General features: G+C 56.9%; 134 protein-coding genes and 3 pseudogenes. 91 read left to right on the plus strand and 46 right to left on the minus strand.

Annotation, left to right across the window (positions count from 1 at the left end; genetic code table 11):
- Window positions 1–140: 140 nt before the first annotated feature.
- The gene (locus tag GOX45_RS17920; RefSeq protein ID WP_171210380.1) at window positions 141–608 is read left to right on the plus strand and encodes a lytic transglycosylase domain-containing protein; all 468 of its coding nucleotides are present in this window, start codon (window positions 141–143) and stop codon (window positions 606–608) included.
- A 177-nt stretch (window positions 609–785) separates the two neighbouring features.
- Window positions 786–1,526 (plus strand): alpha/beta hydrolase family protein, encoded by a 741-nt coding sequence (locus GOX45_RS17925; protein WP_256415721.1) that lies wholly within the window; start codon window positions 786–788, stop codon window positions 1,524–1,526.
- Between the two features lie 115 nt (window positions 1,527–1,641).
- Here GOX45_RS17925 and budA read toward each other — a convergent pair whose 3' ends face one another.
- Window positions 1,642–2,436 (minus strand): acetolactate decarboxylase, encoded by a 795-nt coding sequence (gene budA, locus GOX45_RS17930; protein ID WP_171102650.1) that lies wholly within the window; start codon window positions 2,434–2,436, stop codon window positions 1,642–1,644.
- Window positions 2,437–3,120: 684 nt separating this feature from the next.
- Window positions 3,121–3,867 (minus strand): sulfite exporter TauE/SafE family protein, encoded by a 747-nt coding sequence (locus tag GOX45_RS17935; protein ID WP_171102652.1) that lies wholly within the window; start codon window positions 3,865–3,867, stop codon window positions 3,121–3,123.
- Window positions 3,868–4,131: 264 nt separating this feature from the next.
- Between GOX45_RS17935 and GOX45_RS17940 the strand changes: the two genes are divergently transcribed.
- Complete coding sequence (locus GOX45_RS17940; protein ID WP_171102654.1) at window positions 4,132–4,974, plus strand: nitroreductase family protein; 843 nt, start codon at window positions 4,132–4,134, stop codon at window positions 4,972–4,974.
- 43 nt (window positions 4,975–5,017) lie between these two features.
- Window positions 5,018–5,461, plus strand: a complete 444-nt coding sequence (locus GOX45_RS17945; protein ID WP_171102657.1) for a hypothetical protein — start codon at window positions 5,018–5,020, stop codon at window positions 5,459–5,461.
- Between the two features lie 96 nt (window positions 5,462–5,557).
- Here GOX45_RS17945 and GOX45_RS17950 read toward each other — a convergent pair whose 3' ends face one another.
- Complete coding sequence (locus GOX45_RS17950; RefSeq protein ID WP_171102930.1) at window positions 5,558–6,439, minus strand: LysR family transcriptional regulator; 882 nt, start codon at window positions 6,437–6,439, stop codon at window positions 5,558–5,560.
- A gap of 242 nt (window positions 6,440–6,681) precedes the next feature.
- Between GOX45_RS17950 and GOX45_RS17955 the strand changes: the two genes are divergently transcribed.
- The 8 genes from GOX45_RS17955 to GOX45_RS17990 all read left to right on the plus strand — a co-directional run bounded on the left by GOX45_RS17955 (window position 6,682) and on the right by GOX45_RS17990 (window position 14,024).
- The gene (locus GOX45_RS17955) at window positions 6,682–8,136 is read left to right on the plus strand and encodes an NAD-dependent succinate-semialdehyde dehydrogenase (protein WP_254446071.1); all 1,455 of its coding nucleotides are present in this window, start codon (window positions 6,682–6,684) and stop codon (window positions 8,134–8,136) included.
- A 69-nt stretch (window positions 8,137–8,205) separates the two neighbouring features.
- Window positions 8,206–9,240: a zinc-binding dehydrogenase gene (locus GOX45_RS17960; protein WP_171102659.1), complete on the plus strand. Its 1,035-nt coding sequence runs from the start codon at window positions 8,206–8,208 to the stop codon at window positions 9,238–9,240.
- Window positions 9,237–9,950 (plus strand): succinate dehydrogenase/fumarate reductase iron-sulfur subunit, encoded by a 714-nt coding sequence (locus GOX45_RS17965; protein WP_171102661.1) that lies wholly within the window; start codon window positions 9,237–9,239, stop codon window positions 9,948–9,950. The genes GOX45_RS17960 and GOX45_RS17965 overlap by 4 nt, the downstream gene beginning before the upstream one ends.
- Window positions 9,950–10,297: a succinate dehydrogenase gene (locus GOX45_RS17970; protein ID WP_171102663.1), complete on the plus strand. Its 348-nt coding sequence runs from the start codon at window positions 9,950–9,952 to the stop codon at window positions 10,295–10,297. The genes GOX45_RS17965 and GOX45_RS17970 overlap by 1 nt, the downstream gene beginning before the upstream one ends.
- Window positions 10,294–10,647 (plus strand): succinate dehydrogenase, encoded by a 354-nt coding sequence (locus tag GOX45_RS17975; RefSeq protein ID WP_171102664.1) that lies wholly within the window; start codon window positions 10,294–10,296, stop codon window positions 10,645–10,647. The genes GOX45_RS17970 and GOX45_RS17975 overlap by 4 nt, the downstream gene beginning before the upstream one ends.
- A gap of 1 nt (window position 10,648) precedes the next feature.
- Window positions 10,649–12,406 (plus strand): L-aspartate oxidase, encoded by a 1,758-nt coding sequence (locus GOX45_RS17980; RefSeq protein WP_171102666.1) that lies wholly within the window; start codon window positions 10,649–10,651, stop codon window positions 12,404–12,406.
- Window positions 12,403–13,359, plus strand: a complete 957-nt coding sequence (locus GOX45_RS17985) for a fumarate hydratase (protein WP_171102668.1) — start codon at window positions 12,403–12,405, stop codon at window positions 13,357–13,359. The genes GOX45_RS17980 and GOX45_RS17985 overlap by 4 nt, the downstream gene beginning before the upstream one ends.
- Entirely contained in the window at window positions 13,356–14,024 is a 669-nt protein-coding gene (locus tag GOX45_RS17990) for a fumarate hydratase C-terminal domain-containing protein (protein WP_171102670.1), read from the plus strand. The genes GOX45_RS17985 and GOX45_RS17990 overlap by 4 nt, the downstream gene beginning before the upstream one ends.
- A gap of 388 nt (window positions 14,025–14,412) precedes the next feature.
- Here GOX45_RS17990 and GOX45_RS17995 read toward each other — a convergent pair whose 3' ends face one another.
- A complete protein-coding gene (locus tag GOX45_RS17995) occupies window positions 14,413–15,159 on the minus strand; it encodes a sulfite exporter TauE/SafE family protein (RefSeq protein ID WP_371808993.1) in 747 nt (248 codons plus the stop codon).
- A 1,249-nt stretch (window positions 15,160–16,408) separates the two neighbouring features.
- The gene (locus tag GOX45_RS18000; protein ID WP_171102671.1) at window positions 16,409–16,840 is read right to left on the minus strand and encodes an Arm DNA-binding domain-containing protein; all 432 of its coding nucleotides are present in this window, start codon (window positions 16,838–16,840) and stop codon (window positions 16,409–16,411) included.
- 441 nt (window positions 16,841–17,281) lie between these two features.
- Here GOX45_RS18000 and GOX45_RS18005 point away from each other — a divergent pair, with 441 nt between their 5' ends.
- From GOX45_RS18005 to GOX45_RS18030, 6 genes are all read left to right on the plus strand, one after another.
- Window positions 17,282–17,473, plus strand: coding sequence for a hypothetical protein (locus GOX45_RS18005; protein WP_171102673.1), 192 nt, complete (start codon window positions 17,282–17,284; stop codon window positions 17,471–17,473).
- A gap of 255 nt (window positions 17,474–17,728) precedes the next feature.
- Window positions 17,729–18,442 (plus strand): DUF6629 family protein, encoded by a 714-nt coding sequence (locus tag GOX45_RS18010; protein ID WP_171102675.1) that lies wholly within the window; start codon window positions 17,729–17,731, stop codon window positions 18,440–18,442.
- A gap of 131 nt (window positions 18,443–18,573) precedes the next feature.
- On the plus strand, window positions 18,574–18,915 hold the full coding sequence (locus GOX45_RS18015) for a copper resistance CopC family protein (protein ID WP_171102677.1): 342 nt from the start codon (window positions 18,574–18,576) through the stop codon (window positions 18,913–18,915).
- Complete coding sequence (locus GOX45_RS18020; protein ID WP_254446072.1) at window positions 18,912–19,784, plus strand: copper resistance D family protein; 873 nt, start codon at window positions 18,912–18,914, stop codon at window positions 19,782–19,784. Before GOX45_RS18015 ends, GOX45_RS18020 begins: the two co-directional genes overlap by 4 nt.
- Window positions 19,785–19,795: 11 nt before the next feature.
- A complete protein-coding gene (locus tag GOX45_RS18025) occupies window positions 19,796–20,230 on the plus strand; it encodes a cytochrome c (protein WP_171102679.1) in 435 nt (144 codons plus the stop codon).
- 537 nt (window positions 20,231–20,767) lie between these two features.
- Window positions 20,768–21,568 carry a GH25 family lysozyme gene (locus tag GOX45_RS18030; RefSeq protein WP_171102682.1) on the plus strand — a complete coding sequence of 267 codons (801 nt, stop codon included), beginning with the start codon at window positions 20,768–20,770 and terminating at the stop codon, window positions 21,566–21,568.
- Here GOX45_RS18030 and trmD read toward each other — a convergent pair.
- The 13 genes from trmD to GOX45_RS18095 form a co-directional block, all read right to left on the minus strand.
- A complete protein-coding gene (trmD, locus tag GOX45_RS18035; protein ID WP_171102684.1) occupies window positions 21,565–22,377 on the minus strand; it encodes a tRNA (guanosine(37)-N1)-methyltransferase TrmD in 813 nt (270 codons plus the stop codon). The two genes, GOX45_RS18030 and trmD, sit on opposite strands and share 4 nt — an antisense overlap.
- Window positions 22,374–23,186, minus strand: a complete 813-nt coding sequence (locus tag GOX45_RS18040) for a hypothetical protein (RefSeq protein ID WP_171102686.1) — start codon at window positions 23,184–23,186, stop codon at window positions 22,374–22,376. The genes trmD and GOX45_RS18040 overlap by 4 nt, the downstream gene beginning before the upstream one ends.
- A complete protein-coding gene (rimM, locus tag GOX45_RS18045; RefSeq protein WP_171102688.1) occupies window positions 23,186–23,689 on the minus strand; it encodes a ribosome maturation factor RimM in 504 nt (167 codons plus the stop codon). Before rimM ends, GOX45_RS18040 begins: the two co-directional genes overlap by 1 nt.
- Before the next feature lie 148 nt (window positions 23,690–23,837).
- Window positions 23,838–24,473, minus strand: a complete 636-nt coding sequence (gene bluB, locus GOX45_RS18050) for a 5,6-dimethylbenzimidazole synthase (protein WP_171102690.1) — start codon at window positions 24,471–24,473, stop codon at window positions 23,838–23,840.
- 12 nt (window positions 24,474–24,485) lie between these two features.
- Window positions 24,486–24,881, minus strand: a complete 396-nt coding sequence (rpsP, locus tag GOX45_RS18055) for a 30S ribosomal protein S16 (RefSeq protein WP_171102692.1) — start codon at window positions 24,879–24,881, stop codon at window positions 24,486–24,488.
- A gap of 41 nt (window positions 24,882–24,922) precedes the next feature.
- Window positions 24,923–25,219: a chorismate mutase gene (locus tag GOX45_RS18060; protein WP_171102694.1), complete on the minus strand. Its 297-nt coding sequence runs from the start codon at window positions 25,217–25,219 to the stop codon at window positions 24,923–24,925.
- Window positions 25,216–25,752, minus strand: a complete 537-nt coding sequence (locus GOX45_RS18065; protein WP_171102696.1) for a GNAT family N-acetyltransferase — start codon at window positions 25,750–25,752, stop codon at window positions 25,216–25,218. The genes GOX45_RS18060 and GOX45_RS18065 overlap by 4 nt, the downstream gene beginning before the upstream one ends.
- Window positions 25,749–26,339: a GNAT family N-acetyltransferase gene (locus tag GOX45_RS18070; protein ID WP_171102698.1), complete on the minus strand. Its 591-nt coding sequence runs from the start codon at window positions 26,337–26,339 to the stop codon at window positions 25,749–25,751. Before GOX45_RS18070 ends, GOX45_RS18065 begins: the two co-directional genes overlap by 4 nt.
- Window positions 26,336–26,872, minus strand: a complete 537-nt coding sequence (locus GOX45_RS18075; protein ID WP_171102700.1) for a GNAT family N-acetyltransferase — start codon at window positions 26,870–26,872, stop codon at window positions 26,336–26,338. Before GOX45_RS18075 ends, GOX45_RS18070 begins: the two co-directional genes overlap by 4 nt.
- A gap of 2 nt (window positions 26,873–26,874) precedes the next feature.
- Window positions 26,875–28,383 carry a signal recognition particle protein gene (ffh, locus tag GOX45_RS18080; RefSeq protein WP_171102702.1) on the minus strand — a complete coding sequence of 503 codons (1,509 nt, stop codon included), beginning with the start codon at window positions 28,381–28,383 and terminating at the stop codon, window positions 26,875–26,877.
- A 253-nt stretch (window positions 28,384–28,636) separates the two neighbouring features.
- A complete protein-coding gene (locus GOX45_RS18085) occupies window positions 28,637–29,155 on the minus strand; it encodes a hypothetical protein (RefSeq protein WP_171102704.1) in 519 nt (172 codons plus the stop codon).
- A 90-nt stretch (window positions 29,156–29,245) separates the two neighbouring features.
- Window positions 29,246–29,989, minus strand: coding sequence for an aspartate/glutamate racemase family protein (locus tag GOX45_RS18090; protein WP_171102706.1), 744 nt, complete (start codon window positions 29,987–29,989; stop codon window positions 29,246–29,248).
- A gap of 66 nt (window positions 29,990–30,055) precedes the next feature.
- On the minus strand, window positions 30,056–30,637 hold the full coding sequence (locus GOX45_RS18095; RefSeq protein WP_171102714.1) for an FMN-dependent NADH-azoreductase: 582 nt from the start codon (window positions 30,635–30,637) through the stop codon (window positions 30,056–30,058).
- 135 nt (window positions 30,638–30,772) lie between these two features.
- Between GOX45_RS18095 and GOX45_RS18100 the strand changes: the two genes are divergently transcribed.
- The 3 genes from GOX45_RS18100 to GOX45_RS18110 all read left to right on the plus strand — a co-directional run bounded on the left by GOX45_RS18100 (window position 30,773) and on the right by GOX45_RS18110 (window position 33,121).
- On the plus strand, window positions 30,773–31,651 hold the full coding sequence (locus GOX45_RS18100) for a LysR family transcriptional regulator (RefSeq protein ID WP_171102716.1): 879 nt from the start codon (window positions 30,773–30,775) through the stop codon (window positions 31,649–31,651).
- Window positions 31,648–32,562: a DMT family transporter gene (locus GOX45_RS18105; protein WP_171102718.1), complete on the plus strand. Its 915-nt coding sequence runs from the start codon at window positions 31,648–31,650 to the stop codon at window positions 32,560–32,562. The genes GOX45_RS18100 and GOX45_RS18105 overlap by 4 nt, the downstream gene beginning before the upstream one ends.
- Window positions 32,563–32,707: 145 nt before the next feature.
- Window positions 32,708–33,121 (plus strand): universal stress protein, encoded by a 414-nt coding sequence (locus GOX45_RS18110; RefSeq protein WP_171102719.1) that lies wholly within the window; start codon window positions 32,708–32,710, stop codon window positions 33,119–33,121.
- Between the two features lie 6 nt (window positions 33,122–33,127).
- Here GOX45_RS18110 and GOX45_RS18115 read toward each other — a convergent pair whose 3' ends face one another.
- Entirely contained in the window at window positions 33,128–33,460 is a 333-nt protein-coding gene (locus GOX45_RS18115) for a helix-turn-helix transcriptional regulator (protein WP_171102721.1), read from the minus strand.
- 232 nt (window positions 33,461–33,692) lie between these two features.
- On the opposite strand from GOX45_RS18115, the gene GOX45_RS18120 reads away from it, so the two are divergent.
- The 5 genes from GOX45_RS18120 to GOX45_RS18140 all read left to right on the plus strand — a co-directional run bounded on the left by GOX45_RS18120 (window position 33,693) and on the right by GOX45_RS18140 (window position 36,263).
- Window positions 33,693–34,025 (plus strand): AtpZ/AtpI family protein, encoded by a 333-nt coding sequence (locus GOX45_RS18120; protein WP_171102723.1) that lies wholly within the window; start codon window positions 33,693–33,695, stop codon window positions 34,023–34,025.
- 2 nt (window positions 34,026–34,027) lie between these two features.
- Window positions 34,028–34,786, plus strand: coding sequence for a F0F1 ATP synthase subunit A (locus GOX45_RS18125; protein WP_171102725.1), 759 nt, complete (start codon window positions 34,028–34,030; stop codon window positions 34,784–34,786).
- Window positions 34,787–34,834: 48 nt separating this feature from the next.
- Window positions 34,835–35,059: a F0F1 ATP synthase subunit C gene (locus GOX45_RS18130; RefSeq protein ID WP_005981269.1), complete on the plus strand. Its 225-nt coding sequence runs from the start codon at window positions 34,835–34,837 to the stop codon at window positions 35,057–35,059.
- Window positions 35,060–35,145: 86 nt separating this feature from the next.
- Window positions 35,146–35,697, plus strand: a complete 552-nt coding sequence (locus GOX45_RS18135) for a F0F1 ATP synthase subunit B' (protein WP_171102727.1) — start codon at window positions 35,146–35,148, stop codon at window positions 35,695–35,697.
- A gap of 5 nt (window positions 35,698–35,702) precedes the next feature.
- Window positions 35,703–36,263, plus strand: a complete 561-nt coding sequence (locus tag GOX45_RS18140; RefSeq protein WP_171102729.1) for a F0F1 ATP synthase subunit B — start codon at window positions 35,703–35,705, stop codon at window positions 36,261–36,263.
- Window positions 36,264–36,366: 103 nt separating this feature from the next.
- Here the strand turns inward: GOX45_RS18140 and GOX45_RS18145 are convergent, their stop codons facing one another.
- Window positions 36,367–37,137 (minus strand): FadR/GntR family transcriptional regulator, encoded by a 771-nt coding sequence (locus GOX45_RS18145; RefSeq protein WP_171102731.1) that lies wholly within the window; start codon window positions 37,135–37,137, stop codon window positions 36,367–36,369.
- A 155-nt stretch (window positions 37,138–37,292) separates the two neighbouring features.
- Here GOX45_RS18145 and GOX45_RS18150 point away from each other — a divergent pair, with 155 nt between their 5' ends.
- From GOX45_RS18150 to GOX45_RS18170, 5 genes are all read left to right on the plus strand, one after another.
- The gene (locus GOX45_RS18150; RefSeq protein ID WP_171102733.1) at window positions 37,293–38,486 is read left to right on the plus strand and encodes a PLP-dependent aminotransferase family protein; all 1,194 of its coding nucleotides are present in this window, start codon (window positions 37,293–37,295) and stop codon (window positions 38,484–38,486) included.
- Between the two features lie 44 nt (window positions 38,487–38,530).
- Window positions 38,531–38,926 (plus strand): hypothetical protein, encoded by a 396-nt coding sequence (locus GOX45_RS18155; RefSeq protein WP_171102735.1) that lies wholly within the window; start codon window positions 38,531–38,533, stop codon window positions 38,924–38,926.
- A 141-nt stretch (window positions 38,927–39,067) separates the two neighbouring features.
- Window positions 39,068–42,523, plus strand: a complete 3,456-nt coding sequence (locus tag GOX45_RS18160) for a chromosome segregation SMC family protein (RefSeq protein WP_171102737.1) — start codon at window positions 39,068–39,070, stop codon at window positions 42,521–42,523.
- Between the two features lie 54 nt (window positions 42,524–42,577).
- The gene (locus GOX45_RS18165; RefSeq protein WP_171102739.1) at window positions 42,578–42,928 is read left to right on the plus strand and encodes a hypothetical protein; all 351 of its coding nucleotides are present in this window, start codon (window positions 42,578–42,580) and stop codon (window positions 42,926–42,928) included.
- Window positions 42,929–43,115: 187 nt separating this feature from the next.
- Window positions 43,116–43,454: an acyl-CoA thioesterase gene (locus tag GOX45_RS18170; protein WP_171102937.1), complete on the plus strand. Its 339-nt coding sequence runs from the start codon at window positions 43,116–43,118 to the stop codon at window positions 43,452–43,454.
- A 12-nt stretch (window positions 43,455–43,466) separates the two neighbouring features.
- Here the strand turns inward: GOX45_RS18170 and GOX45_RS18175 are convergent, their stop codons facing one another.
- From GOX45_RS18175 to cobD, 3 genes are read right to left on the minus strand one after another with little or no spacing between them, the layout of a single operon-like run.
- Entirely contained in the window at window positions 43,467–44,630 is a 1,164-nt protein-coding gene (locus GOX45_RS18175; RefSeq protein ID WP_171102741.1) for a lytic murein transglycosylase, read from the minus strand.
- A 12-nt stretch (window positions 44,631–44,642) separates the two neighbouring features.
- On the minus strand, window positions 44,643–45,563 hold the full coding sequence (cbiB, locus tag GOX45_RS18180; protein WP_171102742.1) for an adenosylcobinamide-phosphate synthase CbiB: 921 nt from the start codon (window positions 45,561–45,563) through the stop codon (window positions 44,643–44,645).
- The gene (gene cobD, locus GOX45_RS18185; protein WP_171102745.1) at window positions 45,560–46,522 is read right to left on the minus strand and encodes a threonine-phosphate decarboxylase CobD; all 963 of its coding nucleotides are present in this window, start codon (window positions 46,520–46,522) and stop codon (window positions 45,560–45,562) included. Before cobD ends, cbiB begins: the two co-directional genes overlap by 4 nt.
- 183 nt (window positions 46,523–46,705) lie before the next feature.
- Here cobD and GOX45_RS18190 point away from each other — a divergent pair.
- Window positions 46,706–47,066, plus strand: a pseudogene (locus tag GOX45_RS18190) (response regulator transcription factor).
- Here GOX45_RS18190 and GOX45_RS18195 read toward each other — a convergent pair.
- Window positions 47,048–48,037: a glutathione S-transferase family protein gene (locus GOX45_RS18195; protein WP_171102747.1), complete on the minus strand. Its 990-nt coding sequence runs from the start codon at window positions 48,035–48,037 to the stop codon at window positions 47,048–47,050. The pseudogene GOX45_RS18190 and the gene GOX45_RS18195 sit on opposite strands and share 19 nt — an antisense overlap.
- A gap of 174 nt (window positions 48,038–48,211) precedes the next feature.
- Here GOX45_RS18195 and GOX45_RS18200 point away from each other — a divergent pair, with 174 nt between their 5' ends.
- Window positions 48,212–48,565 carry a hypothetical protein gene (locus GOX45_RS18200; protein ID WP_171102749.1) on the plus strand — a complete coding sequence of 118 codons (354 nt, stop codon included), beginning with the start codon at window positions 48,212–48,214 and terminating at the stop codon, window positions 48,563–48,565.
- Between the two features lie 347 nt (window positions 48,566–48,912).
- Here GOX45_RS18200 and GOX45_RS18205 read toward each other — a convergent pair whose 3' ends face one another.
- Window positions 48,913–50,085 (minus strand): MalY/PatB family protein, encoded by a 1,173-nt coding sequence (locus GOX45_RS18205; RefSeq protein WP_171102751.1) that lies wholly within the window; start codon window positions 50,083–50,085, stop codon window positions 48,913–48,915.
- Between the two features lie 94 nt (window positions 50,086–50,179).
- On the opposite strand from GOX45_RS18205, the gene def (GOX45_RS18210) reads away from it, so the two are divergent.
- The 5 genes from def (GOX45_RS18210) to GOX45_RS18230 are packed head-to-tail and all read left to right on the plus strand — an operon-like array spanning window position 50,180 to window position 52,587.
- Window positions 50,180–50,698, plus strand: coding sequence for a peptide deformylase (gene def / locus GOX45_RS18210; RefSeq protein WP_171102752.1), 519 nt, complete (start codon window positions 50,180–50,182; stop codon window positions 50,696–50,698).
- Window positions 50,695–51,189: a peptide deformylase gene (def, locus tag GOX45_RS18215; RefSeq protein WP_171102754.1), complete on the plus strand. Its 495-nt coding sequence runs from the start codon at window positions 50,695–50,697 to the stop codon at window positions 51,187–51,189. The genes def (GOX45_RS18210) and def (GOX45_RS18215) overlap by 4 nt, the downstream gene beginning before the upstream one ends.
- Before the next feature lie 2 nt (window positions 51,190–51,191).
- Window positions 51,192–52,106 carry a methionyl-tRNA formyltransferase gene (gene fmt, locus GOX45_RS18220; RefSeq protein WP_171102756.1) on the plus strand — a complete coding sequence of 305 codons (915 nt, stop codon included), beginning with the start codon at window positions 51,192–51,194 and terminating at the stop codon, window positions 52,104–52,106.
- Window positions 52,107–52,112: 6 nt separating this feature from the next.
- Window positions 52,113–52,349 carry a hypothetical protein gene (locus tag GOX45_RS18225; protein WP_170400813.1) on the plus strand — a complete coding sequence of 79 codons (237 nt, stop codon included), beginning with the start codon at window positions 52,113–52,115 and terminating at the stop codon, window positions 52,347–52,349.
- Window position 52,350: 1 nt separating this feature from the next.
- On the plus strand, window positions 52,351–52,587 hold the full coding sequence (locus tag GOX45_RS18230) for a GlsB/YeaQ/YmgE family stress response membrane protein (RefSeq protein ID WP_171102757.1): 237 nt from the start codon (window positions 52,351–52,353) through the stop codon (window positions 52,585–52,587).
- On the opposite strand, the gene GOX45_RS18235 is transcribed toward GOX45_RS18230, so the two are convergent.
- From GOX45_RS18235 to GOX45_RS18260, 6 genes are all read right to left on the minus strand, one after another.
- A complete protein-coding gene (locus GOX45_RS18235) occupies window positions 52,584–53,207 on the minus strand; it encodes a trimeric intracellular cation channel family protein (RefSeq protein WP_171102759.1) in 624 nt (207 codons plus the stop codon). The genes GOX45_RS18230 and GOX45_RS18235 overlap by 4 nt on opposite strands.
- Entirely contained in the window at window positions 53,204–53,671 is a 468-nt protein-coding gene (rnhA, locus tag GOX45_RS18240) for a ribonuclease HI (RefSeq protein WP_171102761.1), read from the minus strand. The genes GOX45_RS18235 and rnhA overlap by 4 nt, the downstream gene beginning before the upstream one ends.
- Window positions 53,664–54,257: a class I SAM-dependent methyltransferase gene (locus GOX45_RS18245; protein WP_171102763.1), complete on the minus strand. Its 594-nt coding sequence runs from the start codon at window positions 54,255–54,257 to the stop codon at window positions 53,664–53,666. Before GOX45_RS18245 ends, rnhA begins: the two co-directional genes overlap by 8 nt.
- The gene (locus tag GOX45_RS18250) at window positions 54,254–54,706 is read right to left on the minus strand and encodes a DUF3429 domain-containing protein (protein ID WP_171102765.1); all 453 of its coding nucleotides are present in this window, start codon (window positions 54,704–54,706) and stop codon (window positions 54,254–54,256) included. The genes GOX45_RS18245 and GOX45_RS18250 overlap by 4 nt, the downstream gene beginning before the upstream one ends.
- Window positions 54,703–55,653 carry a 4-hydroxy-3-methylbut-2-enyl diphosphate reductase gene (gene ispH / locus GOX45_RS18255; protein ID WP_171102767.1) on the minus strand — a complete coding sequence of 317 codons (951 nt, stop codon included), beginning with the start codon at window positions 55,651–55,653 and terminating at the stop codon, window positions 54,703–54,705. The genes GOX45_RS18250 and ispH overlap by 4 nt, the downstream gene beginning before the upstream one ends.
- 188 nt (window positions 55,654–55,841) lie before the next feature.
- Entirely contained in the window at window positions 55,842–56,417 is a 576-nt protein-coding gene (locus tag GOX45_RS18260) for an NYN domain-containing protein (protein ID WP_171102769.1), read from the minus strand.
- Between the two features lie 125 nt (window positions 56,418–56,542).
- On the opposite strand from GOX45_RS18260, the gene folK reads away from it, so the two are divergent.
- From folK to GOX45_RS18320, 12 genes are all read left to right on the plus strand, one after another.
- Window positions 56,543–57,124: a 2-amino-4-hydroxy-6-hydroxymethyldihydropteridine diphosphokinase gene (gene folK, locus GOX45_RS18265; protein WP_171102771.1), complete on the plus strand. Its 582-nt coding sequence runs from the start codon at window positions 56,543–56,545 to the stop codon at window positions 57,122–57,124.
- Between the two features lie 94 nt (window positions 57,125–57,218).
- Window positions 57,219–57,572, plus strand: a complete 354-nt coding sequence (gene rpoZ, locus GOX45_RS18270; protein WP_171102774.1) for a DNA-directed RNA polymerase subunit omega — start codon at window positions 57,219–57,221, stop codon at window positions 57,570–57,572.
- A gap of 25 nt (window positions 57,573–57,597) precedes the next feature.
- Window positions 57,598–59,730 carry a bifunctional (p)ppGpp synthetase/guanosine-3',5'-bis(diphosphate) 3'-pyrophosphohydrolase gene (locus GOX45_RS18275; RefSeq protein WP_171102776.1) on the plus strand — a complete coding sequence of 711 codons (2,133 nt, stop codon included), beginning with the start codon at window positions 57,598–57,600 and terminating at the stop codon, window positions 59,728–59,730.
- Between the two features lie 16 nt (window positions 59,731–59,746).
- On the plus strand, window positions 59,747–60,445 hold the full coding sequence (locus tag GOX45_RS18280; RefSeq protein WP_171102778.1) for a DUF2062 domain-containing protein: 699 nt from the start codon (window positions 59,747–59,749) through the stop codon (window positions 60,443–60,445).
- Window positions 60,438–61,184, plus strand: coding sequence for a pyridoxine 5'-phosphate synthase (locus tag GOX45_RS18285; RefSeq protein ID WP_171102779.1), 747 nt, complete (start codon window positions 60,438–60,440; stop codon window positions 61,182–61,184). Before GOX45_RS18280 ends, GOX45_RS18285 begins: the two co-directional genes overlap by 8 nt.
- Complete coding sequence (locus tag GOX45_RS18290) at window positions 61,181–61,801, plus strand: LysE family translocator (protein ID WP_171102782.1); 621 nt, start codon at window positions 61,181–61,183, stop codon at window positions 61,799–61,801. The genes GOX45_RS18285 and GOX45_RS18290 overlap by 4 nt, the downstream gene beginning before the upstream one ends.
- A 44-nt stretch (window positions 61,802–61,845) precedes the next feature.
- Window positions 61,846–62,823 (plus strand): NADPH:quinone reductase, encoded by a 978-nt coding sequence (locus GOX45_RS18295; protein WP_171102784.1) that lies wholly within the window; start codon window positions 61,846–61,848, stop codon window positions 62,821–62,823.
- A 1-nt stretch (window position 62,824) separates the two neighbouring features.
- Window positions 62,825–63,244, plus strand: a complete 420-nt coding sequence (gene acpS / locus GOX45_RS18300) for a holo-ACP synthase (protein WP_171102786.1) — start codon at window positions 62,825–62,827, stop codon at window positions 63,242–63,244.
- Between the two features lie 59 nt (window positions 63,245–63,303).
- Window positions 63,304–64,140 carry a signal peptidase I gene (gene lepB, locus GOX45_RS18305; protein WP_171102787.1) on the plus strand — a complete coding sequence of 279 codons (837 nt, stop codon included), beginning with the start codon at window positions 63,304–63,306 and terminating at the stop codon, window positions 64,138–64,140.
- Window positions 64,137–64,817: a ribonuclease III gene (rnc, locus tag GOX45_RS18310; protein WP_171102789.1), complete on the plus strand. Its 681-nt coding sequence runs from the start codon at window positions 64,137–64,139 to the stop codon at window positions 64,815–64,817. Before lepB ends, rnc begins: the two co-directional genes overlap by 4 nt.
- Window positions 64,818–65,001: 184 nt before the next feature.
- The gene (era, locus tag GOX45_RS18315; RefSeq protein WP_171102791.1) at window positions 65,002–65,910 is read left to right on the plus strand and encodes a GTPase Era; all 909 of its coding nucleotides are present in this window, start codon (window positions 65,002–65,004) and stop codon (window positions 65,908–65,910) included.
- Entirely contained in the window at window positions 65,907–66,236 is a 330-nt protein-coding gene (locus tag GOX45_RS18320; protein WP_171102793.1) for a DUF1491 family protein, read from the plus strand. The genes era and GOX45_RS18320 overlap by 4 nt, the downstream gene beginning before the upstream one ends.
- Before the next feature lie 32 nt (window positions 66,237–66,268).
- Here GOX45_RS18320 and GOX45_RS18325 read toward each other — a convergent pair whose 3' ends face one another.
- Entirely contained in the window at window positions 66,269–66,658 is a 390-nt protein-coding gene (locus tag GOX45_RS18325; RefSeq protein WP_171102794.1) for a VOC family protein, read from the minus strand.
- A 174-nt stretch (window positions 66,659–66,832) separates the two neighbouring features.
- Here GOX45_RS18325 and GOX45_RS18330 point away from each other — a divergent pair, with 174 nt between their 5' ends.
- Window positions 66,833–67,420 (plus strand): YrbL family protein, encoded by a 588-nt coding sequence (locus GOX45_RS18330; RefSeq protein WP_171102796.1) that lies wholly within the window; start codon window positions 66,833–66,835, stop codon window positions 67,418–67,420.
- A 47-nt stretch (window positions 67,421–67,467) separates the two neighbouring features.
- The gene (gene recO, locus GOX45_RS18335; RefSeq protein ID WP_171102798.1) at window positions 67,468–68,193 is read left to right on the plus strand and encodes a DNA repair protein RecO; all 726 of its coding nucleotides are present in this window, start codon (window positions 67,468–67,470) and stop codon (window positions 68,191–68,193) included.
- On the opposite strand, the gene GOX45_RS18340 is transcribed toward recO, so the two are convergent.
- The 3 genes from GOX45_RS18340 to GOX45_RS18350 form a co-directional block, all read right to left on the minus strand.
- Window positions 68,177–68,569 (minus strand): META domain-containing protein, encoded by a 393-nt coding sequence (locus GOX45_RS18340; RefSeq protein WP_171102800.1) that lies wholly within the window; start codon window positions 68,567–68,569, stop codon window positions 68,177–68,179. The genes recO and GOX45_RS18340 overlap by 17 nt on opposite strands.
- A 41-nt stretch (window positions 68,570–68,610) precedes the next feature.
- Window positions 68,611–69,165: a hypothetical protein gene (locus tag GOX45_RS18345; protein ID WP_171102802.1), complete on the minus strand. Its 555-nt coding sequence runs from the start codon at window positions 69,163–69,165 to the stop codon at window positions 68,611–68,613.
- 196 nt (window positions 69,166–69,361) lie between these two features.
- Window positions 69,362–71,053 (minus strand): acyl-CoA dehydrogenase family protein, encoded by a 1,692-nt coding sequence (locus tag GOX45_RS18350; RefSeq protein ID WP_171102804.1) that lies wholly within the window; start codon window positions 71,051–71,053, stop codon window positions 69,362–69,364.
- Window positions 71,054–71,196: 143 nt separating this feature from the next.
- Here GOX45_RS18350 and GOX45_RS18355 point away from each other — a divergent pair.
- Window positions 71,197–71,961, plus strand: a pseudogene (locus GOX45_RS18355) (sulfite exporter TauE/SafE family protein).
- On the opposite strand, the gene GOX45_RS18360 reads toward GOX45_RS18355, so the two are convergent.
- The 3 genes from GOX45_RS18360 to GOX45_RS18370 form a co-directional block, all read right to left on the minus strand.
- Window positions 71,958–72,500: a hypothetical protein gene (locus GOX45_RS18360; RefSeq protein ID WP_171102806.1), complete on the minus strand. Its 543-nt coding sequence runs from the start codon at window positions 72,498–72,500 to the stop codon at window positions 71,958–71,960. The pseudogene GOX45_RS18355 and the gene GOX45_RS18360 sit on opposite strands and share 4 nt — an antisense overlap.
- A gap of 28 nt (window positions 72,501–72,528) precedes the next feature.
- Entirely contained in the window at window positions 72,529–72,819 is a 291-nt protein-coding gene (locus GOX45_RS18365; RefSeq protein ID WP_171102808.1) for a hypothetical protein, read from the minus strand.
- 336 nt (window positions 72,820–73,155) lie between these two features.
- Window positions 73,156–74,754: a phosphoenolpyruvate carboxykinase gene (locus tag GOX45_RS18370; protein ID WP_171102810.1), complete on the minus strand. Its 1,599-nt coding sequence runs from the start codon at window positions 74,752–74,754 to the stop codon at window positions 73,156–73,158.
- A 345-nt stretch (window positions 74,755–75,099) separates the two neighbouring features.
- Here GOX45_RS18370 and GOX45_RS18375 point away from each other — a divergent pair, with 345 nt between their 5' ends.
- The 7 genes from GOX45_RS18375 to GOX45_RS18405 are packed head-to-tail and all read left to right on the plus strand — an operon-like array spanning window position 75,100 to window position 80,526.
- A complete protein-coding gene (locus tag GOX45_RS18375) occupies window positions 75,100–75,804 on the plus strand; it encodes a response regulator transcription factor (protein WP_171102812.1) in 705 nt (234 codons plus the stop codon).
- 33 nt (window positions 75,805–75,837) lie between these two features.
- Window positions 75,838–77,556, plus strand: coding sequence for a sensor histidine kinase (locus GOX45_RS18380; RefSeq protein ID WP_171102814.1), 1,719 nt, complete (start codon window positions 75,838–75,840; stop codon window positions 77,554–77,556).
- A gap of 3 nt (window positions 77,557–77,559) precedes the next feature.
- Complete coding sequence (locus GOX45_RS18385) at window positions 77,560–78,030, plus strand: HPr kinase/phosphorylase (protein ID WP_171102816.1); 471 nt, start codon at window positions 77,560–77,562, stop codon at window positions 78,028–78,030.
- Window positions 78,015–78,908 carry an RNase adapter RapZ gene (rapZ, locus tag GOX45_RS18390; protein ID WP_171102818.1) on the plus strand — a complete coding sequence of 298 codons (894 nt, stop codon included), beginning with the start codon at window positions 78,015–78,017 and terminating at the stop codon, window positions 78,906–78,908. The genes GOX45_RS18385 and rapZ overlap by 16 nt, the downstream gene beginning before the upstream one ends.
- Window positions 78,905–79,297, plus strand: a complete 393-nt coding sequence (locus tag GOX45_RS18395) for a PTS sugar transporter subunit IIA (protein ID WP_171102821.1) — start codon at window positions 78,905–78,907, stop codon at window positions 79,295–79,297. Before rapZ ends, GOX45_RS18395 begins: the two co-directional genes overlap by 4 nt.
- Before the next feature lie 15 nt (window positions 79,298–79,312).
- Window positions 79,313–79,582, plus strand: coding sequence for an HPr family phosphocarrier protein (locus tag GOX45_RS18400; RefSeq protein ID WP_171102823.1), 270 nt, complete (start codon window positions 79,313–79,315; stop codon window positions 79,580–79,582).
- Between the two features lie 44 nt (window positions 79,583–79,626).
- Window positions 79,627–80,526 carry a lysophospholipid acyltransferase family protein gene (locus GOX45_RS18405; RefSeq protein ID WP_171102825.1) on the plus strand — a complete coding sequence of 300 codons (900 nt, stop codon included), beginning with the start codon at window positions 79,627–79,629 and terminating at the stop codon, window positions 80,524–80,526.
- A gap of 45 nt (window positions 80,527–80,571) precedes the next feature.
- Here GOX45_RS18405 and GOX45_RS18410 read toward each other — a convergent pair whose 3' ends face one another.
- A complete protein-coding gene (locus tag GOX45_RS18410) occupies window positions 80,572–81,447 on the minus strand; it encodes a 3-hydroxybutyryl-CoA dehydrogenase (protein ID WP_171102827.1) in 876 nt (291 codons plus the stop codon).
- A 161-nt stretch (window positions 81,448–81,608) separates the two neighbouring features.
- On the opposite strand from GOX45_RS18410, the gene GOX45_RS18415 reads away from it, so the two are divergent.
- Complete coding sequence (locus GOX45_RS18415; RefSeq protein WP_254446073.1) at window positions 81,609–82,409, plus strand: DUF6473 family protein; 801 nt, start codon at window positions 81,609–81,611, stop codon at window positions 82,407–82,409.
- A 48-nt stretch (window positions 82,410–82,457) separates the two neighbouring features.
- Here the strand turns inward: GOX45_RS18415 and GOX45_RS18420 are convergent, their stop codons facing one another.
- The 7 genes from GOX45_RS18420 to GOX45_RS18450 all read right to left on the minus strand — a co-directional run bounded on the left by GOX45_RS18420 (window position 82,458) and on the right by GOX45_RS18450 (window position 87,458).
- Complete coding sequence (locus tag GOX45_RS18420) at window positions 82,458–83,387, minus strand: electron transfer flavoprotein subunit alpha/FixB family protein (RefSeq protein WP_171102829.1); 930 nt, start codon at window positions 83,385–83,387, stop codon at window positions 82,458–82,460.
- A complete protein-coding gene (locus tag GOX45_RS18425; protein WP_171102831.1) occupies window positions 83,387–84,145 on the minus strand; it encodes an electron transfer flavoprotein subunit beta/FixA family protein in 759 nt (252 codons plus the stop codon). The genes GOX45_RS18420 and GOX45_RS18425 overlap by 1 nt, the downstream gene beginning before the upstream one ends.
- 196 nt (window positions 84,146–84,341) lie before the next feature.
- Window positions 84,342–85,106, minus strand: a complete 765-nt coding sequence (locus GOX45_RS18430) for a hypothetical protein (RefSeq protein ID WP_171102833.1) — start codon at window positions 85,104–85,106, stop codon at window positions 84,342–84,344.
- Window positions 85,082–85,654: a cob(I)yrinic acid a,c-diamide adenosyltransferase gene (locus GOX45_RS18435; RefSeq protein ID WP_171102835.1), complete on the minus strand. Its 573-nt coding sequence runs from the start codon at window positions 85,652–85,654 to the stop codon at window positions 85,082–85,084. Before GOX45_RS18435 ends, GOX45_RS18430 begins: the two co-directional genes overlap by 25 nt.
- 3 nt (window positions 85,655–85,657) lie before the next feature.
- Window positions 85,658–85,858: a twin transmembrane helix small protein gene (locus GOX45_RS18440; RefSeq protein WP_171102837.1), complete on the minus strand. Its 201-nt coding sequence runs from the start codon at window positions 85,856–85,858 to the stop codon at window positions 85,658–85,660.
- A gap of 77 nt (window positions 85,859–85,935) precedes the next feature.
- A complete protein-coding gene (locus tag GOX45_RS18445) occupies window positions 85,936–86,763 on the minus strand; it encodes an SDR family NAD(P)-dependent oxidoreductase (protein WP_171102839.1) in 828 nt (275 codons plus the stop codon).
- 68 nt (window positions 86,764–86,831) lie between these two features.
- Window positions 86,832–87,458 (minus strand): SH3 domain-containing protein, encoded by a 627-nt coding sequence (locus GOX45_RS18450; RefSeq protein WP_254446075.1) that lies wholly within the window; start codon window positions 87,456–87,458, stop codon window positions 86,832–86,834.
- Window positions 87,459–87,657: 199 nt separating this feature from the next.
- Here GOX45_RS18450 and GOX45_RS18455 point away from each other — a divergent pair, with 199 nt between their 5' ends.
- From GOX45_RS18455 to rpmD, 30 genes and pseudogenes are all read left to right on the plus strand, one after another.
- Window positions 87,658–90,006, plus strand: a complete 2,349-nt coding sequence (locus GOX45_RS18455; protein WP_171102841.1) for a DNA topoisomerase IV subunit A — start codon at window positions 87,658–87,660, stop codon at window positions 90,004–90,006.
- A gap of 97 nt (window positions 90,007–90,103) precedes the next feature.
- The gene (locus GOX45_RS18460; protein ID WP_171102843.1) at window positions 90,104–90,694 is read left to right on the plus strand and encodes a hypothetical protein; all 591 of its coding nucleotides are present in this window, start codon (window positions 90,104–90,106) and stop codon (window positions 90,692–90,694) included.
- Window positions 90,695–90,808: 114 nt separating this feature from the next.
- Window positions 90,809–91,984 carry an elongation factor Tu gene (tuf, locus tag GOX45_RS18465; RefSeq protein ID WP_171102845.1) on the plus strand — a complete coding sequence of 392 codons (1,176 nt, stop codon included), beginning with the start codon at window positions 90,809–90,811 and terminating at the stop codon, window positions 91,982–91,984.
- Between the two features lie 304 nt (window positions 91,985–92,288).
- Entirely contained in the window at window positions 92,289–94,001 is a 1,713-nt protein-coding gene (locus tag GOX45_RS18470; protein WP_254446077.1) for an amidohydrolase, read from the plus strand.
- A gap of 25 nt (window positions 94,002–94,026) precedes the next feature.
- Window positions 94,027–94,173: pseudogene (gene tuf / locus GOX45_RS18475) on the plus strand (elongation factor Tu); the annotation flags it as partial.
- 219 nt (window positions 94,174–94,392) lie between these two features.
- The gene (locus tag GOX45_RS18480; protein ID WP_171102848.1) at window positions 94,393–95,196 is read left to right on the plus strand and encodes a hypothetical protein; all 804 of its coding nucleotides are present in this window, start codon (window positions 94,393–94,395) and stop codon (window positions 95,194–95,196) included.
- 179 nt (window positions 95,197–95,375) lie between these two features.
- Window positions 95,376–95,690: a 30S ribosomal protein S10 gene (rpsJ, locus tag GOX45_RS18485; RefSeq protein ID WP_008756422.1), complete on the plus strand. Its 315-nt coding sequence runs from the start codon at window positions 95,376–95,378 to the stop codon at window positions 95,688–95,690.
- 18 nt (window positions 95,691–95,708) lie between these two features.
- Window positions 95,709–96,443, plus strand: a complete 735-nt coding sequence (gene rplC, locus GOX45_RS18490; RefSeq protein WP_171102850.1) for a 50S ribosomal protein L3 — start codon at window positions 95,709–95,711, stop codon at window positions 96,441–96,443.
- A complete protein-coding gene (gene rplD / locus GOX45_RS18495) occupies window positions 96,440–97,057 on the plus strand; it encodes a 50S ribosomal protein L4 (RefSeq protein WP_171102852.1) in 618 nt (205 codons plus the stop codon). The genes rplC and rplD overlap by 4 nt, the downstream gene beginning before the upstream one ends.
- A complete protein-coding gene (locus GOX45_RS18500) occupies window positions 97,054–97,350 on the plus strand; it encodes a 50S ribosomal protein L23 (RefSeq protein WP_010437040.1) in 297 nt (98 codons plus the stop codon). Before rplD ends, GOX45_RS18500 begins: the two co-directional genes overlap by 4 nt.
- A gap of 427 nt (window positions 97,351–97,777) precedes the next feature.
- Window positions 97,778–98,026: a hypothetical protein gene (locus GOX45_RS18505; protein WP_171102854.1), complete on the plus strand. Its 249-nt coding sequence runs from the start codon at window positions 97,778–97,780 to the stop codon at window positions 98,024–98,026.
- Window positions 98,027–98,041: 15 nt separating this feature from the next.
- Window positions 98,042–98,536, plus strand: a complete 495-nt coding sequence (locus GOX45_RS18510; protein ID WP_171102856.1) for a helix-turn-helix transcriptional regulator — start codon at window positions 98,042–98,044, stop codon at window positions 98,534–98,536.
- Window positions 98,514–98,801 (plus strand): hypothetical protein, encoded by a 288-nt coding sequence (locus GOX45_RS18515; RefSeq protein WP_171102858.1) that lies wholly within the window; start codon window positions 98,514–98,516, stop codon window positions 98,799–98,801. Before GOX45_RS18510 ends, GOX45_RS18515 begins: the two co-directional genes overlap by 23 nt.
- A 237-nt stretch (window positions 98,802–99,038) precedes the next feature.
- Window positions 99,039–99,881 (plus strand): 50S ribosomal protein L2, encoded by an 843-nt coding sequence (gene rplB / locus GOX45_RS18520; protein ID WP_171102860.1) that lies wholly within the window; start codon window positions 99,039–99,041, stop codon window positions 99,879–99,881.
- Window positions 99,882–99,884: 3 nt separating this feature from the next.
- Window positions 99,885–100,163 (plus strand): 30S ribosomal protein S19, encoded by a 279-nt coding sequence (gene rpsS, locus GOX45_RS18525; RefSeq protein WP_005980699.1) that lies wholly within the window; start codon window positions 99,885–99,887, stop codon window positions 100,161–100,163.
- Between the two features lie 3 nt (window positions 100,164–100,166).
- On the plus strand, window positions 100,167–100,547 hold the full coding sequence (gene rplV / locus GOX45_RS18530; protein WP_171102866.1) for a 50S ribosomal protein L22: 381 nt from the start codon (window positions 100,167–100,169) through the stop codon (window positions 100,545–100,547).
- A complete protein-coding gene (gene rpsC, locus GOX45_RS18535) occupies window positions 100,547–101,257 on the plus strand; it encodes a 30S ribosomal protein S3 (RefSeq protein WP_008758042.1) in 711 nt (236 codons plus the stop codon). Before rplV ends, rpsC begins: the two co-directional genes overlap by 1 nt.
- 12 nt (window positions 101,258–101,269) lie before the next feature.
- Window positions 101,270–101,683: a 50S ribosomal protein L16 gene (rplP, locus tag GOX45_RS18540; protein ID WP_171102868.1), complete on the plus strand. Its 414-nt coding sequence runs from the start codon at window positions 101,270–101,272 to the stop codon at window positions 101,681–101,683.
- Window positions 101,684–101,918: 235 nt separating this feature from the next.
- Complete coding sequence (locus tag GOX45_RS18545; protein WP_171102870.1) at window positions 101,919–102,539, plus strand: 2OG-Fe(II) oxygenase family protein; 621 nt, start codon at window positions 101,919–101,921, stop codon at window positions 102,537–102,539.
- 429 nt (window positions 102,540–102,968) lie between these two features.
- Window positions 102,969–103,175 carry a 50S ribosomal protein L29 gene (rpmC, locus tag GOX45_RS18550; RefSeq protein ID WP_010437082.1) on the plus strand — a complete coding sequence of 69 codons (207 nt, stop codon included), beginning with the start codon at window positions 102,969–102,971 and terminating at the stop codon, window positions 103,173–103,175.
- A 4-nt stretch (window positions 103,176–103,179) separates the two neighbouring features.
- Window positions 103,180–103,410 (plus strand): 30S ribosomal protein S17, encoded by a 231-nt coding sequence (gene rpsQ / locus GOX45_RS18555; RefSeq protein ID WP_068340771.1) that lies wholly within the window; start codon window positions 103,180–103,182, stop codon window positions 103,408–103,410.
- A gap of 75 nt (window positions 103,411–103,485) precedes the next feature.
- Window positions 103,486–103,854 (plus strand): 50S ribosomal protein L14, encoded by a 369-nt coding sequence (gene rplN / locus GOX45_RS18560; RefSeq protein WP_039523372.1) that lies wholly within the window; start codon window positions 103,486–103,488, stop codon window positions 103,852–103,854.
- Between the two features lie 2 nt (window positions 103,855–103,856).
- On the plus strand, window positions 103,857–104,168 hold the full coding sequence (gene rplX, locus GOX45_RS18565) for a 50S ribosomal protein L24 (protein ID WP_170576057.1): 312 nt from the start codon (window positions 103,857–103,859) through the stop codon (window positions 104,166–104,168).
- A complete protein-coding gene (gene rplE / locus GOX45_RS18570; RefSeq protein ID WP_171102872.1) occupies window positions 104,161–104,721 on the plus strand; it encodes a 50S ribosomal protein L5 in 561 nt (186 codons plus the stop codon). The genes rplX and rplE overlap by 8 nt, the downstream gene beginning before the upstream one ends.
- A 19-nt stretch (window positions 104,722–104,740) precedes the next feature.
- On the plus strand, window positions 104,741–105,046 hold the full coding sequence (gene rpsN / locus GOX45_RS18575) for a 30S ribosomal protein S14 (protein WP_010437098.1): 306 nt from the start codon (window positions 104,741–104,743) through the stop codon (window positions 105,044–105,046).
- A gap of 13 nt (window positions 105,047–105,059) precedes the next feature.
- A complete protein-coding gene (gene rpsH, locus GOX45_RS18580) occupies window positions 105,060–105,452 on the plus strand; it encodes a 30S ribosomal protein S8 (protein ID WP_068340741.1) in 393 nt (130 codons plus the stop codon).
- Window positions 105,453–105,463: 11 nt separating this feature from the next.
- Window positions 105,464–105,997, plus strand: a complete 534-nt coding sequence (gene rplF, locus GOX45_RS18585) for a 50S ribosomal protein L6 (RefSeq protein ID WP_170467582.1) — start codon at window positions 105,464–105,466, stop codon at window positions 105,995–105,997.
- An 11-nt stretch (window positions 105,998–106,008) separates the two neighbouring features.
- Window positions 106,009–106,368 carry a 50S ribosomal protein L18 gene (gene rplR / locus GOX45_RS18590; protein ID WP_171102875.1) on the plus strand — a complete coding sequence of 120 codons (360 nt, stop codon included), beginning with the start codon at window positions 106,009–106,011 and terminating at the stop codon, window positions 106,366–106,368.
- 174 nt (window positions 106,369–106,542) lie between these two features.
- Window positions 106,543–107,112 (plus strand): 30S ribosomal protein S5, encoded by a 570-nt coding sequence (gene rpsE / locus GOX45_RS18595; protein ID WP_171102877.1) that lies wholly within the window; start codon window positions 106,543–106,545, stop codon window positions 107,110–107,112.
- Between the two features lie 12 nt (window positions 107,113–107,124).
- The gene (gene rpmD, locus GOX45_RS18600; protein ID WP_008757946.1) at window positions 107,125–107,313 is read left to right on the plus strand and encodes a 50S ribosomal protein L30; all 189 of its coding nucleotides are present in this window, start codon (window positions 107,125–107,127) and stop codon (window positions 107,311–107,313) included.
- Window positions 107,314–107,586 lie beyond the last annotated feature (273 nt).

The following is a 107,586-nucleotide window of genomic DNA, read 5'->3' on the forward strand; positions in this document are numbered from 1 at the left end:
TACTTCAAAATTTAGTTTGCTAAGGTCGCTGCTATCATAATGCTGGAATGAAAAAAGCCGCTCAGCAATACCCAAGGATATTGAATATCAATCGCGGTTGAGCACTGATAATGCTCATAGTTAGTGGGATGAGAATTTTGATGCGATATACAGCCGTTCTTGCCGCGCTATTTCTAGCCGCTTGCGGCAATGAACCCGCAGAGCCAATAACCCGTCTTTATCCCGGCGAGACGCCCGAGCTGCGCCTGATGATCAACGAAACCGCAGACGCAAACGAAGTGCCGCGTAGCCTTGTACACCGAGTGATCCAGCGAGAAAGCGACTATCGCCCCCATGCCCGCAACGGTCCCTATTACGGATTGATGCAGATTTTGCCGGCGACAGCGCGCCAAATGGGGTTTCGCGGAGAGGCTTCCGACCTTTTGGACGCGCAAACCAACCTGACATACGCCGTGAAATACTTGCGCGGCGCCTGGATGGTTTCAGATGGAAGTGAGCCCGAAGCGGTCATGTGGTATGCCCGTGGCTATTACTACGAAGCCCGAAACAGATGCATGCTTGTCGCCACGGGACTTAGAGATACTGAGGTCCGAAAATACTGCGGCTGACGTCTTTCCCACAGGAGTTGCACAAGTCTTCCGATAAACTGCAAAAAGCCTTCTTCAAACAAAGTAGCTTGTACAACGGAGCCATGTTGTTGCGCGTTCGGCCAAGTTCAGGAGATTGACATTTGTGCCGAAAACTCAAACCAATTTAAAGAGTTCCGCGACAATCGGCCGAGTATTTTGTTCGTTGCGGGATTCGGCGACAATGGGAGCATGTTCGATGGATTGGCTGAGACACATCTTGCCATCAGCCATCGTTTGTTGCCCATCAATCTTCCAGGATTTGGTGCTCAGTCCCTGGCTGGGAGAACAACTCTCGAAGCCCTGGCAAAATATGTAAAAAATGAAGCAATAAAGTATGAGGCAGAGATTATTGTCGCCCATTCGGTCGCTTCAATCATAGCTTCCTTGGCCGCCGGCAGGGCTGACTGCCCTTTGACCACCATCGTTTCGGTGGAAGGAAATATTACCGCCGCAGATGCCTATTTTTCCGGGACAGCCGCTGACTACAGTGACCCGGCAGAATTTCGCGGAGCGTTTCTAATGCGGCTGGATGAAATGGCGAAATCCGCACCAATCATAAGAAGATATCGCGACGAAGTCTCAAAGGCCGATCCTGTAGCGCTTTGGCAGCTCGGCATCGACGCCCGGAAGTTTTCAACACACCGCGTACCTGGTGAAGTTTTGCAACGTGCAGCAAATGTTACCTACCTTTATAACCCCGACGATTGCCGCGAAGGCACTGTCCGTTGGTTAGAAGAAAACAAGATAAACCGGATCGTCTTGGAAAACGCCACACATTGGCCGAGCATTGATCAGCCAGAAATGCTCGCGAAAAAATCGCTGAGGCGATCAAAGAAGCCTAAAGTGGCCACAAATTGGAGTCGTTTGAAAGCCTGGTTAGGTATTTCGGAATTTTAAACCTCAGTAATGAAGCTTCTTTTCTAGTTGTCACTACCGTCTCAGCGAAGTCAGAGCACTTACGGCTTTCTTTGCTGCGGAATATTGCGCATTCATTCGGGGCACTCAAAGGTGTCTAGCTCTCGTTGCTTTCTGCTTTCAGGATACCGTCTGCCGAAGCGCCTGCGGTCAGATTGGCGTCAGAAAAGGATCTGGTTTCCGGAAGTTCAAGGTGAAGTGAAGACGTATGGTCAATTTCCAATCGGCCGCCGGAAAGAGTGTAATCCAGTACATGCCCACCTTTACTCAAGTCGCTCGAAATAAAATGAAGGTGATAACCGGGCACACCGATGCCCACCGCATAGTCCGGGCACCGAAATCCCAGAATTGTACCGTCCACGTCGCTAAGCTCAAATTCTGCCTGAGTTTTCACGACTTCAAGCAGAGGTCTATAGGGTTTGTGCTGACGCAGGACATTTCTATATTTGATATGTTTGATGCGCCCAGTAAATCGAACGGCGTAAAATAGGTTCTTCGCTTCTGCTAGCCCGTCCAGTCGACCTTCAAAGGAGTGTTTGTCTGTTGTCTCATCCAGCGAAAGCGACACTGCGGGTTCGAAATTGATGACAGCAGCATAAGGGGTCATGGCTGTGTCACTTGCAACGGTTGCTTTTCCTTCACAATCCAGTCGGTACGCTATGCCGTTTTTTACTATCATATCGCCGTCGAGCGCATTGAACGTGCCGAGGCCAAAGTCTCCGTGTTTCAGCAAATCGCCAATAGTCACGGTTCCGTCGTAAACACCCTGCATTACAGCGCTCAGCAGCGACGCCTGATAGTACTCGTGCGCATGTTCATTCGGTTCAAATCGCTGTTCATTGCTATGGCTGGAGGCAGCGGTTGCAAAGGTGAACTCTGTGTCATTGGGCATGAATTTCCACCACTTGGTGTTTCTGGACATTTTTTGGAATTTGGGTTGGAAGCACGCACAGTATCTCGCTCTCAATACGATCAGGCAACAGCTAAGGCCAGGCTAGTTTCCGCGAGCCTTCAATTGGTTTGTGAAGAACCTCGTGAATGACTGCCTCCACTCAGGTTGCGAACCTGCACGCCCGCTTATACAAACCGCGAAGAATGAGTTTGAATGTCCGGTTCGGGCTGACTGCGGTCCTTTGGAGTTAGAATGCGGATGGCCGCAAAGTCCGCAGAGCGGTCATTGCGACGGAACGCAGCAAACGACCGCTTCGAGCCCAAAGTGGAACTGTTAAGTCTGAGCTGCGTGCTCCTGCAGCAAGAATCTTACTGCAGAAGCAAAGCTGCTTATGCTGCCTTGCAACAATCAAACCAGTCATTTGTTCAAGCCATACTCAAAGCCGGGTCAACAACTGACAGCAAGGTTTGGACGTCTCATGGGGAATGCGATAGCGTGCATCTCTGTCTGGTTACTCAAGAGGAGCGCCTTGGCTGTTACGGTTCTGACGGTGGTGCTCGCAGCATAAGTTAGAATCATGGGGTCTCGTTGCTTCAGCAATTCCGATTCTTGCTATTTATTGACCTTTTTGACCTGGTCGACCGACGTAAGATGCAGTGCTGCGTGCGGTGATTCGGCTGCGCACTACCCCCAGAGAGTGCCCAACAACAAATTTACCCCCAGCAACGAAAATGCGCCTAAGAGAAAGCCTTTGAAGGTTTCGGGATTTGCCCCATAACGCAACCGTTCACCTGCGGAAAACCCAATCAGGGTCGGAACCAGCAAGAAGACCGAGACTGCCAGATCCGCTGGCGAACTGTGCCCGACAGCTATGAACATCGCCAAAACGGACACACTACCAGCCGTGATTAAGAAACCGAGTGCCTGAACAAATGCATCACGCTCCAGTCGGAGACCGGTCAGGTACATAGCCAATGGTGGTGCCCATGCGGCAGTCAACCCACCAACCAGCCCGGCAACCACAGCGCTGATCACTTCGAACAGGCGCACACTGCTTGACGGGATCGGAGGCACCATGTCACGCCAGCTGAAAAAGCAAAACGCCAGTACAAATACACCTAGCACAGCGCGCAAAAACCGATCTGGAGTAGATTGACTGAACCAGACGGTTCCAGCGACGCATAGGATCAAAACGGCAGCGTAGCGCCAATGCCGTTTCGCGCATCCGATCATGTCAGGTCCACGCCAGAACTGCCAGACGTTGCTCAGCAACATTGGGATCAGGATCAATGTGACGGCAGATCTTGCGTCTAGCTGAAACGTTAACAGAACCAGCGCGACTGTCGGCATTCCTAGCCCCACGAAACCTTTCACCGCGCCTGCCAGCAGCAGGACGGCGCTGGCAAACGCGATCAGGGAAAAGTCATGCATTGCTGCTTCGATTTACTTCATCTGCCCGCCGCGGCTTTCGCGGCAAAGCTTGAGAGCCGCAGGTTTCGTCTTATCCTAGCCCGGCGATAAACTTTCGGCAATGCTTGCGGGTTTATGTGCGAACAGGCGATTGCCGTTCATGACTGAATAGAAACGACGCGGAGCATGTGCCGTTGGAACATCTTGCAGTTGCTAAACAAGCAAAAAAACCGTTCAGCTTCTGAGTGTACATTAAGAAACAAGCAGCTAAAGAGAAGGACCAGCATGTCGAAGGCACCCCAATCGGACTTGCAGCGCGCCCTCGCGGCGCGTTTTAGAGATGCACCTTCACAAATTGAAAGCACCGCACAATCGGACCTTTTGTATTCCATGGCGGCCCGTGGGTCTTGTCGTGCATTCATGGATAAGCCAATCCCATCCGATTGGGTCCGCACCATCGCTGCGATCGCCCTATCGGCGCCTACAAAGAGCGATCTGCAACAGTGTGATATCATCTTGCTGGAATCTGAAGATATCCAAAGACGTCTTGCATCACTTGTGTCTGGTCAGCCTTGGGTCGCGGATGCGCCGATGATTGCCGTTATTTGTGGCAACAACCGTCGCCAAAGGTTGCTGCACGAATGGCATGGTGTCCCCTTCGCAAACGAACATCTTGACGCGTTTTTCAATGCAACGGGGGATGCAGCAATTACGCTGGGCGCTTTCGTGACAGCGGCGGAAGTGCTTGGACTCGGCTGCTGCCCGATCAGCGCTGTGCGAAATAGGGCTGCAGCGGTCTCTGACCTGCTTGATCTGCCGGACCATGTTTTTCCGTTTGCAGGCCTCGCATTTGGTTTTCCCGCGCAAACGCCAAAGATCTCTAAGCGGCTGCCACTACAGGTCACATGTCACGTCGACCATTATAGGGAGGTCAATTTGAAAGAGGCAATTATGCAATACGATGAAGAGCGCGCGACGTCGCAGCCTTATGAAAAACAGAGATTTCCAAAGAAATTTTCGGACAGCGAAAGGTATTGCTGGTCTGAAGACAAAGTTCGACAGTATAGCGAGCCCGAACGTGCTGACTTTGGTAACTACGTTCGGTCATGCGGCTTCGAGCTTAATTGATTTGTACGATAGGATGCTAAGCACTTCAGGACGCGGAGGGTTGATGTCAGAAGTCGTAACACACGAGCCAGAGAACGTCCTTTGCCAACAATTCACAATGGGCGAACAAATTCCTTCACAGTGGGCTTTGGAGGAATACATTTCGAAGACTGTGGTGCAGCACGGTTGGCATTTGATTCCCGGGATTCGCAACAAGGTTTGCTTTGACGCTTACGGGTACCGAGCTATCACAACACTTGCAAGGTCAGAACACGAAACTGAATTACTGTCGGCCGAAACCATTTTTTCTCCGTTGCCCAATAAAGGAGCTCGGTGGGTTGACGTAGGACTGATCCTGATCTGCTGCGTTCTGGTCTTCATTCTGCCGGAGTGGTGCTTGGGTGCCATAATGGTCGCCGCAATCGTTTATGTTGCAGCTCCTATTTTCCTTCGCAACAGATATGCGAAGGCAGAAATCAGAAAATTTGTGATGTCGCTAATGGACTGAAGCAAATACCTTCTCGGGTTCACTACCGTGATATTTTTTCATCAGGTCAAAGTGAGACGGCTCTTGAAATAAGATACTTTGTTTATTTCGCGATTGTCACTTTTGCGATATCTCAATGGCATGCATGAGCGCCTCGAATAACTCGTCGAGAACCCGCTTTTTGACTTGGTTGTCTCTGTAAACAAGGCCGAGCGTTCTTATTGGCGCACCCGGGCCGAGGCCAATGCGCATTACTGGGACGGCATCAAACGGCTTGACCGCAAGATCAGGGACGATGGATACGCCAAGGCGGGCGTGTACCATCGATACAATCGCTTCCGGGCTATCCAATTCCATTGTCTCAGCCACCTGAATACGTTTCGAGAGAAGCCAATTGTCTATTAGTGTCCCTGCAACAGCATTCCTATCGTATCGAATAAATGGTCTGGATTTCAAAAGAACCACCGGGTCCACTTCTGTTTCGTCGATGGATGCGATCAGTTGCATTGGCTCTTGCGCCAGTTCTCGAAAGGTGAGACCGGCAGGCATCAAGTTTGGTTTGACAACAATTGCAGCGTCCAGGCCTCCTCGTTCAATCTCTGTTAGCAAGGCGCCTGTCAGCCCAGGGCGAATGTGAAGCCCAATCTCAGGCCACTTGGATTTCAAGGCTGCCATCGCCTTTGGCGTTAGCCCTGTCAGTGTCGTACGCAGAGTTCCAAGAGTGATAATGCCTTTGAGGCCGCCGTCTTCTAAGGCGGACGGTACTAGATTGTCATACGCATCGACTAGCGTTCGGGCCTTTGCAACGATCAGATGCGCCGCTGGGGTAAGCTTTGGCGTGCGCGTGCTCCGATCAAACAGTTCAATGTCCAGCTGGGCCTCAAGTGCCTGCATTTGCTGACTGATCGCAGCATGGGTCACGTGAATGACATTCGCGGCTTCACCAAATGTTCTGGTGTCTGCAATAGCAACTAGCGTTCGGAGTTGCCGGATCGTCATGTCCAATCCTTTCACCTATTGGGTCGATTTTTCAGCCAATGTAGGGCCGCTTGAGGCCTTAGATTCGCACGAGCTAATGACTGTCTCTAAAACGACCGCATGGTATTTTGAAAGCTTTACTAAATTTTATTTAAATATTTTTTCGCTTATTTACAGATTGTCTTACTGTTAATCAGGGTCACTATCGTGGCTTTTCGGCTGTGTCCGGTGCGCTTTTGAAAGCTTGTTTAGAGGGAAATTCCATGAGTGATTATGGTGACATGTTGCAACAGGCCAACTTGATCGGCGGCGCTTGGAGCGGATCGGAAAACGGTGAGACCATTTCGGTGACGAACCCGGCAACTGGTACAGTCATCGGACATGTGCCTAGTTGCGGCACAAGCGAGACCAATCGCGCGATTGCGGCAGCGACGGAAGCGTTCGACGGCTGGTCAACCAGCAATCTGTCTTTCCGTGTTGGTCTGCTGCATAAGTTGCACGACGCTGTGATGGACAACCAGGAAACCCTGGCGCAGCTGCTGACAGCAGAGCAAGGCAAGCCGCTTGCCGAGGCGCGTGGCGAAATAGCCATCGGCGCGGCCTATGTGCGTTGGTTTGCTGAAGAGGTGCGGCGCGCTAAAGGCGAGATTGTGCCGTCTCCGACCGCCGATCGCAAACTCATGGTGACACGCCATCCTGTGGGCGTTGTGGGTGCAATCACACCGTGGAATTTTCCGTCTTCCATGTTGGCGCGAAAGCTGGCACCCGCGCTTGCCGCAGGATGCACGATAGTTGCAAAACCAGCGACGGCTACGCCTTTTTCTGGTCTTGCCTGGGGCAAGCTGTGCCAGGATGTCGGTTTTCCTGACGGTGTCGTCAGCATCCTGACCGGCTCCGCCCGAGAAATCGCCGGAGCCATGATGGCCAGCCCTGATGTGCGCAAGGTCACCTTTACCGGGTCAACAGACGTTGGCAAAGTGTTGATCCGCCAATCTGCAGACACGGTCAAGAAAGTGTCGATGGAGCTAGGGGGCAATGCACCGTTCATCGTTTTTGACGATGCAGATATTGATGCGGCTATCAAAGGGGCAATGATCGCGAAGTATCGCAACATGGGCCAGACCTGCGTGTGCACGAACCGCTTCTACGTACAGGCAGGTATTCACGACGCCTTTGTCGCGCGGCTAAAGCAGGCGTCCGAAGAATTGGTTGTCGGGGATGGCGCGCAGGATGGTGTCGCACAAGGGCCGATGATCGACATGGCTGGCGTCGAGAAAGTGGAAGATATGATCGCGGATGCGACTTCCAAGGGTGGCAAAATCGTCTCTGGTGGCAAAAGGCACGAGATAGGCGGCACCTTTTTTGAACCAACAGTGATCATCGCTGCAAACGCCGACATGAAATGCGCAACCGAAGAGATCTTTGGCCCGCTTTCCGTTGTCTTCAAGTTCGAGACCGAAGAAGAAGCTATTGAAGCCGCTAACGCCACGGAGTTCGGCCTTGCAGCTTACGCCTACACCAAATCGCTCGGGCGCACTTTTCGGCTAAATGATGGGCTTCAGTATGGGTTGATCGGGATCAACTCCGGCCTGATCACGACCGTCGAAGCTCCGTTCGGAGGAATCAAGGAAAGCGGTATGGGCAAGGAAGGCGGTAGTCAGGGTTTGGAGGATTACCTGTCTGTCAAATACATGTGCGTTGCCGGTTTGGACGCCTGACAAGAAACCACCGCGTCCCGAGAGGACAGAGCCGCAGAGAGCTTGGCTCAACAAATAAGGGAATGAACGATGCGCGCCGCTGTTGTCAGAGACTTCAATGAAGATCTTTCCATTGAAACGGTAGAGGACCCAAGCTGCCCCGAGAACGGCGTTGTTCTCGAAGTGGCTGCCTGCGGGGTGTGTCGTTCTGATTTTCATGGATGGGTAGGCGGTCATCCCAAAGTCACCAGTGGTTCAATACTAGGGCATGAATACTGCGGAACAGTGGTCGAGGCAGGCGCGCTGGCCAAACACAAGATCGGCGACAAACTGATCGCCCCGTTCATTTTGGGCTGTGGTGATTGCCTTGCGTGTAAGACGGGTCACTCGAACACCTGTGAAAGTGCTATTGTCCCCGGTTTTGGCGCGCCGGGCGCCTACGCAGAATTTGTTGCCGTTCCGTTTGACCACAATCTGGTTCACTTGCCTGAAACAATGCCAGAAGCACTGGCCGCTGGTCTTGGCTGTCGGGTCACAACCGCGTGGCACGCATTGACTGATCGCGCTAATGTGCGGGCAGGTGAATGGGTCGCCGTACATGGCACGGGCGGCATTGGCCTGTCGGCTTTGCTTCTGGCCAAAATGCTGGGGGCGCGGGTTGTTGTCGTCGATGTCGTTCAGGAAAAGCTGGATCATGCGCTGACGCTGGGCGCAGATGCAACCGTGAACGCAGCGACAGAGAATGTTCCGGACGCCATCCGCGAGATCACCAAGGGCGGTGCGCAGGTTTCACTTGAGGCGCTTGGCATTGCGCAGACGACGAACGCATCTGTTGAATGTCTCGCCACCCTTGGTCGGCACGTGCATGTGGGCATGCCCGCCGGTGATGGCATGATGGAGGTTAACATGCGTGCCATCTATTCCAAACAATTGGCCTTTTTCGGGACCCGCGGCATGCCTGCATGGAAATACCCGTCTTTGTTGGAGATGATCGAACGGGGCGACGTGGATCTTACCCCCATGTTGGATCGCGAAGTCACCCTATCTGGGGCAAGTGCTGAATTGCGCTCGATGAAGGGCCCGACGCGTCCCGGAACAGCAGTGATTACGGATTTCTCCAAATGACGGCAGAGGTTCTGAAAGTCACCATTCAGCGCGATGCAGACCGCGTCGAAATTTTCGATGTGCCCGCCTATGAGAACCAGACTGTATTGGATGTAGTGTCCTGGGTGCAGCAAAACGCGGACCCGACCTTGAGTTATCGGTTTGCATGTCGTGTCGGCATGTGCGGCAGCTGTGCGATGATGGTCAACGGTGTCCCGCGCTGGACTTGTCGCACACACATCTCCAAGGTTGTTGATGGCAATGCGGTGATGATCGGACCGTTGCGCAACTTGCCCGTCATCAAGGATCTGGCCGTTGATATGGATCCGTTTTTTGACAAATGGGTTGCCGCCGAAGGTGTGCATCACGGCGCTCTCACACGAGATGACGAGATTGCCCCGGTGGATGAGACAAGCGCCACGAGGGTTGAAGCGAATGCCGGAATTGAATGCATCAATTGTTCTGTGTGTTACGCCGCTTGTGACACAGTTGCGAGCAACCCCGACTACCTCGGTCCGGCTGCTTTACAGCGGGCCTGGACACTACTGAACGATGCGAAGGACGAAGGGAGCGTCGCGATTTTGGATGCTGTTTCCGGCAGTGGTGGATGTCACAACTGTCACTCGATGGGATCATGCACGATGTATTGTCCGAATGAGCTGGACCCAATGTCAGCTATCGCGGGGCTGAAACGAGAAACCACAAAAAACTTCTTCAAGAAGGGGCGCTGATGCTGAGTTTGCGGCTTTACATGTTTCAACGGCTAAGCGCGCTGCTGATGGCCCCTTTTGTGGTCGGGCATCTGGCGGTGATGATCTATGCCATTCAGGGTGGGTTGAGTGCCGCCGAGATTTTGGGGCGTACCCAAGGGTCTGTGCTCTGGTTTCTGTTCTATGGCATCTTCGTAGTCGCGGTTTCCATCCATGGCGCCATTGGCTTGCGTGCTATCGCGTTCGAATGGGGCGGATTGAAAGGCGCTGCGTTGGAAGGGTTTATGTGGCTTGTTGGACTGGGTTTGTTCGCGCTTGGCGCGCGCGCCGTTTGGGCGGTGACTTTTGCGCAAGGAGTGGGCGTATGAAGGCGGCAAAAGGCATCACATCCCGCGCGCATCCCCTGTGGCTTGCCTATATCCTGCACCGCCTGTCCGGGCTCGCGCTGGCCTTGTTCCTGCCCCTACATTTCTGGGTGCTGGCCATGGCGATGACAGACCCCGTTAGGCTGGACGGCTTCCTTCATCTCACCGAAGCGGCCGCGGTGAAGATCGCCGAGTTTGGTCTCGTTTTCCTTCTGGCTATTCACATGTTTGGTGGTTTGCGTTTGATAGCGATGGAATGGCTGCCGTGGACCGCACCCCAAAAGACACTAGCGGCAGGTGCAACGGCGGGATCTTTTTGCATTGCGATTCTCTTTTTAATGAAAGCGATTTGACATGAAAGTTTCTGACATTGAACGCCACGACACCGACATTCTTATCCTCGGCACCGGAGGCGCTGGCTTGTTCGCTGCACTTCACGCCCAGCAGACGGCACCAGAGGGGACGAAAATCACCATCGCGGTGAAGGGCTTGATCGGAAAATGCGGCTGCACTCGAATGGTTCAGGGCGGGTACAACGTGGCCCTTGGGGGCGGCGATACGGTTGAACGGCACTTCATGGACACGATCAACGGCGGCAAATGGCTGCCCAATCAGGACATGGCATGGCGCTTGTGTGAGCAGGCCGTGGTCCGCATTCGCGAGTTGGAAAACGAGGTCGGGTGTTTCTTTGACCGCAACGCGGACGGGTCGCTACACCAAAAGGCATTTGCCGGACAAACGGCGGACCGGACGGTTCACAAGGGTGATCTGACGGGGATCGAGATCATCAATCGGCTGATGGAAAAGGTCCTCGCCTCCGGTGTTGAGAAACTGCAAGAACACCGCGCGGTGGGTCTGATCCCGACCAAAGACAGCCGTGCGATGGCGGGCGTTCTGATGATCGACATGCGGACTGGCAAGTTCCGTCTGGTGCGTGCCAAAACGGTGATGATGGGCACGGGCGGCGGGCCGACCATGTACAAATACCACACTCCATCCGGTGACAAGACCATGGATGGTCTGGCCATGGCTTTGCGTGCGGGGCTAACTTTGCGGGACATGGAAATGGTGCAATTTCACCCAACAGGGCTGCTTGCCGGGGATCATACCCGCATGACCGGCACCGTTCTGGAAGAAGGCCTGCGCGGCGCTGGCGGACAGCTCATCAGCCACAATGGTCAGCGGTTCATGTTCGATTATGACGACAGAGGCGAACGAGCCACCCGTGATGTGGTCAGTAGGGGTATCTATGCCGAGATGCGCAAGAACAACAACCCCGAACAAGAGGGCGTATTCATCTCAATGGCACATCTTGGGCCGGATAATGTGCGTAGGAAGTTTAAAGGCATGGTAAACCGCTGCGCTGACAGCGGCTTCGATCTGGCCGCCGGTAAGGTCGAAGTTGTGCCAACGGCGCATTACTTCATGGGCGGCGTCGTCGTCGATGTCGACACGCGCACAGAGATGGAGGGTCTCTATGTCGCCGGCGAGGACGCCGGCGGCGCCCATGGGTCCAACCGCTTAGGCGGGAATGGTGTGGCCAATTCCACCGTCTATGGTGGTATCGCAGGCGACACGATGGGGCGCGATGTGGCAGGCATGAGCCTACGTGACCCAGACGAAGATGTGCTGGCGGCAGAGTTCGAACGCGCCATCTATCCGCTGAGCCGCAAGCCGGATCTTGTCCTACCGCTGCGAAAGCAGTTGCAGAATATCATGTGGGACGACGTGGGTGTCATGCGCACCGAGGCTGGCATGAAGCGCGGGTTGAAAGGGATAGCAAGCGTTTCTGAGGCCTTGATGGATGTAGGTGTTGAGGACAGTAATCTTGCGTTTAACCTGACCTGGCATGACTGGCTCAATCTGCGTTCACTGTGCGATGTATCCGAGGTCATTGCCAAAGCCGGGATTGCTCGTGAAAACTCCCGCGGTGCGCATTTCCGTGAAGACTATCCAGAGCCTGGTGCGATGGAAGACAGCGCATTTACGGTCGCAACACTGCAAAACGGCAAGGTGGCCGTGAACAATGAACCCGTTCAATTCACCATCGTGCGCCCGGGCGAGACTGTCTTGCCCGAAGGTGCGCCTGAAACATTGGTTGCAGCACAATGATACCCATAAACCTGATCCAATCCACCGCCGAAACCCTGATGGACAAGGCCGCTATTGAAATCCCGCAAGACTACCTTGATGGCTTACAAGAGGCCGCTAGGACAGAAGACGGCGATCTGTCGTCATTTGTTCTCAAGGCGATGCTGGAAAATTACGAGGCCGCCAAGGAAGACCGCCGCGCGATGTGCGGCGATACTGGTGTGCCGCGCTGGTTCGTCAAGATGGGCAACGAAGCGCAGGTTGAAGGCGGTATGGTCGCACTTGAAGCCGCTCTGCGCCGAGCAACGGCGAATGCCACCAACGGTGTTCCGCTACGCCCGAACCGAGTGCATCCATTGTGGCGGACGGATCACAACAACAACGTGGGCATCGGCGCGCCGGAGATCGAATATGGCTATGAGCCCGAGGGCGCATGGGTAGATCTGATCACCGTCCACAAGGGCGGGCTTTTTGGTTCGGATTACCGGATGCTGTTCCCGTCTGACGGTATTCAGGGGATCAAGCGTTTCTACCTCGACAGCCTTATGGCTTTCGGCAAACGCGGCCTTGCCTGCCAGCCTGCCATCATCGGCATCGGGTTGGGGGGATCCAAGGATATCTGCATGACACTGGGCAAACGCGCCTCGACGTTGCGGATCGTCGGATCGCATAACAGTGATCCAGAAATCGCCAAGATGGAGGATGAATTCAAAGAACTTGGTAACTCTATCGGTATGGGTGCCATGGGGTTTGTCGGCAAGAACATGGTAATCGATTGTAATATCGAAGTTGGGTATTGCCACACGGGCGGAATGCCCATGTCGGTGCATGCGTTCTGCCTAAGCTCGCGCCGCGCCGTCGCCCGCATCCACGCGGACGGGAAAGTCGAACATCGCACGGACCCAGACTGGTTCACCGACTATCAGCGTCGTGAAACCATTGACTGGGAACCTGTGCGGGAGGCAGCAGAATGAGCGCACCACGTGAAATCATCCTGTCCACCACCCCCACCGACGAAGAAATCGCAGATCTGCGCCTGGGCGATGTCGTCTACCTTGATGGCCTGATGTACACAGCTCGAGAAGGTGTCTATATGCGCGCGTTAGAGGATAAGGCGAATATCCCGATGGAATTGCCCTCCCAATCCGCCGCCAACTTCCACTGCTCACCCGCCGCTCGAATCAACCCGGATGGGTCTTTTGACATGGGCGCTGTGACGGCGACGGCATCTTTCCGCTTTGCCAAATGGTTGCCTGAATGGATGGCCAAGACCGGGGCAAAGTTGATCGTTGGCAAGGGCGGCATGACATCGAAGGACTACAAAGAATACTTCGTGCCTAATGGCGCAGTCTACCTGTCGACCGTCGGATACGGCACGGGTGCGCTTCTTGGGCGCGGTGTTGAGAATGTGGAGGCTGTGCACTGGAACGAGGAACTGGGCCTCGCGCAGGCGATGTGGGTTCTTAAATGCAATCGCATGGGCCCCTTCATCGTCGCCTCCGACATGTACGGCGACTGTCTTTTTGAACGGGAAAACGCAAAAATCGCTAAGAACTTAGCACGGCTCTACGAAGGCACCAGGCCTGCAACCCTTAAACGCTACGGCGAAAGTGATGACCGCACAGATGAGGTCATTTGAAGGTATGCCTATCGATGCGCACAAAGATGAGGTCGCACCGGAATCGGAGTGCCTCATACCATTGTTTATCCTAGTGACATTGGCGAAATCAGATCGACCGATGTCCGTGGCTGACATAGGTAAATCCTTGGATGTAGAGACAGCGATGCTGTAACCGCATTTCGAGGCATTGGAAGAGCAACAGTTCATCCAGAGTTCTGGATCGCAGAGTGTCTTTGTTTTGTCATAGATTGGTGATGCTTTGTACGGCGTTAGGAACCGGTGATTTCACTTAGGGCGCTAACCTTCAGGCAACTGGCATGTGAAATACGGTCAAGTATTCGGCGATATTCAGGGTACCTGCAATTTCTCACATTCGCGCGAAGACCTTTCATTAGGGTACCTTGAATTAAGTAATCAGCGCGCGCAGCATAAGAATGATGCCCGACAGAAACATCATTGCGATGATCAAGCGACGAAATTGATCATCGTCCAGCCGCTTGAACAACGTGATCCCGATTTGAGCAAAGATCATCGTTACAGGAAGCGCTAAGCCGATGAGTATCAAAGTATCCCACGAATAGGCTCCATTGAAAGCAAACATGATACAAGCGAGCGCCAGTACAGCCACGTTAAAAGGCTGAAGCACGGCACGGGTTTCAGCCTTAGACCAAGGGCGCATGGCGCACCACATCGTCGGCAATGCGCCCGACAAAGATGCGGCACCTCCAAGTAAACCACCAAAGAATCCTATGATACATTCGATTATTGGTGCGGGGCGTTCGAGTTTTGGCAACGTGGTGCGGAAAGTGAAGAATCCGCCATAGAGCAGCATGAAACCTGCGATGATCATCTTAAGTGTCTCCACCGGAATGTACGAAAGAGCTGCTACGCCCATCGGTATCCCTGGAAGAGCGGGCAGCAAGAAGCGCGCAAGGCGCCTTGGCTGATCTGCAATGGACCTTCGTACCAACCAAACGCCTTGCAAACCGCTGGCGACGGACATCACAACAACCACTGAAACCGCCTGAACCGGCGGCATGACATTTAGCCAGAAGCCAAGTGAAAATAGAGCTGTTCCGAATCCCGCCAATCCGTTGATGAGCCCACCAGCTGCCGCCCCCATGAGAAGGTAAACATAGAGCTCAGTTGGCAATTGCAATGTCCTTAATTTCAAAGCCCAGCGAGATAAAACGTAGTCTTAATAGACTATGAAGACGCCCAGCAATTTTGCGCGCTTTCGCCACCAATTCCAAGCCCAATCGACAGCGATTGCGGTTTTGGTTGCAACCGACAAAAATTCTTAACGCCCCGTATTTCTCTCTGAATCTTCATCCTCCCACCGATGCTGGCCGGTGGCACCAAACTTTGGGTGATTTTCACCTGCTTCCCCTCGTAGTTCATTTTGCTCGGTCTGATTCCGTACTGCACACTCAGCCAATTTGCCTCGGTGCCAAATCGCGATCTTAGTGGTGCTGTAGCGGTAAATAACGAACATGATTTTGATCTCAACGCTTCCCATGGCTATGCAAAACCCTTTGGCGCTAAAAAGTCCGTATTGTCGGCGTCTTTCGATTCTAAACACAATTCGGAGAAAGCTCGGTCTCAGGTCTAGCAAGATCAACACTCATGAATGGCCAGATTGACGACACGCGCTGCGTTGCATCAGCACATGTGCCGCAGCCGCGAACAAATGCTGCGCTAGCAAAGCGCGAAAAGCGAATGTCGGGAAGGTCCCGCAACGTGGTCATTGGTGCAGAGCGTAGCTAAGGACTGCTTTCGCACGGGTTGATCACGCGGCATGCATCGAATTTTGTTGTATTTGCGGGTCTTCGAAACCGTATAGCCCCAGCATCAAAACCCGCAAACTCGGTAAACCCTACGGTTCCAGCGGCGGCCCTAGAAGGGTATGTCATTAATTTTGTTGTCTGCGGTCGATGCAAGCGCATAACGCTTAACCCTTCTTCGTCAAACCGTATTCTCTCCTTTCCTTAGTATTCGTACCCGAAACGAATGTCGCGGCGGTAGGATAGGCCAACGGCTTGGCACAGCGCTTCTGCAAAGTTGAAAGGGCAGTACTGGCGCTCACGTTCAAAACGTAGGCCTTTCTTGTCGTTCGCGGCACAGATGCTCAGCAAAACTGCCTTTGAATATGGTAAGTTTTGACCTGCATTCCGAAAATCGAACTAAAGTTTGAAGCGCAGCATTCGATAATTCAAGCTCGAAGCCGACTTTTTCCCTGTAAACTGTCCAATGCCTTTTGTTGGTACTCTTTGCTTCAAAAGAGGGGCCGGACCAAGCAGGCAGCGTGCCCTATGCTTAACATTGATAACGGAAACCCTGATCTACAGTTGTCATGAATTGGATAAGCTCTGAATCATTCACTCAGCACTTTTGCACAAACATCATATGTTGATTTCGGCTACCCGACATTGTTCAATTGTAATTAAGCCGGCGCTGATGCACTCACCTGCCGCACGGGCTGAGATGGATCGACAAATATAGGGCTTGCCTTCAGCAATATTTGCTGCTCGTGCCTCAAGAATTTTCTGCGGATCGGTTGTCACTGCATTGGCAGGAGTATCTTTTTTCCAGCCCTCTTCTCGCAGCCAATTCTGAGAGTACTTCACAAAATTTGGATCGTTGCCACGCTGCTCCGACGCATAGCTTCGCGCACCCACTAGGATCGCCGCAGGGTCATACTCTCGTCGTTTACCGTGGACCGCAACACGCAGAACCCAAGATTTCGAACCACTGGCAGCGACGCGCAGCCAGAGTCCTTCGCCATCTCCATACATGCCTGGTTGGGAAATTCCTTTGACGCCTTTGTGGGTCAACTTTCCATTGTCGATTGTCCACCCTTTGTTCCACCTTTGGGCCCGCGCTTAAAAACCTAACGAATACAAGGGTACAAACTACCGGGACTATTTCTTGCGATACAACAAGATATAGTGCGAGACAAGTCGGGACACGCTTTATGTGGACCTAGGCTCCACCAAAACCTAACATTACATAACTAGCAAGCATTAGAGCGGTGTGACACACAGGTGTGACACAAAATGAAGCTGCATGCGTATCTCTCACTGTCCCGGCACGGCATTTATTACTTCCGTTGGCCGCTGCCCGACACACGACCAAACCCCGTACTAGACCAAACACAACACGTAGGACCCTTCGCGTTTCGTTGCGTACAAGATGCCCCAAAAGAGGCTGGTACTCTGGCACGGCGTCTTGCAGTGTGCGGCGACACAATAGCAAAACACACAGAACATTCGGGCATGAACTACGGCGAACTACGCACAAAGGTGCATGAGCACTTCACGGAAGTACTAAAGAAGGCAAAGGCACGCCGGGATGAACTCGGCCCCTACACCGAACTAGAGAGAAAACGTATCGCCGACACCATCCGTCTTCATGAGGCAGACAACGAAGACTTTTGGGGCATGATGCAGAAGGGCTACGCAACATAGCAGTACCAATCCTTTTGCGATGCATCACCTACTCACAGTCGCAGCCATTGTCATCGAGTGTTCCCGCATTTCGCAACCCGGTTTGCGGGGTCCGAACCGACATTCCCAATGTTGCCGCTGTTTCCGGAATACCAAATTCGGAATCTGCAAAGTCAAAAGGCCGCTAAAAGCTGACCTTGTGTGCCTATAGTGAGATGAAAAGCTTGGCTGCTGCAATCACCGACATATGATGCTGGCTAGAGATATATGTACTGAATGGAGTTAAAGATGTGCTTTTCAGCTACGGCAAGTTTTGTTGCTGGGGGAATATTGTCCGTTGCCGGTGCAGCTACCATGATTTCTGCATGCAGACAGAAGTTGGGGCGTGGCCTAATATTCCTGTCATCTTTTCCGTTAGTTTTCGGTTTACAACAAAGTCTTGAGGGTTTGGTCTGGCTCGGGATGTCCGACCAATTGTCTTTGAGACTATTAACGATAGTAAACTATGGCTTCATTTTTTTCGCGTTTTTCTATTGGCCTGTTGCTGGCCCAACTGCAGGTTTTCTGATCGAAAAGCGAAAGTGGCGTAAACACTTATTCGGTGGACTTATCATTGGTGGTTTGGCTGTGGGAACTTACCTTATGCTAAAAGCAATCAATAACCCCGTACTTCCCACCTCTAGCGATGAATGGGGAGGGCATATTTTGTACCTACAAGGTATGACCCTTATCCCAAACATCCAATACATCTACTTCTTTACTGCATGTACTGCGCTAGCAGCCTCATCGAACCCCACCGCTTTCAAGTTTGGCCTAGCGCTTACAGCGTCGTTTCTCGTCACGCTCTTCGGTTATGAATTGTTTGTTCTACCTTCGGTGTGGTGTTTCTTCGCTGCGCTTTGCAGCATCGTCATTTCATATGACGTTCTTCGAGGTAAGACTGTACAATACTTAGAGAAGCAGAGTGATGATCTCCCGGCCATTGTCTAACGGACGTATCACGGTTGCTGTCAGACTAATTCGAACCAATCTCAGTTTGCTGCGGAAACTGCGAACCTATCCGGTGATCGCGTACGTTCGTGAAATTCAACGTGCCAACGGGATAAATTGAGGACAGAACCATGAAAAAGATCATAATGCTCGCACTCGTGTCTGCCCTTCCCAGCGGCGTACTGGCGCATTCCGAGGTCGAAGAAACAACCCCTGCCAACGGTGCCACAATAACTACTGTGCCCGCTGAAATTAGCCTCAACTTCTCTAAGGACATCCGGCTGACACGGATAGAGATGGCCCATAAAGAACACTCGGCAGTAAGCCTTGATTTGGGCGACCAGACAAGTTTTGGTCAGGAGTTCACGATCCCTCTGCCGAGCAATGGAACCGGCACCTATGTCATCGAATGGCGTGGTTTAGGTGAAGACGGTCATGCCATGCAGGGCGAGTTTTCCTTTACCGTGGAATGAGCATGCCAGACATTTGGGGTATTGCCGCGATCCTCGCAAAGCTGGGGCTCTACATCGGCTTTACGGGGTCCACCGGGCTTGTAATTGTTAGTTGCCTCTATTCCGGCGTTGTCGCACCGATAAACCTCGGGATAAAGCGCCAAGCTAGGGCCTTAGGGTGGCTCGCTCTCGCCGCAACGGATGTTGGTTTCATGCTTCGTGGAGCCGCCTTAACAGGCGGAGTTGACGGCATGGTCGATCCAGAGATGCTTGGTCTACTTTGGCAGACATCCGTGGGTGAGGTCCTTGTTTACCGCCTCGTAGGCGCAGTGATGATCCTTGTGGGGCTGTCTGTTCCTCGCGTTGGTCTACCGATTGCTCTGTTGGGTGGCACAGTGGCATTGTGGTCCTTTGCACAGATAGGGCACGTGCCCGAACTAGAGAGTTTTGGCGTTCAACTCTTGCTCCTGTTGCACCTGCTATCTGTAGCCTTCTGGGTGGGCATCTTTAGCCCGCTGCGGAGTATGGCTCTCATGCCTGAACACCTGGCAGATGCTGCTGAACTAGGTCATAGATTTGGGCAAACTGCTGCATCGGTTGTGCCGACTTTGATCGGTGCGGGCCTATGGATGGCTTGGGTACTTGTCGGCGGTCTACAAGGGCTCTTGTTCACTGGCTACGGGTGGGCACTGTTGCTCAAAGTGTTTCTTGTGGCGTTGCTGATGATCCTCGCCGCTGCAAACAAGCTCCGATTTGTTCCCGCCATGCAAAGTGGAAAGGCTAGGGCAGCGCGGCACCTCGCCCGATCTATCGAGGTTGAGGCAATAGTCGTATTAGTGGTTTTGGCGACGACGGCGACACTCACCAGCGTATTAACACTTCCGAGTTAAGGTAGGTAGAGATGAACAAACACCTGTGTGCACTCGCTATATGCAGTATTGGTACTAGCGTCGCTGCAGATCATGAGTTGATAGACAGAGACCTTGCGAATGGGCAGGAACTCTACGCAGAGCACTGTGCCTCATGCCATGGAGTTAATCTGGAAGGCCAACCCAACTGGCAAACACCCGACGATGACGGAGTGTTGCCTGCTCCACCACATGACGTGACAGGGCACACATGGCACCATGATAACCAGCTACTGTTCGAGTATACCAAACTAGGTGGAGCAGACGCATTGGCAACACGTGGCATTAAAGACTTCAACAGTGGCATGCCCGGCTTTGAAAGCATTCTAACCGACGAAGACATATGGAACGTGCTGGCCTACATACGCTCCACATGGCCCGACGATGTTCAGCAAATGCAGACCAGCCGCAACCTGCCGCACCAGTAGAAGGCAGTAGTCCGGTGTAGGTTTGGGCATGCACAGTTCGACGTAGCAGGTTGCGCACTTCAAAGTGTGACAATAGGGTGAGACACACTACAAACCAACGCACCACAATAGTGTTCACTATCAGTGCATTAGGCGTTCGGCGGCGTTTCCCCTAGGCTCCACCAAAACCTAACAATATAACTAGATAGCAAGCATGATAGCGGTGTGACACATCGGTGTGACACAAGATGAAGCTGCATGCGTATCTCTCACTGTCCCGGCACGGCATCTGCGACTTCCGTTGGCCGATAGGTTGAAGATTAGCACCAGAATAGTCAGAGCTTTTGACGCGTGGAATTTGCGCTTGGTCGCCCGATGCAGCACATTGCGGTCATTTCCAGTGAACACATATGGTTGGCTGATCGATACATTGCAGTCAAACGACCTGATCCAACCCGGTAATATTCCGCCGCTCCAAAATCACGGCGTTGCTATTTGGGGCCGATCAGGCATTCTGGACGGAATTCCAAGAGCAGTTCTTTTGTGCAGGTATAGATTATGCGCAGTGTCGTTACGCTGGCCGTTCTGGCCTTTGTTGCCCTGTCGTGCGGTCGCGGTGGCCCGCCGCCGCAGCGTCTTGAGCCTCAGGCTTTTGCGGATACGACCAGCCCGGCTTTGATCTTTCCAAAATTTGCGGATGCTGATCCGCATGAATGGGACGGGCGTCATCCCGGGCTTTACCCGGTGCACGGGTTGGATGTGTCGCGCTGGCAAGGGGCGATTGACTGGCGCACCGCGCGGGCCAATGGGGTGAGTTTTGTTTTCATCAAGGCGACCGAAGGCGGGGATGTGGCCGATCCGATGTTCGACACCCACCGTCAGGGCGCTCAGGATGCGGGTGTGCCTTGGGGGGCCTATCACTATTACTATTTCTGCCGATCCGCGCGCGAGCAGGCGCGGTGGTTCATCAAGAATGTGCCGAAGGGCGCGGACCTTCCGCATGTGCTGGATATGGAATGGACACCGCATTCCAGGACCTGTCGGATCCGCCCTGATGGTCGCAAAGTACGGGCCGAGGCGCAGCGGTTTCTGGACATCCTCGAACGTCATTACGGGCGCAGGCCGATCGTCTACACGACCGTCGATTTCTTTGCCGACACGCAGATCGATCGCCTGCCCAAGACCGAATTCTGGCTGCGCTCCGTGGCCGGGCATCCGCGTCAGGTCTATCCCGGAACAATCTGGCGGTTCTGGCAATATACCGGCACCGGCCTGGTACCTGGTGTCGACGGGCGTGTCGATATCAACACGTTCAACGGCCCACCCGAGATCTGGGCCCGGTGGAAGTCAGGCGGCTAGTCGGATTTGTCGCCCGCGTGTTTCGCCCAAAGGTCGGGACGGCGCGCGCGCGTGATCTCTTCTGACATTTTCTGACGCCATTCGGCGATGCGCCCGTGGTGGCCTGACATCAGAACCTCGGGGATGTCGCGTCCGTTCCATTGGGCCGGGCGGGTATATTGCGGATGTTCCAGCAGGCCCGAGGAAAAGCTCTCCTCCTCGGCGGAGGCCTGATTGCCCAAGACGCCGGGGATCAGTCGCACGGTGGCGTCGATCAGCGCTTGCGCGGCAATCTCACCACCCGTCATGACGAAATCGCCCAACGAGACTTCCTGGATGCCATAGTGCTCCAATACACGCTCATCCACACCTTCGAAACGTCCGCAGAGCAGGGTCATGCCATCGCAGCGCGCGAGGTTCTGCATCATTTGCTGATCCATTCTTCGGCCGCGCGGGCTGAGATATATCAGGGGCCAGTTGCCGCGGATACCCGACATCGTGTGCTCAATCGCGGCGCCCAGAACATCCGCGCGCAGCACCATGCCCGCACCGCCGCCCGCAGGGGTATCATCGACATTGCGGTGCTTGCCGATGCCGAACTGGCGCAAGTCAACGGTTTCCAGTTGCCACAGGCCTTCCTGCAAGGCTTTGCCGGTCAGGCTTTCACCCAGAACGCCGGGGAAGGCGGTGGGAAACAGGGTGATGACCTTGGCCTTCCAAACCCCGTGCAGATCAGGCGTCGGGGTCATCAACTCGCGCGGCTTCAGCGTTGGCCGGATCGCCTTGCGGCCATGAGACTTGCCAAGAGGTTTGTCGGATGTGTCGGTCATCGGGTACGAGCCAGATCCTTTTGCGCGTTTTCAACCAAAGCCGTCTTTTGCAACTCCAGCGCCGCATCGTCCAGCCCCGAGCGGTTCAACTGCAACAATTCTTCCAGAAGATCTTCGGGCAGGCGCGGGTTCACGCGTGTTGGCGCAAGCAGTTTCGACTTAAGCTCTGGGGGCAGATCCAGAAACGCGGCAAACGGGTCGCCAGCGCCGAAGGCGCGATATTGCAGATCTTCCAGCCATTCTGTTTTGACCCGAGCGTTCTCTATGTGGTCGCGGATCTGCATCGCAGCCGTCTGTGGTGACGGAACCTCGGCCATCCGGTCACGATAGGTTTCGAAATCCTGCACCAGACGGGTGCGCAACAGGTCGTGCGACCAAAGGCTGCGCAACCATCCGCCGCGCTGGCGCAGCGACAGGTAGAGGGTGATGTCGACCTCATCGCCTAGTCGCTGCTGGATCAGTTCAACCAGACAGGTGGCCAACTCGGGTGCAGCTTCATATCCTACCGCAACATTACGGCTGGGGCGCAGGCCCGAGAAATTCTCTTCACTCAGGATCAGACCGCGTTTCTCGCCGAAATCCAAACTGGCCAGAAAATCACGCATCTTTTCGCGAAATTCGGATAGGGTGCTTGGCAGGCCATAAACCGAGTGTCGTGTCGCCGCTTCGGACAGGCCGGTTTTGCGGGTCCGATATGGCAAGACCAGCGCATGGCGAGGCCAGATCAACTCGCGGTTTTCAAACAGAAAAGACTGTGCTGCAGTTGTGCCCGTCTTGTGCAGACCCAGATGCAGCAGCACGCGGCGCATTACAGCAGACCTTCGGGTGGGTCGGCGATGATACGGCCTTGGTCCAGATCGACGGTGGGCACAGCCTCGAGCGTGAAGGGCAGCAAGACGGTTGACTTCAACCCTGCGCCCTCAAGCTCCAGTAAATCCGCCGCACCGTGGTTCTGAACTGCCTTGACCCGCCCCAGCAACGTACCGCCGGTGTCGTAGACCGAAAGGCCGATCAGGTCGGTGTGATAGAACTCATCATCCGGCAGCGAGGGCAGTTGATCGCGGCGCGCATAGAGACGCAGACCATTGATCGCATCCGCCTGTTCCTTGGTTTCAATGCCACCCAGTCGGGCCGCAAACCCGTTTTTGATCGGGCGGGTCAGGACCAGCGGAAAGCGTTCGCTGCCGTCTTCGTTGGTCAATGGCGAATAGCTTTCGATATCCTCGGGTACGGCGCAAAAGCTCTTCACCCGCACCTCGCCGCGTACCCCGTAAGAACCGGCAATGCTGCCCACACAGATCAGATCACTCATTTGGCGCGCCCGTCGTCAAACATATTCCGTTTCGCCATTGCCCAAGCCCCTCGCAGGCTTCACGCTGATTGCTGCGTTCAAAGAACACGCCCACAATAAATGCGATCAGCAACAGGATGGGAAGTCGTATCAATCCGAACATAGGATGTTATCGTTTCTCAATCGTTAGAGCGTTTGCGCGGTTTTCCCAGCCTGCGCGTTCAAGTTCGGGCGTGTCCGAGCTGCGTTCTGGCCAGCCGATGCAGAAATAGCCGATCAGGCTCCAATCTTCGTTCACATTCAAGTCGTGGCGCAGGCGCTCCGGGTCGAGGATCGAAACCCAGCCCATGCCCAGCCCTTCGGACCGCAGGGCCAGCCAGAATAGCGTGATGGCCGAGACGACCGAATAACGCCGCATCTCGGGCATGGTGCTCGCACCCAGCCCGTGGCCCTTTGGTGTTGCCTCGTCACAGAAAACGGCCAGATGAACCGGTGCCTGTTTCATGCCCGAAAGCTTGAGGCTGCTGTATAGCTGCGCGCGCTCGCCTGTGTATCCGGTCAGGGCCTGTGCATTGGCGGCCTCAAAATTTTCAAGTGCCAGCGCCCGCGCGCGCTCGGAGTCGACCCGAAGCAGCCGCCAGGGTTCACTAAGCCCCACAGAGGGCGCCAGTTGAAACGCGTCGAGGCAGCGCGTCAGCACTGCCTCGTCTATAGGGTCGGTGCGGAACCGGCGTACATCGCGCCGGAGCCGCATCAACAGATCGAACTGCGTGCGAAAATCGTCGGTGAAATCCTGATCTCGCACGCGCCCGCCTGCTTATTCTTCTGCTGCGACAGCTTCTTCTTCAGCCGGTGCAGCAGCGGCTTCAGCCGCCTCAGCAGCTTTGGCCGCTTTTTCTTCGGCGCGTTCCTGAGCTTTCTTGCCCGGGGTACCCTTGTTGGGGTTGTTACGCTCGGCCTTGTCACGGGCACCGGCAGCTTCCAGCATGCGGGCGATCCGGTCGGTGGGCTGAGCACCCTGATCCAGCCAGTACTGGATGCGCTCCATGTTCATTTTCACGCGCTCTTCGCTGTCTTTCGGCAGCAGCGGGTTGTAGGTGCCCAGCTTCTCGATGAAACGACCATCGCGGGGCATACGGCTGTCAGCCGCAACAATGCGATAGAAGGGACGTTTTTTCGAGCCGCCGCGGGCGAGACGAATTTTCATTGCCATGGTGGTATCTCCTTTGAATGGCGTGACTGGGGGATGCCCAGTTATTCTTGGTGTTTCTTATGGTGTCGGATGACTTCCTGAATGATGAAATTCAGGAAAGCCTTGGCGAAAGCGGGGTCCAGATCGGCCTCTTTCGCCAGGTCTTCAAGCCGTGCGATCTGCGCGGCTTCGCGCGTGGGATCGGACGGGGGAAGGTCGTGTGTGGCCTTGAGCTTGCCCACGGCCTGGGTGTGCTTGAACCGCTCGCCCAGTGTATAGACAAGGATTGCATCCAGCCGATCGATGCTTTCGCGATGCTCTTTCAACAGCGTGGCAGCTTGGGTCACGGGGTTGGTCATTGGCCGGTCCTTTCGGTCGTCAGGTCAATCTGAGGGTGACGCCAGATCTGGGCTGTTTTGCCCAGCAATGTGCCGTCGCACTCGTAGGTGGCGCCAAGACGTTCGGCCAATCCGCGCGAGCGGTCATTGGCGTGGGCGATATAGCTCATGACGCCGTTCAGACCCTGATGTCGGGCAGCATAGTCACGCGCGGCCTGCGCGGCCTCGAACCCAAAACCTTTGCCTTCGGCTTCGGCCATCAATGCCCACCCCAATTCAGGCTCGGCCCAGCCGGGTGCAAAGATCATACCGGCCCAACCAACGAACTCTTCGCTTGATTTCTCGGTCAGGTGCCACATTCCGAACCCGTTCAGCGCCCAGTGTCCCAAGCGTTTGGCCAGCGACTCCCAGCAACCGATCTCATCTTTTGGACCACCCACCATATGGCTGCGTTCGGTCGCAAAGAAGGCGGTCATTGCGGGCAGATCATCCTGATGCGGTGCGCGCAGGATCAAGCGGTCGGTCTCAATGGTGGGGATGGTGAACGAGGTCATGCGTAAGCCTCCATCCCGCCATCACAGGGGTTGGGCAGATGACGATTGACCAATGTGACACCGTCTTGCTCAATGATCTCGCGTTCCAGCGTGGCGCCCAAACGTTCTGCAAGGCGCTGTGACCGATCGTTGCCCTTGGCGACAAAGCTGGCCAGCGTTTCCCAATTCAATCGTTGGAACGCAAAGCGCAGAGCAGCGCTGGCAGCTTCATGGGCAAAGCCGTGGCCTTCACCTTCCTCGGTGAAGATGAAACCAAGTTCCGGTTCAGGATCTTCGGGTTCAAACCCCAGGACGACGAACCCGAGCAATGCGCCATCCGTCTTCAAAGTGACAGACCACAATCCGTGACCGCGAAGAGCCCAGATAGCGACCATCTGGGCGAAATCGTACCACGCATCTTCGCGCGACATCAGGGTCAGATAGCGTGCGCGCGGGCTGGCGACGATCCGGGCATAGGTGTCAAAATCCGACAATCGCGGTGCGCGCAAGATCAGGCGATCTGTCTCAAGTTGCGGAATGGCGTTCGCCACCCGAGCCGCCAGTTCAGCCCCTTGAGCATTTGGCGCAGCTTCGAACCGGAAGGTCATGCGTAGGCCTCCGATCCGCTTTGCAGCTCATCCGGGCGAGGGTGGCGATAGACGACATCCTCAGGAGATGGGCGCGCTGCGCTTTGGTCCTCAATTGCACCCAGTCGCTTTGCCAAGGCGATTGAACGTGCGTTGGGAGCATCAATATAGCTGACCAGTGTCGTCAAACCGGCGTTTTGAAACGCCCAATCGCGCGCGGCGCAGGCCGCTTCGAATGCAAACCCCTTGCCTTCATAGTTGGGAAAAATGCACCAACCGATTTCGGTTTCCGGGAATTTTGGGGGTTTGTTGATCCCGACCTGCCCAATGAATTCACCGGTTTCCGTAAAATCGACTGCCCACGCGCCAAATCCGAGAAACTGCCAACTGGCCACGTCCGAGCCCAGTATTGACCACAGGTCCTGCGCCGAGTACGGCCCATCCATATACTTCGCCCAATCCGTCGCAAACAACGCCGCCATCGGCTCGAAATCTTCGAGCCGGTGATGGCGCAGTGTCAGACGCGCAGTGTTTATGGTGGGTGCAAAGCTCACGGTTACTTCTTCTTCCCAAAGCCGCTGAGCCCCGGTGGCAGAGCCATGCCGCCACCCAGGCCGGGCAGGCCGCCGGGCACCTTGCCGCCCATGGCCTTGGCCGCCTGTTCCAGCGCCTTGGGGTCCATGCTTGCGGCCATTTCTTCGGGCGAGGGGCCGCCTTTGCCGAACATGCCTTTCATGGCCTGCTTCAGCATCTTGCCTTTGCCCATCTTGCCCATCTTCTTCATCATGTCCGACATCTGCCGGTGCATCTTAAGCAGCTTGTTGAGGTCGCTGACCTCCATCCCCGAACCAGCGGCAATCCGTTTCTTGCGGCTGGCTTGCAGCAATTGCGGGTTGGCGCGTTCGCGTTTGGTCATCGATTGGATCATGGCGATCTGCTGGCGCAGGATTTTGTCGTCCAGACCGGCGGCATCCATCTGTTTGGCCATCTTGCCCATGCCGGGCATCATGCCCATCATGCCTTGCATCCCGCCCATCTGGATCATCTGTTCGAGCTGCATTTTCAGGTCGTTCATATTGAACTGACCTTTGACCATGCGCTTCATCATGCGCTCGGTCTGTTCAAGCTCCATCGTTTCCTGGGCTTTTTCGACCAGCGCAACGATGTCGCCCATGCCCAGAATACGGCCTGCGATGCGGTCCGGCTCGAAGGTTTCGAGCGCGTCCATCTTCTCGCCCAGACCGACAAAGCGGATGGGCTTGCCGGTGACCGCGCGCATGGACAGTGCCGCACCGCCGCGTCCGTCGCCATCCATCCGGGTCAGAACAACGCCCGAGATGCCGACCTTGGCGTCAAACTCCTCGGCAACTTCAACGGCGACCTGACCGGTCAGGCCATCGACCACCAGCAGAGTCTCGCGCGGATCGACCACGTTGCGGACCTGCTCGACCTCGTCCATCAGGACTTCGTCAATGTGCAGGCGGCCGGCAGTGTCGAGCATATAGACGTCATAGCCACCCAAGGTGGCCTGCTGCTTGGCGCGTTTTGCGATATCGACCGGTTTCTGGCCTGGCACGATCGGCAGGGTATCGACGCCCACCTGTGTGCCCAGAACCGCCAGCTGATCCATTGCCGCCGGGCGATAGACATCGAGCGAGGCCATAAGGACCTTCTTGCCCTCTTTCTCTTTTAGCCGCTTGGCAAGCTTACCGGTTGTGGTGGTCTTACCAGAACCCTGCAGACCGACCATCAGGATCGGGGCAGGCGGGTTGTCGATCTTGAGTGCACCGGGATCATCCTCGCCCCGGAGTGTATCGACCAGCGCGTCATGCACGATCTTCACGACCTGCTGGCCGGGGGTGATCGATTTGGTGACGGCTTGCCCAGTGGCTTGTTCCTGCACCTTCTTGACGAATTCACGCGCAACCGGCAGCGAGACATCCGCCTCCAGCAGGGCAACACGCACCTCGCGCAGCGCGGTTTTGACGTCCTCTTCGGACAGGGCACCCTGTTTGGTCAGCCGGTCAAAGACGCCAGAGAGGCGTTCGGATAGATTTTCAAACATGCCTTCGGCCTCCTATGCCGGTTATCTGGTGGCACCCCTTACGTAAGCGGCACCGGTTCAATCCACAATTACCTCCTCCCACCGAATTAGGTGCGGGGGACGTTCCAAATGGCTTGCCCCTAACCCACTGGCTTAGATGTGGAGGCAGGCCAACTGGCATTGCCCCCACGGGCGAAACTCGCTGGTGGGGGGCGATCCCTGAACGACTCAAGGGACCGGAAGGTCAAACGCTTCCGGATGTTTGGCCAGGGCTTTATGCGGATTGGCTGTCTGTGTCAACCTTGCGGGCCGGAAGCCAGCTGTTGACGGCATCAACCAGCCTTTGCGCCCCGCGTCCGCTGTAATAGTTCTCGACAATGGGATGGCGACCGGCGCTCATGCCCTTGTCCAAAATCAGAACAGGCCGGTGGACCTTGGAAGAGCTGCCTCGGCGTGAGGTGCGCGATGTCTCAACCTCGGCATGGGAAAGATCCGAAAGCGCATGTTCAACTGTCTCATAGCCGAAAACGGATTGGCGGCGGATCAGGATTGTTTTGGATGGGCGGTCCATTATGACCTGAACCTGCCGGACCATGGCACAGAAGATTACGGCCCCCATGCCGCCACCAAAGAACGCGAACAAGATGCCGAACCAGACAGGCTTGTTGCCGTCGCTGGCCATAAAGATACCCGCGCCCAGAAAGGCGAGTATAAAGCCAATAAGCATCAGGCCAATCAGCCAGGGAGTGTTGGACAGGATCAGTTGGTCTGGCGTATCGCGGAGTATCTTCATAGCAGTGCGGTCAAAGAGTTGGGGGGGAATAAAACGCGCCTTGCGGCGCGTGTCTCCGACGGAGGTATTTTCGAACAGAAGACGAGAGGCCTAGAACCCTGCCAAAGCTTTGGTCAGGGCCGCAGTGACATGTGCGGCGGAGGGGTTGATGAAAAGATGGCCATCTGCCTTGAACACCGGATCGTCCAGGTGATCGGGGAAAGCCAGCGGGAGTTCGGTGCAGGCCAGGAGGATAGCGGTGCCCGGTGTTGCGTGTCGGTTGCAGAAGTCTAGCAAACGGGCATGAGCACCATCTGAAGCTCCACCATAGAAATCTGTGTCGATCATCGCCTGCATTTCGGCGATCTCTGTCTCAGGCAGGCGCGGGTTGGCGGCGATGCCGTGATTTGCCAGATGATCTGCATAGTTCGTCGCCTGCATCGTGACGGTTGTGCCTAGTACCAGAGCCTTGGAAGCACCAGTGGTCTTGGTCGCCTCGGCCGTGGCATCGAAAATGCTGAGGATTGGCATGGAAACACCTTGCCGGATCGCATGCAGGCGAGCATGGGGCGTGTTTGAGGCGATGATGGCGAAATCGCAGCCTGCACTTTGCAAGGTCAAAAGCGCGTTGCGGAACACGGCGTCAAATTCTGCCCAGCTGTCTTCATTACCCGCGATGCCACGCAACGCGCGCGTTTGCGCCTGCACGACGGATTCGATTGTGATTGGGGGGATCGGCAAGGGTGCGCCGTGGCCACGTTCGGCGAAATAACGCCCTGCGCCCTGGGCGATGGCGCGGTAGTAATCGACGGTGGAGGCCCATCCCACACCGCCCAAGATGCCGATCTTCTTCATGGGAAACGTCCAGGCTGCTCACTTCGATCCAAAGCGCAGACTGGACGCAAATTTGAGGGAGGTCAATCAGGCTGCCAGTTCAGATAGCGCTTGTTGCGCCTTGTTGAGCGAGCCTTCCGCATCCAGTGCCATTTGGTCAGCGGCGATCACATCAACATCCTGAATGCCGATAAAGCCCAACACGTGTTTGGCGTAATCGGTGGCAAAATCAATCTCGGACCCAACGGCAGTGCCGCCCGAGGCGATGGCCAGAATGGCGCGCTTGCCTTGCAGCAGCCCTTTGGGGCCGTTTTCGGAATACGCGAAGGTCAGTCCAGCGCGGGCGACCAGATCAATCCACGCCTTGAACGCGGCGGGGACGGAAAAGTTGTAGATCGGAAGGCCAATCACCACGGTGTCGGCGCGCTGCAATTCGTTGACCAGTTCATCCGACAGTGCCAGGCGGTCGCGTTGGACATCGTCACGCTCATCAGCCGGGGTGAAATTCGCGGTGATCCAGTCTTCGGTCAGCAACGGCAAGGGCGTTGCAAGGTCGCGGCGAATGATGCGGGTTGCGTTGAGGTGCTTGACGATCTTGTCGGACAGGTCTCGGGTGGTGGATCCTGTGCGCCGGGCCGAGGCGTCGATATGCAATACGGTCTGTGTCATCAGCTTTGTCCTGTGGTTGTGGTGATGCAGTTGATGTCAATATGATTGTTGCATTCACGAACAAAACCCAAGTATACCAACAGTTGCTGTTAGAATTTGCACAGCTTCCAGGATTTGCACGTTGAAAGAGATGCAATGGACAATTGGGACGAAGTGAGAACCGCTTACCACGTTGCACGGATGGGCACGGTCAGTGGCGCCGCGGATGTGCTGGGCGTGCACCACGCAACGGTTATCCGGCATATTGATGCTATCGAGATGCGGCTGGGTGTAAAACTGTTTCAGCGCCATGCGCGTGGTTACACGCCGACAGATGCCGGAGAGGATCTGCTACGCGTGGCCCAAGCCACCGAAGATCAGTTCAACCAGCTTGTCGGGCGCATGAAAGGGCGCGGTGACGATGTCTCGGGCGAGCTCGTGGTGACTTCGCTTGCTTCGTTGGCGCCGCTGATCGTACCGGCCTTGACCGAGTTTCAGCAGATGCACCCGGGCTTGATCGTGCGCTATCTGACCGGGGATCGCCTGTTTCGTTTGGAATATGGCGAGGCGCATGTGGCAATCCGGGCCGGGTCGGTGCCCGACCAACCGGACAACGTGGTGCAGCCCTTCATTCCGCAGGAAATCGGCCTATATGCCAGCCGGTCTTATATCGAGAGAAATGGTGCCCCATCCAGCGTTGAAGACTTTCCCAACCACGTGTTTGTAAGCACTGATGATGAAAACAGCCGGGCACCGTTCTCGCGCTGGCTTCGGGAAACGGTTCCGGCAGACACCATAACGTTCCGGTGTACCAACAACTTCAGCATGCGCGAAGCGGTTGTGGCAGGCGCGGGGATCGGGTTCATGGCCCGGTGGGAGGCCGCGCGACATCCGGATCTTGTCGAGGTTATGGACCCAGTTCCGGATTGGTCCGGGAAACTGTGGCTGGTCACGCATGTCGATTTGCATCGCACCACAAAGGTACAGACCTTTTTGACCTTCCTGAAAGAAAAGGCAAAGGGCTGGGTTTCATGACGGATCAGGCCCGTGGCCACCTGGCCATGCTGGTTTTCTCCGGTCTGGTGGCCGGTAGTTTTTCTTTAGGATCAATTGTTGCAAATCAGATAGCGCCGTCCGCGATCACGGCGGCGCGCTTTGCGATTGCAGCGGTTTTGATCGGTGTCGCCGCCTTGGTGACGACAGGCCTGCCTCGTAGCGCGGCGCAAGCCCCGTGGCGATACGCGGTGCTTGGTGGCCTGTTCGGGACCTATTTCGTGCTGATGTTCTATGGCCTCAAAACAGCCAAGCCCGTCAGCGCGGCAGCAGTGTTCACCTTGACCCCGGTGATGTCTGCCGTTGCAGGCTGGGTGTTGTTGCGACAGGTTACGACACCGCGCATGGCCTTGGCGTTGTCCATTGGTGCTGTCGGAGCCCTTTGGGTGATTTTTCGCGCGGATTGGCAGGCCTTTCGCGCATTCGAAGTCGGGACGGGTGAGATCATCTTTTTCTGGGGCTGCGCCGCGCACGCGGTCTATACCCCGATGGTGCGTAAACTGAATCGCGGCGAGCCCGCGGTTGTGTTCACCTTCGGTACATTGATCGCAGGCTGTGTCATGCTGACCGTCTTTGGATGGTCTGACATTCGCCAGACCGATTGGGCCAATCTTCCCCCTATCGTCTGGATCACTTTGCTGTATCTTGCGGTTTTTGCCACCGCCTCAAGCTTTGTGCTGGTTCAATTCGCAGCGCTGCGCCTGCCTTCGGCCAAGGTTATGGCCTATACCTATCTGATCCCCAGTTGGGTGATTTTGTGGGAGATCGCCTTGGGCCGTCCGGCGCCCACAGTGCTGATCCTGGGTGGTGCCGTTATGACAGTGGTGGCTTTGTTGCTTTTGTTGAAAAGTGATGCGCAGGTGTCCGGTGAGAAAACTGTTCCAACAAGCTGAAGGGATCCGGGCGCGTATCGACCGCTAAGATCGACCGCGAAAAGCTTACGCCAACTCATATGCCAACTGCGGAATTTGTTGAGCCAGATCAAGGCGACCTTTGTCCAGTCCACCTATCTTGAGTTAATGGGAGAGGAGGACAAATATGTTCAGTCATATCATGTTACCCGTCGATCGAAATTTGCCACCTGAAGTCCGAAAAGCAGCGGATATCGCCGCAGAAATGGCCAAATGGCAACATGCGAAAATTACCCTGGTCAGCGTGTCGGGTGTTCATATGGGCACCGCCTCTAAATCCGAGGCCGAGTTTGATGCCGAACTTGCTGCATTTGCGGAAAATCTGGCAACAAACAGCGGTGCGGAAGTCATCGTTCGCAAGATTCATTCGGTCGATGTGGCAGCCGAGGTGGACAGAGACCTGACGCGAACAGCCGAGGAAATCAATGCCGATTTGATCGTGGTTGGAACTCACGCACCGCGAATTACCGACTATATCTTTTCAAGCCATGCCGGATATCTTGCCAAGCACGCAAAAATGTCGGTCCTGGCCGTGCGGTAGACGCATTCAGCTTTCGTCAGTGGGCAGTTCGACCTCTAAAAACCGCTCGAAGGCGTCCAGGTTCACCGGTTCGAACTGCCCGAACCCCTGCATCCAAACCGAAGCCGCGCGCAGGGCGTCGGGTTCCAGCTTGCACCATTTGACGCGCCCCCGCTTTTCCTGAGAAATCAGCCCCGCCCTGGTCAAGATGACAAGGTGTTTCGAGATCGCGGCCAGTGACATCTCGAACGGCTCCGCCACATCGGTGACCGCCATATCGTCCTCCAGCAACATCGCCAGTATGGCGCGGCGGGTCGGGTCGGCAAGGGCCGCGAAAACAGTGTCGAGATCATTTGACATGAGCAGGCTCAACCACAGCGCTTGGGTTTGGTCAACCATTTGGTTGAATATGCGGTTTCAGGCTTTTGGCGCGTCGCCGCCGCAAACTGGTACCGTTCCCTCTTCTAGGGAAGGGATGAATCCATATATTTTACAATGGTTTAACCTGTGGCAATCTGGCCGCGCAATGGCGTTGACTCTGGACGGCTTCACCCTTAGCACCTAGCCTCAAGACAGCGCGAGGAAACCGTCCGTGACCGATGACGACCAAAAGCAGCGTATGGCGCAGCTTGAGGCCAAGATCGACGCGGCGAAAAAGGCCAATGAGCCCAAGACCCGTGCTGATGCTGACATATCCGGGGGCGAGCTTGCCTGGAGGATGGTCATCGAAATGGTATCCGGTCTGGGGATCGGATTTGGCATCGGATACGGGCTGGACAGCCTGTTCGGGACGATCCCGATCTTTCTGGTGCTGTTCACATTGCTGGGCCTTGTCGCGGGCGTGAAGGTTATGCTCCGCAGCGCGAAAGAGGTTCAAGAGAAACAAGCGGCAGCAACGGCTGCCGAGAAGGACGAGAGGGACTGAACGTGGCAACTGAGACCACCGCAGCAGAGGGCAGCAGCCTGGTTTTCCACCCAATGGACCAGTTCATCGTCAAGCCGTTGTTCGGCGACGGTGCGGTTGGCATGTTCACGATCACCAACGTGACCCTGTGGTTGTTCCTGGCTATCGTTGCCGTTGTTCTGTTGCTGGTTCTGCCCACGTCGAAGCGCGCTATTGTCCCCAGCCGGACCCAGTCGATTGCAGAGCTGACCTATGGGTTCGTCTACAAGATGCTGGAAGACATCTGTGGCAAGGACGGCGTCAAGTTCTTCCCCTATGTCATGACCTTGTTCATGTTCATCGTCAGCGCGAACTTCCTGGGCCTGATCCCGACTTCGTTCACCACCACATCGCATTTCGCTGTTACCATCCCGCTGGCGCTGGCCGTGTTCCTGACCGTCACCGTCTTGGGCTTCGTCAAGAACGGCACTGCGTTCTTGGGCCTGTTTTGGGTTTCCAGCGCGCCTCTGGCGTTGCGGCCCATCCTGGCCGTGATCGAGCTGATCTCGTACTTTGTGCGTCCGGTCAGCCATTCCATCCGTCTTGCCGGTAACGTTATGGCGGGCCACGCCGTGATCAAGGTTTTCGCAGGCTTTGCCGCGGTTGCCGTGATTTCGCCCGTGTCGGTCCTGGCGATCACCGCAATGTATGGTCTTGAGGTCCTGGTGGCTTTCATTCAGGCCTACGTATTCACCATTCTGACCTGTGTTTACCTCAAGGATGCGCTGCATCCGTCGCACTAAGGTCCGAACACCCAACATCGAAACTTCCAATTCGTAAGGAGATACATCATGGAAGGCGATCTCGCACATATCGGCGCAGGCCTGGCAGCAATCGGTTCCGGCGCAGCCGCAATCGGGGTGGGCAACGTTGCAGGCAACTTCCTGGCCGGCGCTCTGCGCAACCCTTCGGCGGCTGCATCGCAGACCGCAACCCTCTTCATCGGTATCGCGTTCGCAGAAGCCCTGGGGATCTTTGCATTCCTGGTCTCGCTGCTGCTGATGTTTGCCGTATAATCTGCGGAACCTGATCCTTACGCGCAGGTGGGCCCACGCCATAGTGGCCCGCCTGTTGTAAAGACAACGTTCCGACGGAGGACATCATGGCGACTGAACCCATTGCCAAAGAAGTGGCTGGCTCGTGCGTTGACTCCTATGGCTCTGCCATCGGGATGCCACAGCTCTGCTTCGATTGGTTTCCCAACCAGATCTTCTGGCTGGTCATTACGCTGGTCGTCATCTTTCTGGTCCTGTCCCGCGTGGCCCTGCCGCGCATTGCGGCTATCCTGGCGGAACGTCAGGGGACCATTACAAATGACCTGGCTGCGGCCGAAGATCTGAAGGCCAAGGCGGTCGAGGCCGAAGAGGCCTATAACAAGGCGCTGGCTGATGCCCGTGCCGAGGCGCAGCGTATCGCTGCCGAAGCACGCGCGGAAATCCAGGCGGGTCTGGATGACGCGATTGCCAAGGCGGATGCGGAAATCGCTGCAAAAGCGGCTGAATCGGAAAAGGCTATTGCCGACATCCGAGCCGGTGCGCTGGAAAGCATTCAAGTGGTTGCCAAGGACACGGCGGCTGAACTGGTAACCGCGCTGGGCGGCGAGGCAGATGCCAAAGCCATCGACAGTGCTGTTGACGCGCAGATGAAAGGATAAGTGACATGCGGAACACTCTTGCCCTTATCCTGACCTTCGGCGCAGCCAGCCCGGCCTTTGCAGCCAAAGGCCCGTTCTTTTCGCTAGCCAATACCGACTTTGTTGTCTTGCTGGGCTTCATCGTCTTCATCGCGATCTTGTTCTACTTCAAGGTCCCCGGCATGATCGGTGGTCTGTTGGACAAACGCGCCGAAGGCATCAAGTCCGAGTTGGACGAGGCGCGCGCGCTGCACGAAGAAGCCCGCAGCCTGTTGGCCTCGTATGAGCGCAAGCAACGCGAAGTGCAGGGTCAAGCCGATGCCATCGTGGCCGCTGCCAAAGAAGACGCGGCGCTGGCCGCGGAACAAGCCAAGGTCGATCTGGAGAAATCCATCGAGCGTCGCCTCGCAGCTGCGCAGGACCAGATCGCATCCGCCGAGGCGTCTGCTGTGAAAGAGGTTCGCGATCAGGCGATCTCGGTCGCGGTTTCGGCAGCCAACGCGGTCTTGGCCAAGCAGATGACAGCGACCCAGGCCAACAAGCTGATCGACGCATCCATCGCGGATGTTGGAGAAAAGCTGCACTGATCTGGCGCCACATACGAACGAAGCGAACCCGGTCCAATGACCGGGTTTTTTCTTGTGCTAATTTCTTCAGGTTCTGGAACAGCTGATCAGCGACCGATGAACATCAACTGCTCCGGTTGACCTGTTGCAGGCGTTGCTGTGCGATGGCTTCGTTTCGGTTGGCTTTCTGGTAGTCGGCCATACACCGCTCCACATAGCTTAGGTGCTGTTCCACGGCCTGACGCGCGCCTTTGGGGTCGCGTTCTTGCAAGGCCGTGTTGATGGCGCGGTGCTGGTCCAGGATTGCGTCGCGGGTGGTGCGCTGATGGAACATCATTTGCCGGTTATAGAACACGCCCTGACGCAGCAGGTCGAACATCGAACGCATCATATGCAGCATCACAACGTTATGGCTGGCCTCGATGATCGCCATGTGAAACTGAGCGTCCAGTTGGGCCTCATCTTCTGCCGCATTGTCGGCATGGGCGGCCTCCATTTTGTCCATCAAGGCTTGGATAACACGCAAATCACTGTCTGAACCCAATCGCGCTGCGCGTTCGGCGGCCAGCCCCTCCATGTCCCGTCTGAACGAGAGATAATCGAACACCGCTTCGTCATGGCTTCCGAACAGACGGATCAGCGCTGGGGAGAAGGCCGAGCCCAAAACTTCGGCCACGTAGATGCCGGAACCCGCTTTTGCGGTCAGCAAACCCTGCGCCTGCAATTCCGAAATGGCTTCGCGCAGCGACGGGCGTGACACCCCAAGGCGCTCGGCCAGTTCACGTTCTGCCGGCAGGCGCTCGCCCGGGCGCAAAATGCCCCGCAGGATCAGAAGTTCGATCTGCCGCACCACGGCAAGCGACAGCTTTTCGGTTTGAACTTTTTGAAAGGGCATCCGGTCTTCATTCGAAATTGGTCAAATCATATGACCACGTTAAGCGGCGGTGTTCAAGACATCGGGCGTGTTGGAAATTTAGGTCATAAATATTGACTTATACAGGGTTCTGAGTAACTTGACCTGAAACGTCAGGGCAGAGGAGGCCTGAGTCGATGGATCACCTTTTTGCAACCCGTATGTCCCGCATGAAAGCGTCGGAAATACGTGAGCTGTTGAAGCTGTTGGAGCAACCGGACATCGTGTCTTTTGCCGGTGGCATCCCCGATCCGGCCTTGTTTCCGGCCGAGGCTTTTGCGCAGGCATTCCAGGCGTCTTTGACCCCTGACCAGCAAACTCAGGCGCTGCAATACTCCGTCAGCGAGGGGTATCCCCCGCTGCGCCAATGGTTGGCCGAACACATGGGCCAGATGGGTATCCCCTGCGATATCGATAACATCCTGATCACCTCAGGCTCGCAACAGGCGCTGGACTATCTGGGCAAGCTGTTCCTGTCACCGGGTGACACGGCCCTGGTTGGATGGCCCACCTATCTGGGCGCAATCAACGCCTTTAGCGCTTATGAGCCACGCTTTGACCAACTGAGCGTCGACGGCAATATGGGGGCGGCGGAATACAGGGCCGCCGCTGGCGAAGGCGCGGTCAAATTCGCCTATCTCTCGGCTGATTTTGCCAACCCTACAGGGGAAACCACTGATTTACGGGGCCGTAATGCTGTGTTGGATCTGGCCGATGAGCTGGATTGTGCCGTGATCGAAGACGGTGCGTATCAGGCGCTGCGCTATGATGGTGAGCCGATCCCACCCGTGCTGGCGCTTGAGATCGCGCGCAAGGGATCCATCGAGGCGTGCCGGACGATCTATTGCGGCAGTTTCTCGAAAACCCTTTCACCGGGATTGCGCCTGGGTTGGGTGGTTGCGGCCAAGTCGACCATCTCGCGGTTGGTGTTGCTGAAACAGGCGGCTGATCTGCATTCGTCCACCATCAACCAGATGGCCGTGCATAAGGTGGCCGAAAGCTGTTTTGAAACACATATTCCCAAGCTGCGCAGCGCTTACAGCGCCCGTCGTGACACCATGCTTGCCGCTTTGGCCGCGCATATGCCCGATGGGGTTGCGTGGACGCAGCCAGAAGGTGGTATGTTTGTCTGGGTGACTTTGCCGAAAGGAACCGATGGCGCGGAACTGCTGGAGAAAGCGCTGAAAACGGTCAAACTGGCTTTTGTTCCGGGGCAGGCGTTTTTCCCTGATGGCAGCGGGGCAAATACGATCCGGCTGAGCTTTTCCAACTCGGATGAAGATATGATCCGCGAGGGTGTCCGCCGGTTGGGTCAGGTATTGCGGGCGTAGTGCCCGAAAGGTTCTATTAACCAAATTCGCGCACAAAAGCGGGCATGATCCGCTTTGTTGCAATTTTCCTGCTGGCAGCCTGTTCCGCAGGCACGCCGCATTTCCGGGACCTACCTGCCAAGCGCGTGGCTGTGAATGGCAGCGTCTTTGATGTGCGCGTGCGCGGGCATCTGGCCGAGGCCGTGCGGGTCAACACCCAATACGCGCCCCGTCTTGGGCCCATACGCCAACGGGCGGGCTTGGCGATGATGCAGGTTTCGGGCTGCCCCATCCTCGATGTGTTGGGCGACGCCGCTGTAACTGTCGGTGTGCTGGGTTGCGACCGTGAGGCCGGGGAAAAGCTGTTGCTGGCGGCGATATCGCGTCGCAATTACGAATGCATCAACTTCGGCCGCTCAGAGGATCTGGGCTATGACCTGTTCGAGTGTTCACCCTATTGAAACACGCGTGTTCTTGCGTATTTCGCCAAGATATTGTGGATAAGTGCCACTGGTAGGCCATATCCTGCGGGTTCCCGTTGACTCTGGCCCTGTCGGTTGCGCAGACTTCGGAGCTACAGGAATCATGGGACCCGTTCGTCATTGCGTTTTAGCAAACTCAAATTGACCGGCTTCAAAAGCTTCGTTGATCCGACCGATCTGATCATCGCGGACGGGCTGACCGGTGTCGTCGGCCCCAATGGGTGCGGCAAGTCGAACCTGCTGGAAGCGCTGCGCTGGGTGATGGGGGAAAACCGCCCGAAATCCATGCGCGGTGGCGCGATGGAAGATGTGATCTTTGCCGGGGCCGCCACACGGCCCGCGCGCAACTTTGCCGAAGTGGTCCTGACCATGGACAATTCGGAACGGCTCGCGCCCTCGGGGTTCAACGACAATGACCAGCTTGAGATTGTGCGCCGCATCACCCGCGACGTGGGCAGCGCCTATAAGACCAATGGCAAGGATGTCCGCGCGCGCGATGTGCAGATGCTATTTGCGGACGCCTCAACCGGTGCGCACTCGCCTGCCTTGGTCGGGCAGAACCGCATTGCCGAGCTGATCAACGCCAAACCCCGCGCCCGGCGCCGCATTCTGGAAGAGGCCGCCGGGATTTCGGGGCTCTACCAACGTCGCCACGAGGCGGAGTTGAAGCTGAAAGGGACCGAGGCCAACCTGACCCGTGTTGATGACGTGCTGGAGCAGTTGGGCGGGCAACTGGCGCAATTGGCGCGTCAGGCCCGACAGGCGGCCCGGTATCGTGAGATCGGAACCTTGCTGCGGCAGGCCGAGGGGATGCTTCTGTATCGCCGTTGGAAAGAAGCCGATATCGCGCGCCAGCAAGCCGAAGACAAGCTGCGGGACCGTATCACCGAAGCGTCGCGTGCCGAAGCGCAGGCGCGCGCGTCCTCTGCCAAGCGGGCCGAGATCGAAGAGACTTTGCCACCATTGCGCGAGGAAGAGGCTATCGCCGCTGCAGTCCTGCAACGCCAGCAGGTCGAACGGGATCAACTGACCGATCAGGAATCCCGCGCGCGGCAGACCATCGAGACGCTGACCAACCGCATCAAGCAACTGGGTCATGACATCGAGCGTGAGACGGGTCTGAACCGCGATGCGGGTGAGATGATCGAGCGTTTGGAATGGGAAGCACGCGAACTGGCAAAAGCGGCCGAGGGTCAGGACGAAAAGCTTGCCGAAGCGGCTGAGGTTGCGCGCGAGGCGGCCTCGGTCTTGCAGCAGCGTGAGGACCATCTGTCTCAAGAGACGGAAGACCTGGCCCGGCTTGTGGCGCGACACCAATCGGCGCAGCGTTTGGTCGAAGACAGCCGCAAGACATTGGCCCGGTCTGAGGGTGAGGAAGAAAAGGCGCGTCTGGCAGTGGAGGATGCCAAATCGGCGGTGAACCGCGCGGGTGAGGCCTATGCGACGGCACAGAAGGACGAAGACGCGGCGCAGAGTGCGGCAGACGCCGCGGAAACTGCGCTGACGGCGGCTGATGAGTTGCGCAACGAAACGCAGGCGCGCGAGGCAGACGCGCGGGCCAAACGGTCAGAGGCAGAAGGCGAGTTGGGCGCGATCCGCGCTGAAACGACGGCATTGGCCAAACTGGTCGAGCGTGACACTGCCGAAGGCGGTCAGGTTCTGGACCTGCTGCGCGTGGTGCCCGGGTTCGAAAAGGCGCTTGGCGCCGCTTTGGCCGATGATTTGCGCGCACCTCTGGTCGAAGGAGATGGACCGTCGGGTTGGGTGGAATTGAGCGGCTATGATGCTGATCAACCGTTGCCTGACGGTGCCGAACCGCTCGCTCTGCATGTTTCGGGCCCAGACCGGTTGAGCCGTCGTATTGCGCAAATCGGACTTGTGGATGCGGATCAGGGCGCGCGCTTGCAATCGGCCTTGAAGCCTGGTCAGCGTCTGGTGTCGCGTTCCGGTGATTTGTGGCGCTGGGACGGGTTCCGCGCCTGGGCCGAAGATGCGCCCAGTGCAGCCGCGCTGCGGTTGGAGCAGTTGAACAAGCTGGAAGCATTGAAGCAAGAGCTTGCGCGGACCGAAGCGCAGGCCGAAGGCGCGCGCGCGGCGCATGAGACATTGTCGCAGAAACTGGCTGAAGTGACCGAGGCAGACCGCAAAGCGCGTGAGGCCCGGCGCGCTGCCGATCAACGTATGGCCGAAGCAGCCCGTGCGCTCAGCCGCGCCGAGGCAGATCGTAATCTTGCGCAGGGCAAGCTTGAGACCCTGTCATTGGCCGTCGACCGCCACAAAGAGGATGCCATGTCCGCGCGCGCGCAGCTGCGCGAGGCCGAAAACGCGCTGACGGGTCTGGGTGATCTGGACACAGCGCGCAGCCAGTTGGAAGACATCAAACAAACGGTTGAGGCGGCGCGGATCACCATGCTGACCCATCGCTCGACCCATGACGAACTGCGCCGCGAAGGCGAGGCACGCACGCGCCGTAGCCAGGAGGTCACCAAAGACCTCAGCGGTTGGCGGCACCGGCTGGAAACGGCGGAAAAGCGGATTTCGGAACTGGCAGAGCGCAAGGAGAGTTCGGAAGCTGAGCTGTCGCAGGCGATGGCTGCACCTGACGAGATCGCCGCACAGCGCGCCGAGTTGAACACTTTGATCGAAACCGCCGAAGCCCGCCGCAAAGAAGCTGGTGATCGTTTGGCCGAAGCCGAAGCGCAGCAGCGCGACGCGGTTCTGGCCGAACGTGAGGCAGAACGGCTTGCCTCGGAAGCTCGCGAAATGCGCGCAGCCGCCGAGGCGCGAAGCGAAGCGGCGAAAGAAGGTGTTGTTGCAGCCGCCGAACGGATCGCCGAAGACCAACAGCTAACCCCCAACCAGTTGCTGAACCAATTGGATGTGAACCCCGACCAGATGCCCGCCGCAGATGCGCTGGAGGCTGAAGTCAACCGCCACAAGCGTCAACGCGATGCGATGGGGGCGGTGAACCTGCGCGCCGAAGAAGACAGCAAAGAGGTGCAGGAGGAGTTCGACACGCTCACCAGCGAAAAGGCCGATCTGGAAGAGGCGATCAAGGCGCTGCGCAGCGGCATTGCCAGCCTCAACCGCGAAGGGCGCGAACGTCTGCTGACCGCGTTTGAGCAAGTGAACTCGAACTTTGCGATGCTGTTCAAGCACCTGTTTGGCGGTGGCGAGGCCAACCTAGTCATGGTCGAAAGTGACGATCCGCTGGATGCCGGGCTTGAGATCATGTGTCAGCCGCCAGGTAAAAAGCTGTCGACCCTTAGCCTGCTGTCGGGTGGTGAGCAGACCCTGACCGCCACGGCGCTGATCTTTGGCGTCTTCCTGGCGAACCCAGCCCCGATCTGCGTGCTGGACGAAGTCGACGCTCCTCTGGACGATGCCAACGTGACCCGGTTCTGTGACTTGCTGGATGAGATGTGCCGCCAGACCGACACCCGGTTCCTGATCATCACCCACCATGCGGTAACCATGGCCCGGATGGACCGGCTGTTTGGTGTGACGATGCAGGAACAGGGCGTCAGCCAGTTGGTGTCGGTCGATCTGAAGAAAGCCGAGCAGATGGTGGCATGAGGCATCACCGCAACGTTATGAGCGGTTTCCGATCGCTTAGGCTAAGCTGATCTCATGACCCGATATCTGTTCCTTGCCCTAATTGTCGCCTCACCCCTAAGCGCCGCAGAATGGCCCACCAAACCCGGCGATGTGCCCCTGTCGGTGCAAGAATTGGAGGCACTGGCAGGCCGTACGCTGACTTTCTATGACGATGGTCAATCGAAATTCTCGGCCGGTGGGGCCTATTCCTATACTTATGCCAGCGGGGAATCTGCCTTTGGCACCTATTCCATCGCCGAGGACGGGAGCATCTGTATCGACTATCGCAACGGGTTCAGTCGCTGCGACCTCTATGTCCGTAACGGTGATCGGTTGATCCTGATTGACCAAAAAGGGGATCGCTATCCGGTGCGGCCGGAGTGACACAGGGTTTAACAACGCACCAGGCGCGCGGAGTCTTGACAGTTGCGCATCGAAGGTGGTGCACATTGCCACCGGAAGGATCTAAGCAGTGACGAATGATAGCGATGAACGGCTTGTGCGGGCAAAGAGGCGCGCATCACATGGGCGGCAGCAGGATGAAGGCGTTCTGGTCATCCGTACCATTGCTATGCCAGCCGATACCAATCCGGCAGGGGATATCTTTGGCGGGTGGTTGATGTCGCAAATGGATCTGGCGGCTGGAAACATGGCGGCGCGGGTGGCGCAGGGGCGTGCGGCGACCGTCTCGGTCGAGGCAATGCAGTTTCTTCAACCGGTCAAGGTGGGGGATGAGGTGACGCTCTACGCCACACTCGTGAAAGTGGGCCGCACATCGATCCGCGTACATGTGGATGTCTGGGCGCGTCCCCGACAATCGGACAATGGGCAAAAAGTAACGGATGCGGATTTCGTGTTTGTCGCTCTGGATGAGGACGGAACACCGCGTCCGATTGACTTGGAGGGTTGAAGGGGCGTCTTGCTAGAGACGGTTCAACAACTCGGCCGTGGGCCACGCATCTGCGGGCAAACCCAGCCGGACCTGCTCGGCCTGCACAGCCGCCCGCGTTCCCGCACCCAGAATGCCGTCGATCTTGCCGACGTCATGGCCGCGGGCTTGCAGCTTGGTCTGCAATTGCTTCATTTGCGCCCCGGACAGCCCCGCAGCGGGGTTGCGTGCGTCATAGATCTGAGCTCCCTCTAGCCGTGTGCCGAAATAGGCAGCGGTCAGCACGTAGACAAAGCTTTGGTTCCATTCGAAATAGACGTCGAAATTCGGGTACGCCAGAAAGGCAGGCCCCTGGTGCCCTTGCGGCAGGATCAGGGACGCGGGCAGGTTGCTGAGCGACCCGTTGCGCGCCTGTACACCCATGGCCTGCCAGTCTGAGACCGGGCGCGGTTTTCCGGGGCCAGACAGCGACCAATCCATCTGCGCAGGCACGGTAACCTCTTGCAGCCAGGGTTGACCCGGCTGCCAGCCCAGATGCGACAGCATCTTGGCCCCTGACAGCAGCGCATCCGGGGCAGAAGTTTTCAGCGACACCTTGCCGTCACCATCCCCGTCGATGCCGTTTTCCAGAATGTCGCGGGGCAGCATCTGGACCATGCCGATCTCACCCGCCCAGGCACCCGTTGTGCGGGCAGGGTCGAAATCACCGTTCTGATAAAGTTCGATCGCGGCAAAAATCTGGGGTCGGAACAGCTCGGGCCGGCGGCAATCATGGGCCAGCGTCACCAGCGCGTTGCGGGTGTTGAAATCGCCTTGAAACGATCCGTAATCGGTCTCGAACGCCCAAAAGGCCAATAAGACACCGCGTGACACACCATATTCGCGTTCGATCCGGTCAAACACTCGGTCATACTTGCCCGACATCGCCTTGCCTCGGTCAATCCGGTTGGCCGAGATCAGGCGGCGGGAAAACTCGATGAACGGTTTTTGGAACACGCCTTGTGCGCGGTCTGCTTTCAACACGGCACCGTCCTGTTGCACACCTTTGAAAAACGCGTCGACGGTTGCTTTGTCAAAGCCTTGCTGAACAGCCTCGGCCTTCAAACCTTTGACGAAGCTGTTAAACCCACCGCCACATTGGGCCAGGGCTGGGGTGGCAAGCAGGGTGGCGGCGATCAGGCCTGTAAGAAAGCGCATCAAGATGTCCCGTCAGAAAATCAGTTTGATCCCAACCCACACTGACAGCGCGCCAAGCGCAAGCCCCCAAACCTGCCAAAGCATGGTACAGACGCGAAAAACCTCATGCGGGCCGATCTCACGCCGGGCGTCACCATTGACCCAGGCCAGATCGCGCATCGTGCCATCATAGCTTCGCGGCCCGGCCAGTGCGATCCCAAGCGCGCGGGCCATAGCGGCCTCGGGCCATCCGGCATTGGGTGAGATATGGCGTCGCGCGTCGGCAACGATCTCGCGCCAGCGCGACCATGTGCCCGACAGCGCCATGATCATAACGCAGGTCAGGCGCGCGGGGATCAGGTTCAACAGGTCGTCACATCGCGCGGCGGCCCAACCGAAGGATGCATATTTTTCGGTGCGGTACCCGATCATGCTGTCGGCTGTGTTGACGGCCTTGTAGATCAGGATCGCGGGTAGCCCGCCCAGCAGAAACCAGAATGCAGGTGCGATGACCCCATCGCTGAGGTTTTCTGCGGCACTTTCGATGGCCGATCGCGCGACCTGAGGCTGGCTAATGTCGCGCGTATCACGTGAGACGATCATCGCGACCCGACCGCGTCCTTCTTCCAGCGAAATCTGCAGCCCGTCGGCGACATCGCGTACATGCGTGACCAGCGATTTCTGGGCCAGAAGAATGGCGCAAACGAGGATTTCGACCAATGGTCCCAACTGTGCCAGCAGGGCGCCGATGCCCCATCCGCACAGGATCAACAGAGCCAGAACCGCGATCCCTTTCACGCGTTTGCCTGATCCGCGATTCAGGTGCTGGTCTAGCCAGCCGATACAGTTGCCGATGAGAACGGCGGGGTGACGAATGCGAGACCAAAGCCAGTCCGGCTCGCCCAACGCGGCATCGAGGCACATCGCGGCGATCAGCAAAAGCGCGGTGGTCACAGCGCGGCCTCAAGCCGGTCCCAAGAATCTGAGGGTGGCAGGCCCAGGCGCAGGTAGGTGTCGGAATAGGGGAAGATCCGGCTCCAGATATGTGCTTGGGCCAGGCGGTCTTGCCACGCGAACGCCCTGTCGACGCGATACAGGCGAAAAAGGCTGGTGCCTCCTACGACTTGTGCTCCGTGTGCGGTCAACATCGCATCCAAACGGTCTGCACCTTGGCTCAGGCGAGCGCGTGTCTCCTCGGCCCAGCTCAGGTCGCGCAAAGCGCGCTCTCCGATGCGCAAGGCAGGGCCCGAAACGGCCCAGGGGCCTGTCAGGTCATTGAGCCGATCGATGACACTTGGTTGACCAATGGCAAAGCCCAGGCGCAGACCCGCAAGGCCCCAAAACTTGCCGAAGCTCTTTAGAACGATCACTCCCGGTCGCTCGGCCAATTGGGTCAATGTCTTGTCCGGCGTCACATCGCAAAAGCTTTCATCGATCACGGTCAGCGCGGCATCCGCGTCACTGGCCGACCACAGGCGACCATCTGGGTTGTTTGGGTGCACCAGAACCCGCGCTTCAGCCGGGCCTTCTTCCTGAACGTCCCATCCATGCGCCGCAAAAGCTGCAGCATGTTCGTTATAGGTGGGTGTTGTGATCCGCACACGCCCCGGGTCCGCCAGTGCGGGAATGCGCGCGATCAGAGCCGAAGCGCCAGGTGCGGGTAGAATTGCAGCCTGATCCGGTACGTTCCAGAAGGCGCGGGCCGCACCGCTTATGGCCTGGAAAGCATCATGGTCGGGTAGCGCCGTCCAATCCGTGCCAGACAGTTCGCCGATCGGATAAGCACGAGGGTTGATGCCCGTCGATAGGTCAAGCCAGTCCCCGCAGATGCCACCATAACGCTCCATCGCAGCGGCGAGCCCACCGCCATGGTCGCGTGTTGCGCGTGGGTTCAAACTGTCAGACTGGTTCATCGTACAATTCGTTGGATTTGGCCGGATTTTCCCGTTTCAAGCGGATTTTCGCCGTTCGGGCAAGCAAATCCGCGCGAGCAGGGCCAGTGACAGGTCATGTTAACACTTTGTTAAGGATTTGGCTGGATCACGGACCTTGGGGGTCGGCATAACGCATCATATCACGTGCCGAGGTAGTTGCAAATGAAAGTACTGATTGTTGAGAGTAATCCTGACCTCGGTCGGGTTTGGAAAAGGCATCTGGAGAGACAGGGTGCCGAGGTCACTTTGGTGGGAACTCAGGAAGCCGCAATTCTTGCGCTTTACGGAACGGATTTCGAGATCATCGTGCTGGACCTGGTTCTCGAGACCGGCAGCGCTCTGGCGGTTGCCGATTTCGCAAGCTATCGCCGACCAGAGGCGCGTCATCTTTGTTACCAACACAACCTTCTTTTCGGACGGGTCAATCTTTTCCCATAGCACCAATGCCTGCGCCTATGTTCAAAGCAGTACCCCGCCCGAAGACTTGGCCGCGATGGTCGAGCACTATGCCGCGGGGCGCTGATCCCGCATGTGTGGTTCCAGGTAATCCAACTGTGGATTGACCGGAACGATCCGGTGCGGATTGATGCTTTCGTGGCTAAAGTGATAGTGACGCACGATGTGGTTCATATTCACCGTCTCGGCCACGCCCGGCCACTGATACAATTCGCGCGTATAGGCCCATAGGTTCGGGTAATCGATCAGACGCTTGCGGTTGCATTTGAAATGCAGGTGATAGACCGGGTCAAACCGGACCAGGGTTGTGAACAGGCGCCAATCTGCTTCGGTCACGCGCTCGCCCATTAGGTAGCGGTTTCGCGCCAGGCGATCTTCCAGCCAGTCCAAGGTCTCGAACAACGGCGCAACCGCATTGTCATAGGCCTCTTGCGATGTGGCAAAGCCGGATTTGTAGACGCCGTTGTTGACGTTCGAATAGATGCGGGCGTTCACCTCTTCGATTTCGTCGCGCATCGCTTCGGGCCAATAGTCGTCGGTGTTTCCGGTGATCCCGTCAAAGGCTGAATTGAACATGCGGATGATTTCCGAGCTTTCGTTCGACACGATCGTTTCCTGCACCTTGTCCCACAGGATCGGAACGGTCACGCGCCCGGAATAGGTGGGATTAGCTTTGGTATAGATCTGATGCGCGAAGTCGAGCCCATAGAGATCGTCGCCTGTGGCACCGTTTTCGTCGGTCTCAAAAGTCCAGCCTTGTGTCAGCATGTCGGGATGAACAACCGAGACGGAGATATGATTGCTCAGGTCTTTGAGTTCACGGAAGATCAGTGTGCGATGCGCCCAGGGGCAGGCATGGCTGACATATAGGTGATACCGTCCGCTTTCTGCCTTGAACCCGCCTTTGCCCGAAGGTCCGGCGGCCCCATCGGCTGTGATCCAATTGCGAAACTGAGCGGCAGATCTTTTGAAAGCGCCATTATTGGATTTGGTGTCATACCACTGGTCGTGCCAAATGCCGTCAACAAGCAGCCCCATCTTTCGTCCTCCGATTGGTTGAAGTCGAACCTAGGTCTTGGCGTTGTGTTTTCCTACCGGAATTGACGCGCAGATTGCCTGCAGCGATGCACACAGTCGAAAAGGTCCTGCGCGTGTTCATTGGATTTTTACCTGGATGGGGTCAAAATAGAGTGCGTTTGGGGAGTTTTTTGAATGAGTACCTATGTTTCAAAAGAAATTCGCGCCGAATTGGACGCTGCGCGAATCGCATCCTTGAAAAAAGCCAGTCGCCTTCGTGTCGAATTTGGCGACAATGCCTATAAAATCCTTTCATTGTGGAAAGATGGCTTTGCGGTCGAGGCGGCATCAACACCGCGCCTTCGCGGATTGGTCGACATTTTTGATGGGGCAAATCACCTGTATCAATGCCTGATCATCGCGGATGAAGAACAGGCGGGCGAAATGCGCTACGAATTCAAACGCAGCACGGCGGCGCATGACAAAGCGCCGTTGGATTTCTATCGCGCGCCCGACGCACCGATTGCTTTGCTGGAATCCGACGAATAGGGGTTGGAAGACGCTTCGGGGCGAAGGTGTCGCCACCCTAAGGTTTGAGTGATTCCGCCGTACTCGCCAGCCCAACTTTTTGGCTCATGGTGTGATTTTTGAACCTAGACTGTTCGCGCGCATTGCATCATTGGATCCGTTTCCGGAAGGCCAGCACCTATTCTTCATCAGGCCCCATATATGAACGACCGTTGTCGGGAAACGCCTGCCAAGACGGTTTGCGAGGCTCGCCAGCGGTGAAAGCAGCATTCAGCGGATGCTTGATTGATTTCCGGCTCGGCAAGTCAGCCAGCCGGCAGAATACCGTATTGATCTTCCATTTTTTGCAGTGGAATGCTGTCGCTGCCTTATTGCAAATCGCCGAATGCCTGTTTCAACCGTACGCAGGCCTCTTCCACCCGCGTGCGCTGCGTGGCGAGGTTGAAACGCTCGAACGTTTCTCCGCCCGGGCCAAAACCGGGGCCGGATGAGGTGGCGATACGCGCATCCTCGCGCAGGCGTTTCACAAACTCGGCATGGTTCATCCCGGTGCCCGAAAAATCGACCCAAGCCAGATAGGTTGCCTGGAGCGGCATCGACCAGAGCCCAGGGATTTCGGCAATGGTGGCATCGAACAGCTTGCGGTTTTCATCCAGATGCGCGACCTGAGCATCCGTCCATGCCGCCCCTTCCGGGGAATAGGCGGCCGTGATCATCGCCACGCCCAATGCGCTGGGATCATAGTCCAGCGTCTGCACCCGGTGCCGCATTTCCGCGCGTAGTTTCGGGTCTGGGATGATCATATTCCCGGTGCGCTGACCGGCGATGTTGAAGGTTTTCGATGCGGCGGTCAGGGTCACTGTCCACGGGCGCGCTTCGGGCGCGGCGACGTCCATCGGTACAAAACTGTTTCCGGGATAGACAAGGTCGTGATGAATCTCGTCCGATACCAGTATCAACCCGTTCCGCTTGGCGAACTCTGCCACCGCGCGCAGCTCATCCGCTGTCCAGACCCGACCCGAGGGGTTTTGGGGCGAACACCACAGCAACAGCTTTTCGGACCCGTCCAAGCGCTGTTGAGCGTCCTCCAGATCCAGCGCATAGCTGTCTCCGTCACGGACCAAGGGGCATTCGACCAGTCGCCGACCGGCCTTGTTCACCTTATGCGCAAACTCATGATAAACGGGCGTGAATATGACCACGCCGTCACCCCGTTCGCTCCATACGTCCAGCGACAAGGCAATCGCGTTGCCCAAACCTTGCGAGGTGAGAATCCAATCCGTGTCGATCTGCCAGTTGTGACGCGTGTTCATCCACCACTGCACCGCGTTCAAGTAGTCCGGGTGTATCCACGAATATCCAAACGCGCCGTGTTCTGCGGCCGCGCGCACGGCCTCGATCACGCAAGGGGCGGTCGCATAGTCGGAATCTGCCGTCCACATGGCCAAGCCATCTTCGGGCGACACGCCATAGAGACGCTCCATCTTGTCCCATTTTGAAGAGTTGGTGCCCCGGCGGTCGATCAGGTCGTTGAAAGTCATGTCATCTCCATCTGTCGGGGCGAAAGCTAACCACAAATCGATCGGGTGCAAGGGGGCCGTTGCGGTGACGGGCGCGATGACCTAAATCAGCCTCATGAAACGCAATATCCTGATCCATCCTGACCCCCGCCTGAAAAAGGTTTGCGCGCCGGTGGCCGATATCACCGACGAACTGCGTAGCCTGGCCGCTGACATGTTGGAAACGATGTATGACGCGCCGGGCATCGGCCTCGCGGCACCTCAGATCGGGGTGCTGGACCGGCTGATCGTGGTGGATTGCGTCAAAGAAGAAGGCGAGTCTCCACGCCCCTTGATCATGTTCAACCCCGAGATCATCGCGTCATCGGATGAGACGAATGTCTACGAAGAAGGCTGCTTGTCGATCCCCGAGCAATATGCCGAGGTCACGCGCCCCAAGGTGGTGGATGTCACCTGGCTAGACCGTGACGGCAACGAGCAGCAAGAGACGTTCGACGGGTTGTGGGCCACATGTGTGCAGCACGAGATTGATCATTTGAACGGCAAGCTGTTCATCGACTATCTCAAACCACTCAAGCGTCAGATGATCACGCGCAAGATGCAAAAGCTCAAACGTGAACGGGCGCGCGCATGACGGTGCGCACATGCCTGCCTTGGCCTGACAAACGCCTGCGCACCAAGGCCGAAAAAGTATCCGAGATCACCGATGAGATCCGTGCCATCTGGGACGATATGATCGACACGATGGAGGCAATGCCGGGCGTTGGCCTGGCAGCGCCACAGATCGGGGTGATGTTGCGATTGGCGGTTGTTGACGGATCGACGCAGCGCGGCAAGGCGGTGCGTCTGGCCAATCCCGAGATCCTGCACAGCTCGGTCGAGCTGCGTGAACATGATGAGGCCAGCCCAAACCTGCCGGGTGTCTCGGCCAAGGTGAAACGCCCTCGCGCGGTGACCGTGCGGTTTCTGAATGAACAGGGCATGATCGACCGTCGCGACTTTGTCGGGATCGAAGCCACCAGCGTGCAGCATCAGATCGACCATTTGAACGGGCGGATGTATTTCGACCGGCTCAGCAAGGTCAAACGCGATATGCTGCTGCGCAAGGCAAAGAAACAGGGATAGCGATGCGCATCATCTTCATGGGAACGCCCGATTTCTCGGTGCCGGTGTTGGATGCGCTGGTCGAGGCCGGGCACGAGATCGCCGCCGTCTATTGTCAGCCGCCACGCCCTGCTGGGCGGGGTAAGAAAGATCGTCCAACGCCGGTGCATGCGCGGGCTGCAGCCTTGGGGTTAGAGGTGCGGCATCCGACCTCTTTGAAATCCCCCGAAGAACAAGACCGTTTTGCTGCGGTGAAAGCTGATGTGGCCGTGGTGGTCGCCTATGGGCTGATCTTGCCGCAACCCATTCTGGATGCGCCCAGCCAAGGGTGTCTGAATATCCATGCCAGCCTGTTGCCGCGCTGGCGCGGGGCGGCACCGATCCACCGCGCGATCATGGCCGGTGATGCGCAGACTGGGATCTGCATCATGCAGATGGAGGCCGGGCTGGACACCGGGCCCGTTCTGCTGCGTCAGGCCACGGATATCGGGGCTGAGGAAACCACCGCCCAGCTACATGATCGTCTGTCGGATATGGGGGCGGCGCTGATTGTTCGGGCCTTGGCCCAATTGCCGGACCTGACCCCGGAACCGCAACCTGAGGCAGGCGTGACCTATGCCAGCAAGATCGACAAAGCCGAAGCGCGCATCGACTGGTCAGCACCCGCCTCCGAGGTGGATCGGAAAATCCGAGGGCTGTCTCCGTTTCCTGGCGCGTGGACCGAAATCGAGGGCGAGCGGATCAAGCTGCTCTCCTCTCGGCTGGCCGAGGGGCAGGGATCGGTGGGAGAAGTGCTGGATGACCAGCTGCGCGTGGCCTGCGGGGAAGGTGCGGTTGAGTTGTTGCGCTTGCAACGGGCGGGCAAAGGCGCGCAGGATAGGGAAACTTTCTTGCGAGGGTGGCCGATCCCGGTCGGCACCCGTCTTTCGTCGGAGTAGACCGCCATGTTCATGGTCCTGATGGGCACTGTCGTGATTGCCGGGATTGTGGGCTATCTATCCGAGAAGACCGGGTTCACCCATAACGGGTACCTGCCGTCGATCATCATATGTGTCGGCGGCGCGTTCCTGTTCTATTTTGTCCGCATCATGTTTGGCATCAGCTTTGGACCGCCGGGACTTGATGCGGTGCTGTCTTCGATTGGTGCGCTGATCATCGTCCCCACGCATTGGAGAAAATGACATGCCCATCGTCGTTTTGATCATCATCGGAGCCGCAGCCGGTTTTCTAGCCACACGCCTGATGCGGATTGAAGCAAGCATCCCGGCCACGCTATTGATCGGTATTGTAGGCGCACTTTTGGGTGGGTTGATCCTACGTTCGCTTGCCTCGGTGATGGGCTGGATGTCCGGTTTCGTCGGTGCGGTTCTGGGCGCGTTGCTGGTGATCTGGATCTGGAAAACCTACCTGCGGCGCTAAGCCGATGGTGGGCGCCCTTTGTAAACCGGTAGTTGCCAGCCAAACAACAAGGATCCGGCCCTGAGCCCCCAACAGACCAAAGCGCAGAGGCCAAGCGCGGGTAGAGCATCCAAACCCAACCGGGTCGCCATGACAGCCGTCACTGTCCCTGCAAAAGCGCAGGTCACGTAAAGTTCACCTTGTTTCAGCACCAACGGCACTTCATTGCAGACCACATCGCGCATCAAACCACCCAGGCAGCCCGTGGTCACACCCATCAGCACGACAATCACCCCCGACTGATCCAGTGACAGGGCTGCGCCTGTCCCCGCCGCGACTGCGATGGACAGGGCAAAACTGTCCAGCCAGATCAGCCAGCGGTAACGGCTTTCAACCAGATGTGCGGTGAAGAACACCAGAACGGCTGCTGCACAGGCGATCAGGACATAGTTGGGTTGACCCACCCAGAAAACCGGATGTCGGTCCAGCAGCAGATCTCGTACCGTGCCACCGCCTACCGCCGTCAGGCAGGCGATGAACGCAAATCCCACAAGGTCCAGCTGCGCCCGGCTGGCGACCAGCGCCCCGGTCAGGGCAAAGACCAGAACCGATGCGTAGTCCAGCAGCGACAGCGCCGTCATGCTTCTGACTTTTTGGGTTTGAACGGGGCCATACCGGTACGCGCCAATTCGTCGGCGCGCTCGTTTTCGGGATGACCTGCATGACCTTTGACCCATTCCCATGTCACATCGTGCCGCTCTTGCGCTGCATCGAGACGCTGCCACAGATCCACATTCTTGACGGGTTTTTTGTTCGAGGTTTTCCAGCCGTTCCGTTTCCAGCCGAAAATCCAGCCGGTCACACCGTTTTTCACATAGGCGCTGTCAGTCACGATGGTGATGGTGGACGCGCGCTCCAGCGTTTCAAGAGCGCTGATCGCGGCGAGAAGCTCCATCCTGTTATTGGTGGTTTCCGCCTCGCCGCCGTTCAGTTCGCGTTCCTTCAGAACGGTCTCGCCTTGCATGGCGCGCAGCAAGACGCCCCAGCCCCCGGGGCCCGGATTGCCGGAACAGGCCCCATCGGTATAGGCAAAAAGCTCAGGCATAGGTGTGCAATCCGATCCAGTCCGACTCCGAGCCATCCAAGCCCGTTCCGCGACCGGTGCGTTGGCTGACTACCGTGAAACCGGCATCCTTCATGTAGGTCTTCAATTCATCCTCGGAATAATAGCTATAGAACCGCCCCAGCCGATCCGAGCCTTCACCTTGGCCCAATTTCATCGCGATAAAGAAGATGCCACGGGGTTTCAACGCATCCTGGATAGCGGCCAGATGGCTGGGAAATTGCGCCCGCGCGGCGTGGAGCAGGCTGAAATTGGCCCAAATCCCATCATACAGGCCTGCAGCGTCAAGGTCTGCGAATCCGGCTTGTCGGGCTGTCACGCCGGGATGGGTCGAGGCAAGTTCGACCATGCGGGCTGAGGCATCTGTCGCGTCCACAACCAATCCGGCTTGCGCCATAAGCGCGGCCGAGGTTCCCGGCCCGCATCCGAGATCCAAGACGCGTCCACCTGCGGGAATTGCAGCGATGAACTCGGAAACCCGAGGATCGGCTGCGTTGTCCTCATTGGTAAGCTGCGCATATTTTTCGGCTTGGGCGTCATAGACGGCAATGGTGTCTTGATCGGTCACAGGTACACTCCGACGGCCAGGCACAAAACAACGACGGTGGTGAGCAACAGGCGCAGTTTCAGCCACCAACGCGGTGCCAGCCCCCATTGCCAGAACAGGGCATCCAGGATCAGAAGGCCGACAAAGCCGGTCATCAGGTTCAGGCCGGCAGCCACAGGTCCACCTCCTGTCATGAAAAACGCCCACAGGGCAGGCAGCACTGACAGGCCATAACAGATTATCGCCTTGGTTCCCGCGGTTTTTGTGGCGAAGCCCCAGAGAACCCCGGACATAAAGCTGAGGATGACCGAGCCATAGAACAGCTGCACATAAGGCCCGACCATCCGTGGCCCCAAGGCACGGCTGCCCCAGGCCTGAAGATCGCTATTCAAAAGAGTCAGCGCCCCCCAAACAAAGGGTATCAGGCCCGCCAATCCCAAGAACAGAGGGGCACGGGGAATGCCGTTCATGCAGGTTCTCGCAAAACACGCGGGACTTTGAATTCGACGTTTTCGGTTGCGGTTTCCACAGGTGTAACGGTGACGTCGTAATGGGCGCGAAACGCGTCGATGACCTCGTTTACGAGGACCTCGGGGGCTGAGGCACCGGCGGTGATCGCGACACTGGAAATCCCCTCAAGCGCGCGCCAGTCAATATCTGTCGCGCGCTGAACAAGTTGCGCATAATTGCAGCCTGCACGCGACGCGACCTCGACCAGGCGGCGCGAGTTCGACGAGTTGGGCGCGCCCACGACCAGCAATGCATCTGATTTTGGCGCCACGGCTTTTACCGCTTCCTGCCGGTTGGTGGTCGCATAGCAGATATCTTCCTTGTGTGGACCGACAATGGCCGGGAAGCGATCTTGCAGCGCGGCGATGATGTCCTTCGTGTCATCCACCGAAAGCGTGGTTTGGGTGACAAAGGCTAGCTTTTCCGGGTTGCGGACCGTCACGGTTGCGACATCTGCGACGGTTTCTACCAGCAGCACCTCACCCTCGGGCAGTTGTCCCATGGTGCCAATAGTCTCGGGGTGGCCTTTGTGGCCGATCATGATCATCTGTAGCCCGGCATCCGAATGGCGTTGCGCCTCGACATGCACTTTCGATACCAAAGGGCAGGTGGCATCGACAAAGACCATTTGGCGCTGAGACGCCTCCGCGGGAACCGACTTCGGAACCCCGTGCGCCGAGAACACGACGGGCCGGTCGTCAGGACATTCATCCAGTTCTTCGACAAAGACCGCGCCTTTGTCGCGTAGGCTGTCGACGACGAATTTGTTGTGCACGATCTCATGGCGCACATAGACGGGTGGCCCCCATTTCTCGATTGCCATTTCGACAATCTTGATCGCGCGATCCACACCGGCGCAGAACCCGCGCGGGGCGGCAAGGTACAAGGTCAGGGGGGGCTTGGTCATCATCTGTCTCCTTACGAGGCAGTTAGGTCTTTTACCTGCCTTGGTCCAGACAGGAGCGCGTCATTTGTTTGACATGAATCGTAGATAAGAAACAGGTGTTTGATCACCAAGTCTTAGTTAAAGAAACGCGGCCAGGGCAAATGCTCTGACCGCGTTTATTTTTTGTCGCTTGTGTGGGCCAGAAAAGCTTAGCTGCCTCCGGCCACTGCTACGCCGCGCGTATCGGTTGGCATTTCGCGAGGTGGGCGGCCAATGACGTCGCGCAGATCTTCCAATTCGATGAAATTATCTGCCTGGCGGCGCAACTCATCCGAGATCATCGGGGGTTGGCTGCGAATGGTCGACACGACCGAGACCCGAACGCCTTGACGTTGCAGGCTGGCAATCAGCGGGCGGAAATCCCCATCGCCCGAGAACAGCACAATGTGATCAACGCGTGGTGCAAGCTCCATGGCGTCGACGGTCAATTCGATGTCCATGTTGCCTTTGACTTTCCGACGCCCCATCGCGTCGGTGTATTCCTTGGCTGGTTTGGTCACCATGGTGAAGCCGTTGTAGTGCAACCAATCTACCAAAGGCCGGATCGGTGAATACTCGTCGTTTTCCAGTAGTGCGGTGTAGTAGAATGCCCTAAGCAGTTTGCCTCGGCGCATGAATTCCTGGCGGAGGAGTTTGTAGTCGATGTCGAACCCAAGCGCTTTGGCGGCGGCATAGAGGTTCGATCCATCGATGAACAGCGCTAGCCGTTCGTCTTTGTAGAACATAAAAAGACCCTTTCGGTACAAAACATCGTGCCGTGAGATCTGTGAGTGAGAAAAAATTGGTCAGCACAATGATGAGCCTAAAATAAGTCATTTCGCTGTTACCGCAAGTATTCTCTGAACCGAATATGGAGGTATCCTTGGTTAATAATACTTTAGATACCGTTGTGGCCCTTGGGGCTAATCTCAGTTTGAGATCGCAAAGCCCCGAGATGACACTTGAACGTGCAGTTGACGCAATGGAAACTTCTGGTTTGGTGATTCGCGCCAGAAGTCGTTTTTACAAGACACCGTGTTTTCCCGCCGGTTCCGGGCCTGATTATGTGAATGCTGCCGTTCTGGTCGGTAGCGAACTGCCGCCCCGGTCTGTTTTGGACATATTGCACGAAATTGAGAACCGGTTTGGACGACAACGACAGCAGCGTTGGGGAATGCGAACACTTGATTTGGACATAGTGTGCTGCGGCGATCAGGTCTCACCAAGCCTCAAAGAATACAATCATTGGCGTCTGCTGCCCTCCACAGAACAAATGAAATCGGCGCCCGAACGGTTGATATTGCCGCATCCGCGCTTGCAGGACCGGGCATTTGTGTTGGTTCCGATGGCGGATATTCTGCCCGACTGGACGCATCCCGTTTTGGGCCAAACCGTGCGGCAGATGCTGGACAACCTGCCCGACGAAGACATCTCGGCTATTCAGCCCCTGTGATCTGCCGGTTGGCCGTATTTCTTGCTTGTAAAGGCCGGGATTCGCGCTTAGATAAACCCCTTCTTGCCACGGATGAAGTTACGGAGAGCGCCCAATGGCCCGCGTTACGGTTGAAGATTGTGTAGACAAGGTCCCGAACCGGTTCGAACTGGTTATGCTTGCAGCCCACCGGGCACGCGAGATTTCCGCTGGTGCGTCGATCACCGTTGAGCGTGACAACGACAAGAACCCTGTTGTTTCGTTGCGGGAAATCGCAGACGAAACCCAAAGCGCAGATGAGCTTCGCGAGCGTCTGATCGAGTCGAACCAGACCCAGATCGAAGTTGACGAGCCGGAAGAAGATCAGATGGCACTGCTTATGGGTGCAGATTCGGACAAGCCTGTCGAAGACGACATGTCCGAAGAAAAGCTCCTGCGTGCCCTGATGGAGGCACAGGGCCAGGGCTAAGCCCCAGTATGAAGGTGCGGACCGGATGATTTCTGCTGACGACCTGATTGCGCTGGTCCGCAATTACAACCCGAAAACGAATGTTGACCGCATCACCCGGGCCTATGAGTTCGGGAAACAGATGCACGAGGGGCAGTTTCGCCATTCCGGCGAGCCCTATTTTACCCATCCCGTTGCTGTTGCCGCCATCCTGACCGAACAACGTCTCGATGATGCGACGATCATCACGGCTTTGCTGCACGACACGATCGAAGACACCAAGGCCAACTATGGGAAGGTGGCGGACCTGTTCGGCGATGAGGTTGCCAAGCTGGTCGATGGCGTTACCAAACTGACCAATCTGCAACTGTCCAGCCGAGAGACCAAGCAAGCCGAAAACTTCCGCAAACTGTTCATGGCCATGTCCAAGGATCTGCGGGTGATCCTGGTCAAGCTGGCCGACCGTTTGCACAACATGCGCACGATCAAGGCGATGCGTCCTGAAAAGCAGGTTCAAAAAGCGCGCGAAACGATGGACATCTACGCGCCTCTTGCCGGCCGTATGGGGATGCATTGGATGCGCGAAGAGCTGGAAGATCTCGCTTTCCGCGTGTTGAACCCGGAAGGTCGGCAATCGATCATTCGTCGGTTTATCACCTTGCAACGCGAAACCGGCGACGTGATCCACCGGATCACTGGTGACATGCGGCACGAGTTGGATAAGGCCGGGATTGAGGCCGAGGTCTTTGGGCGCGCCAAAAAGCCCTATTCGATCTGGCGCAAAATGCAGGAAAAGGATCAGGGCTTTTCGCGGCTATCTGACATCTATGGTTTTCGGATCATCACCGGGTCTGAGGAAGATTGTTATCGTACGCTGGGCGCGATCCATCAGCGCTGGCGCGCGGTGCCAGGACGGTTCAAGGACTACATCAGTCAACCGAAGTCGAACGGTTATCGTTCGATCCACACCACGGTATCTGGGCGTGACGGCAAACGCGTCGAGGTGCAGATTCGCACCCGCCAGATGCATGACGTGGCCGAAACAGGCGTGGCTGCGCACTGGTCTTATCGTGACGGTGTGCGCTCGGAAAACCCGTTTGCGGTCGATCCCGCCAAATGGATTGCCAATCTGACCGAACAGTTCGACAGCGAAGAGGATCACGAAGATTTTCTCGAAGCCGTCAAGCTGGAGATGTACTCGGACCAGGTGTTCTGCTTCACGCCCAAAGGGGATGTTGTGAAACTGCCGCGTGGCGCAACTCCGATCGATTTTGCCTATGCCATCCACACACGCATCGGGCACGCTTGTGTGGGTGCCAAAGTTGACGGTATCCGCGTTCCGCTTTGGACCCGTCTGAAAAACGGTCAATCCGTCGACATCATTACGGCTGATGGGCAGACGCCGCAGGTGACCTGGCTTGAGATAGCGGTGACCGGCAAGGCGCGCACGGCCATCCGCAGGGCGCTGCGCGAGGTGGACCGCGAACGCTTTATCAAGCTGGGTAAGGAATTGGCACGCTCGGGTTTCGAACATGTCGGGCGCAAAGCAACGGACAAGGCGTTGGACACCGCCGCGAAGCACTTGCGCTTGAACGACCGGCATGAGCTTCTTGCGCGCTTGGGCAGCGCTGAGCTGACTGCGCATGATGTGGTCGAGGCAGTCTATCCCGAGCTGACAAAAGACGAAGGCGACGCGATCCCGTTGCGGCGTGCAGTGATCGGTCTTGAGCCCGGTCAGGGCTTTGACCGTGCGCCTTGTTGTCAGCCTTTGCCGGGCGAGCGCATTGTTGGCATCACCTATCGTGGCAAAGGTGTTGTGGTGCACGCCATCGACTGTGACCGGCTCAGCGAGTTCGAGAGCGAGCCCGAGCGTTGGGTGGATCTGCATTGGCATTCTGGTACTCACCCGGCTGTCTACAGCGCCACGCTTGAGCTGACCATTGGCAATGACGCCGGAGTTCTGGGTCGCATTTGCACATTGATCGGCGAGAAGAAGGCCAATATCTCGAACTTGCAATTTGTCGATCGTAAACCCGATTTTTACCGACTGTTGCTGAGCGTTGAGCTGCGTGATCTTGAGCAGCTGCATTCGCTGATGCTGATGCTTGAGGCGGAAAGTGATGTGGCTGCAGTTGAACGGCACCGGGATATAGCTAAAACCGCAGTTGCAGCTGGTTAGGAAAGGGTGATCAGGAGTGGTATTCAAGCGCCGAGATCGACGCTCGCCTATCCAGATCGCATCGGAATTCGTTTATCCGCGCGGCGGTTGGACCCGCGCCTTCCTCTATGTCAAACACCGGGTGCGCCGGCTTCCCGATACACCTGACCGCATCGCGCGCGGGATTGGTGCCGGGGTCTTTGCGGCCTTCACGCCGTTTTACGGGATGCATTTTGTGGTGGCTGCGATTGGAGCACGTCTGATCAAAGGCAACATATTGGCCTCGCTCAGCGGAACGTTTTTCGGCAATCCGCTGACCTATGTTCCGATAGGTGTGATTTGTCTGCAAACTGGTCATTTCCTACTGGGTACGGAATATGACGAAAGTGACACGCAAGGCCTGGGCGCCAAGTTTGCCGACGCCCTGGGCGACCTGAAGAACAACTTTTTCGCAATTTTTTCGGATCGCGTTGCTGACTGGCGCGGTTTGGACAAGTTTTATGATGATGTGTTCTTCCCCTATATGATCGGCGGGATCATTCCAGGCCTGATCGCAGGCGTTATCTGTTATTACCTCAGCTATCCATTGATCCTCACCTATCAGCAGCGCCGCCGCGCGCGGATCAAGGCGAAGTTCGAGGAAATCAAACGCCTTGCACAAGAAAACTCTGCCGTTCCGGGGGCAATGCCCATAGTCTCGGGCCGAACTGTGAAAGAGGAATCAACGGATGTCTGACAACCATCTGCGTTTGGGTGTGAACATCGATCATGTGGCAACCGTCCGCAACGCACGGGGCGGGGCTTACCCCGACCCATTACGGGCTGCCAAACTGGCGGAAGAGGCGGGTGCTGACGGCATTACCGCCCATCTGCGTGAAGACCGCCGCCACATCTCGGACGCGGATATCGACGGGCTGATGGAAGTGCTTTCGGTTCCGCTGAACTTTGAGATGGCGGCAACCGATGAGATGCAGAAAATCGCCCTGCGTCACAAGCCACATGCGGTCTGTATCGTGCCCGAAAAGCGTGAGGAACGGACCACCGAAGGCGGGCTGGAAGTTGCGCGCGAAGAAAACAAGCTGGCGCATTTCATTGCGCCCCTGCGTGACGTGGGTTGCCGGGTGTCCATCTTCATCGCTGCGGATCAGCGTCAGATCCAGGCCGCCCACCGGATCGGAGCGGAAGTGATCGAGCTGCACACAGGCGCCTATTGCGATGCGTTCTCCGAAGGCCGAGAGGACGACGCCGCGCGGGAATTGGAAGCCTTGCGGCAGATGTCCACATTTGCCCATTCACTGGGTCTTGAGGTCCATGCCGGGCACGGTTTGACCTATGACACGGTCATGCCCATCGCAGCCTTCCCTGAGGTGCGCGAGTTGAACATCGGTCACTTCCTGATCGGTGAGTCGATTTTTCTGGGCCTCGATCCCGCGATCCGCGAAATGCGCCGCCTGTTGGATGTGGCGCGCGCATGATTACCCCGGCTTTTATCGCTATTTGGTTCGCCTGGCTTATGGCAGGTGGGTCGCCCGGACCTGCAACCATGGGCATCGCCGGTACGGCAATGAACGAAGGACGTCGTTCGGGTTTGGTTTTTGCTCTGGGCATTTGTGCGGGCTCAGCAAGTTGGGGCATAGCGGCCGCTTTAGGCCTTTCGGCTATCATGCTTGCAAATGTCTGGGTCTTTGAGGTGATCCGGTATGTTGGCGTTGCCTATTTGAGTTGGCTGGCGCTCAAGGCGTTGCGCCGGGCTTTCAACTCGGATGAGGTTGCGATGGGAAGACCTGTCACTGGTAGCCTTGGCACCGTCTTCGCCAAGGGCGCGGCGATTCATCTTACCAATCCCAAAGCGATCCTAAGCTGGGGATCCATCTATGCCATTGTTGCGCCCGAGAACGCCGGGTTATCGGTCCTTTTGGCGTATTTCTTGATGCTATATGTGGGTTCTTTGCTGGTTTTCATTGGCTATGCATTTCTTTTCTCGTCCGAAAGAATGGTCCGTATTTATCGCAACACACGTCGCTGGTTTGACTTGGCGTTTGCAGGTTTCTTTGGTGTCGCAAGCTACAAGATACTGACGGTGCGGTTATAGGTGTTTTGTGCCTTTGCTTATGACAACGTGAATCGAGGCGAATTGTGAAAGCAATAACTTACGAAGAATTTGGCCCCGCCGCAGACGTGCTGAGCATCACCGAGATGCCTGTGCCAAGCCCCGCGCCAGGCGAAGTTCTGGTGCGCGTTCATGCCAGTGGGATCAACCCGTCAGACGTAAAGCTGCGCGGTGGTGCGCGCCCGGGTGCCGTGATGGCATATCCTCTGGTCATCCCCCACTCGGACGGTGCTGGCGTGATCGAGGCTGTCGGGCAAGGCGTCGATGCGGCACGGGTTGGCCAGCGGGTCTGGATCTGGAACGGTCAATGGCAGCGTGCTTTCGGAACGGGTGCCGAATACATCGCCCTGCCATCCGAACAGGCTGTTTGGCTGCCGGAGGGGACAAGCTTTGCCGAAGGGGCGTGCTTGGGCATACCGGCGCTGACAGCCTGGTACGCTCTTTTTGGCGACGGCCCAATCGAAGGAAAAACCGTTCTGGTCACCGGCGGGGCGGGCACCGTAGGGCGCTATGCCTGCCAAATGGCGGCGCTGGGCGGTGCGCGGGTGACCACTACCGTCAGTTCGGAAGAAAAGGCGGCTCATTCCGGCGCCTCGGACTGGATCAACTACCGCACCGATGACGTGACCGAAGCCGTGCTGGATATGACCCAAGGCGCAGGTGTGGACCGCATCGTCGAGGTGGATTTCGCCGCCAACCAAGCTGCCTCGCTGGCCCTGATCCGACCAGGTGGCACGATTGCCAGCTACGCATCTGCCTCGCAAATGCGGCCCGAGTTGGATTTCTATGGCTTCATGTTCAAAAACATCCGCCTGGATATGTTGATCGTCTACCAACTGGACGCCGCCACCCGCCGAAAGGGCGAGGCGCAATTGAACCAGTGGTTGGACCAAGGCGCGCTGAGCCACGCGGTCGTGCCCGCAGGTGGTTTGGAAGATGCCGTTGCCGCCCATCAGTTGGTTGAGGCGGGGCAGAAACTGGGCACCGTGGTTTTGGAAGTCTGACGTGATCCTCGGTATCGGCACAGACCTTGCCAATATCGACCGCATCCAGGGGACGCTGGATCGGTTTGGCGACCGTTTCCGCAATCGCGTCTTCACCGAGACCGAACAACGCAAGGCGGAACGACGAGCAGACACGGCGGGCACCTACGCCAAACGCTGGGCGGCGAAAGAGGCGTGCTCTAAGGCGCTGGGCACCGGGCTGCGCATGGGCATCGCATGGAAGGACATGGCGGTCAGCAACTTGCGTACGGGCCAACCTATCATGCATGTGACCGGCTGGGCGGCTGAGCGCCTAAAAGAGATGACCCCGGAAGGGTACGAAGCCATCATCCACGTGACGCTGACCGATGACCACCCCTGGGCACAGGCCTTCGTGGTGATCGAGGCGCGGCCCCTTCAAGATCACGCCACGCGGCCTTGACTTGCCCCTACCATCCCCGCATGTAGCAGCAAAGCCAAGCAAAGACTGGAGAGAGCAGTATGGCCGAGGAAGCCAAGACCGGAAGCGGCGTCTGGGAGACGATCAAAACCATCGTCTATGCGCTGCTGATCGCAGGTGTATTCCGCACCCTGTTCTTTCAACCGTTCTGGATCCCGTCGGGGTCGATGAAGCAAACGCTGCTGATCGGGGATTTCCTGTTCGTCAACAAGATGACTTATGGCTATTCCTATGCTTCTTGTCCCAGCCTGATCATCCCGCGCTTTGGCCTGAATATCGACGCTGAAGATATCTGCGGCTGGATGAAAGGCGACAATACACGCATTTGGGGCGGAGAGCCTGAACGCGGCGACGTCATCGTGTTCCGTCACCCGGTCACTGGGCGTGACTATATCAAGCGCCTGATTGGCTTACCCGGCGACCGTATCCAGATCCGCGATGGCCAGATCATCCTGAACGATGTTGCGGTGCCACAACAACCCGATGGCGTGTTCACCGAAATCGCAGAGCCTCAGGGCCCGCAAGGTCTGCGTCCGCGATGCGAAAATGGCCCGGTGGGGATTGGCGGCGCCTGCGAAAAGTCCCGCTCGATTGAAACCCTTCCAAATGGCGTCTCGTATGACGTTCTGAATATCGGCGATCAAGGATCGGACAATACAGGCATCTACAACGTACCCGAGGGCCACTACTTCTTTATGGGGGACAATCGCGACAACTCGGCTGACAGCCGACTGCCGCAATCGGCCGGAGGTGTCGGATATGTGCCCTACGAAAACCTGATCGGCCGCGCAGATCGTATCTTCTTCTCATCGGCTGGCCGCTCGATGCTGTTCTTCTGGACATGGCGCGGCGACCGGTTCTTTAAGGCCGTCAAGTGAAGCTATCGTCTGAGATACAGGCTTTTCAAAAACGCCTGGGTTATGAATTTCAAAGCCCCGAGCTGCTTTTGCGGGCGCTGACCCATGGGTCGGTGTCGTCGCCGACGCGACCTGATAATCAGCGGCTCGAGTTTCTGGGCGACAGGGTCTTGGGTCTGGTGATGGCCACTGCCTTGCTCGAAGCAGACAAGAAAGCCACCGAAGGGCAACTCGCCCCGCGTTTCAACGCTCTGGTGCGCAAAGAGGCCTGCGCCGATGTGGCCCGCCAGATCGATCTGGGGGCGGTATTGAAGTTGGGCCGTTCCGAGATGCTTTCCGGCGGGCGCCGCAAGCAAGCCCTGCTGGGGGATGCGATGGAGGCGGTAATCGCAGCGATCTACCGCGACGCGGGGTTCGAGGCTGCGCGCGATGTGATCTTGGCCCTTTGGGGCGACCGCATTCATTCGGTTGAGGCCGACGCCCGCGACGCCAAAACCGCGCTGCAGGAATGGGCTCAAGCACGGGGTCAGAAACCGCCATCATATGTGGAAACCAAACGCAGCGGCCCGGATCACGCACCGATCTTTACCATCGCCGCGCGCCTGCAGGACGGAACCGAAGCCCAAGCCACAGCTGGATCAAAACGTCAGGCCGAACAGGCGGCCGCCAAAGCGCTGCTGGACACCCTGTCCAAATAACTCAAATCGCGCTGCCCACGTCATCTGGCCCGAAATACCCTGAGGGTGAGCCCGGACGACGTCCGCGTGAAGGGGGTGGACCCCTCAAGCCTTCATAGACCCAGGCCCGAAGCACCAAATCCCTCTGGCCCGTCGGTGCAATCTGCTATAGGGGTGCGCACCTGCAACCAGGATCGCAACAGATATGACCACACGCGCCGGATTTATCGCCCTGATCGGAGAGCCCAACGCGGGCAAATCCACTCTTTTGAACCGCATGGTCGGGGCCAAGGTCTCAATCGTGACCCATAAGGTGCAGACCACCCGCGCCCGCATCCGTGGCGTGGCGATGGAGGGCGACGCGCAGCTGGTCTTTGTCGACACGCCGGGCCTGTTCAAACCCCGTCGGCGTTTGGACCGCGCCATGGTGGCCGCCGCGTGGGGCGGAGCGGCAGATGCGGATATCGTTGTGCTGATGGTCGAGGCGCATCGCGGTATCACCGAAGGGGTCGAACGCATCCTCGAAGGTCTGCAAGAGATCGGACAGGGCCGGATGATCGCACTGGCCATCAACAAGATTGACAAAGTGCCGAGCGAGAAGCTCTTGGCCCTGACCAGCGATCTGAACGCGCGATACCCCTTTGCCGAAACCTTCATGATTTCGGCCGAGAAAGGCCACGGTGTTGATGACCTGCGCAGATGGCTTGCCGCTAAGCTGCCGGAAGGCCCGTGGCTCTACCCCGAGGACCAGATCGCTGATCTGCCCCTGCGCATGATCGCTGCTGAAATGACGCGTGAGAAACTGACGCTGCGCCTGCATCAGGAACTGCCCTATCAGCTGACCGTCGAGACCGAGAGCTGGGAAGAGCGAAAGGACGGCTCCGCCAAGATCGATCAGGTGATCTATGTCATGCGCGACGGCCACAAGGGCATCGTTCTTGGCAAAAAGGGCGAGACGATCAAGGCGGTCAGCCAGGCCGCGCGGACCGAGCTGGAAGAGTTTCTCGACCGCAAGATCCATCTATTCCTGCAAGTCAAAGTTCGGCCCAACTGGCTGGAGGAATCCGAGCGCTATTCGGAAATGGGTCTGGATTTCAAAGACGGTAACGCATGACGCGTCTGACGGCCGAGTTCTGGGTTCATGCATATCTGGCCCGGTTGCGGTTCCAGGACATCCCGGCCTTTGTCGTCACCCATGGGGACAACACCGCAGGCGCCGTTCTGGTCAAGCTGAACACACTTGACGGCCAGGCCGTTGCCTTTCAGCGCAGCTTTGACCTGATGAGCGGTGAACGCATTTGGGTCGAGCTTTCCAAAGGTGCTGAGCTGGACGTGGATTCTGCCATCGCCAAACAACGCAGCTTTGACCCTGATCTTTGGGTAATCGAGGTCGAAGACCGGCAAGGGCGGCATTTGTTGGGTGAAGAAGGGCTGGAATAACAACCCTTCAACTTCCATGGCTGCCGACAGGATCAGCCGTTCTCACCCAAATACACAAAGCTCATTTTGTTGCCGTCAGGGTCGCGGGCATAGGCACCGAAGAAGTTGGGACCATAGTCAGGGCGTTCGCCGGGATCGCCTTCGTTGGTGCCACCATTTGCCAGAGCCGCCGCATGCACGTCGCGCACCTCGTCCTGACTTTGACATAGAAGGCCAACCATAGTGCCATTTCCAACAGTTGCTTCACCTTTGTCGAACGGTGTGGCAACCCAGATGGTACCCCCGCCGCGCAGCTCATAACAGACCGCATGCGGCATGTATTCGGCGATGACCTTGCCGCCCATTTTCGACACAACGGCATCGTAATACCCGCGCGCTTTGGGCACATCGTTAGAACCGATCATGACATAGTTAAGTGACATTTTTGAATTCCCTGAATCAGAACATAAAGGGAACATTAGGGATTACCCAGCCAACGCGCAACTCTTTTTTCGACACGCGACGGGTCATCATCATTGTGGCCAAATTACTGATATGTGATCGGAAACGACTGAGCAGTTCTTTTTATCGGCAATCCGAATGTGTAAGTTTTGTGAATGCTTGATTTGAACGATGCACACCCCCTTCAGAAAAGCCAGAATTACGAGATCTTTGATCACCCGGTTCATGCCGGCGTTTTGTTGAAGGTGCGCGTGGATAAGCCGAAAAAAAGGCTGTTCAAACGGTATTCGCAATACCGGTATGGCAACCTCCGGCAGTGGAGCCGTGAGGCGAATGAGTACCTTGCTGCTCTGCACCGGGGATGCCCCGAGATCTGGCGGCTTGCGGGGTTTTTCGGCTATGCCGCGACCAGCAGGGGGCCAGCTATTGCTGTCGAGAAGATGACAGGCCCGGACGGGCAGATGGCGCGCACGCTGGCGCAAGAGTTCAACGAAACGCCAAAGGATGATCCAAAACGCGATGCCTTGAAACAAGAGCTGATCGAGCTTTTGGATGACCTTGATCGTGGTCGCATCATTGTTGGGGATATCGGGCTGCAAAATATCGTGCGGGCTCAGGAGCGTGACGGAAAGCTTGTGGTGATCGACGGGTTGGGAGAGCGTGTTTTGCTGCCGCTGACCTTGATCAATGCGCAGGCGTTCCGGTTCCAATCCATGCGCCGTCGCAAACGGCTCTTGCGATAACGCGTGCGATCAGGTTTTCTGCCTTTGTTTCTGGACTTGAAGATCAGTTGGACTGGCGCGATCACGGCATACTTCTGACCTCTCGCCGTCATGGTGAGACGGCAGCGATTATCGAGGTCTTTACCGAAGACCATGGCCGCCATGCGGGTGTTGTGCGTGGAGGGAACAGTCGCAAGATCGCGCCGATCCTTCAGCCCGGAGCGCAATTGGACGTTCTGTGGCGCGCGCGGTTAGAGGAGCATCTGGGCACGTTTCAAGTTGAACCATTGCGATCGCGGGCGGCTGCGGCCTTTTCCGGGCGGTTGGCGTTGTCCGGTTTGAACGCGGTGGTGGCGCTATTGTCATTCTGTCTGCCCGAGCGCGCCGCCTATCAGGCGCTTTACAAACAAACCGAACAGCTGATGGATTTACTGGGCCAGGATGAGATCTGGCCGTTGGCCTATATGCACTGGGAACGCACCCTGCTCGAGTCGATGGGTTTTGGGCTGGATTTGACCTCTTGCGCCGTGACTGGCGCAACCGAGGGTCTGGTTTTTGTGTCCCCGAAGACCGGGCGCGCAGTCAGCGCTCAAGGGGCAGGGGAATGGGTGGATAAGCTGTTGCCCTTGCCGCGTTGCCTGCGCGGAGAAGGTGCGGCACCGGATGCCGAGATCGCGCAAGCCCTTGAGACGACCGGATACTTCCTGCACCACCGCGTCGCGCCGTCACTAGGCCATACGCCGCTGCCCGAGGCGCGCGGGCGGTTCGTGGACCATTTCACTCGACGGCTGTGAAAACCATCTCATGCCTATCCTCATTGCGCAGGATCAGCACATCGCCGGACACTTCGGACTGCGTCATCGCAAGTAGGGCGGCGAAAAAGGTCCCTTCGGCCTCTAGCCCCGCACAGGCGGCGCGGGTCGCGGACAGGTCTTTGATCTCGAACCAGGGGTAAGGGGCGTCCAACGTGCCAGAATAGCTGTTGCAAGGCGCGTTGCCGGCAATCTTGCCCTCTGCTGGAAAGCTCAAGATAGCGCTTGCTGCGTAGGGCTGACCGTCAATCTCCTGCAGAGACCAACTGCGGTCTGCTGCGCCATAGGCTGTGACGGTTTCGTCCTTGTCACACTGTAACAGGGCGACAAAGGGCAGGGTCAGGATCAAACGGGTCATCACGTGATCTTAACGCGTCCGTACTTCAGCTGAAACCGCCCTCAAAAGGCGATTTCCCCGCTCAAAAGCTCGTCGCGTACTTCTAGCCGGGGTCGCCAGTTGTATCGCGTGTCTGCCTGAAGCGGAGCCCAATACAAGGCACCGCTGTTTCGCCATGGGTCAAGGATGATGCTGTCTTTCATGGTCGCGCCTTTGGCACTGATGGCGGCTGAATGGTGAATGATGCGCCAAGAGGTCGGAGGCGAGGTCACCCAATGCAGGTCGAGAGTTCGAAAGCCTTCCTGGTTGAGACGTCCTGTCATCGCTTGCGCCCAGTCGTTGCACAGACCTTTTTCGCGAAACCCGTTGGCGATTTTTGCATTGTGCACGAGCGCAGAATCCGTCACCTGCCACTCTCGCGCCAGTCGCTGAGAATACTCGTATGAGATTGTGGCGGCGCGCTGCGCCTCGGCGGGGTCGACATTGGGCCCCAGATTGCGGATTTCGGCGGCCAAAGCATCGATGTCGGTCTGGCTGGCCGTGGGGTAGGTCGTGGAACACCCTCCGAGAGCAAGGAGGACAAATGTCAGGCACAGGGCGAAGAGGCGTCTGGTCATGTTTCTTGGTTCGTCTTCTGTTCGGTCAAAGCGTGTTCGTTGGGTGCAGTAGTCGCGTTGCGCCGGTCTTCCTAGGGGAAAGTTTCAGAATTGGCGGATCGAGGCCGATCCGTTGCAGAGCGTGATCAATTTGACCAAAAAAGACCCGGCTGCTTGAAGCCGGGTCAGGTGGGGAAACCGCGATGACAACCGGGCGTCAGCCCAGCAGCCGTCGCGCAATGACTTGAGCCTGAATTTCGGCGGCGCCTTCAAAGATGTTCAGAATACGCGCGTCACACAGCACGCGGCTGATCTTGTACTCCAGCGCGAACCCGTTGCCACCATGGATCTGCAACCCGTTGTCAGCCGCGGCCCAGGCCACGCGGGCCCCCAGCAGCTTGGCCATTCCGGCCTCAAGGTCACAGCGATGGCCGTTGTCTTTTTCCCAGGCCGAGAAATAGGTCAGTTGCCGGGCAATCATGATCTCGACCGCCATCATGGCCAGCTTGCCTGAAACGCGGGGGAAGTTGATCAGGGATTTGCCGAACTGCTTGCGGTCCTGCGCGTATTGCATTGCGATATCCAGCGCGCTTTGGGCCACGCCAATGGCGCGGGCTGCGGTCTGGATGCGGGCGGATTCGAAAGTCTCCATCAGCTGTTTGAAGCCTTTGCCCTCTTCGCCACCCAGCAGGTTTTCGCCCTTCACGTGGAATCCGTCAAAGCCCAGTTCGTATTCCTTCATGCCGCGGTAGCCCAGAACTTCGATCTCACCACCTGTCATGCCGGGGGTGGGAAAGGGGTTCTCATCCGTGCCTGGCGTCTTTTCCGCCAAAAACATCGACAACCCGCGATGATCGCTGGTGTCGGGGTTTGTGCGGGCCAGCAAGGTCATCACATGGGTGCGGGCGGCATGGGTGATCCAGGTCTTGTTGCCGGTGATCTGATAGTCGCCGTTGTCATCCTTGACGGCACGGGTGCGCAGGCTGCCCAGATCCGAGCCGGTATTGGGTTCGGTGAATACTGCTGTTGGCAGAATCTCGGCGCTGGCCAGCTTTGGCAGCCAGTTTGCCTTCTGCTCATCTGTGCCGCCGGCCAGAATCAACTCAGCCGCGATCTCGGAGCGGGTGCCCAGCGATCCCACGCCGATATAGCCGCGCGATAGTTCTTCCGACACCACGCACATTAAGGCTTTGGACAGGCCGAAACCGCCGAATTCTTCGGGGATGGTCAGGCCAAAGACGCCCATCTCGGCCAGCTCCTCGATGATCTCGATTGGGATCAACTCGTCTTTCAGGTGCCATTCATGCGCGTTCGGTTCGACCTTTTCCTGTGCATAGCGGCGGAACTGGTCGCGGATCATTTCCAGTTCATCGTCCAACCCCGAAGCACCGAACATGGTCGCGCCCGCCTGATCCTGCATCAACGCAACCAACCGGCTACGCGCGGGTTGCGAGTTGGCCTGCGCCATCAATGTCTGAACCTCGGTGCATTGGAAACCAGATAAAGCGTCCCAACCGAGACCCATATCCTGCAGGCGAATAACTTCACCCTGGTTCATCGGAATTCCACCGGCGATCTGATGCAGGTACTCGCCAAAAGCGATCTGGTGCAAGAGTTGTTCCAGCTCAGCAAATTTGCCTTCAGCGTCCAGGGCCTCGGCCCAGCGCTGCATCTGTTGCAAGGACTGGTGATATGTGGCCAACCAGGCCAGGCCATGTGCTGCGGTCTGGTTCGCCTCGATCAACCCACCCGACACACGCCCATCTTGCACAACCATTTCACGGACAGATTCCCGCGCGAGGTCATAGACAGTCTGAACCGCGGGCAAAGCAGCACGGGTGAGTGTCAGAAGCTCGGGCAACACGGCTGCGGGGGTCATGGTGGTCACATCCTGTCCGTCATGAGGCATGAATCACGTCCTTCTCTGGGTTGTCCGGTCATATCATGCTGCACGTGCAGCGCAACAAAAATACCATATTTGAAGCGAAAAAGTTCAAAAGTTACGCGATGAATTTTGCAGTGCAGAGAAAAATCTGGGTGCTATGTAGGGGCATGACTTTGTTTTCACTCATGTCTCCGCAGGATCTGTATTTGGCATTTCTGGTGGCGTTTGTCGCGGGATGGATCAAGGGCATGGTCGGGTTTGCCATGCCGATGGTGCTTATTTCAGGGCTTAGCATCATGTTGCCGCCGGATTTGGCCTTGGCCGGATTGATCCTGCCGACACTTGTGACAAGCGGCGTTCAAGCGCTCCGCGAAGGGCCGGTCGCGGCGCTCTCGTCGATCCGTCGGTTCCGGGTGTTTTTGAGCATCGGCTTGCTCTGCCTTTTGGTCAGCGCGCAACTGGTCAGTGTGATGTCCCCACAGGCGCTTTTGTTGATGATCGGGCTGCCGGTGTCTTTTTTCGCCCTGATCCAGCTTTTGGGCGTGAAACTGGTGCTGCAAAACCCGTCGCTGCGCATCTAGGCGCTGATTGGTGGGCTTGCGGGATTTGTTGGCGGGTTTTCGGGCGTTTGGGGGCCGCCGACGGTATCGTACCTGACGGCTCTGAACACGCCCAAGGCTGAACAGATGCGGACCCAAGGGGTGATTTATGGCCTTGGGGCCGTGGCTCTGGTTGTCGCGCATCTGGGGTCGGGTATCCTGCGTACCGAAACGGCGCTGTTCTCGGCCACGCTTGTGCCCCCGGCCATCGCGGGGATGATGTGCGGCTTGGCAGTTCAAACCCGCATCGATCAGACCCAATTCAGAAAGCTGACGCTGCTGGTGTTGCTAATCGCCGGGTTGAATCTACTGCGCCGTGCGCTTTTGGGCTAGGCCCGCCTGTCCCAGAACCGAAAGGCAAAATATAGACCAAGCATCAGGAAGAACAAACCCGAGATATCGCCGATGAGAAAGGCAATATATTCCACTCGGGCACTGCCAAAGGCTGCGTTGGTCAGGATTGCGACCAGAACGGATGTAATTACGCCAACGCCCATCACACAGGACCAGCAAGGGCGTCGATCTGGCTTTGGAAACAGATCCCACCCCATCCATTTGAACGCATAGAACACCGCAGGCACCGTCGTGACCGCCACGACGATGGCCAACAGTCGGCTGGGCAGAAACACGCTCCAACCGCCGACCATAACGAACACCAAGAACACCCCGGGCAGCAGCGAAAAGATCGCGCGCCACCCCAACAACCACGCCGCAAGGACCCGTACGCCGTGGGGTAGGAACAGCAAGCTGGCATAGCTTGGAAACTGCGGAAAGAACATGTTCTGCAAAGGCATCAACACCTCGAAGGTGAAGATGGAAGCAAGAACATAGGCCGACGAGGCGATTAAGGTTTCAGAAATCCAGTCACGCACAAAGGTCAGCCAAATTGTTGTTCATCTGTTACCGCGGTGCATTGACCACATAGCGCCCGCGGTTCGCATTACCACTTTGCGAGAGGTAACCCTTTTGAACCAGAGACTTCAAAGCGCGAAAAAAGGTCGGGCGGGATACGCTCTGAACCAAAGTATGCTCAATCAACCCAAAGGTGCGAACCTCTTGCTGTGACTTCGACAGCTCTTCGGCGGCATAATAGATGTCTTTTTCCACCGGAGAAAGCTCTTCCAGCCCCAGAGTACGCTCCATGCTTTGCATGAGTTTGCGAAGTTCAGCAAGTTTCGAGATTTCTGTCATCATATTCCTGTGTTGTTCAGTGCCGGTCCATGATTAGCGGCGCGTTACCAAAACGCCGAAACCAACACTCACCCCCATTTTCCTGTCCATTACAAAATCTGGTCAGCCATTAGCGCAGGTGTGAGTGAGCGCGCAAAGGCCAGCCAAAGTTGAACGACGGCTCCGGCGTATACGCGCCTAGTGCCGTCGCTGCAATGGTCTCAGTCTTAGACTATGGCCAACCAGCCTCGCAACGCGTTCTGAACCGGTTCGCGTCAACGTGATGGGTTGTGTTGTCCGGCGGAAACATATTGCACACCGGAAAGAAGGAAAGGGGCCGCGAGGCCCCTTTACCGACTAGCCGATTGCGACGGCCTTTATGTCTTCGTCGATGAACGGGACATACTGCTCAAAGTTTTCGGCAAACATATGCACCAGCTTTTCGGCCTGTTTGTCGAATGCAGCTTGATCATCCCATGTGCGACGCGGGTCCAAAAGCACCTCGGGGACGCCGGGAACCGAGACCGGAACATCAAAGCCGAAATTCGCATCTTTGCGGAATTCTGCATCCCGCAGCGATCCTTCAAGTGCTGCCGTCAACAGGGCGCGGGTGGCTTTGATCGGCATCCGGCTGCCAATTCCATAGGCGCCTCCGGTCCAGCCGGTATTTACCAGCCAACATGTGGCGCCGTGCTGAGCGATCTTGTTGCGCAACAGATTGCCATAGGCTTCGGGACGGCGCGGCATGAAGGGGGCACCGAAACAGGTTGAGAACGTGGGCTGCGGCTCGGTCACGCCACGTTCGGTGCCTGCCACCTTTGAGGTGAACCCGGACAGGAAGTGATACATTGCTTGCGCCGGGGTCAGACGCGCGATGGGCGGCAGCACACCAAAGGCATCACAGGTCAACATGATGATGTTTTTCGGATGCCCGCCAAGCGCGCTGGACGAAGCGTTCGAGATATATTCCAGCGGGTAGGCACAGCGCATGTTGGCTGTCAGGGAGTCGTCATCGAAATCCAGTTCCTTGGTTTCTGGGTCAAAGACCATGTTTTCGATCACAGTCCCGAACTTGCTGGTGGTCGCATAGATCTCGGGTTCGGCTTCGGCGCTCAGATTGATGGTCTTGGCATAGCAGCCACCTTCGAAGTTGAAGGTGCCACGATCCGACCAGCCATGTTCGTCATCGCCAATCAAAATGCGGGCGGGGTCTGCTGACAGAGTCGTCTTACCGGTGCCGGACAGGCCAAAGAAAACTGCCGTATCAACCGGGTTGCCGACCGCATGGTTGGCCGAACAGTGCATCGGCATCACGCCTTTTTCCGGCAGCATATAATTCAGCAGCGTAAAGACGGATTTCTTGTTCTCGCCCGCATATTCCGTGCCGCCGATCAGGATCAGCTTGCGATCAAAGTTCAGCGCGATCACGGTTTCGCTTTGGCAATCGTGTTTCTTGGGGTCTGCCTGAAAGCTGGGGCAGTTGATGATGGTGAAATCTGCGACGAAATCATCCAGATCTTCACGATCCGGACGGCGCAGCAGGTGCCGGATAAACAGATTGTGCCAGGCCAGTTCGGTGACCATACGCACATTGATCGAATAGGTCGGGTCAGCACCACCAACGAGATCCTGAACGAAATAGTCGCGGCCTTTCATGTGCGCGAGCATATCCTGATGAAGGGCATCAAACCCTTCCGGGCTCATGGCCGCGTTATTTTCCCACCAGATGCTGTCTGCAACGCTGTCGGTCTTGACCACATGCTTGTCTTTAGGTGACCGACCGGTGAATTTGCCGGTGGTCACAAGAAACGCGCCACCCTGGCCAAGGGTTCCTTCATCGCGTTTCAGGGCTTCTTCGATCAGCGCCGGTTCCATGAAGTTGTAATAGACATTGCCCAGACCCTCGATGCCTTGATCTTCGAGCCGGAATTGCGGGTTAACCCGTCCAGATGTCATGTCACTCTTCTCCTATGGCGGCGCCCCGGGCGTGTTTGCCGGCTACGCACATTGGGTATTTTGCCGGGAATACCCGGCGGGTGAGCGGGTCTTACCATGGCATTTTAGGGCATGAACAGAAGGGTTTGGTGTAGTTAGCGCAACCAAGTTCAGGTTTAGCGCAACCAATTTTTCCTGTCGGAAAATCGAAGGTGTTTCTGGGCCCGGTTAAGGCTTTTTTGCCGCATCTGTGTGACAACAAACGCACGATTCTCAGATACGGATTGATTCGCGGCCTTAAAAACGCCAGAAATGCGTACAATAAGCGCATTATTGCGTGATTGAGCAGGAACAGGGGCAAACCCGATGTCAAAAATTGCACTGGTGGACGACGATAGGAACATCCTGACGTCCGTTTCCATGACGCTCGAAGCGGAAGGCTTTGAGGTCGAAACCTATAATGACGGTCAAGCGGCGCTTGATGCGTTCAACAAGAAGCTGCCCGATATGGCGGTTCTGGATATCAAGATGCCCCGCATGGACGGTATGGATCTGTTGCAGCGACTGCGCCAGAAAACCCAGATGCCGGTGATTTTCCTGACCTCCAAAGACGATGAGATCGACGAGGTTTTGGGTCTGCGGATGGGCGCCGACGATTATGTCAAGAAGCCGTTCTCACAGCGTCTGCTGGTTGAACGTATTCGCGCTTTGTTGCGCCGTCAGGAAGCAACGGATGGGGATGCGGCAGGAACAACCACCGGTGATACCAAGGTGATGGAGCGGGGCGAGCTGCGCATGGATCCGCTGCGCCACGCTGTCAGTTGGAAAGGCAACGATGTTTCGTTGACCGTGACCGAGTTTCTTCTGCTGCAGGCGCTCGCACAACGACCGGGATTTGTCAAAAGCCGCGATCAGCTGATGGATGTGGCCTATGATGATCAGGTCTATGTCGACGACCGCACCATCGATAGCCACATCAAGCGCCTGCGCAAGAAGATGCGCGCGGCTGATCCAGAGTTTTCAGCCATCGAAACGCTGTACGGTATCGGGTATCGATATAATGAAGAATAAGATCTGCGGATCTTGGTGGGATAACTGATCTTCGTGCGTGATACAGATAGGGAACAAGAACTGCAGGACGGCGATGTCGTTCTTGGGGATGATTGGGTCATTCCCCAGGATCCCGATTTTTCTGAACTGCGCGAGAAACGTTCGCGGCGGAATTTGTTTTCGCTGCGCAGTTCGCCGCTTGCACGCCGGATTATCACGCTCAACCTGATCGCGCTTGTGATCTTGGTTGGTGGGTTGCTGTATCTTGACGACTCTCGAACCGAAAGAGTGCAACAAACCGCCAGCAACCTGATTGGCGACGCCCAACTTGTGAGCAACGTGTTTGAAACGCAGCTGCGTCAACCGGGTCGCACAAGCAATGGTGAAGCAACCGCATTGGACGTGCGCGACACGCTGTCAGGTTTGACCCTGCCCGAAGGGGGTGAGGTCTTTGTGTATGACAGCACCGGTACTCTGGTTGGATGGACGCGCGGCGCTTCGGTGGATATCGATCTGCCCGTTCTCATGCGCTCGGACAGTGATGCTGGGAGCGCGCGCACCCTGATCAGTGACGCGCTGACCGCCGTCTGGCGGGGTGTGTCCGCGATTTTCAGTAATTACGATGCCGATTCGGCGCCGACTCTGGCGCAACAGGTGCAGCAGATTGTACCCGGCGCTTTGAATGGCGAGATTCAGGTGCAGGCCGTCAAAGACGAACACGGAGAGACCGTTATCGTCGCCGCAGCACCTATCAACCTTGATGCGGTTCCGGTTGGTGCGGTTGCCATGGCTGGTCCTGCGGGTGAAATCGACGCGCTGGCGCGCCAGCAGCAAGAGCGTATCTTGCAGATGTTCGTCGTGGCTCTGTTGGTCTCGATTGGTCTTAGCCTGATCCTGGCCTCGACCATCGCCAATCCGCTGGCTGATCTGGCGGCGGCCGCCGAAATGGGGAAAGACCGCGGATCAGGGGTGAACCCGGGACGTATCCGCATTCCCGATCTCGGCGCGCGACCCGATGAGATCGGACGGCTCAGCCGCGCGCTGCGCGGAATGGTTGGCGCGCTTTACAACAGGATCGACGCCAACGAACAGTTCGCCGCTGACGTCGCGCATGAGATCAAGAACCCTCTGGCCAGTTTGCAATCGGCGGTGGGTACGCTGCGCATGGTCAAACGCGATGATCAGCGCGAAAAACTGCTGGGTGTGATCGAACATGACGTGCGTCGCCTTGACCGGCTTGTCAGTGACATTTCGAATGCGTCGCGTCTGGATGCCGAACTTGTCAAAGAAGCTGAACAGCCCTTTGATCTACTCAACCTGCTAAACAATATCGGTCAGTTCCTGGGTGAAGACGCGCGCTCGAAGGGGATCGACTATATCACCGACATGCCGAAAGGTCCGATTGTCATCAACGGGCTTGAGGCACGTCTGGCGCAGGTTTTCGTAAACCTGATCACCAACGCGATTTCCTTCTGCACCGAAAATGATGCTATCCGTGTCTGGGTGCGCCAGCGCGACAACCGAGTCCTTGTGGTTGTCGAGGATACTGGTCCGGGGATCCCCGATCAGGCGCTTACCAAGGTATTCAAACGGTTCTACTCGCAGCGCCCGGAAGAGCATTTTGGGAACAATTCAGGCCTCGGGTTGGCGATTTCGAAACAGATCGTCGAGGCCCATGGCGGCGTGATCTGGGCTGAAAACATCCGCCCAACCGAAGCCGATGTCACTTCGGACCCATTGGGGGCCCGGTTCGTGGTGGGTCTTCCCATCTAACGCATGACGGTCACGACCCTATCCGAAACAGCAGGTCTGGATCAGGCCTGTATCCACGCAACTTGTGTTTCTGTGGGCGGTAAGGGGCTGTTGCTGATTGGTGCGTCCGGTTCGGGCAAATCAACGCTTGCGCTGCAGATGATGGCACTGGGCGCGCAGTTGGTTGCGGATGATCGCGTCGATCTTTGGCTGCAAGCTGATGCCGTGATGGCGGTGGCCCCGACGCGATTACGCGGCCTGATCGAGGCGCGGGGAATCGGGTTATTGCAGGCTGTAGCGTCCGAGGCTGTACCGATCACCTATGTCATCGACCTTGATCAAACAGAGCCCGCGCGCCTGCCCGATCCTGTTCAAGTTTCTGTGCTGGGGCAATCTGTTCCCTTGCTTCGCGCGCACGGCTTGACCAATTTGCCGGCAGCACTCATGCAATTGGCAAAGAAAGGGCGTGTGGAACCGCAATGGCCGAGCAAGTGACAACACAGCAGCGTATCGTGTTGGTTACCGGCCCGTCCGGGGCCGGGCGCTCCACGGCTATTCATGTGCTTGAAGATCTCGGCTTTGAGGCGATCGACAACCTGCCCATGGGGCTTTTGACCCGTTTGTTGGACGGCGCCGACCCCTCGGGCCCGATGGCGTTGGGCATCGACGCGCGCAATCGGGATTTTTCGACCATTGGGTTCATTGAGTTGGCCGCCAAGCTTGGCCGCATGGCGCAGGTCGACCTGACCGTGTTGTATCTGGATTGCAATGACGATGTCCTGTTGCGGAGATATTCGGAAACCCGCCGCCGCCATCCCTTTGCCCAAGATGCAAGCCCCGAAACAGGGATTCAGCAGGAAAAGGAACTGCTGTTGCCGATCCGGGAAATCGCCGACAGTTTGATCGACACCAGCGCGCTGAACGTTCACCAGCTACGCGAAGAGGTTGAGCTGTGGTTCGCGCCTCAAGGTGGTCGACACTTGGCTGTGTCAGTCGAGTCTTTCTCGTATAAACGCGGGTTGCCGCGCGGGCTCGACATGGTGTTTGATTGCCGGTTTCTAGCCAATCCTTACTGGCGACCGGAATTGCGCGCCGAGGATGGTCGAAATGCAGATGTTGCAGCCTATGTTCAGTCAGATGGAAACTATGACGCGTTCTTTGACCGGGTCGTTGACCTGCTGATCGTTTTGCTTCCTGCCTTTCGGGCCGAAGGCAAGGCGCATTTGTCCGTAGCTTTTGGATGCACCGGTGGGCAACACCGCTCGGTCGCCGTGGCCGAAGCTGTCGCAAAGACCCTTGCAGAAGCGGGTCAGCAGGTGTCAATAAGGCATCGCGAAATGGAGCGTCGATCGTTGAATGTGAGGCCGGATTGATCGGGATCGTAATTGTTGCGCATGGTGGGTTGGCAAAGGAATATCTGGCAGCCACTCAGCATGTGGTGGGTAAACAGCCCGGGCTGGTCGCCATCTCGATCGAGGCGGACCATGACCGAGAGGAAAAACAAGCCGAAATCTGTCGCGCGGCCGACGCGGTAGATGCTGGTGACGGGGTCGTCGTCGTCACTGATCTTTTTGGCGGCAGCCCATCGAATCTGAGCTTGCGCGCCTGCGCCCCGCAGGATCGACGCATCCTATATGGTGCGAATCTCCCCATGCTGATCAAATTGGCCAAAAGCCGCCACCTGCCGCTGGCTGATGCGGTGCGGGGCGCATTGGAAGCTGGACGCAAATATATAAATGCGCAAAATGTGACGTTAGAGTGATTTGGACTGACTTTAATGACGACTAAAAGACTGAAAATAATAAATGAAAAGGGCCTGCACGCCCGCGCATCAGCAAAATTGGTCGAAGTGGTAGAAGGGTTCGATGCCAATGCCGAGGTGTCGAAAGACGGTCTTTCTGCGTCTGGAGACAGTATAATGGGCCTTTTGATGTTGGCAGCATCGCGCGGAACGACTATTGACGTCGAGACGTCCGGACCGGATGCTGAGGCGTTGGCAGACGCGTTAGAGACTTTGGTGAACGATAAGTTTGGTGAAGGGTTCTGAAGCAGAAATTTCGCTGCCAAACTGAGGGATGGGAAGACCAGGAATTGGCGGAAACCACGCACCATAGCAAGACGGCACCCGTCGTGGATCAAACTGCGGAAGTGGGCGAAGTCTATGACCGTAGAACGCTGACCTACGCAAATTCCTTTGATGACGCTTGGACGGCGACGGCCATTCGCGCCATCGAATGGTGTACTGGCAAGCTGACCATTTTGCGCATGGTCAACAAGTTCGAAAAAAGCAACGAACACTACCGCGGCCAGAAATTCTGGGGTGGCGCGCTCAACACCATGGGGATCGATCTGACCACCTCACAGGAGCAGATTGCGCGCATTCCGAAAGAGGGCCCGGTGGTGGTTGTCGCCAACCACCCGCATGGCATGGTTGACGGGATGATCTTGGCCGAGTTGATCGGCAGGGTCCGCAGCGACTATCGCATCCTGACACGCTCGGTCCTGACCGGCCTGGATGAAGCTGCGACGTCGTTCATGATTCCGGTCCCGTTTCCCCACGACCCCGAGGCGCAGGCCAAAATGCTTGAGATGCGCGGCAAAGCAATGGACCATCTGAAAGAGGGCGGTGTTGTAGCTCTGTTCCCGTCCGGTGTGGTGATGTCGTCCGACGACTGGTTCGGCCCCGCTATCGAGCGGGAATGGAATGTGTTCACAGCGAAAATGATCCGCCGTTCGGGCGCACGTGTCGTGCCTATTTTCTTTCCGGGAAGCAACTCGCGCTGGTATCAGATCGCCAATCGTCTTTCACCGATCCTGCGTCAGGGATTGCTGCTGCACGAGATCGTTCGGTCCTGCAACAAGCCTCAATCCCCGGTCATCGGCGACCCGATTTCCGATCAGGATTTGGAATTGCTCGAGCGTGACCCGCGCGGCTTTATGGGCTGGCTCAGAAATCACACTTTATCTTTGGGCAAAGCTGGCAAGGATTGATCCGCTACTTCAGGTCGCGCAAACCTCCTGAAGGTGCTGTTTCGTTCACCGCGTGGGAACAGGTACGTCGCCTCGGTAGTCATAGAAACCCCGTTGCGTCTTGCGTCCCAGCCATCCGGCTTCGACATATTTCGTAAGCAGCGGACAGGGTCGATATTTGGTGTCGGCCAGCCCGTCATGCAGCACATTCATGATCGCAAGGCAGGTGTCCAGCCCGATGAAATCCGCCAGTTCCAACGGCCCCATCGGATGGTTGGCCCCCAGTTTCATCGACTGGTCAATGGACTGAACGCTGCCCACACCTTCATAGAGCGTATAAACCGCCTCGTTGATCATCGGCATCAGGATGCGGTTAACAATAAACGCAGGGAAATCCTCGGCACTGGCCGCGGTTTTGCCCAGCTTGTCCACGACGGTTTTACAGGCCGAAAACGTTTCTTCATCCGTTGCAATCCCGCGGATCAATTCCACCAGCTGCATCACCGGCACCGGGTTCATAAAGTGAAAGCCCATGAACTTTTCCGGCCGATCCGTGCGGCTGGCCAGCCGGGTGATCGAGATCGACGAGGTGTTAGACGTCAGAATCGTATGCGGCTGCAGATGTGGTTGCAGATCTTCGAAAATCGCCTGTTTGACCGTTTCCCTTTCGGTGGCGGCCTCGATCACCAGATCGGTTTGCCCCAGGTCTGGCAGGTTCAGGGTGGTTCTGATTCGCTTCAACGCCCCAGAAACCGCCTCTTCGGTGATCTTTCTACGCGACGCCTGGCGCGACAGGTTTGCCTCGATCGTCGAAATTGCGGCATTCAGCGCATCTTGGCTGATGTCATTCAGCAATACATCATAGTCTGCCAGAGCCAACACATGCGCAATTCCGTTGCCCATCTGACCGGCGCCGATCACTCCTACAGATTTGATTTCCATGGCTTAAGCCTCTGCTCGCTGAATATGCCGGACATTATCGGCAGTTCCGTCCGGGCGGCAAGGGGCTGAGGCCACTCTAAGCTGCGTAAATTGCGCGCGTTAGCGGTTTCTAAAGACTTGGGGCTGCAAGATGGCGACCGGGTGAAAAATGGGTGAGTGATATGAGCTACCAAGCTATCAGCGTGGGCGGTCCCACGGATGTTGTGTGCCGGTACGGCACCTCAGGTCTTGCGTTTCGTGGGCCAAAACAGCCTTTGGAGCAAGGATACATTGCCTGCATCGGGGGCGATGAAACATTTGGCCGATTTGTTGAGGCGCCGTTTCCGGCAGTACTCGAAGACCGGCTCACACGGCGATGCGTGAATTTCGGCAGTCTGTTTTGCGGTATCGACGCGATGGTCCATGATAGCGGTCTGATCGATCTGGCCAATGGTGCTGGTCTTTGCGTTGTTCAGCTGCCCTCGGCGGTCAGCCAGTCAAACAGGTTCTACCGCGTACATGTCCGTCGAAACGACCGGTTTCTCGCGCCAACGGCTGAGCTGGTTGCGCTATTTCCCGAAGTGGATTTCACAGAGGTGCATTTCGTTCAGCATCTGCTACAGCGATTGCGGTCGGTTTCTGAGGCCCGTTTCGAGAAAATTAGGCAAGAACTGCAGCAGCAATGGCTGCAGAGCATGAACCAATTTCTTGACCAGATAGAGACTCCGACCATTCTGCTGTGGTTGCAGATCAATCGCGGTGCATTTGACTGCGCACCGATCGAAACGTCCATGGTGCAGGCGCTACAGCATCGTAGCAAAGAAATCGTTACTGTTCCCGTACAGGTGTCAGGCGAATCCGATGAGTTGGAAGACATGCTGTTTGGTACGTTGCAACAACCGATAGCGGAACACATGATGGGCCCGGCAGCTCATCGGCATATTGCCGAGGCATTGACTTGGTCAATCAACAGTCAGGAATGAAAAAAGGCCCGTCAAAGACGGGCCTTTCCCAAAATCAGGGGATTAGGCTTAACCCAGTTTTTCGGTAAGTTCGGGTACGGCAGCAAACAGGTCGGCAACCAATCCGAAATCGGCGACCTGGAAGATCGGTGCCTCTTCGTCCTTGTTGATCGCGACGATGACCTTGCTGTCTTTCATACCGGCCAAGTGCTGGATCGCACCCGAGATACCGACGGCGACATAGAGGTCCGGGGCAACAACCTTACCGGTTTGACCCACCTGCCAGTCGTTCGGGGCATACCCCGAGTCGACCGCCGCGCGGGACGCACCTACGGCAGCGCCCAGCTTGTCAGCCAGTTTTTCGATCAGCGCGAAATCCTCTTCCGAGCCGACACCACGTCCACCGGACACAACAACACCGGCCGAGGTCAGCTCGGGGCGGTCGCTTTCGGCCACTTTGTCTTCAACCCATTCGGACAGGCCTGCGGAGCCGGGAACCGAAACGGTCTCAACCGGGGCAGAGCCGCCTTCGCCAGCCGCGTCAAAGCTTGCAGTCCGCAAGGTGACAACTTTCTTGGCGTCGTTCGACTTCACCGTCTGGATCGCGTTGCCCGCATAGATCGGACGCTCAAAGGTCGACCCGTCCACCACGCCGGATGCATCCGAGATCACCATCACGTCCAGCAGGGCTGCCACGCGCGGCATCACGTTCTTGGCGTCTGTGGTCGCAGGGGCCACGATATGCTCGTAACCATCGGCCAGCGACACGATCAAAGCAGCGGTCGATTCCGCCAGGCGATGACCCAGCGATGCATCTTCGGCCACCAACACCTTGGCCACACCGTCGATCTTGGCAGCGGCCTCACCGGCAGCGGCGGCCGAGCCACCTGCGGCCAGAACGGTCACATCACCCAGAGCTTTTGCAGCGTTGACAGCCTTGGCTGTGGCGTCCAGCGCCAGTTCACCATTGTTGACTTCGGCAAGCAGAAGTACAGCCATTACACAGCCCCCGCTTCTTTGAGTTTCTCGACCAGCTCGTCGACAGAGCCCACGATGATACCAGCGGCGCGCGCTGGCGGCTCTTCGGTTTTGACCACTTCCAGACGCGGGGTGACGTCGACGCCGTAATCGGCGGCGGTTTTCTCATCCAACGGCTTTTTCTTGGCCTTCATGATGTTGGGCAGCGACGCATAGCGCGGCTCGTTCAGGCGCAGGTCAACGGTCACGATGGTCGGCATCTTGACGCTGATGGTCTGCAAGCCGCCATCAACCTCGCGGGTGATCTTGGCGCTATCGCCTTCGATATCCACCTCAGATGCAAAAGTCGCCTGGCTCCAACCCAGCAGGGCCGACAGCATCTGGCCGGTGGCGTTCATGTCATTGTCGATCGCCTGTTTGCCCGCCAGAACAATGCCCGGCTGCTCTTCCTCGACCACTTTGGCCAGGATCTTTGCGACGGCCAGAGGTTCGATATCGGTGTGTACGTCATCAGCGGCCACGACCAGAATCGCGCGGTCAGCACCCATGGCCAATGCGGTACGCAGGGTTTCCTGCGCCTGCTTTACACCGATCGAAACAGCAACAACTTCGTCGGCCTTGCCTGCTTCTTTCAGGCGGATCGCCTCTTCGACAGCAATTTCGTCGAACGGGTTCATCGACATTTTGACATTGGCGAGATCGACACCGCTTCCGTCCGCTTTGACGCGAACCTTCACGTTGTAGTCGATCACGCGCTTGACAGGCACAAGTACCTTCATTTTTGCGTATACTCCTTACAAAAACGGCAAGCCGCGTCGCGACTCCACCAATGCTCTCGCTGGACTGAATAGCGCTTCACGCAGTGCGAAGACAGGGCAAAATCGTCACGTTTTCATCACGAGACGTCGCGTTCCATGTGTTCTTTCAGAAAAACCCGACGAACAGCGGGCAGGGCGCCCGCCTGATGGTAGGGGTTCAACAGATGGTCAGAGCATCCAGAACCCAGGTTGCATGACGGTTGAGATCGCTATCTAACGAGGCGCGCGCCATCGCCTGTTCGGCGCGTTCCATCATCTCGGGGCTGCGATACCACTCTGCGACCTGCCTGGCGCGGTCGGCCTGACCGGGCAGGCTCCATTCATTTTCGGGCCAGAAGGCGGTTGACCAAATGCTTGGAAACCCGCCCGAGATATTCCAGTCTTGGGCCAGACGGCCGAACAGATCGGCATCGTCCCATTGCCAAAGGTGTCGCAGCATCGGGTCGGGGTCGTGGCCAGCGCTGGCGAACATACACAGGATGTCATCCAGATAGCAGTCTTGCGCATTGCGCCCACCCGGCTTGTGACTGTCCAGAAACAGCAGAGTGAACCGAGTGATTACATCGACTTCCGGCGGTGTCCAGCGGTCGGGCAAACCGGTGGCAAAGCGCATCAAGCTAACTTCAATGCCAACGTTTGCAACCTCGTGTCCTTGAGCCAAAAGCTCCATCACGCGTGGCAACAGATAGCGCGACAGGGCAAGTGAAACTTGCGGATCAGAGGCCGCGAAGAACCAGTCATTGACGTAGTGCAGCGGAAGCGCGCGAATATCTGGGATAAAGAAATCGGCCTCGATCTCGGGATACATGCAACACTGTTCGCAGACTTCCAAAGCTGTGGGTTTGGGCCGCTTGAATACGGTATAGGCGTCTTCGACGCATGCCGACATCGCGGGTGTCAGCGGTTTGCGCCCGGAACCCATAGAACGTCGTCTTTGCCATCGTTGTTCGCGCAGCGCGCTGCCACGAAAAACCAGTCGCTCAGCCGATTGAGATATTTGACCGCCACGTCGTTCACCGGCTCCATATTGGTCAGTTCAACCGCCAGACGTTCGGCGCGGCGAGACACAGTGCGGCAGACATGCAAATGGGCTGCCAGACGCGACCCTCCGGGCAGGATAAAACTGCGCAACGGCTCAAGATCCGCGTTCATCGCGTCAATCTCGGCCTCAAGCCGGTCAATCTGAGCAGGCGCGATGCGAAGCGGCGGGTAATCGGCCTCGGCGTCCTTTTCCATATCCGGGCGACAGAAATCAGCGCCCAGATCAAAGAGATCATTCTGAATGCGGGCCAGCGCCGCATCGGTTTCGCCCTCGGCCTCTGTCCGGGCCACGCCAACGAATGAGTTCAACTCATCCACGGTACCATAGGCGGCCACACGGCCCGAATACTTGGCAACCCGTTCGCCATTGCCCAGAGCCGTTTTGCCATCGTCGCCGGTGCGCGTGTAGATTTTGTTGAGAACAACCACCGCTTAGCCTCCTGTTCCGCGCAGATAGACGTAGAGCACGATCAGCATCACGGCAATGAACTGAAACAGGATGCGAAGCTGCATCATCTTGTTGCTTTTGACCGCAGCGTTTTTGCCTGCCTTGCCGAAATTGGCGATACCGATCACCAACACAACAACCACGGCAGCCATCGCCAGCAAGAGTACGACCATCAAGAGGTCCATATCAGTCCCGTCCACATTCTGTTTCTTTGTTCATCATCTAGCCTTGCTCGGTCAAAAAGCGAACGGGTAATTTCGCCTCAGATGTCGGACAGGATGCGATCAATGGCCCGCGTCGGCAGCATTCGGCGCAAATACCCGGCGATATAGGTAGGGGTCGTCACATAGTAGCGCGGCCGGGGTCGCTTGGATTCCACCGCGTGTGCCAGCTTTTTGGTCACCGCCGAGGCAGGCAGTTCGAACCGGTCCGGTCCTGAGGATTCGTACAGCCGGTTCAGCAGCTTGCGCTCATACCGGTCGCGGATGGCCGAGCTTTTCCAATCGACAAACCGTTCAAACATCGGGATCGAGTTTTCGCGGATTTTTGAGGTGATGGGGCCGGGTTCGATCAGAATGACCTTGATGTCGGTATCACCCAGTTCCAACCGCAGCGTGTCTGACAACCCTTCGATTGCGTATTTCGTGGCCACATAAGCCCCGCGCCAGGGAAAGGCCACCAGACCCAGCACGGATGAGTTCTGCACGATTCGCCCGTGCCCCTGCGCGCGCATGACCGGGATGACCTGCCGGGTCAGTTCGTGCCACCCAAACACATTGGCTTCGAATATCTGGCGAAGGCCGTCTGTCGGTACATCTTCAAGAGCGCCGGGCAAGCCGTGTGCGCCGTTGTTGAACAAGGCGTCCAAGGTGCCGCCTGTGGCCTCAAGCACTTGGGCCAGTCCTTCGGTCATGCTGGTTGTGTCGGTATAGTCAATACGCGGGCTGTCAAAGCCCTGCGCGCGCATGCGGTCGCAATCCCGTTGCTGTCTGCATGACGCGAAGACGTGCCAACCTCGCGCGCGCATTCCATGAGCCGCGTCCAAGCCGATCCCCGAGGAGCAGCCGGTAATAAGTATGGATTTTTGCATTGCCTGTCCGAACCTTGATCCGCCCCAAAGCTATTGCCGGGGTAGGGTGGGGGCAATGACCGACGGTGTTAATTCGAGGTTTTACCCAAAAGCGAAGAAGAAACCCATCCGATCTGTTGCTGCGGCAACACGCGGACGCGCAACCATCCCGTACCCGAGTCGCCCAAAACTTCGGCCTTCTGTCCGATCGACAATTTGGTGATCACCGGATAGATCGTTCCGGGACCGTCCCGCATGTTAACGCGCGTGCCCGTGACTTCGCGCCAGTATTTGACCGGTTCTGTCGTCACCGGTGTGTCTTCCACGATTGTATCAGACGGCTGCGCGCGCTCGCGCAGTCCAGCGGCGCCCTCTTCCAGAGATGCGAGCGTGAGGTTCGCGTTTGGAATGGCGAAACCGGAAAGCTGCGGCAACGACGCGCTTTCTGCAGTCGCTTGATCAGTTTCATCCGCTTCGAAAATGACCACAGGTTCCGCTGTCTGGCGCAGCGGGGCCGTGCGGGCAGCAACATTGGTCACCAATTGTTCGGCCTGAGGTTGGCGTACGGGTTTTGGCGCAGGTTTCGGGGAGGGCGTTTCGGCCACGCGTTCGGGGGCCACCACAGCTTTGCTGCGCGGCTCGAAATTCGGGCCATCGCTCATGACATAGAAACACCAGGCCAAAGCGGCAAAGGTCAACAGAATAAGGCGCGGCATGGCGCTTCCCCCAGGCAATCGACAGCAGATTAAACAGGCAGCATCTAATGCAAAGATGATATCATAGAAGCGGGTTTCTGTCGAAAAATGGGGGAAATCCGAGGGTTGGCTCCCCCTGTTGCAAAAAGCCCGACTTGTCCCCAGCAAAATATGCCGCGATTGCTTTACCCGCGCGCGCTTGCGTTGTACCACATCATATATGAACGACACGATCGACGACCCCAACATGGAGGCCCCTGAGAACGGGGGCGAAGTAGCCGAACCGCTGCGCCGCGCCATAGGTGAGCGGTATCTGACCTATGCGCTGTCCACCATCATGCACCGCGCCCTGCCGGATGCGCGGGACGGGTTGAAGCCAGTGCACCGGCGAATCCTCTATGCGATGCGCGAATTGCGACTCAGCGCGACGGGGGGCTTCCGTAAGTCCGCCAAGATTTCCGGCGACGTGATGGGCAACTATCACCCACATGGTGATGCCGCAATTTACGACGCGATGGCGCGTTTGGCGCAGGATTTCAACGTGCGCTATCCGCTGGTCGACGGGCAGGGGAATTTCGGCAATATCGACGGTGATAACCCGGCGGCCTCGCGATACACCGAGGCGCGAATGACCATCGTAGCCGAGGCGCTGCTTGAGGGGCTGAACGAAGACGCTGTTGATTTCCGCGACAATTACGACGGTACCCTGACCGAACCGGTCGTGCTGCCCGCGCAATTCCCGAACCTTTTGGCCAATGGCGCCAGTGGCATCGCCGTGGGGATGGCGACCAATATCCCTCCGCATAATATTTCAGAGCTGTGCGACGCTTGCCTGCATCTGATCAAAACCCCGGATGCGCGCGACGACACGCTGCTGAACTATGTCCCCGGACCCGATTTCCCGACCGGTGGCGTCATCGTCGAACCGCCCGAGAACATCGCACAAGCCTATCGCACGGGGCGCGGTTCGTTCCGCCTGCGCTGCAAGTTCGAAGTTGAGGATCTGGGGCGTGGCCAATGGCAGATCGTTGTCACCGAGATCCCCTATCAGGTTCAGAAATCCAAGCTGATCGAAAAGATCGCAGAACTGATCCAGACCAAGAAAATTCCGATCCTCGCCGATGTGCGCGACGAATCCGCCGATGACATTCGCCTGATCCTCGAGCCGCGCTCGAAAAACGTGGATCCCGAAGTGTTGATGGGCATGCTCTATCGCAACTCGGACCTTGAGGTGCGGTTCAGCCTGAACATGAACGTGCTGATCGACGGGGTCACGCCCAAGGTCTGCTCGATGAAGGAAGTGCTGCGCGCTTTCCTCGACCACCGGCAAGAGGTGCTGCTTCGCCGCTCGCGTCACCGTCTGGGCAAGATTGATCATCGGTTAGAGGTCTTGGAGGGCTTTATCGTCGCCTTCCTCAACCTTGATCGCGTGATCGACATCATCCGCTATGACGACGACCCCAAAGCCGCGTTGATGCGCGAGGATTGGGGCATTGACCACGTCCGCGCCACCAGCGAAGCGGACTACGTCTCGCCAAAACCTGGCGAAGGCGAGCTGTCCGAGGTTCAAGTCGACGCAATCCTCAACATGCGCCTGCGCAGTTTGCGCCGTCTGGAAGAGATGGAGCTGGTGCGTGAACGCGACGAATTGATGGAAGAGCGTGCGAACCTGGAAGACCTGCTGGCCGATCCGGCCCTGCAATGGGCCAGGATTGCTGAGCAGCTGAAAGAGACCAAGAAAACCTTTGGCAAAGACTATGAAGGTGGCGCGCGTCGCACCCGGTTCGCCGAGGCCGGTCAGGTTGAAGAGGTTCCGCTGGAGGCGATGATCGACAAGGAACCGATCACGGTGGTCTGTTCGCAGATGGGCTGGATCCGCGCCATGACCGGTCATATCGATCTGACCCGCGAGCTGAAGTTCAAGGATGGCGACGGGCCACGCTTTATCTTCCACGCGGAAACCACTGACCGCTTGCTGGTCTTTGCGTCCAATGGCCGTTTCTACACGGTCAGCGCCGCCAATCTGCCGGGCGGGCGCGGCATGGGGGAACCGCTGCGTCTGATGGTCGACTTGCCCAATGAGGCGCAGATCATCGATATCCTGATCCACAAGCCCGGGCGCAAACTGCTGGTGGCCTCGGATGCGGGCAATGGTTTCATGGTGCCCGAAGATGACGTGCTGGCGCAAACGCGGAACGGCAAGCAGGTGCTGAACGTCAAGGAAGACGAGACCGCCATGATCTGTAAACCGGTTGTCGGTGATCACGTGGCGGTGGTGTCTCAGAACGGCAAGTTCCTGGTGTTCCCGACCGAAGACCTGCCCGAAATGACGCGCGGCAAAGGGGTGCGCTTGCAAAAGTACAATATGGCACGCGGGCGTCAGGGTACGCTGGAATTGGATGGCGGCTTGTCCGACATCACCACATTCAACTGGGAAGACGGCCTCAGATGGTCGATGGGCGGCGATAAGACGCGGCACGAGGCGGATATGTCCCAATGGCTGGCCAAACGCGCCAGCGTTGGCAAAAAGCCGCCCTATGGGTTCCCACGCGATTATAAATTTTCGTGAGCGCAGCCCCTGAGTGGTGGTTTTCTGCTGATACGGCTTGGCACAGGCCGTATCGGTAGGGTAAACCCAATAAAAACAGGCCTATCGAGACATGATCATGCGACGCATTCTGACCCTGATGACCGGACTGGCCCTTTTGGGTGCCTGCGCTCAGACGCAGCTTTATGAAGACCCCGAAGAATTGGGCGAGTTCAACTTGCGTGTGAACTATGCCTTTGCCGACAACGCGGTGCAGGGGCCTGTTTCGCGCGATGCAACGCCCGATGAGTGGACCGCCGCGATTCAAAACGCGGTGGATGTGCGCCTGGGGCGCTATGAGGGCGCGCAGGAATACGACATCGGCATCAGCCTCGAAGGTTATATGCTGGCGCCTCCGGGGATCCCGGTGATCTACAATCCCAAAAGCACGGCAATTGTTCTGGTGAATGTCTATGACGTCGGCAAGGAAGAGTTCGTGGCCAAAGGCAAGCAGTTCCAGGTGCTTGAGGACACAACCGGCGAAAGCGTTTTTGCCGGGTCCGGCCATTCCCGCTCACGTGAAGAACAGATGAACGGTCTGGCCCTGAAGGTAGCGGACCGCGTCGAGGAATGGCTGGCCGAAGAACATCTCGAAAACGGGTGGTTCAAAAGACGCCCTGACTTGATCCAGCCGCTCGAATCGTCCGAGGTTACGCAAAATCCGGCGTAACCGTCGATTTCCCGCAGGATGTGCTTGATTTTCGCCTTTGAACCAAATATCTCGCGCGCGCAGATGTAACCTACGGGACCAAAGGTCCCCAAAACGCAAAAGGGCGCCTGAGGAATGGCAAAGGAAAAGTTTGAGCGTACAAAACCGCACGTCAACATTGGCACGATTGGCCACGTTGACCACGGCAAGACGACGCTGACCGCAGCGATCACCAAGTATTTTGGTGACTTCAAAGCGTATGACCAAATCGACGGTGCGCCGGAAGAGAAAGCGCGCGGGATCACCATCTCGACCGCCCACGTGGAATACGAGACCGACAACCGTCACTATGCGCACGTTGACTGCCCCGGCCACGCCGACTACGTCAAGAACATGATCACCGGTGCGGCGCAAATGGACGGCGCGATCCTGGTTGTGAACGCTGCAGATGGCCCGATGCCGCAAACGCGTGAGCACATCCTGCTGGGCCGCCAGGTTGGCATCCCGAAGATGGTCGTGTTCATGAACAAAGTGGACCAGGTAGACGACGAAGAGCTGCTGGAGCTGGTGGAAATGGAAATCCGCGAGCTGCTGTCGAGCTATGAGTACCCCGGTGACGATATTCCGATCATCGCAGGGTCGGCTCTGGCCGCGATGGAAGGCAACAACCCGGAAATCGGCGAAGAGAAAATCAAGGAACTGATGGCGGCTGTTGACGAATATATCGACACGCCTGAGCGTGCTGTGGATCAGCCGTTCCTGATGCCGATCGAAGACGTGTTCTCGATCTCGGGCCGTGGTACCGTTGTGACCGGTCGTGTTGAGCGTGGCGTGATCAATGTGGGCGACGAGATCGAAATCGTCGGCATCCGCGACACCTCCAAGACCACCTGCACCGGTGTTGAGATGTTCCGCAAGCTGCTGGACCGCGGTGAAGCGGGCGACAATATCGGCGCCCTGCTGCGCGGCATCGACCGTGACGGCGTTGAGCGTGGTCAGGTTCTGTGTAAGCCGGGTTCGGTTACACCGCACACCAAGTTCGAAGCCGAAGCCTATATCCTGACCAAGGAAGAGGGCGGCCGTCACACCCCGTTCTTCGCGAACTACCGTCCGCAGTTCTACTTCCGGACCACGGACGTGACCGGCACCGTGACCCTGGCGGAAGGCACCGAGATGGTCATGCCCGGCGACAACGTGTCGTTCGGCGTTGAACTGATCGCGCCCATCGCAATGGAAAACGGTCTCCGCTTCGCGATCCGCGAAGGCGGCCGCACCGTCGGCGCCGGCGTTGTGTCGAAAATCATCGAGTAAGGCGCGCTTGCCGCGCCTGGTTGCGGCAGGCGATTTTCCATAGGAAAATCTGCCGGGAGCAACTCGGTTGAACTAAAGAAGGCCGTCCCTAACCGGGGCGGCCTTTTTCTTTTTTGCTCAAGCCGACTGAGATGCTAACCTCTTCCGTATTTAGACGTAGCAATTAGAAAGAGGTCACAAGATGTGTTTCTCGGCTCGTTCACTTTGTTTTGTCACCGCAGTCACCGCGATTATTAGCTTTTCTTCCCCAGTTTTATCACAGCAAATCGCGGACAGGATCTATCTCGGGGGTCCAATCGTTACGATGAATGACACGGCACCTTCAGCCGAAGCAGTTGCCGTCAAGGATGGGCGCATTCTAGCGGTGGGGTCTCTTTCTGATGTGTCGACCCACCAAGGGGACAAGACCGAAACCTATGATTTGGATGGCCGCGCGATGCTTCCGGGTTTCGTCGACAGCCACGGTCATGTCGTCATGGGAGGCTTGCAGGCGCTGTCTGCGAACCTTCTTTCACCGCCCGATGGCGAGGTTGTTGATATAGCCAGCCTGCAATCCACTCTTTCAGCATGGGCCGAAGAGAATGCGCAGGCTGTTGAACAAGTGAAAATGATTATTGGGTTTGGCTATGACAATGCTCAACTAAAGGAACTGCGCCACCCGACACGGGAAGAACTGGACAAAGTGTCTGAGGATTTGCCTGTCGTAATCGTTCACCAGTCCGGGCACTTGGGTGTTGCAAACTCAAAAGCCTTGGAACTGGCGGGCATCACAGCTGCTTCAGAGGCTCCTCCGGGGGGCGTGATTCAGCGGGACGAAAGCGGTGAGCCAAACGGCGTTCTGGAAGAATACGCATTCTTTTCCGTCCTTGTGCCCATGTTAGGAAAACTGGGTGAGGGTGGACTGGCAGAATTTGCCAAAGCGGGCACAAAGCTTTGGGCGAAATTTGGATACACAACCGGGCAAGAAGGTCGATCCTCTGGTGAAATTGTCGAGGTACTAAAGAAAGTCGCTGCCGAAGACGGGCTTCCTATCGACGTCGTAGCGTTCCCGGATGTTCTCGAAGCCAGGGAATATATTGGTGCCAACACTTCCATGAACTATGACAACCGGGTTCGGGTCGGTGGCTGTAAGCTTACAATTGACGGTTCGCCACAGGGGTTCACAGCGTTACGGGACCGACCCTATTACGACCCGGTCGGGAACTATGCTGCCGGGTATGCGGGATACGCGGCCATCACTATGGAACAACTCCAGGACGCAGTGAACTGGTGCTATGAAAACGGGTTCCAAATTATTGTTCATTCCAACGGTGAGGGGGCGTCTGATATGCTTATCGCAGCCCTCGAAGAGGCCCAGATCAAGTATGGCGACCCCGGTAACCGTCCGGTTCTGGTTCACGGGCAGTTTCTAAGAGAGGATCAGGTCGCTAGCTTCAAACGGCTCGGGGTTTTTCCATCGCTTTTCCCAATGCATACGTTTTATTGGGGCGACTGGCATCGGGATCACACGGTTGGGCCAGTGAATGCCGACAACATCTCGCCGACCGGTTGGCTGCGCGAGCGCGATATGATCTTCGGCACGCACCATGATGCTCCTGTGGCTTTTCCAGACAGCATGCGTGTCCTTGCCGCGACGGTCACCCGGCGCACCCGGTCCGGTGACATTTTGGGCCCGCATCAAAGGGTTGATGTCATGACTGCCTTGAAAGCCATGACAATCTGGCCCGCCTGGCAACATTTCGAGGAAGATGCGAAGGGTTCTATCGAAGTCGGAAAGGTCGCGGATTTTGTGATCCTGTCAGACGATCCCACGGCGGTCGATCCAGAGACGTTGGCGGAACTTGAAGTACGTGTGACCATCAAGGGCGACGAAGTGATCTATGAAGCTGAAGGCGATGTCAGAGAAGGAAATCTGCAATTCTCGCCATTTTCAAATGACCCTGTGATCGCTCATCTTTTCCTGCACTCGGTATATCAGGGCATGAAGGTCGAAGAGCCATGGCTTGTTGAGAACTAGCCTGTTGGTGTCAGGGAAGCGAAACGGCGCAGTAATGGTTAGGCCGGGCGATAACGTTGGCTTCACCGTCGAGATGATCGCGGCAATCGCGATGGAAAACGGCCTCCGCTTCGCCATCCGCGAAGGCGGCCGCACCGTCGGCGTTGGCGTCGTTTCCAAAATTATTGAATAATTTTGGAAAGCGGTGGGCGGCAGTTGCTCTGAAAGAGCAATGAGAGCCCACACCGTTGAACTAAAGATGGCCGTCCCACATCGGGGCGGCCTTCTTGTTTGCTTTTGCCCTTGAGAACAGCGACTTTAGGTTTCGCAGGCGCTTTCAAAAAGTGGAGTTGGTTGCGTTTAGCGTGTATCAACTGGGGCTAACTCAAGATCATTCAAAAAAGGATAAACCGTGCGTGGAAAATGGCATGAACGGCTTCAACGTTTCTTCGCGATTTCTCTATTTGTTTGTGCTGCGGCGTCATTGCGCGCCGACGAACGACCCGAAGAGCAGAAAGTGCTGTTTGCAGCAGGTGGGAAATGGGTTGCACAGGACATTTCTTGGGAGAAGTACAACGGCAATTTGCGAGTGAGTCTTGTGGCCTCTCTGGTGGAGCTCAAGACGGCTCCGCTGTTGCATAAAGAGGCCTTAAGCGCGCTTTGTCAGGAAGTTATCGTAAATTTACCGAGTGCGCCCGAGGAGGTTGCTGACGAAAATGACTACCGGGTGGCATTGAACATGCGTAGCCTTTTGTCCGGCGATAATCCAAACCCTGTTTTTTCATTCCCTCTTCCGATTCAAGTGAGGCAAGGAAACTGCCAGATAAAGCCTGATGGTGAGCTCTACTTCTATAGTTACCCGGCAACTTTAGAAAATTGGGAGATGACAAAGGTTCTGTATGATGTCGAAGGCTCTGATCCGAGAGCAATTGCGCTGCACTTCCGCAGTATCGACCAGAGTACAAATAAACCGCTTCCATTCGTTGAAGCCTGCAATGCGTTCTTTGCTGACCCTCCGCCGGCGCTGGCTAAGCTCAAGCAGTTATATGGTTTGCGAGATAACCTTGAGAACTTCCCGATAAGGATCGCTGAGTATGACAACCCGAAAACAAATTTGTCCTTCGATGCCCCCACCGATCTTAGCTTGTACGCATATGAAAACGACGACATTCGGATTTTCAAGCTGCAAAACAATGCCTGTGTACCGTGGTCCTGAGCGACCTTGTTGGTGGACATCAAAATACCCCTTGCCAAACCCCACCAACCCCACTAATACGCGCGAGTTCTCAATAAGAACGTCAAGGCGGGGTGATTCCCGCCTTTTGGGTTCGATGAGGGTTGGCGATGCGCGTCTGTCCTCCTCTCAACCTCAACGCCTGATAAAAGGCTGTATCTATGCAAAGCCAAAATATCCGTATTCGGCTGAAGGCATTTGACTATCGCGTTCTGGACGCCAGCACGCAAGAGATCGTCAACACTGCCAAGCGGACCGGCGCGAATGTGCGCGGCCCGATCCCGCTGCCGAACAAGATTGAGAAGTTCACGGTTCTCCGTGGCCCTCACGTTGACAAGAAATCCCGCGACCAGTTCGAGATCCGTACGCACAAGCGTCTGCTCGACATCGTTGATCCGACCCCCCAGACCGTTGACGCGCTGATGAAGCTCGACCTCGCTGCTGGTGTGGATGTCGAGATCAAGCTGCAGTCGTAAGATCGGAGGGTATTATTCATGCGCTCTGGTATTATCGCAAAAAAAGTTGGCATGACCCGCCTGTTCATGGAAGACGGCAAGCAGATCCCTGTGACCGTTCTTCACCTGGACAACCTGCAGGTTGTTGCACAGCGGACCGCTGACAAAGACGGCTATACCGCCGTTCAGCTGGGCGCTGGTGCTGCCAAGGCAAAACGCACCTCGAAAGCCATGCGCGGTCACTATGCCGCTGCCAAGGTCGAGCCCAAGCGTAAGCTGGCCGAGTTCCGCGTCTCCGAAGATGGCCTGATTGATGTGGGCGCCGAGATTTCGGCAGAACACTTCCTGGAGGGTCAGAAAGTTGACGTTTCGGGTACCTCGATCGGTAAAGGCTTTGCCGGTGCGATGAAGCGCTGGAACTTTGGTGGTCTGCGCGCCTCGCACGGTGTTTCGATCAGCCACCGTTCGCACGGTTCGACCGGTCAGTGTCAGGACCCGGGCAAGGTGTTCAAAGGCAAGAAGATGGCCGGTCACATGGGTGCCGCCCGTGTCACCACCCAGAACCTCGAGGTCGTCAAAACCGACGCCGACCGTGGTCTGGTCTTCATCAAAGGCGCCGTTCCCGGACCGAAATCGGGCTGGGTCACCGTCAAGGACGCCGTCAAGAAGAAAGCACCGGAAGGCCTGCCTTTCCCGGCTGCTGTGAAATCGGCCGTATCTGAGGCAACCGAAGCACCTGCGGAAGAAACTCCCGCGGAAGGTGGTGAAGCATGAAACTTGATGTAATCAAACTGGACGGCGGCAAAGCCGGCAACATCGAGCTGAACGCCGAACTGTTCGGGCTCGAGCCGCGCGCGGACATCCTGCACCGTGTGGTCCGTTGGCAGCGCAACAACGCGCAGGCCGGCACCCACAAGGTCAAGACCCGCTCGGAAACCAGCTACTCGACCAAGAAGATCTATCGACAGAAGGGCACCGGTGGCGCACGCCATGGTGACCGCAACGCGCCGATCTTCCGCAAGGGTGGTATCTACAAGGGCCCGACCCCTCGTTCGCACGGCCACGACCTGCCGAAAAAGTTCCGCAAGCTTGGCCTGCGCCACGCTCTGTCGGCCAAAGCCAAAGCAGGTGAACTGGTCGTGATCGAGAACGCCGAAGCCGAAGGCAAGACCGCCGCTCTGGCCAAACAGGTTGCAAACCTGGGCTGGAAACGCGCTCTGGTCATCGACGGCGCGACCGTGAACGAAGGGTTCCTGAAAGCGTCCAAGAACATCGAAGGTCTGGATATCCTGCCGTCGATGGGCGCAAACGTCTATGACATCCTCAAGCGTGACACCCTGGTGCTCACCAAAGCGGCTGTCGAAGCACTGGAGGCTCGTCTGAAATGAGCGCGAAGGCAGAACATTACGACGTGATCCGCAAGCCGGTCATCACCGAAAAGTCGACCATGGCGTCCGAAAACGGCGCGGTTGTCTTTGAAGTGGCGATCGACAGCAACAAGCCGCAGATCAAAGAGGCCGTTGAGGCGCTGTTTGGTGTGAAGGTCAAAGCGGTGAACACCACTGTGACCAAAGGCAAGGTCAAGCGGTTCCGCGGCCAGCTGGGCCGTCGGAAAGACGTCAAAAAAGCATATGTGACCCTGGAAGAGGGGAACACCATCGACGTGAGCACCGGTCTCTGATCGGACGCTTACTGCGACTATTCACGGCCCCGGCGGTTCAACCGCCGGGGCCGATTTCGTTTCAGACCCTGAAACCGTGCGTGAGTAGGTGCTGGACCAGATGCGGGCGTTTGGTTACGACTAATGCGATAGATGTCTTTCGTTGGCTGCAACTGTGCGGTGCGTTTTCATTTCGTTATGGGATTGACTTTAAAATCAATGCACACCATTTTGCAGAGTAGAAAAGCTTCCGGTGACTTACTGCTTTGGGAGCCACAAATAGCCGGAGATTCTTGTGAACGAACTTTGTTCATTACAAGCGATATCAACGAAGAGTTTGATGAGGATACTTGGAATGATCTATCTATAGCGTACAGGTATGCCCGTCTCGACGCGGATTTTGATCGTTTCGTAACCGGAGATACCATCCCAGTGGGGATGGACCCATATGACAAAGGTGACACAGCCTTTATGGCTAGAGTTGACCCACAAGAATATGGAATTTGGACCATCCGAAGTGTGGCACCTTCACCGGCAATACGAGTTTTTGGGGCATTTTATGGACGTGACGTTTTTGTGGCGCTTCACACGCGCATACGAGCGGATTTGGGTGGCAGGGAAAGCCGCGAATGGGCGCAAGCCCGAGAAGATGCAATTGCAATATGGGATAAGCTATTTCCCGGGCACGACAGACTGATAGGAGGCGACATACATGACTTCATCTCTGAAAAGGCGTTCATTGTCTAAGCCCGAGCGTGGCGTGGCAATAAACAACTACGACTTGGGTTTTGTGCGTGGGCGAAATAAAAATAAAGCACATAGCCTTATTCTGGAAATTTTTCGAGATAGTGGGCTGACCAAAGCAGAATTAGCTCGAATGCTAGGAAAAAAACCTGAACAAATAACTAGGTGGCTCGCAGGCCCAGGTAATCTTACGCTGGATACTCTCAGTGAATTGATATTTGCGACAAAGGGTGAGTTTTTCGAAGTGAAATGTGTCGATGAACTTGCACGAGGTAAGTCCAACAAAAGTTCACCGGAGTGGTTGGTCGAAGTGGAAGAACTGACAAATTGGCAAACTATCAAAGTCGATATTGATCGTGGGTCAACTAGCGATGCATTCCATGCAAAGCATGGCGATAGCACGAAATACTCGATAGTGAGTTCAACCAAGGGGCAAGAGTATGAGCGATTTGAAGCAAGTTGAATCCAAGCGGGTCTCAAGATCTCCTGACTTTAGGTACATTCCTTGCGACGCAATAAATCTTGCAATGAGTGACAATGGTCTAAAACTAGTCCTTGGTGTCGAAGAAACCGATAACTCGACTTTGGAATTGGTAGGGGTACACCTAACTCACAAGACTGCGATGTTCTTAAAAACTGCTTTGTCAAAAGCATTAGAGCATCATGAGCAGCAAACAGGGCAGAAGCTTGAGGAGCCTGACTTGTTTCCGGAGGACGGCGAAACTTAGTATTGCAGACGCTTTCGCCAGATTGGTGTTTGTCGAGATGACCGGCCCGGTTGAAAATACTAATAGACACCCACCCCCATCCCTGTTACACGCTCCCAATCTTGCGGCCTCGGATTCGTTCCGGGGCCTCTGATATTTGTAACCGGGGACCTTCGGGGCCCTTCACCTCGGGCACCTACGGGGGCCTATCACATAGCGGGGCAACGCCTCGCACTTGCTAAACGGAAGACAGAAAGCATGGCACTCAAGTCGTACAAGCCGACGACGCCGGGCCAGCGCGGGCTGGTGCTGATCGACCGTTCGGAGCTTTGGAAAGGACGTCCGGTCAAATCTCTTACAGAGGGTTTGACCAAATCGGGCGGCCGGAACAACACCGGACGGATCACTTCACGCCGCCGCGGCGGTGGCGCAAAGCGTCTCTACCGGATCGTTGACTTCAAACGGAACAAAATGGATGTCGCGGCAACCGTCGAGCGGATCGAATATGACCCGAACCGGACCGCATTCATCGCACTGGTAAAATACGAAGACGGCGAGCAGGCCTATATCCTGGCGCCTCAGCGTCTGGCTGTTGGTGACAAAGTCGTGGCATCCGCCAAGGCCGACATCAAGCCGGGCAACGCAATGCCGTTCTCGGGCATGCCCATCGGTACCATCGTCCACAACATCGAGATGAAGCCTGGCAAAGGCGGTCAGATCGCGCGTGCGGCAGGTACATACGCTCAGTTCGTTGGTCGCGATGGCGGCTACGCTCAGATCCGTCTGAGCTCGGGCGAGCTGCGCATGGTCCGTCAGGAATGCATGGCCACCGTTGGTGCCGTGTCCAACCCCGACAACAGCAACCAGAACCTCGGTAAAGCCGGTCGTATGCGCCACAAGGGCGTGCGTCCGTCGGTTCGTGGTGTTGCAATGAACCCGATCGATCACCCGCACGGTGGTGGTGAAGGTCGGACCTCGGGTGGCCGTACGCCGGTTACTCCGTGGGGTAAGGACACCAAGGGTAAGCGTACCCGCAACAAGAACAAAGCGTCCCAGAAGCTGATCATCCGCTCGCGGCACGCCAAGAAGAAGGGACGTTAATCTATGTCTCGCTCTGTTTGGAAGGGTCCTTTCGTCGATGCTTACGTGCTGAAAAAAGCCGAAGCAGCGCGCGAGTCGGGCCGTAACGAAGTCATCAAAATCTGGTCGCGTCGTTCCACCATTCTGCCCCAGTTCGTGGGTCTGACTTTTGGTGTGTACAACGGCCAGAAGCACATTCCCGTCAACGTCTCGGAAGACATGATTGGTCAGAAGTTCGGTGAATACTCGCCGACCCGCACCTATTATGGCCACGCCGCAGACAAAAAAGCGAAGCGGAAGTAAGTCATGGGCAAGGAAAAGAACCCCCGCCGCGTGGCTGAAAACGAAGCAATGGCGAAAACCCGCATGCTTCGCACCAGCCCGCAGAAACTGAACCTGGTGGCGCAGATGATCCGCGGCAAGAAAGTCGAGAAGGCCCTGACCGACCTGACTTTCAGCAACAAGCGTATCGCGCAGGACGTTAAAAAGTGCCTGCAATCCGCAATCGCCAACGCCGAGAACAACCACAACCTGGACGTCGACGAACTGATCGTCGCCGAAGCCTGGGTTGGCAAGAACCTGGTCATGAAACGCGGTCGTCCGCGGGCTCGCGGCCGTTTTGGTGCGCTGAAAAAGCCGTTCTCGGAGATCACCATCAAGGTGCGTCAAGTTGAGGAGCAAGCCTAATGGGTCATAAAGTCAATCCGATCGGCATGCGCCTGCAGGTCAACCGCACCTGGGATAGCCGCTGGTACGCCGACACCAAGGACTACGGTGATCTTCTGCTGGAAGACCTCAAGATCCGTGAGTTCATCAACAAAGAGTGCAAGCAGGCCGGTGTTGCCCGTGTGATCATCGAACGTCCGCACAAGAAGTGCCGCGTCACGATTCACACCGCACGCCCCGGTGTCATCATCGGCAAGAAAGGTGCAGACATCGAAGTGCTGCGCAAGAAACTTGCTCGCATGACCGACAGCGAGTTGCACCTGAACATCGTCGAAGTGCGCAAGCCCGAGCTTGACGCGCAGCTGGTTGCCGAGTCCATCGCTCAGCAGCTGGAACGTCGTGTCTCGTTCCGCCGCGCAATGAAGCGTTCGGTTCAGAATGCCATGCGCATGGGCGCCCTGGGGATCCGGGTGAATGTCGCTGGTCGTCTGGGTGGCGCCGAAATCGCACGGACCGAGTGGTATCGCGAAGGCCGCGTGCCTCTGCACACTCTGCGTGCCGACATCGATTACGCACATGCCGAAGCGATGACCCCCTACGGGATCATCGGGATCAAGGTCTGGATCTTCAAAGGTGAGATCATGGAGCACGATCCGCAGGCACGTGACCGTAAAGCACAGGAACTCCAGGACGGCCCTGCACCTCGTGGTGCTGGTGGCGGTCGTCGCTAAGGAGGGAAAGATATGCTTCAACCAAAGCGTACTAAATTCCGCAAGATGCACAAAGGCCGGATCAAGGGCGAAGCCAAGGGCGGCTCTGATCTGAACTTTGGCACTTACGGTCTGAAAGCTCTGCAGCCCGAGCGCGTGACCGCGCGTCAGATCGAAGCTGCACGTCGTGCCATGACGCGTCACATGAAGCGTCAGGGCCGCGTCTGGATCCGTATCTTCCCTGACACTCCGGTCACGGCCAAGCCGATCGAAGTGCGGATGGGTAAAGGTAAAGGTTCGGTCGACCGCTGGGTTTGCAAGGTCAAGCCCGGTCGCGTGATGTTCGAGATCGACGGCGTCAATGACGACATCGCCCGCGAGGCCCTGCGCCTGGCTGCGATGAAACTGCCGGTCAAGACCCGCGTTGTGGTCCGCGAAGACTGGTAAGCGATCTGGGGTACCCCCGTTCGTGACAAGATTGACCCCCGTCGGGAAACCGGCGGGGGTCTACTTTTTGGGGGGGCGCTGCCCCCGCCGCGGCAAGCCTCGCCTCCCCTGAGGTATTTTTGAACAGAAGAAGACAGGATCCGTTCTTCATCTGGCTAAAAAAATCCCGGAGCGCGAGGCAGAGCCTCGCAAAACACCCATCGCCAAGGGCGCGCGGCTGATATAAAGCGGGCCCATGGCACAGATTGAATCGCTCTTCGTCACCCGTCTTTACCGTGCAGCCCTGTCCGAGTTCGATCCGAAGATCGACGCCGAGGAGTTGGAAAATTCGTGCCTTGTTATTGCCGAGGACGATGAGGCAGGGCAGGAGTGGTGCGAGGAAAACGGCTATCCCGGCTATACCAGTTATGCCTCGTTGACCGATCTGCCTTGGCGGTTCCCGATCTTTGCGGATCTGGTTTCAGTTCTGGATCAGCATGTCGCAGCCTTTGCGAAAGATCTGGAATTCGATCTGGGCGAGGGCGCGCTGAAGCTGGAGGACCTGTGGATCAATATCCTGCCCGAAGGCGGGATGCATTCCAGCCACATCCACCCGCACAGCGTGATCTCGGGCACGACCTATGTGGCGATGCCCGAAGGGGCCAGCGCGTTGAAACTGGAAGACCCGCGTTCAGGCCGCATGATGGCCGCGCCGACGCGGATCAAAGGCGGGCGGCGGGATTTGCAGCCGTTCATCTATATGAAGCCGCAGGTTGGGGATGTTCTGCTGTGGGAAAGCTGGCTGCGGCATGAGGTGCCGATGAACATGGCTGAAGAAGAGCGGATCAGTGTCAGCTTTAACTACGAGTGGGATTAATCCTCGTATCAGGCAATCAATTGAAGCTGCGACACCGGTGTTCTGGGTTGAGGTATTGGTGCTGTTTGTATTGATTTCACATCGAACAGGCTGGAACTTTCGCGAGAGCATAATGGTACTTATCGGACTGCGGGGCTTTGGCAACGTAATTACGCTTGAGTTGTTAGTTGGGGCAGGGACAATCGGCGGCACATTTTTTGTGTTCTTGCAGGTGTTGGACGCTTGTAAGCCTTCTTGAACCGGAGATGGGTTTCAGGACATTCGGTTTCCCCAAACTTCCTCTTGCCACCCACCCTCTTAACCCTTATACGGCGGCATCCTGCGATCTCCCGGCTATGTCGGGCGATTCGTATGTCTATCATTCATCCACCAGGTCCAAGGTGACCCTGTAAGGGGGCCTTCTGGTGTTTTGAGCAAAGGAAAAAGGCGATGAACGCCCAAGAACTGCGTGACAAGACCCCGGACCAGCTCCGCGAGGAACTGGCCAACCTGAAGAAAGAAAGCTTTAACCTGCGCTTTCAACAGGCCACCGGTCAGCTGGAAAACACTGCTGGTATCAAAGCGGCCCGCCGCAACGCTGCCCGCGTCAAAACCATTCTGAACGAAAAGGCCGCTGCTGCGGCATCCGAGGAGTAATCAGATGCCCAAGCGTATCCTGCAAGGCACCGTGACCAGCGACGCCAACGAACAGACTGTAACCGTATCCGTCGAGCGCCGCTTTACGCATCCGGTTCTGAAGAAAACCATTCGTAAGTCCAAGAAATACCGGGCTCACGATGAAAAGAACGCCTTCAAGGTCGGTGACACCGTTCGCATCATCGAATGCGCACCGAAATCGAAGACGAAACGTTGGGAAGTTCTGGAGGCGTAAGCCACCGGGACTTTTCATTTGTCGAAACCCTGGGGGATCTAAACAGAACAGCCCCCACAGGTCGGGAGAAACCACATGATCCAGATGCAGACCAATCTGGATGTTGCTGACAACTCTGGCGCTCGCCGAGTTCAGTGCATCAAGGTCCTGGGTGGTTCCAAGCGTAAATACGCCTCCGTTGGCGACATCATTGTCGTCTCGGTGAAGGAAGCCATCCCGCGCGGCCGCGTGAAAAAAGGGGACGTCCGCAAGGCCGTCGTCGTGCGCACCGCCAAGGAAGTCCGTCGCGAAGACGGCACCGCGATCCGTTTCGATCGCAACGCCGCCGTCATCCTGAACAACAACAACGAGCCGATCGGTACCCGTATCTTTGGCCCCGTTGTGCGTGAACTGCGCGGCAAGAACTTCATGAAAATCATCTCGCTGGCTCCGGAGGTGCTTTAATCATGGCTGCTAAACTCCGCAAAGGCGACAAGGTCGTCGTACTGGCTGGCAAGGACAAGGGCAAAGAGGGAACCATTTCCTCGGTTGACCCAAAAGCCGGTAAAGCTGTTGTTGATGGCATCAACATCGCCATCCGCCACACGCGCCAGACTCAGAATTCGCAAGGCGGTCGTCTGCCTCAGGCAAACCCGATTGACCTTTCGAACCTGGCTCTGCTGGACGCAAACGGCAAAGCAACCCGCGTTGGCTTCCGTATGGAAGGTGACAAGAAGGTACGTTTTGCCAAGACCACGGGGGACGTGATCGATGCTTGATACCGCAAACTATACCCCGCGTCTGAAAGCTCAGTACGCTGAAACCATCCGCGCCGCTCTGAAAGAAGAGTTCGGCTATAAGAACGACATGCAGCTGCCCAAGCTGGAGAAAATCGTTCTGAACATCGGTTGTGGTGCCGAGGCCGTTAAGGACTCGAAGAAAGCAAAAGCTGCTGTCGAAGATCTGACCGCGATTGCAGGTCAGCAGGCGGTTGCAACCAAGGCGAAGAAATCGATTGCGGGTTTCCGCGTCCGTGAAGACATGCCGCTGGGTGCCAAAGTGACCCTGCGCGGTGACCGGATGTATGAATTCCTGGATCGTCTGATCACCATCGCGCTGCCGCGCGTGCGTGACTTCCGCGGTGTGAAACCCTCGTTCGATGGTCGTGGCAACTTTGCCATGGGCATGAAAGAGCACATCGTGTTCCCCGAGATCGACTTCGACAAGGTCGATGAGGTCTGGGGCCTGGATATCGTAATTGCCACCACAGCGAAAACCGACGCTGAAGCGAAAAGCCTGTTGAAAGCGTTCAACATGCCGTTCAACGCGTAAGCGCCGGGAGGATTAAGACATGGCTAAAAAAGCAATGATCGAACGCGAGAAGAAGCGCGAACGCCTGGTGGCCAAATATGCCGCAAAGCGTGCCGAGCTGAAAGAAATCGCGAATGACGAGAGCAAGCCGATGGAAGAGCGTTTCAAAGCGCGTCTGAAACTGGCGAAACTGCCGCGCAACAGCTCGGCTACCCGTCTGCACAACCGTTGTCAGCTGACCGGTCGTCCCCACGCTTACTATCGTAAGCTCAAGGTCAGCCGTATCGCGCTGCGCGAGCTGGGTTCTGCTGGTCAGATCCCCGGCATGGTGAAATCGAGCTGGTAAGGGAGACATAGATATGAATGATCCTATCGGCGATATGCTCACCCGTATCCGCAACGCGCAAATGCGCGGCAAGTCCACCGTATCCACCCCGGCATCCAAGCTGCGCGGTTGGGTTCTGGACGTGCTGGCGGACGAAGGCTACATCCGTGGCTATGAAAAGACGACCGGTGAAAACGGTCATCCGGCCATTGAAATCAGCCTGAAATACTACGAAGGCACCCCTGTTATTCGCGAGCTGAAGCGGGTTTCCAAGCCCGGTCGTCGCGTCTACATGGGCGTCAATGACATCCCGCAGGTCCGTCAGGGTCTGGGCGTGTCGATTGTCAGCACTCCGAAAGGTGTGATGTCGGACGCAAACGCGCGCTCCAACAATGTTGGCGGCGAAGTGCTCTGCACCGTCTTCTAAGGAGGTCTGCAATGTCTCGTATTGGTAAAAAGCCGGTCGAGCTGCCCAGCGGCGTTACCGCCTCTGTGTCGGGTCAGACCATCGAAGTGAAGGGTCCGAAAGGCACCCGCAGCTTTACCGCCACCGACGACGTGACGCTGTCGGTTGAAGACAACGTGGTCAAGATCGACCCCCGTGGCATGTCAAAGCGTGCCCGCCAGCAATGGGGCATGAGCCGCACTATGGTTGCCAATCTGGTAACCGGCGTGACGACTGGCTTCAAAAAAGAGCTGGAGATCCAGGGTGTTGGTTACCGGGCGCAGATGCAGGGCAATACCCTGAAGCTGAACCTGGGTTACAGCCACGATGTTGATTTCACTGCCCCGGAAGGTGTCACCATCACCGCGCCGAAGCAGACCGAGATCGTTGTGGAAGGCATTGACCAGCAGCTGGTGGGCGAAACCGCGGCCAAAATCCGCGAGTGGCGCCGTCCCGAGCCGTATAAAGGCAAGGGCATCCGCTATAAGGGCGAGTTCATCTTCCGCAAGGAAGGCAAGAAGAAGTAAGGACGCAGAAAATGGCAAACAGCAAAAGAACCCTGTTTCTGAAGCGCCGCCTGCGCGTTCGGAACAAACTTCGCAAGGTCAATGCAGGCCGAGTGCGCCTGTCGATCCACCGCTCGAACAAGAACATCTCTGTTCAGCTGATCGACGATGTGCGCGGTGTGACTCTGGCCTCGGCCTCGACCCTGGAAAAGGATCTGGGCGTTGTTGGCAAGAACAACATCGAAGCGGCCACCAAAGTGGGCGCGGCCATCGCCGAGCGTGCCAAGAAAGCAGGCGTCGAAGAGGCCTATTTCGATCGTGGTGGCTTCCTGTTCCACGGCAAGGTGAAGGCAGTCGCCGACGCCGCGCGTGAAGGTGGTCTGAAGATCTAAGACCAAGCGCATCCCGAAAAGCGTGTACCGGTTTTCGGATCAAGATGCGCGATATCAAAGATTGCGGGCGGGTTTCGATCCGCCCCGATGATCCGGGGGCCTCGGTGACAGTCGGGGCTCACTTGGATTGAAGCAAACGGCGCCGAGAGCGCCACATGAGAAAAGGGATGCCAAATGGCAGAACGTGAAAACCGTCGGGGCCGTGGCCGCGACCGTGAGGAAGCACCGGAATTTGCCGACCGTCTGGTCGCCATCAACCGTGTGTCGAAAACCGTAAAAGGTGGTAAGCGCTTTGGCTTCGCCGCTCTGGTGGTTGTCGGCGATCAGAAAGGCCGTGTGGGCTTTGGCAAGGGTAAAGCGAAAGAAGTACCCGAGGCAATCCGCAAGGCCACTGAACAGGCCAAGCGTCAGATGATCCGCGTGCAGCTGCGCGAAGGTCGTACCCTGCACCACGACATCGAGGGCCGTCACGGCGCCGGTAAAGTGGTCATGCGTACAGCACCTGAAGGTACTGGTATCATCGCCGGTGGTCCGATGCGTGCTGTGTTCGAAATGCTGGGCGTCAAGGACGTTGTGTCCAAGTCGCTGGGCTCACAGAACCCCTATAACATGATCCGCGCCACAATGAACGGCCTGCAAAAAGAGCAGAGCCCCCGTTCTGTCGCCGCGCGTCGTGGCAAGAAAGTTGCTGACATCCTGCCCAAGCGGGACGAAGCACCGGCTGCCGCCGAAGCTGAAGCGTAAGGAGAGCGAACCATGGCTAAAACCATCGTCGTCAAGCAGATCGGTTCCCCGATCCGCCGCCCCGCCGAACAGCGCGCAACCCTGATCGGTCTGGGCCTGAACAAGATGCACAAAACCCGCGAACTGGAAGACACCCCTTCGGTCCGAGGCATGGTCAACAAGATCCCGCATCTGGTCGAGATCATCGAAGAACGCGGCTAAACGCGAATTCTTTGTAGAACTTGAAACGCTCTCGACGACGTCGGGGGCGTTTTTTGTTTATCTGTTTGCATAGAGCTCAGGTGGATTGAGGCAGAACCTGTGTTGGCGTCAGATCGAGTTGAGTTAAGGGCCCTTGTTCACCATAGTTTTTTCAAGTGTTTGGATCGTCGCTGCCAATACCAAGGTTTTGACCAATCAATGAAAGCGCTTTTGGGTCCAGGATCCCTTCAACAAGAGTGTACAACACGCTTCACCAACCCAACGATCGGCGCT

Source organism: Ruegeria sp. HKCCD7255, assembly GCF_013031565.1.
Taxonomy (GTDB): domain Bacteria; phylum Pseudomonadota; class Alphaproteobacteria; order Rhodobacterales; family Rhodobacteraceae; genus Ruegeria.

Bases quoted from the DNA above. Each gene is read 5' to 3' on its own strand.
- GOX45_RS17920 (WP_171210380.1), top strand. From the start codon at position 141: ATGCGATATACAGCCGTTCTTGCCGCGCTATTTCTAGCCGCTTGCGGC.
- budA (WP_171102650.1), bottom strand. From the start codon at position 2,436: ATGCCCAATGACACAGAGTTCACCTTTGCAACCGCTGCCTCCAGCCAT.
- GOX45_RS17935 (WP_171102652.1), bottom strand. From the start codon at position 3,867: ATGCATGACTTTTCCCTGATCGCGTTTGCCAGCGCCGTCCTGCTGCTG.
- GOX45_RS17940 (WP_171102654.1), top strand. From the start codon at position 4,132: ATGTCGAAGGCACCCCAATCGGACTTGCAGCGCGCCCTCGCGGCGCGT.
- GOX45_RS17945 (WP_171102657.1), top strand. From the start codon at position 5,018: ATGTCAGAAGTCGTAACACACGAGCCAGAGAACGTCCTTTGCCAACAA.
- GOX45_RS17950 (WP_171102930.1), bottom strand. From the start codon at position 6,439: ATGACGATCCGGCAACTCCGAACGCTAGTTGCTATTGCAGACACCAGA.
- GOX45_RS17955 (WP_254446071.1), top strand. From the start codon at position 6,682: ATGAGTGATTATGGTGACATGTTGCAACAGGCCAACTTGATCGGCGGC.
- GOX45_RS17960 (WP_171102659.1), top strand. From the start codon at position 8,206: ATGCGCGCCGCTGTTGTCAGAGACTTCAATGAAGATCTTTCCATTGAA.
- GOX45_RS17965 (WP_171102661.1), top strand. From the start codon at position 9,237: ATGACGGCAGAGGTTCTGAAAGTCACCATTCAGCGCGATGCAGACCGC.
- GOX45_RS17970 (WP_171102663.1), top strand. From the start codon at position 9,950: ATGCTGAGTTTGCGGCTTTACATGTTTCAACGGCTAAGCGCGCTGCTG.
- GOX45_RS17975 (WP_171102664.1), top strand. From the start codon at position 10,294: ATGAAGGCGGCAAAAGGCATCACATCCCGCGCGCATCCCCTGTGGCTT.
- GOX45_RS17980 (WP_171102666.1), top strand. From the start codon at position 10,649: ATGAAAGTTTCTGACATTGAACGCCACGACACCGACATTCTTATCCTC.
- GOX45_RS17985 (WP_171102668.1), top strand. From the start codon at position 12,403: ATGATACCCATAAACCTGATCCAATCCACCGCCGAAACCCTGATGGAC.
- GOX45_RS17990 (WP_171102670.1), top strand. From the start codon at position 13,356: ATGAGCGCACCACGTGAAATCATCCTGTCCACCACCCCCACCGACGAA.
- GOX45_RS18005 (WP_171102673.1), top strand. From the start codon at position 17,282: ATGAACTACGGCGAACTACGCACAAAGGTGCATGAGCACTTCACGGAA.
- GOX45_RS18010 (WP_171102675.1), top strand. From the start codon at position 17,729: ATGGAGTTAAAGATGTGCTTTTCAGCTACGGCAAGTTTTGTTGCTGGG.
- GOX45_RS18015 (WP_171102677.1), top strand. From the start codon at position 18,574: ATGAAAAAGATCATAATGCTCGCACTCGTGTCTGCCCTTCCCAGCGGC.
- GOX45_RS18020 (WP_254446072.1), top strand. From the start codon at position 18,912: ATGAGCATGCCAGACATTTGGGGTATTGCCGCGATCCTCGCAAAGCTG.
- GOX45_RS18025 (WP_171102679.1), top strand. From the start codon at position 19,796: ATGAACAAACACCTGTGTGCACTCGCTATATGCAGTATTGGTACTAGC.
- GOX45_RS18030 (WP_171102682.1), top strand. From the start codon at position 20,768: ATGCGCAGTGTCGTTACGCTGGCCGTTCTGGCCTTTGTTGCCCTGTCG.
- trmD (WP_171102684.1), bottom strand. From the start codon at position 22,377: ATGACCGACACATCCGACAAACCTCTTGGCAAGTCTCATGGCCGCAAG.
- GOX45_RS18040 (WP_171102686.1), bottom strand. From the start codon at position 23,186: ATGCGCCGCGTGCTGCTGCATCTGGGTCTGCACAAGACGGGCACAACT.
- rimM (WP_171102688.1), bottom strand. From the start codon at position 23,689: ATGAGTGATCTGATCTGTGTGGGCAGCATTGCCGGTTCTTACGGGGTA.
- rpsP (WP_171102692.1), bottom strand. From the start codon at position 24,881: ATGGCAATGAAAATTCGTCTCGCCCGCGGCGGCTCGAAAAAACGTCCC.
- GOX45_RS18060 (WP_171102694.1), bottom strand. From the start codon at position 25,219: ATGACCAACCCCGTGACCCAAGCTGCCACGCTGTTGAAAGAGCATCGC.
- GOX45_RS18065 (WP_171102696.1), bottom strand. From the start codon at position 25,752: ATGACCTCGTTCACCATCCCCACCATTGAGACCGACCGCTTGATCCTG.
- GOX45_RS18070 (WP_171102698.1), bottom strand. From the start codon at position 26,339: ATGACCTTCCGGTTCGAAGCTGCGCCAAATGCTCAAGGGGCTGAACTG.
- ffh (WP_171102702.1), bottom strand. From the start codon at position 28,383: ATGTTTGAAAATCTATCCGAACGCCTCTCTGGCGTCTTTGACCGGCTG.
- GOX45_RS18085 (WP_171102704.1), bottom strand. From the start codon at position 29,155: ATGAAGATACTCCGCGATACGCCAGACCAACTGATCCTGTCCAACACT.
- GOX45_RS18090 (WP_171102706.1), bottom strand. From the start codon at position 29,989: ATGAAGAAGATCGGCATCTTGGGCGGTGTGGGATGGGCCTCCACCGTC.
- GOX45_RS18095 (WP_171102714.1), bottom strand. From the start codon at position 30,637: ATGACACAGACCGTATTGCATATCGACGCCTCGGCCCGGCGCACAGGA.
- GOX45_RS18100 (WP_171102716.1), top strand. From the start codon at position 30,773: ATGGACAATTGGGACGAAGTGAGAACCGCTTACCACGTTGCACGGATG.
- GOX45_RS18105 (WP_171102718.1), top strand. From the start codon at position 31,648: ATGACGGATCAGGCCCGTGGCCACCTGGCCATGCTGGTTTTCTCCGGT.
- GOX45_RS18110 (WP_171102719.1), top strand. From the start codon at position 32,708: ATGTTCAGTCATATCATGTTACCCGTCGATCGAAATTTGCCACCTGAA.
- GOX45_RS18115 (WP_171102721.1), bottom strand. From the start codon at position 33,460: ATGTCAAATGATCTCGACACTGTTTTCGCGGCCCTTGCCGACCCGACC.
- GOX45_RS18130 (WP_005981269.1), top strand. From the start codon at position 34,835: ATGGAAGGCGATCTCGCACATATCGGCGCAGGCCTGGCAGCAATCGGT.
- GOX45_RS18135 (WP_171102727.1), top strand. From the start codon at position 35,146: ATGGCGACTGAACCCATTGCCAAAGAAGTGGCTGGCTCGTGCGTTGAC.
- GOX45_RS18140 (WP_171102729.1), top strand. From the start codon at position 35,703: ATGCGGAACACTCTTGCCCTTATCCTGACCTTCGGCGCAGCCAGCCCG.
- GOX45_RS18145 (WP_171102731.1), bottom strand. From the start codon at position 37,137: ATGCCCTTTCAAAAAGTTCAAACCGAAAAGCTGTCGCTTGCCGTGGTG.
- GOX45_RS18150 (WP_171102733.1), top strand. From the start codon at position 37,293: ATGGATCACCTTTTTGCAACCCGTATGTCCCGCATGAAAGCGTCGGAA.
- GOX45_RS18155 (WP_171102735.1), top strand. From the start codon at position 38,531: ATGATCCGCTTTGTTGCAATTTTCCTGCTGGCAGCCTGTTCCGCAGGC.
- GOX45_RS18165 (WP_171102739.1), top strand. From the start codon at position 42,578: ATGACCCGATATCTGTTCCTTGCCCTAATTGTCGCCTCACCCCTAAGC.
- GOX45_RS18170 (WP_171102937.1), top strand. From the start codon at position 43,116: ATGCCAGCCGATACCAATCCGGCAGGGGATATCTTTGGCGGGTGGTTG.
- GOX45_RS18175 (WP_171102741.1), bottom strand. From the start codon at position 44,630: ATGCGCTTTCTTACAGGCCTGATCGCCGCCACCCTGCTTGCCACCCCA.
- cobD (WP_171102745.1), bottom strand. From the start codon at position 46,522: ATGAACCAGTCTGACAGTTTGAACCCACGCGCAACACGCGACCATGGC.
- GOX45_RS18195 (WP_171102747.1), bottom strand. From the start codon at position 48,037: ATGGGGCTGCTTGTTGACGGCATTTGGCACGACCAGTGGTATGACACC.
- GOX45_RS18200 (WP_171102749.1), top strand. From the start codon at position 48,212: ATGAGTACCTATGTTTCAAAAGAAATTCGCGCCGAATTGGACGCTGCG.
- GOX45_RS18205 (WP_171102751.1), bottom strand. From the start codon at position 50,085: ATGACTTTCAACGACCTGATCGACCGCCGGGGCACCAACTCTTCAAAA.
- def (WP_171102752.1), top strand. From the start codon at position 50,180: ATGAAACGCAATATCCTGATCCATCCTGACCCCCGCCTGAAAAAGGTT.
- def (WP_171102754.1), top strand. From the start codon at position 50,695: ATGACGGTGCGCACATGCCTGCCTTGGCCTGACAAACGCCTGCGCACC.
- fmt (WP_171102756.1), top strand. From the start codon at position 51,192: ATGCGCATCATCTTCATGGGAACGCCCGATTTCTCGGTGCCGGTGTTG.
- GOX45_RS18225 (WP_170400813.1), top strand. From the start codon at position 52,113: ATGTTCATGGTCCTGATGGGCACTGTCGTGATTGCCGGGATTGTGGGC.
- GOX45_RS18230 (WP_171102757.1), top strand. From the start codon at position 52,351: ATGCCCATCGTCGTTTTGATCATCATCGGAGCCGCAGCCGGTTTTCTA.
- GOX45_RS18235 (WP_171102759.1), bottom strand. From the start codon at position 53,207: ATGACGGCGCTGTCGCTGCTGGACTACGCATCGGTTCTGGTCTTTGCC.
- rnhA (WP_171102761.1), bottom strand. From the start codon at position 53,671: ATGCCTGAGCTTTTTGCCTATACCGATGGGGCCTGTTCCGGCAATCCG.
- GOX45_RS18250 (WP_171102765.1), bottom strand. From the start codon at position 54,706: ATGAACGGCATTCCCCGTGCCCCTCTGTTCTTGGGATTGGCGGGCCTG.
- ispH (WP_171102767.1), bottom strand. From the start codon at position 55,653: ATGACCAAGCCCCCCCTGACCTTGTACCTTGCCGCCCCGCGCGGGTTC.
- GOX45_RS18260 (WP_171102769.1), bottom strand. From the start codon at position 56,417: ATGTTCTACAAAGACGAACGGCTAGCGCTGTTCATCGATGGATCGAAC.
- folK (WP_171102771.1), top strand. From the start codon at position 56,543: ATGGAGGTATCCTTGGTTAATAATACTTTAGATACCGTTGTGGCCCTT.
- rpoZ (WP_171102774.1), top strand. From the start codon at position 57,219: ATGGCCCGCGTTACGGTTGAAGATTGTGTAGACAAGGTCCCGAACCGG.
- GOX45_RS18275 (WP_171102776.1), top strand. From the start codon at position 57,598: ATGATTTCTGCTGACGACCTGATTGCGCTGGTCCGCAATTACAACCCG.
- GOX45_RS18285 (WP_171102779.1), top strand. From the start codon at position 60,438: ATGTCTGACAACCATCTGCGTTTGGGTGTGAACATCGATCATGTGGCA.
- GOX45_RS18290 (WP_171102782.1), top strand. From the start codon at position 61,181: ATGATTACCCCGGCTTTTATCGCTATTTGGTTCGCCTGGCTTATGGCA.
- lepB (WP_171102787.1), top strand. From the start codon at position 63,304: ATGGCCGAGGAAGCCAAGACCGGAAGCGGCGTCTGGGAGACGATCAAA.
- era (WP_171102791.1), top strand. From the start codon at position 65,002: ATGACCACACGCGCCGGATTTATCGCCCTGATCGGAGAGCCCAACGCG.
- GOX45_RS18320 (WP_171102793.1), top strand. From the start codon at position 65,907: ATGACGCGTCTGACGGCCGAGTTCTGGGTTCATGCATATCTGGCCCGG.
- GOX45_RS18325 (WP_171102794.1), bottom strand. From the start codon at position 66,658: ATGTCACTTAACTATGTCATGATCGGTTCTAACGATGTGCCCAAAGCG.
- GOX45_RS18330 (WP_171102796.1), top strand. From the start codon at position 66,833: ATGCTTGATTTGAACGATGCACACCCCCTTCAGAAAAGCCAGAATTAC.
- GOX45_RS18340 (WP_171102800.1), bottom strand. From the start codon at position 68,569: ATGACCCGTTTGATCCTGACCCTGCCCTTTGTCGCCCTGTTACAGTGT.
- GOX45_RS18345 (WP_171102802.1), bottom strand. From the start codon at position 69,165: ATGACCAGACGCCTCTTCGCCCTGTGCCTGACATTTGTCCTCCTTGCT.
- GOX45_RS18350 (WP_171102804.1), bottom strand. From the start codon at position 71,053: ATGCCTCATGACGGACAGGATGTGACCACCATGACCCCCGCAGCCGTG.
- GOX45_RS18365 (WP_171102808.1), bottom strand. From the start codon at position 72,819: ATGACAGAAATCTCGAAACTTGCTGAACTTCGCAAACTCATGCAAAGC.
- GOX45_RS18370 (WP_171102810.1), bottom strand. From the start codon at position 74,754: ATGACATCTGGACGGGTTAACCCGCAATTCCGGCTCGAAGATCAAGGC.
- GOX45_RS18375 (WP_171102812.1), top strand. From the start codon at position 75,100: ATGTCAAAAATTGCACTGGTGGACGACGATAGGAACATCCTGACGTCC.
- GOX45_RS18385 (WP_171102816.1), top strand. From the start codon at position 77,560: ATGACGGTCACGACCCTATCCGAAACAGCAGGTCTGGATCAGGCCTGT.
- rapZ (WP_171102818.1), top strand. From the start codon at position 78,015: ATGGCCGAGCAAGTGACAACACAGCAGCGTATCGTGTTGGTTACCGGC.
- GOX45_RS18400 (WP_171102823.1), top strand. From the start codon at position 79,313: ATGACGACTAAAAGACTGAAAATAATAAATGAAAAGGGCCTGCACGCC.
- GOX45_RS18410 (WP_171102827.1), bottom strand. From the start codon at position 81,447: ATGGAAATCAAATCTGTAGGAGTGATCGGCGCCGGTCAGATGGGCAAC.
- GOX45_RS18415 (WP_254446073.1), top strand. From the start codon at position 81,609: ATGAGCTACCAAGCTATCAGCGTGGGCGGTCCCACGGATGTTGTGTGC.
- GOX45_RS18420 (WP_171102829.1), bottom strand. From the start codon at position 83,387: ATGGCTGTACTTCTGCTTGCCGAAGTCAACAATGGTGAACTGGCGCTG.
- GOX45_RS18425 (WP_171102831.1), bottom strand. From the start codon at position 84,145: ATGAAGGTACTTGTGCCTGTCAAGCGCGTGATCGACTACAACGTGAAG.
- GOX45_RS18430 (WP_171102833.1), bottom strand. From the start codon at position 85,106: ATGGGTTCCGGGCGCAAACCGCTGACACCCGCGATGTCGGCATGCGTC.
- GOX45_RS18440 (WP_171102837.1), bottom strand. From the start codon at position 85,858: ATGGACCTCTTGATGGTCGTACTCTTGCTGGCGATGGCTGCCGTGGTT.
- GOX45_RS18445 (WP_171102839.1), bottom strand. From the start codon at position 86,763: ATGCAAAAATCCATACTTATTACCGGCTGCTCCTCGGGGATCGGCTTG.
- GOX45_RS18450 (WP_254446075.1), bottom strand. From the start codon at position 87,458: ATGCCGCGCCTTATTCTGTTGACCTTTGCCGCTTTGGCCTGGTGTTTC.
- GOX45_RS18455 (WP_171102841.1), top strand. From the start codon at position 87,658: ATGAACGACACGATCGACGACCCCAACATGGAGGCCCCTGAGAACGGG.
- GOX45_RS18460 (WP_171102843.1), top strand. From the start codon at position 90,104: ATGCGACGCATTCTGACCCTGATGACCGGACTGGCCCTTTTGGGTGCC.
- tuf (WP_171102845.1), top strand. From the start codon at position 90,809: ATGGCAAAGGAAAAGTTTGAGCGTACAAAACCGCACGTCAACATTGGC.
- GOX45_RS18470 (WP_254446077.1), top strand. From the start codon at position 92,289: ATGAATGACACGGCACCTTCAGCCGAAGCAGTTGCCGTCAAGGATGGG.
- rpsJ (WP_008756422.1), top strand. From the start codon at position 95,376: ATGCAAAGCCAAAATATCCGTATTCGGCTGAAGGCATTTGACTATCGC.
- rplC (WP_171102850.1), top strand. From the start codon at position 95,709: ATGCGCTCTGGTATTATCGCAAAAAAAGTTGGCATGACCCGCCTGTTC.
- rplD (WP_171102852.1), top strand. From the start codon at position 96,440: ATGAAACTTGATGTAATCAAACTGGACGGCGGCAAAGCCGGCAACATC.
- GOX45_RS18500 (WP_010437040.1), top strand. From the start codon at position 97,054: ATGAGCGCGAAGGCAGAACATTACGACGTGATCCGCAAGCCGGTCATC.
- GOX45_RS18505 (WP_171102854.1), top strand. From the start codon at position 97,778: ATGACAAAGGTGACACAGCCTTTATGGCTAGAGTTGACCCACAAGAAT.
- GOX45_RS18510 (WP_171102856.1), top strand. From the start codon at position 98,042: ATGACTTCATCTCTGAAAAGGCGTTCATTGTCTAAGCCCGAGCGTGGC.
- GOX45_RS18515 (WP_171102858.1), top strand. From the start codon at position 98,514: ATGAGCGATTTGAAGCAAGTTGAATCCAAGCGGGTCTCAAGATCTCCT.
- rplB (WP_171102860.1), top strand. From the start codon at position 99,039: ATGGCACTCAAGTCGTACAAGCCGACGACGCCGGGCCAGCGCGGGCTG.
- rpsS (WP_005980699.1), top strand. From the start codon at position 99,885: ATGTCTCGCTCTGTTTGGAAGGGTCCTTTCGTCGATGCTTACGTGCTG.
- rplV (WP_171102866.1), top strand. From the start codon at position 100,167: ATGGGCAAGGAAAAGAACCCCCGCCGCGTGGCTGAAAACGAAGCAATG.
- rpsC (WP_008758042.1), top strand. From the start codon at position 100,547: ATGGGTCATAAAGTCAATCCGATCGGCATGCGCCTGCAGGTCAACCGC.
- rplP (WP_171102868.1), top strand. From the start codon at position 101,270: ATGCTTCAACCAAAGCGTACTAAATTCCGCAAGATGCACAAAGGCCGG.
- GOX45_RS18545 (WP_171102870.1), top strand. From the start codon at position 101,919: ATGGCACAGATTGAATCGCTCTTCGTCACCCGTCTTTACCGTGCAGCC.
- rpmC (WP_010437082.1), top strand. From the start codon at position 102,969: ATGAACGCCCAAGAACTGCGTGACAAGACCCCGGACCAGCTCCGCGAG.
- rpsQ (WP_068340771.1), top strand. From the start codon at position 103,180: ATGCCCAAGCGTATCCTGCAAGGCACCGTGACCAGCGACGCCAACGAA.
- rplN (WP_039523372.1), top strand. From the start codon at position 103,486: ATGATCCAGATGCAGACCAATCTGGATGTTGCTGACAACTCTGGCGCT.
- rplX (WP_170576057.1), top strand. From the start codon at position 103,857: ATGGCTGCTAAACTCCGCAAAGGCGACAAGGTCGTCGTACTGGCTGGC.
- rplE (WP_171102872.1), top strand. From the start codon at position 104,161: ATGCTTGATACCGCAAACTATACCCCGCGTCTGAAAGCTCAGTACGCT.
- rpsN (WP_010437098.1), top strand. From the start codon at position 104,741: ATGGCTAAAAAAGCAATGATCGAACGCGAGAAGAAGCGCGAACGCCTG.
- rpsH (WP_068340741.1), top strand. From the start codon at position 105,060: ATGAATGATCCTATCGGCGATATGCTCACCCGTATCCGCAACGCGCAA.
- rplF (WP_170467582.1), top strand. From the start codon at position 105,464: ATGTCTCGTATTGGTAAAAAGCCGGTCGAGCTGCCCAGCGGCGTTACC.
- rplR (WP_171102875.1), top strand. From the start codon at position 106,009: ATGGCAAACAGCAAAAGAACCCTGTTTCTGAAGCGCCGCCTGCGCGTT.
- rpsE (WP_171102877.1), top strand. From the start codon at position 106,543: ATGGCAGAACGTGAAAACCGTCGGGGCCGTGGCCGCGACCGTGAGGAA.
- rpmD (WP_008757946.1), top strand. From the start codon at position 107,125: ATGGCTAAAACCATCGTCGTCAAGCAGATCGGTTCCCCGATCCGCCGC.